At 65.7% G+C, this 114,817-nt stretch carries 100 protein-coding genes and 1 pseudogene (2 of these 101 only partly in view); 54 read left to right on the top strand and 47 right to left on the bottom strand.

Annotated elements, in window-relative coordinates; genetic code table 11:
• Positions 1–794 carry the 3' portion of a phytoene/squalene synthase family protein gene (locus HWY45_RS26270; protein WP_059488281.1) on the top strand. It extends 277 nt beyond the left edge of the window, so the window shows 794 of its 1,071 coding nt (coding positions 278–1,071); its start codon lies beyond the left edge, outside the window; it ends in the stop codon at positions 792–794.
• Between the two features lie 32 nt (positions 795–826).
• Here the strand turns inward: HWY45_RS26270 and HWY45_RS26265 are convergent, their stop codons facing one another.
• The 5 genes from HWY45_RS26265 to HWY45_RS26245 all read right to left on the bottom strand — a co-directional run bounded on the left by HWY45_RS26265 (position 827) and on the right by HWY45_RS26245 (position 7,657).
• A complete protein-coding gene (locus HWY45_RS26265) occupies positions 827–1,081 on the bottom strand; it encodes a hypothetical protein (protein WP_043206133.1) in 255 nt (84 codons plus the stop codon).
• Entirely contained in the window at positions 1,082–1,771 is a 690-nt protein-coding gene (locus HWY45_RS26260; protein WP_059488280.1) for a response regulator, read from the bottom strand.
• Positions 1,772–1,883: 112 nt separating this feature from the next.
• Positions 1,884–3,326, bottom strand: a complete 1,443-nt coding sequence (locus HWY45_RS26255; protein WP_059488278.1) for an efflux transporter outer membrane subunit — start codon at positions 3,324–3,326, stop codon at positions 1,884–1,886.
• A gap of 4 nt (positions 3,327–3,330) precedes the next feature.
• A complete protein-coding gene (locus HWY45_RS26250; RefSeq protein ID WP_059488276.1) occupies positions 3,331–6,474 on the bottom strand; it encodes an efflux RND transporter permease subunit in 3,144 nt (1,047 codons plus the stop codon).
• Positions 6,475–6,493: 19 nt separating this feature from the next.
• Positions 6,494–7,657, bottom strand: coding sequence for an efflux RND transporter periplasmic adaptor subunit (locus tag HWY45_RS26245; protein WP_059488275.1), 1,164 nt, complete (start codon positions 7,655–7,657; stop codon positions 6,494–6,496).
• Between the two features lie 442 nt (positions 7,658–8,099).
• Here HWY45_RS26245 and HWY45_RS26240 point away from each other — a divergent pair, with 442 nt between their 5' ends.
• The 9 genes from HWY45_RS26240 (at position 8,100) to HWY45_RS26200 (ending at position 20,750) form a co-directional block, all read left to right on the top strand.
• Complete coding sequence (locus tag HWY45_RS26240) at positions 8,100–9,581, top strand: NAD-dependent succinate-semialdehyde dehydrogenase (RefSeq protein ID WP_034202076.1); 1,482 nt, start codon at positions 8,100–8,102, stop codon at positions 9,579–9,581.
• Positions 9,582–9,610: 29 nt separating this feature from the next.
• Complete coding sequence (locus tag HWY45_RS26235) at positions 9,611–10,777, top strand: iron-containing alcohol dehydrogenase (protein ID WP_059488339.1); 1,167 nt, start codon at positions 9,611–9,613, stop codon at positions 10,775–10,777.
• 52 nt (positions 10,778–10,829) lie between these two features.
• On the top strand, positions 10,830–12,293 hold the full coding sequence (locus HWY45_RS26230; RefSeq protein ID WP_081057935.1) for a flavin-containing monooxygenase: 1,464 nt from the start codon (positions 10,830–10,832) through the stop codon (positions 12,291–12,293).
• Positions 12,294–12,305: 12 nt separating this feature from the next.
• Positions 12,306–13,289, top strand: coding sequence for an alpha/beta hydrolase (locus HWY45_RS26225; protein WP_059488337.1), 984 nt, complete (start codon positions 12,306–12,308; stop codon positions 13,287–13,289).
• A gap of 166 nt (positions 13,290–13,455) precedes the next feature.
• Positions 13,456–15,075, top strand: a complete 1,620-nt coding sequence (locus tag HWY45_RS26220) for an AMP-binding protein (protein WP_059488273.1) — start codon at positions 13,456–13,458, stop codon at positions 15,073–15,075.
• Between the two features lie 331 nt (positions 15,076–15,406).
• Positions 15,407–16,897, top strand: coding sequence for a flavin-containing monooxygenase (locus HWY45_RS26215; RefSeq protein WP_059488271.1), 1,491 nt, complete (start codon positions 15,407–15,409; stop codon positions 16,895–16,897).
• Between the two features lie 32 nt (positions 16,898–16,929).
• Complete coding sequence (locus HWY45_RS26210; RefSeq protein ID WP_059488269.1) at positions 16,930–17,880, top strand: alpha/beta hydrolase; 951 nt, start codon at positions 16,930–16,932, stop codon at positions 17,878–17,880.
• A gap of 216 nt (positions 17,881–18,096) precedes the next feature.
• Positions 18,097–19,734: a GMC family oxidoreductase gene (locus tag HWY45_RS26205; protein WP_059488267.1), complete on the top strand. Its 1,638-nt coding sequence runs from the start codon at positions 18,097–18,099 to the stop codon at positions 19,732–19,734.
• A 314-nt stretch (positions 19,735–20,048) separates the two neighbouring features.
• Complete coding sequence (locus HWY45_RS26200; protein WP_059488265.1) at positions 20,049–20,750, top strand: response regulator transcription factor; 702 nt, start codon at positions 20,049–20,051, stop codon at positions 20,748–20,750.
• Between the two features lie 90 nt (positions 20,751–20,840).
• Here the strand turns inward: HWY45_RS26200 and HWY45_RS26195 are convergent, their stop codons facing one another.
• The 5 genes from HWY45_RS26195 to HWY45_RS26175 form a co-directional block, all read right to left on the bottom strand.
• Positions 20,841–21,815 (bottom strand): WD40/YVTN/BNR-like repeat-containing protein, encoded by a 975-nt coding sequence (locus HWY45_RS26195; protein WP_059488263.1) that lies wholly within the window; start codon positions 21,813–21,815, stop codon positions 20,841–20,843.
• 16 nt (positions 21,816–21,831) lie between these two features.
• Positions 21,832–24,231, bottom strand: a complete 2,400-nt coding sequence (locus tag HWY45_RS26190; protein ID WP_059488261.1) for an efflux RND transporter permease subunit — start codon at positions 24,229–24,231, stop codon at positions 21,832–21,834.
• Between the two features lie 7 nt (positions 24,232–24,238).
• A complete protein-coding gene (locus tag HWY45_RS26185) occupies positions 24,239–25,945 on the bottom strand; it encodes a DUF1302 domain-containing protein (RefSeq protein WP_059488258.1) in 1,707 nt (568 codons plus the stop codon).
• A 16-nt stretch (positions 25,946–25,961) separates the two neighbouring features.
• Positions 25,962–27,281 carry a DUF1329 domain-containing protein gene (locus HWY45_RS26180; RefSeq protein WP_173448958.1) on the bottom strand — a complete coding sequence of 440 codons (1,320 nt, stop codon included), beginning with the start codon at positions 27,279–27,281 and terminating at the stop codon, positions 25,962–25,964.
• Between the two features lie 397 nt (positions 27,282–27,678).
• Positions 27,679–28,659, bottom strand: a complete 981-nt coding sequence (locus HWY45_RS26175; RefSeq protein WP_006498943.1) for a branched-chain amino acid--2-keto-4-methylthiobutyrate aminotransferase — start codon at positions 28,657–28,659, stop codon at positions 27,679–27,681.
• A 548-nt stretch (positions 28,660–29,207) separates the two neighbouring features.
• On the opposite strand from HWY45_RS26175, the gene HWY45_RS26170 reads away from it, so the two are divergent.
• Positions 29,208–30,668: an aldehyde dehydrogenase family protein gene (locus HWY45_RS26170; RefSeq protein WP_059488333.1), complete on the top strand. Its 1,461-nt coding sequence runs from the start codon at positions 29,208–29,210 to the stop codon at positions 30,666–30,668.
• Between the two features lie 175 nt (positions 30,669–30,843).
• Here the strand turns inward: HWY45_RS26170 and HWY45_RS26165 are convergent, their stop codons facing one another.
• Together HWY45_RS26165 and HWY45_RS26160 are read right to left on the bottom strand one after the other, a co-directional pair.
• On the bottom strand, positions 30,844–31,443 hold the full coding sequence (locus HWY45_RS26165; RefSeq protein WP_034202086.1) for a TetR/AcrR family transcriptional regulator: 600 nt from the start codon (positions 31,441–31,443) through the stop codon (positions 30,844–30,846).
• 582 nt (positions 31,444–32,025) lie between these two features.
• Entirely contained in the window at positions 32,026–32,655 is a 630-nt protein-coding gene (locus tag HWY45_RS26160; protein WP_034202087.1) for a TetR/AcrR family transcriptional regulator, read from the bottom strand.
• 669 nt (positions 32,656–33,324) lie between these two features.
• Here HWY45_RS26160 and HWY45_RS26155 point away from each other — a divergent pair.
• From HWY45_RS26155 to HWY45_RS26140, 4 genes are all read left to right on the top strand, one after another.
• Positions 33,325–34,182, top strand: a complete 858-nt coding sequence (locus tag HWY45_RS26155; protein WP_081057975.1) for an NAD(P)-dependent oxidoreductase — start codon at positions 33,325–33,327, stop codon at positions 34,180–34,182.
• A gap of 21 nt (positions 34,183–34,203) precedes the next feature.
• Positions 34,204–35,082 carry a phytanoyl-CoA dioxygenase family protein gene (locus tag HWY45_RS26150; RefSeq protein WP_059485475.1) on the top strand — a complete coding sequence of 293 codons (879 nt, stop codon included), beginning with the start codon at positions 34,204–34,206 and terminating at the stop codon, positions 35,080–35,082.
• Positions 35,083–35,518: 436 nt separating this feature from the next.
• The gene (locus HWY45_RS26145; RefSeq protein ID WP_059485474.1) at positions 35,519–36,667 is read left to right on the top strand and encodes an MFS transporter; all 1,149 of its coding nucleotides are present in this window, start codon (positions 35,519–35,521) and stop codon (positions 36,665–36,667) included.
• A 187-nt stretch (positions 36,668–36,854) separates the two neighbouring features.
• Positions 36,855–37,544: a hypothetical protein gene (locus HWY45_RS26140; protein ID WP_059485473.1), complete on the top strand. Its 690-nt coding sequence runs from the start codon at positions 36,855–36,857 to the stop codon at positions 37,542–37,544.
• 445 nt (positions 37,545–37,989) lie between these two features.
• On the opposite strand, the gene HWY45_RS26135 is transcribed toward HWY45_RS26140, so the two are convergent.
• The 5 genes from HWY45_RS26135 to HWY45_RS26115 all read right to left on the bottom strand — a co-directional run bounded on the left by HWY45_RS26135 (position 37,990) and on the right by HWY45_RS26115 (position 46,797).
• Positions 37,990–39,174 carry an acetyl-CoA C-acyltransferase gene (locus HWY45_RS26135; RefSeq protein WP_034202090.1) on the bottom strand — a complete coding sequence of 395 codons (1,185 nt, stop codon included), beginning with the start codon at positions 39,172–39,174 and terminating at the stop codon, positions 37,990–37,992.
• Between the two features lie 54 nt (positions 39,175–39,228).
• Positions 39,229–41,052 carry an acyl-CoA dehydrogenase gene (locus tag HWY45_RS26130; RefSeq protein WP_059485472.1) on the bottom strand — a complete coding sequence of 608 codons (1,824 nt, stop codon included), beginning with the start codon at positions 41,050–41,052 and terminating at the stop codon, positions 39,229–39,231.
• A gap of 93 nt (positions 41,053–41,145) precedes the next feature.
• Positions 41,146–42,078, bottom strand: a complete 933-nt coding sequence (locus tag HWY45_RS26125) for an SDR family NAD(P)-dependent oxidoreductase (protein ID WP_059485471.1) — start codon at positions 42,076–42,078, stop codon at positions 41,146–41,148.
• Between the two features lie 102 nt (positions 42,079–42,180).
• Entirely contained in the window at positions 42,181–43,056 is an 876-nt protein-coding gene (locus HWY45_RS26120) for a phytanoyl-CoA dioxygenase family protein (protein WP_059485485.1), read from the bottom strand.
• Positions 43,057–43,608: 552 nt separating this feature from the next.
• A complete protein-coding gene (locus HWY45_RS26115; protein ID WP_059485470.1) occupies positions 43,609–46,797 on the bottom strand; it encodes a bifunctional cytochrome P450/NADPH--P450 reductase in 3,189 nt (1,062 codons plus the stop codon).
• 165 nt (positions 46,798–46,962) lie between these two features.
• Between HWY45_RS26115 and HWY45_RS26110 the strand changes: the two genes are divergently transcribed.
• The 4 genes from HWY45_RS26110 (at position 46,963) to HWY45_RS26095 (ending at position 51,176) form a co-directional block, all read left to right on the top strand.
• Positions 46,963–47,520: a TetR/AcrR family transcriptional regulator gene (locus HWY45_RS26110; protein WP_059485469.1), complete on the top strand. Its 558-nt coding sequence runs from the start codon at positions 46,963–46,965 to the stop codon at positions 47,518–47,520.
• 294 nt (positions 47,521–47,814) lie between these two features.
• Complete coding sequence (locus tag HWY45_RS26105; RefSeq protein WP_059880187.1) at positions 47,815–49,104, top strand: NAD(P)/FAD-dependent oxidoreductase; 1,290 nt, start codon at positions 47,815–47,817, stop codon at positions 49,102–49,104.
• An 18-nt stretch (positions 49,105–49,122) separates the two neighbouring features.
• The gene (locus HWY45_RS26100) at positions 49,123–49,680 is read left to right on the top strand and encodes a helix-turn-helix domain-containing protein (protein ID WP_059805024.1); all 558 of its coding nucleotides are present in this window, start codon (positions 49,123–49,125) and stop codon (positions 49,678–49,680) included.
• Positions 49,681–49,829: 149 nt separating this feature from the next.
• Positions 49,830–51,176 (top strand): glutamine synthetase family protein, encoded by a 1,347-nt coding sequence (locus tag HWY45_RS26095; RefSeq protein WP_059880184.1) that lies wholly within the window; start codon positions 49,830–49,832, stop codon positions 51,174–51,176.
• Positions 51,177–51,241: 65 nt separating this feature from the next.
• Here the strand turns inward: HWY45_RS26095 and HWY45_RS26090 are convergent, their stop codons facing one another.
• Positions 51,242–51,715: a VOC family protein gene (locus tag HWY45_RS26090; RefSeq protein ID WP_059880178.1), complete on the bottom strand. Its 474-nt coding sequence runs from the start codon at positions 51,713–51,715 to the stop codon at positions 51,242–51,244.
• Positions 51,716–51,932: 217 nt separating this feature from the next.
• The gene (locus HWY45_RS26085; RefSeq protein WP_150999055.1) at positions 51,933–52,658 is read right to left on the bottom strand and encodes a hypothetical protein; all 726 of its coding nucleotides are present in this window, start codon (positions 52,656–52,658) and stop codon (positions 51,933–51,935) included.
• A gap of 240 nt (positions 52,659–52,898) precedes the next feature.
• Here HWY45_RS26085 and HWY45_RS26080 point away from each other — a divergent pair, with 240 nt between their 5' ends.
• Positions 52,899–53,702, top strand: coding sequence for an AraC family transcriptional regulator (locus HWY45_RS26080; RefSeq protein WP_059563123.1), 804 nt, complete (start codon positions 52,899–52,901; stop codon positions 53,700–53,702).
• 87 nt (positions 53,703–53,789) lie between these two features.
• Positions 53,790–54,728, top strand: a complete 939-nt coding sequence (locus HWY45_RS26075) for an alpha/beta hydrolase (protein WP_059880173.1) — start codon at positions 53,790–53,792, stop codon at positions 54,726–54,728.
• A 125-nt stretch (positions 54,729–54,853) separates the two neighbouring features.
• Here the strand turns inward: HWY45_RS26075 and HWY45_RS26070 are convergent, their stop codons facing one another.
• The 4 genes from HWY45_RS26070 to HWY45_RS26055 all read right to left on the bottom strand — a co-directional run bounded on the left by HWY45_RS26070 (position 54,854) and on the right by HWY45_RS26055 (position 59,354).
• Positions 54,854–55,246 carry a lysozyme inhibitor LprI family protein gene (locus tag HWY45_RS26070; RefSeq protein WP_059563096.1) on the bottom strand — a complete coding sequence of 131 codons (393 nt, stop codon included), beginning with the start codon at positions 55,244–55,246 and terminating at the stop codon, positions 54,854–54,856.
• Positions 55,247–55,296: 50 nt separating this feature from the next.
• Positions 55,297–56,055, bottom strand: coding sequence for an N-acetylmuramoyl-L-alanine amidase family protein (locus HWY45_RS26065; protein ID WP_059880170.1), 759 nt, complete (start codon positions 56,053–56,055; stop codon positions 55,297–55,299).
• Positions 56,056–56,223: 168 nt separating this feature from the next.
• Entirely contained in the window at positions 56,224–57,840 is a 1,617-nt protein-coding gene (locus tag HWY45_RS26060; RefSeq protein ID WP_059880167.1) for an FAD-dependent oxidoreductase, read from the bottom strand.
• Positions 57,840–59,354, bottom strand: a complete 1,515-nt coding sequence (locus HWY45_RS26055; protein WP_059563093.1) for a polyamine aminopropyltransferase — start codon at positions 59,352–59,354, stop codon at positions 57,840–57,842. Before HWY45_RS26055 ends, HWY45_RS26060 begins: the two co-directional genes overlap by 1 nt.
• A gap of 106 nt (positions 59,355–59,460) precedes the next feature.
• Here HWY45_RS26055 and HWY45_RS26050 point away from each other — a divergent pair, with 106 nt between their 5' ends.
• The 5 genes from HWY45_RS26050 to speD are packed head-to-tail and all read left to right on the top strand — an operon-like array spanning position 59,461 to position 62,949.
• Positions 59,461–59,847, top strand: coding sequence for a DUF350 domain-containing protein (locus HWY45_RS26050; RefSeq protein ID WP_059804383.1), 387 nt, complete (start codon positions 59,461–59,463; stop codon positions 59,845–59,847).
• A gap of 26 nt (positions 59,848–59,873) precedes the next feature.
• A complete protein-coding gene (locus HWY45_RS26045; RefSeq protein WP_059563122.1) occupies positions 59,874–60,908 on the top strand; it encodes an SPFH domain-containing protein in 1,035 nt (344 codons plus the stop codon).
• A gap of 9 nt (positions 60,909–60,917) precedes the next feature.
• On the top strand, positions 60,918–62,429 hold the full coding sequence (locus tag HWY45_RS26040; protein ID WP_059880165.1) for a DUF4178 domain-containing protein: 1,512 nt from the start codon (positions 60,918–60,920) through the stop codon (positions 62,427–62,429).
• Positions 62,426–62,575 (top strand): hypothetical protein, encoded by a 150-nt coding sequence (locus HWY45_RS26035; RefSeq protein WP_170304073.1) that lies wholly within the window; start codon positions 62,426–62,428, stop codon positions 62,573–62,575. The genes HWY45_RS26040 and HWY45_RS26035 overlap by 4 nt, the downstream gene beginning before the upstream one ends.
• Entirely contained in the window at positions 62,572–62,949 is a 378-nt protein-coding gene (gene speD, locus HWY45_RS26030) for an adenosylmethionine decarboxylase (RefSeq protein ID WP_059880162.1), read from the top strand. Before HWY45_RS26035 ends, speD begins: the two co-directional genes overlap by 4 nt.
• Before the next feature lie 8 nt (positions 62,950–62,957).
• Here the strand turns inward: speD and HWY45_RS26025 are convergent, their stop codons facing one another.
• Complete coding sequence (locus HWY45_RS26025) at positions 62,958–63,410, bottom strand: type II toxin-antitoxin system RatA family toxin (RefSeq protein WP_059880160.1); 453 nt, start codon at positions 63,408–63,410, stop codon at positions 62,958–62,960.
• 180 nt (positions 63,411–63,590) lie between these two features.
• Here HWY45_RS26025 and HWY45_RS26020 point away from each other — a divergent pair, with 180 nt between their 5' ends.
• From HWY45_RS26020 to HWY45_RS26010, 3 genes are all read left to right on the top strand, one after another.
• Entirely contained in the window at positions 63,591–64,631 is a 1,041-nt protein-coding gene (locus HWY45_RS26020; RefSeq protein ID WP_059880158.1) for a bifunctional nicotinamide-nucleotide adenylyltransferase/Nudix hydroxylase, read from the top strand.
• Positions 64,632–64,703: 72 nt separating this feature from the next.
• Positions 64,704–66,137: a nicotinate phosphoribosyltransferase gene (locus HWY45_RS26015; RefSeq protein ID WP_059880154.1), complete on the top strand. Its 1,434-nt coding sequence runs from the start codon at positions 64,704–64,706 to the stop codon at positions 66,135–66,137.
• Positions 66,138–66,220: 83 nt separating this feature from the next.
• Complete coding sequence (locus tag HWY45_RS26010; protein ID WP_059804401.1) at positions 66,221–66,580, top strand: glyoxalase superfamily protein; 360 nt, start codon at positions 66,221–66,223, stop codon at positions 66,578–66,580.
• Here HWY45_RS26010 and HWY45_RS26005 read toward each other — a convergent pair.
• Positions 66,577–68,049, bottom strand: coding sequence for an aminotransferase-like domain-containing protein (locus tag HWY45_RS26005; RefSeq protein WP_059880151.1), 1,473 nt, complete (start codon positions 68,047–68,049; stop codon positions 66,577–66,579). The genes HWY45_RS26010 and HWY45_RS26005 overlap by 4 nt on opposite strands.
• A gap of 125 nt (positions 68,050–68,174) precedes the next feature.
• Here HWY45_RS26005 and HWY45_RS26000 point away from each other — a divergent pair, with 125 nt between their 5' ends.
• Positions 68,175–69,062 carry a DMT family transporter gene (locus HWY45_RS26000; protein WP_059563084.1) on the top strand — a complete coding sequence of 296 codons (888 nt, stop codon included), beginning with the start codon at positions 68,175–68,177 and terminating at the stop codon, positions 69,060–69,062.
• Between the two features lie 45 nt (positions 69,063–69,107).
• Here the strand turns inward: HWY45_RS26000 and HWY45_RS25995 are convergent, their stop codons facing one another.
• The 8 genes from HWY45_RS25995 to HWY45_RS25960 form a co-directional block, all read right to left on the bottom strand.
• Positions 69,108–69,725, bottom strand: coding sequence for a hypothetical protein (locus tag HWY45_RS25995; protein ID WP_059563083.1), 618 nt, complete (start codon positions 69,723–69,725; stop codon positions 69,108–69,110).
• Positions 69,726–69,791: 66 nt separating this feature from the next.
• Positions 69,792–70,409 carry a hypothetical protein gene (locus HWY45_RS25990; protein ID WP_059563082.1) on the bottom strand — a complete coding sequence of 206 codons (618 nt, stop codon included), beginning with the start codon at positions 70,407–70,409 and terminating at the stop codon, positions 69,792–69,794.
• Between the two features lie 126 nt (positions 70,410–70,535).
• Positions 70,536–71,156 carry a hypothetical protein gene (locus HWY45_RS25985; RefSeq protein WP_059880148.1) on the bottom strand — a complete coding sequence of 207 codons (621 nt, stop codon included), beginning with the start codon at positions 71,154–71,156 and terminating at the stop codon, positions 70,536–70,538.
• Complete coding sequence (locus HWY45_RS25980) at positions 71,153–71,695, bottom strand: hypothetical protein (protein WP_059804411.1); 543 nt, start codon at positions 71,693–71,695, stop codon at positions 71,153–71,155. The genes HWY45_RS25985 and HWY45_RS25980 overlap by 4 nt, the downstream gene beginning before the upstream one ends.
• Positions 71,696–71,741: 46 nt before the next feature.
• Entirely contained in the window at positions 71,742–72,872 is a 1,131-nt protein-coding gene (locus HWY45_RS25975; protein WP_059880145.1) for an extracellular catalytic domain type 2 short-chain-length polyhydroxyalkanoate depolymerase, read from the bottom strand.
• Between the two features lie 151 nt (positions 72,873–73,023).
• Complete coding sequence (locus HWY45_RS25970; RefSeq protein WP_059880142.1) at positions 73,024–73,470, bottom strand: lysozyme; 447 nt, start codon at positions 73,468–73,470, stop codon at positions 73,024–73,026.
• The gene (locus tag HWY45_RS36970; protein WP_230942616.1) at positions 73,454–74,332 is read right to left on the bottom strand and encodes a DUF2589 domain-containing protein; all 879 of its coding nucleotides are present in this window, start codon (positions 74,330–74,332) and stop codon (positions 73,454–73,456) included. The genes HWY45_RS25970 and HWY45_RS36970 overlap by 17 nt, the downstream gene beginning before the upstream one ends.
• A 16-nt stretch (positions 74,333–74,348) precedes the next feature.
• The gene (locus HWY45_RS25960) at positions 74,349–75,044 is read right to left on the bottom strand and encodes a DUF2589 domain-containing protein (RefSeq protein ID WP_059880136.1); all 696 of its coding nucleotides are present in this window, start codon (positions 75,042–75,044) and stop codon (positions 74,349–74,351) included.
• A gap of 275 nt (positions 75,045–75,319) precedes the next feature.
• Between HWY45_RS25960 and HWY45_RS25955 the strand changes: the two genes are divergently transcribed.
• On the top strand, positions 75,320–76,003 hold the full coding sequence (locus HWY45_RS25955; RefSeq protein ID WP_059563074.1) for a response regulator transcription factor: 684 nt from the start codon (positions 75,320–75,322) through the stop codon (positions 76,001–76,003).
• On the opposite strand, the gene HWY45_RS25950 is transcribed toward HWY45_RS25955, so the two are convergent.
• The 3 genes from HWY45_RS25950 to HWY45_RS25940 are packed head-to-tail and all read right to left on the bottom strand — an operon-like array spanning position 75,975 to position 79,015.
• On the bottom strand, positions 75,975–76,847 hold the full coding sequence (locus tag HWY45_RS25950; protein ID WP_059804422.1) for a bestrophin-like domain: 873 nt from the start codon (positions 76,845–76,847) through the stop codon (positions 75,975–75,977). The two genes, HWY45_RS25955 and HWY45_RS25950, sit on opposite strands and share 29 nt — an antisense overlap.
• Positions 76,848–76,851: 4 nt before the next feature.
• On the bottom strand, positions 76,852–77,907 hold the full coding sequence (locus HWY45_RS25945) for a hypothetical protein (protein WP_059804426.1): 1,056 nt from the start codon (positions 77,905–77,907) through the stop codon (positions 76,852–76,854).
• Position 77,908: 1 nt separating this feature from the next.
• A complete protein-coding gene (locus HWY45_RS25940) occupies positions 77,909–79,015 on the bottom strand; it encodes a hypothetical protein (protein ID WP_059880133.1) in 1,107 nt (368 codons plus the stop codon).
• Between the two features lie 420 nt (positions 79,016–79,435).
• On the opposite strand from HWY45_RS25940, the gene HWY45_RS25935 reads away from it, so the two are divergent.
• Positions 79,436–79,882, top strand: coding sequence for a hypothetical protein (locus tag HWY45_RS25935; protein WP_059880130.1), 447 nt, complete (start codon positions 79,436–79,438; stop codon positions 79,880–79,882).
• A gap of 51 nt (positions 79,883–79,933) precedes the next feature.
• Here the strand turns inward: HWY45_RS25935 and lysA are convergent, their stop codons facing one another.
• On the bottom strand, positions 79,934–81,172 hold the full coding sequence (lysA, locus tag HWY45_RS25930) for a diaminopimelate decarboxylase (protein ID WP_059880208.1): 1,239 nt from the start codon (positions 81,170–81,172) through the stop codon (positions 79,934–79,936).
• Positions 81,173–81,275: 103 nt separating this feature from the next.
• Here lysA and HWY45_RS25925 point away from each other — a divergent pair, with 103 nt between their 5' ends.
• Both HWY45_RS25925 and HWY45_RS25920 read left to right on the top strand, forming a co-directional pair.
• Positions 81,276–82,196: a LysR family transcriptional regulator gene (locus HWY45_RS25925; RefSeq protein ID WP_059804435.1), complete on the top strand. Its 921-nt coding sequence runs from the start codon at positions 81,276–81,278 to the stop codon at positions 82,194–82,196.
• Between the two features lie 62 nt (positions 82,197–82,258).
• Entirely contained in the window at positions 82,259–82,858 is a 600-nt protein-coding gene (locus HWY45_RS25920) for a GNAT family N-acetyltransferase (protein ID WP_059804438.1), read from the top strand.
• A gap of 93 nt (positions 82,859–82,951) precedes the next feature.
• Here HWY45_RS25920 and HWY45_RS25915 read toward each other — a convergent pair whose 3' ends face one another.
• Entirely contained in the window at positions 82,952–83,548 is a 597-nt protein-coding gene (locus tag HWY45_RS25915; protein ID WP_059880128.1) for a DUF4142 domain-containing protein, read from the bottom strand.
• Between the two features lie 223 nt (positions 83,549–83,771).
• A pseudogene (locus HWY45_RS25910) lies at positions 83,772–84,392 on the bottom strand (HAD hydrolase-like protein); the annotation flags it as partial.
• 188 nt (positions 84,393–84,580) lie between these two features.
• Here HWY45_RS25910 and HWY45_RS25905 point away from each other — a divergent pair.
• The 3 genes from HWY45_RS25905 to dctA all read left to right on the top strand — a co-directional run bounded on the left by HWY45_RS25905 (position 84,581) and on the right by dctA (position 87,905).
• On the top strand, positions 84,581–85,528 hold the full coding sequence (locus tag HWY45_RS25905) for an aldo/keto reductase (protein WP_059880125.1): 948 nt from the start codon (positions 84,581–84,583) through the stop codon (positions 85,526–85,528).
• A 167-nt stretch (positions 85,529–85,695) separates the two neighbouring features.
• A complete protein-coding gene (locus tag HWY45_RS25900) occupies positions 85,696–86,628 on the top strand; it encodes a LysR family transcriptional regulator (protein WP_059880122.1) in 933 nt (310 codons plus the stop codon).
• Entirely contained in the window at positions 86,625–87,905 is a 1,281-nt protein-coding gene (dctA, locus tag HWY45_RS25895) for a C4-dicarboxylate transporter DctA (protein ID WP_059563063.1), read from the top strand. Before HWY45_RS25900 ends, dctA begins: the two co-directional genes overlap by 4 nt.
• An 87-nt stretch (positions 87,906–87,992) precedes the next feature.
• Here the strand turns inward: dctA and HWY45_RS37190 are convergent, their stop codons facing one another.
• Complete coding sequence (locus tag HWY45_RS37190) at positions 87,993–88,121, bottom strand: hypothetical protein (RefSeq protein ID WP_257785962.1); 129 nt, start codon at positions 88,119–88,121, stop codon at positions 87,993–87,995.
• Positions 88,122–88,409: 288 nt separating this feature from the next.
• On the opposite strand from HWY45_RS37190, the gene HWY45_RS25890 reads away from it, so the two are divergent.
• Positions 88,410–89,153 (top strand): hypothetical protein, encoded by a 744-nt coding sequence (locus HWY45_RS25890; RefSeq protein ID WP_059880116.1) that lies wholly within the window; start codon positions 88,410–88,412, stop codon positions 89,151–89,153.
• 28 nt (positions 89,154–89,181) lie between these two features.
• Here the strand turns inward: HWY45_RS25890 and HWY45_RS25885 are convergent, their stop codons facing one another.
• Positions 89,182–89,970: a substrate-binding domain-containing protein gene (locus HWY45_RS25885; protein ID WP_059880111.1), complete on the bottom strand. Its 789-nt coding sequence runs from the start codon at positions 89,968–89,970 to the stop codon at positions 89,182–89,184.
• Positions 89,971–90,034: 64 nt separating this feature from the next.
• The gene (gene tcuC / locus HWY45_RS25880) at positions 90,035–91,324 is read right to left on the bottom strand and encodes an MFS transporter (RefSeq protein WP_059880108.1); all 1,290 of its coding nucleotides are present in this window, start codon (positions 91,322–91,324) and stop codon (positions 90,035–90,037) included.
• A gap of 222 nt (positions 91,325–91,546) precedes the next feature.
• On the opposite strand from tcuC, the gene HWY45_RS25875 reads away from it, so the two are divergent.
• The 3 genes from HWY45_RS25875 to HWY45_RS25865 all read left to right on the top strand — a co-directional run bounded on the left by HWY45_RS25875 (position 91,547) and on the right by HWY45_RS25865 (position 93,061).
• Positions 91,547–92,353 (top strand): Fic family protein, encoded by an 807-nt coding sequence (locus HWY45_RS25875; RefSeq protein WP_059880105.1) that lies wholly within the window; start codon positions 91,547–91,549, stop codon positions 92,351–92,353.
• A complete protein-coding gene (locus HWY45_RS25870) occupies positions 92,326–92,769 on the top strand; it encodes a GNAT family N-acetyltransferase (protein WP_059804470.1) in 444 nt (147 codons plus the stop codon). Before HWY45_RS25875 ends, HWY45_RS25870 begins: the two co-directional genes overlap by 28 nt.
• Before the next feature lie 73 nt (positions 92,770–92,842).
• A complete protein-coding gene (locus HWY45_RS25865) occupies positions 92,843–93,061 on the top strand; it encodes a DUF1653 domain-containing protein (protein WP_059804475.1) in 219 nt (72 codons plus the stop codon).
• Between the two features lie 15 nt (positions 93,062–93,076).
• Here the strand turns inward: HWY45_RS25865 and atpC are convergent, their stop codons facing one another.
• Both atpC and atpG read right to left on the bottom strand, forming a co-directional pair.
• Positions 93,077–93,538: an ATP synthase F1 subunit epsilon gene (atpC, locus tag HWY45_RS25860; protein WP_059804480.1), complete on the bottom strand. Its 462-nt coding sequence runs from the start codon at positions 93,536–93,538 to the stop codon at positions 93,077–93,079.
• Between the two features lie 11 nt (positions 93,539–93,549).
• A complete protein-coding gene (atpG, locus tag HWY45_RS25855) occupies positions 93,550–94,419 on the bottom strand; it encodes an ATP synthase F1 subunit gamma (RefSeq protein ID WP_059805030.1) in 870 nt (289 codons plus the stop codon).
• Between the two features lie 198 nt (positions 94,420–94,617).
• Between atpG and HWY45_RS25850 the strand changes: the two genes are divergently transcribed.
• Entirely contained in the window at positions 94,618–95,607 is a 990-nt protein-coding gene (locus HWY45_RS25850; RefSeq protein ID WP_059880205.1) for a phosphate acetyltransferase, read from the top strand.
• A gap of 13 nt (positions 95,608–95,620) precedes the next feature.
• Complete coding sequence (locus HWY45_RS25845; RefSeq protein ID WP_059880102.1) at positions 95,621–96,829, top strand: acetate/propionate family kinase; 1,209 nt, start codon at positions 95,621–95,623, stop codon at positions 96,827–96,829.
• Between the two features lie 48 nt (positions 96,830–96,877).
• Here HWY45_RS25845 and HWY45_RS25840 read toward each other — a convergent pair whose 3' ends face one another.
• Positions 96,878–98,089: a winged helix-turn-helix domain-containing protein gene (locus HWY45_RS25840; protein WP_059804490.1), complete on the bottom strand. Its 1,212-nt coding sequence runs from the start codon at positions 98,087–98,089 to the stop codon at positions 96,878–96,880.
• 365 nt (positions 98,090–98,454) lie between these two features.
• Positions 98,455–99,843 carry an MFS transporter gene (locus HWY45_RS25835; protein WP_059804494.1) on the bottom strand — a complete coding sequence of 463 codons (1,389 nt, stop codon included), beginning with the start codon at positions 99,841–99,843 and terminating at the stop codon, positions 98,455–98,457.
• Between the two features lie 251 nt (positions 99,844–100,094).
• On the opposite strand from HWY45_RS25835, the gene HWY45_RS25830 reads away from it, so the two are divergent.
• The 3 genes from HWY45_RS25830 to HWY45_RS25820 all read left to right on the top strand — a co-directional run bounded on the left by HWY45_RS25830 (position 100,095) and on the right by HWY45_RS25820 (position 105,168).
• Positions 100,095–100,724, top strand: coding sequence for a TetR/AcrR family transcriptional regulator (locus HWY45_RS25830; protein WP_059880100.1), 630 nt, complete (start codon positions 100,095–100,097; stop codon positions 100,722–100,724).
• Between the two features lie 135 nt (positions 100,725–100,859).
• Positions 100,860–102,566, top strand: coding sequence for an alpha,alpha-trehalase TreA (gene treA / locus HWY45_RS25825; protein WP_059880097.1), 1,707 nt, complete (start codon positions 100,860–100,862; stop codon positions 102,564–102,566).
• Between the two features lie 955 nt (positions 102,567–103,521).
• A complete protein-coding gene (locus HWY45_RS25820; RefSeq protein ID WP_059880094.1) occupies positions 103,522–105,168 on the top strand; it encodes an NRAMP family divalent metal transporter in 1,647 nt (548 codons plus the stop codon).
• A 164-nt stretch (positions 105,169–105,332) separates the two neighbouring features.
• Here HWY45_RS25820 and HWY45_RS25815 read toward each other — a convergent pair whose 3' ends face one another.
• Entirely contained in the window at positions 105,333–106,238 is a 906-nt protein-coding gene (locus HWY45_RS25815; RefSeq protein WP_059563048.1) for a helix-turn-helix transcriptional regulator, read from the bottom strand.
• 286 nt (positions 106,239–106,524) lie between these two features.
• Here HWY45_RS25815 and HWY45_RS25810 point away from each other — a divergent pair, with 286 nt between their 5' ends.
• The 8 genes from HWY45_RS25810 to sctJ all read left to right on the top strand — a co-directional run.
• On the top strand, positions 106,525–107,358 hold the full coding sequence (locus tag HWY45_RS25810) for an autoinducer binding domain-containing protein (RefSeq protein WP_059563047.1): 834 nt from the start codon (positions 106,525–106,527) through the stop codon (positions 107,356–107,358).
• A 210-nt stretch (positions 107,359–107,568) separates the two neighbouring features.
• Entirely contained in the window at positions 107,569–109,764 is a 2,196-nt protein-coding gene (gene sctV / locus HWY45_RS25805; protein WP_059880092.1) for a type III secretion system export apparatus subunit SctV, read from the top strand.
• A complete protein-coding gene (sctS, locus tag HWY45_RS25800) occupies positions 109,761–110,039 on the top strand; it encodes a type III secretion system export apparatus subunit SctS (RefSeq protein WP_059804510.1) in 279 nt (92 codons plus the stop codon). The genes sctV and sctS overlap by 4 nt, the downstream gene beginning before the upstream one ends.
• Positions 110,039–112,096, top strand: coding sequence for a type III secretion system outer membrane ring subunit SctC (sctC, locus tag HWY45_RS25795; RefSeq protein WP_059880089.1), 2,058 nt, complete (start codon positions 110,039–110,041; stop codon positions 112,094–112,096). The genes sctS and sctC overlap by 1 nt, the downstream gene beginning before the upstream one ends.
• Positions 112,077–113,408: a type III secretion system inner membrane ring subunit SctD gene (sctD, locus tag HWY45_RS25790; protein ID WP_059880087.1), complete on the top strand. Its 1,332-nt coding sequence runs from the start codon at positions 112,077–112,079 to the stop codon at positions 113,406–113,408. The genes sctC and sctD overlap by 20 nt, the downstream gene beginning before the upstream one ends.
• 141 nt (positions 113,409–113,549) lie before the next feature.
• The gene (locus HWY45_RS25785) at positions 113,550–113,759 is read left to right on the top strand and encodes a hypothetical protein (protein WP_026043875.1); all 210 of its coding nucleotides are present in this window, start codon (positions 113,550–113,552) and stop codon (positions 113,757–113,759) included.
• A gap of 91 nt (positions 113,760–113,850) precedes the next feature.
• Positions 113,851–114,336, top strand: a complete 486-nt coding sequence (locus HWY45_RS25780) for a hypothetical protein (RefSeq protein ID WP_059880084.1) — start codon at positions 113,851–113,853, stop codon at positions 114,334–114,336.
• 55 nt (positions 114,337–114,391) lie between these two features.
• Positions 114,392–114,817, top strand: partial view of a type III secretion system inner membrane ring lipoprotein SctJ gene (gene sctJ, locus HWY45_RS25775; protein WP_059880082.1) — the beginning only. Its footprint extends 444 nt past the window's final position; 426 of the gene's 870 nt are visible here — the first part of the coding sequence; the start codon lies at positions 114,392–114,394; the stop codon falls past the right edge of the window.

Below are 114,817 nucleotides of genomic sequence, written 5' to 3'. Positions count from 1 at the left end.
CGGATTCCCACGAACACGTGCTACTCGGCTCGATACCGCCGATGCTTGCGCTGCTGCGCGCGCAGACGGATGCCGACAGCGCAGCGATCCGCAAGGTCGTCGCAACACTCACTTCCGGCATGGAATTCGACCTGCGCACGTTTCCGGACGAACAGTCGGGGCAGGTCGCTTCACTGCCGACGTACGACATGCTCGATCGCTACACCTACCTGGTCGCGGGTTGCGTCGGGGAGTTCTGGACGGATATGACGGGCGCGCACACATGTGCGGCACGCAGCTGGGACTTCCAGGACATGTTCGATAAAGGGATCCAGTTCGGCAAGGCGCTGCAGATGACCAATATTCTGCGCGACTGCGGGAAGGATCTCCCTATTGGCCGTTGCTACCTGCCGGACGACGTGCTGGCTGCGCACGGGCTTGGCGTGCCCGATCTGATGCAGCCGGGCGCGTCGACGCGTGCGCGCGGCGTGCTGATCGACCTGTTGCGCGTAGCGCTCGACCAGTATCGCGATGCGTGTCTGTATACACTCGCGATCCCGCGTCGCTTCGTGCGGTTGCGGCTCGCGTGCCTGTGGCCGATTCTTATCGGCCTCGAGACGCTCGAGCTATTGGCCGGCCACGACGCGTGGCTCGACCCGACGGCGCCGGCCAAGGTACCGAGAAAGCGCGTCTACCGGATCATGGCGTCGTCGCTGTTGACCATCGGTTCGAACGTGGCGATTGAGAAGCGGATTGCACGGCTCATTGCGTCCGTCGATACGTTGGCTCAGATCAAGGCACCGGCTGCCTGCTAACGGCGGCGTCACCGCATGCGGAGCAAATCGAATTACGAACCTGCTTTGTGCCTCAGTTTGATAAGTTCAATCACAGTCGAGACGAGGCCGACCAGAAGCAGAATAGCAAGGACCAGATAGTCCGGCGTTTCCCGGATCACGACCGCGATCGTGTTATCGATTACTGAAGGCGCGGTCAAGACGATCAAACCATAGACGACGAACCACCCGGTCAAGATTCCCAGTGCGATTGCAGCGATCAGTAGCGCGAATATACATGCAACGCAACCACGACCGGCGACACGCATTTATTGGACACCTAGCAGTCGATAGCCCACGCCGCGCATCACGTCCGGCATCCCGGGCGCACCAGCGCATTCGAGTTTCTTGCGCAGCCGACTGATATGGCTATCGACGGTACGCTCCAGTGCATCGCCGTCGGGCAGGCAGGCGCTGACCAGTTCGCTGCGTGTGAACACGCGATTCGGCGAACTTGCCAGATGGGCGAGCAGCCGAAACTCGGTCAACGTCAGCGAGACGCTGGTCCCTCCGGTGCCGGTGCGGATCGTGGTCAGATAGCTTTGTGTGTCGATCTCAAGCTTGCCGACCTTGATGACGCGTCCCGACTTGGCCGTTTCGAAACGGCGCAGGATCGCACGAATGCGCGCGACTACCTCGGCGGGATTGAATGGCTTGGTGATGTAGTCGTCCGCGCCGAAACGCAGTCCTTGCAATCGATCGATCTCGCGGTCCAGCGCCGTGAGGATGACGATAGGCGTGTCGCTGCGGCGTCGCACTTCGAGGAGGACTTCCCAGCCATCCTTCTGCGGCATCCTCACGTCGAGCAGGATCAGGTCGGGCTTCAGCATCGGCAGCACGTCGAGCACGGCCTGCCCGTGACTGACACGATAGGTACGGAAGCGGTCGTAAGCGAGGTAGGCGTCGAGTATTTCCGCGATCTCCGGATCGTCTTCAGCAATGAGTATCAGAGGGTTCATCGGGTTCACTGGAAGTGGGCGTGATCGGGAGGCGGCCGGCGACGCAGCACGTGCGCCGCCGGACTTCGCGATGCTTTCAGTCCTCGCGAACGGATCGCCGACCGCCCGTGGCTCAGGAGTTCGCCGTACTGTCGGCGGGAGGGACTTCGGTATCGATCAAACCGCCACCGAGCGCCTTGTAGAGCGCGACCGCGTTGTCCAGTTCGGCGTTGCGCAGATCCAGCAAGGCCTGACGCGCGGCATACAGCTGTCGCTGCGAGTCGAGCAGTTCCAGCCGATCCTCGATGCCCGCGCGATAGCGCAGATTGACGAGATCGGTACGGCGCTCGGCGCTCTTGACAACCCGCGCCTGCGCGTCGATCTGACGGCTGAAGGTCTCGCGTCCGGCGAGACCGTCGGCCACTTCCCGGAATGCAGTCTGGATCGCGCGTTCGTACTCGACGACCGCGCTGGACTTGCGCACTTCCGCTAGATTCAGCTCGGAACGCAGCCGGCCACCCTGGAAGATCGGCAGCGTGACCTGCGGCGCGAAGCTCCATACGCGCTGGCCGCCGTCGAACAGGCTGCCCAGCCCCGGGCTGAGGAACCCGATCGACGAGGTCAGCGACAGGCGCGGGAAGAACGCCGCGCGCGCCGCGCCGATGTCGGCGTTGGCGGCCACGAGATTCTGCTCGGCCTGTTGGATGTCCGGCCGGCGGTACAGCAATTCCGACGGCAGTCCGGCCGGCAGTTGCGTCATCACCGGCTGGCGTTCCAGCGACAGCGGGTCGGGCAGGTTCTTCGGCAGCTCGGTGCCGACCAGCAGCCGCAGCGCATTGTTGGCCTGCTCGACGGCGCGCGAACGCGCCTCGAGATCGGCGCTGGCGCTCGCGACCTGGCCTTCGGCCTGCGCGATGTCGACGCCGCTGGCCTGATCCGCGAGCTTGAGCCGGCGCGCGAGGTCAAGCGACTGGCGCCAGTCGTTCAGCGTGCGTTCGGACAGCGCGCGCTGCTCCTGCGCGAGGCGCTCGGCGAAATACGCGTTGGCCACGGAGCCGACGAGTGCAATCTGCACGGCGCGACGGCCGTGATCGGTCGCGAGGTAGCGCGCGAACGCCGCATCGGACAGCGACTTCACACGGCCGAACAGGTCGATCTCGAAGGCGCTGACGCCGACGTTCACGCCATACTGGTTCTGCGTGTTTTCGAGCAGCGGCGGGTTCGATTGCGAGTCGGCCGCCGTGCGCTGGCGCGTGAAGCTCGCGCCGGCACTGATCGACGGCAGGCGCGCGGAGCGCTGGATGCCATATTGCGCTTCGGCGGCCTGGACGTTCAGCGCGGCCAGGCGCAGGTCGCGGTTGTTCTCGAGCGCGAGCTCGATCAGGCGCTGCAGGCGACGATCGCCAAACATCGTGCGCCAGCCGAGATCGGCTGCGTTCGCATGCTGGTCAGCCGCGGCAGTGGTCGTATAGGCGGTCGGCACCGGCATCTCGGGCCTGACCAGCTTCGGCGCCATCGAGCACGCCGACAACGCGAGAGCGGCGGAAACCGCAGCGGAAAGAATGAGTAGTCGCATGGCATCAACCTTCTTGTTCGGGGGTCACGTTGGCGCGCTTCTTGCCGGACGCGAGCCATGCCGAGATGCGTTCCTGGATGCTCATCACGAACACAAAGAAAACCGGCACGAAGAAAATGGCCAGCACGGTGGCGGCGACCATGCCGCCGAACACACCGGTACCGATCGCGTGCTGCGTTTCGGCGCTGGCGCCGGTTGCGATCATCAAAGGCACGACGCCGAGGCCGAATGCGAGCGAGGTCATCAGGATCGGGCGCAGGCGCAGCTTCGACGACTGTACGGCCGCCTCGATCAGCCCCTTGCCTTCCTCGCGCAACTGCTTCGCGAACTCGACGATCAGGATTGCGTTCTTCGCGGACAAGCCGATCACCGTAATCATCCCGACCTTGAAGAACACGTCGTTCGGCAGCCCGCGGAGCAGGACCGCGGCGAGTGCGCCGATCAGGCCGAGCGGCACCACCAGCATCACCGACAGCGGAATCGCCCAGCTCTCGTAGAGCGCCGCGAGCACCAGAAACACGACGACCATCGACAGCGCCATCAGCATCGGCGCCTGAGAGGCCGACTCGCGCTCCTGCAGTGACTGGCCCGTCCACGCCACCGTGAAGCCCGGCGGCAACTGCGCGGCCAGACGCTCCATCTCGGCCATCGCCGCGCCGCTGGAGTAGCCGGGTGCCGCACCGCCGGAGATGCGTGCGGACGGATAACCCTGGAAGCGCACCAACTGGAGCGGGGTCTCTGACCAGACCGGACGCACCACTTCGGACAACGGCACCATGCCGCCGGCCGCGTTGCGCACGTAGAGCTTCATCACGTTGTCGATCTGCATGCGTGCCGGGGCATCGGCCTGGATGATCACCTGCTGCATGCGGCCCGCGTTCGGGAAGTCGTTCACATAGGTCGAGCCCATCGCGGCCGACAACGTATCGCTGATGGTCGTGAACGACACCCCTAGCGCTTCGGCCTTGTCGCGGTCGATATCCAGCTTCACGCTTGTGCCGGCCGGCAGGCTGTCCGGATAGACGCCAGTCACGATCTTGCTTTGGGCGGCCAGCTCGAGCAGTTTCATCTCTGCCGCCTTGAGCGCGGCATAGCCCTGGTTGGCACGATCCTGCAGGCGCATCGTGAATCCCGAGCTGGTTCCCAGCCCGTCAATGGCCGGCGGCAACAGGCTCATGACGGTACCTTCTGTCACGCCACCCATCGCAGCCTGCGCGTGCATCGCTTCTTCCATCGTGGACGAACCCTCGCGCTTGCCCCAGTCCTTGAGGACCGCGTAGTTCAGTGCCGCGTTGGAACCGAGACCGGAGAAGCCGTAGCCGATGATGGAGATGCTCGACTGGATCGCCGGACGTGAGGCGAGGTGCTTCTCGAGCGTCTTGACCACGTCGCCCGTGCGCTCGACGGTCGAATCCGCCGGGAGCAGGAAGCCGGTCATGAAGTAACCCTGGTCTTCTTCGGGCAGGAACGACGACGGAAGCATGCGGAAGCCGAATACCAGTGCCGCGGAAATCGCGACGAACAACAGCATGACGCGGCCCGTGCGGCCGACCAGGCGGCCGACGCGCGTCTCGTACCAGCCCGTTAGGCGATCGAAGCGTCGATTGAACCAGCCGAAGAAGCCGCGTTTCTCGTGGTGCCCATGCTCGATCGGCTTGAGCATCGTCGCGCACAGGGCCGGCGTGAGCGTCAGCGCGAGCAGCGCGGAGAACAGGATCGACACGGCCATCGACAACGTGAACTGCTGATAGATCACACCGACCGAGCCGCTCGACATCGCCATCGGCAGGAACACGGCCGTCAGCACCAGCGTGATGCCGATGATCGCGCCGGTAATTTCCTTCATGGCCTTGATCGTTGCATCCTTCGGCGACAGCCCTTCTTCGACCATCAGGCGCTCGACGTTCTCGACGACGACGATTGCATCGTCGACGATGATGCCGATCGCGAGCACCATGCCGAACATCGTCAGCACGTTGATCGAGAAACCGGTCATCAGCATCACCGCGAACGTGCCGAGCATCGCGACCGGCGCGACGATGGCCGGGATCAGCGTATAGCGCACGTTCTGCAGGAACAGGTACATCACCAGGAACACGAGCACCATCGCTTCGAGCAGCGTGTGAATCACCTTCTCGATCGAGATCTTCACGAACGGTGCGGTATCGAACGGGATCGAGTAGGTCATGCCGGCCGGCATGGTTTTGGCGATCATGTCCAGTTGCTCGCGCACGGCTTCCGCCGTCTTCACCGCATTGGCGCCTGGCGCCAGTTGCACGCCGGCGAAAGTGGCCGGCTTGCCGTTCTCGCTGTTCACGAAGGTGAACGCCTGCGGGCCGAGTTCGACCCGTGCGACATCGCCGAGCACGACCTTCGAGCCGTTCGCATTCGCGCGCAGCACGATCTTGGCGAACTGCTCCGGCGTCGTGAGCTGGCCTTGTGCCGTGAGCGGCACCGTTACGCGCTGGCCCCGCATCGCAGGCGCAGCCCCAAGGCTGCCCGGCGCGATCTGGACGTTCTGCTGGCTGACGGCAGTGGTCAGGTCGTTCATCGACAGACCGTAGGTAATCAGCTTCTGCGGATCGACCCAGATGCGCATGGCCTGTTCCGAACCGAACAGTTGCACCTTGCCGACGCCTTCGACACGTCGCAGATCCTCGACGACGTTGCGCGCCATGTAGTCGGCCAGCGCGTTTTCGTCATAGCGGCCGCTGTCCGACTTGAGGCCGACGAACAGCAGGAAGCCGGTGGCGGCAGACTGCACGATCACGCCGTTCTGCCGCACGACCGGCGGCAGGCGCGGTTCGACCGACTTGAGCTTGTTCTGTACGTCCACCTGGGCCATTGCTGAATCAGTACCGGGCTTGAAGGTCGCGGTGATCTGCGCCTGGCCCGAAGTATCGGCCGACGATTCGAAGTACAGAAGGTTCCGCACGCCAGACAGCTCGCGCTCGATGAGGCTCAGCACGCTGTCGCTCATCGTCTGCGGCGTCGCGCCCGGGTAGGTGGCGGTAATGGTGACGGTCGGCGGTGCGACCGACGGATAGCGCGCAACCGGCAGTTCGGGAATGGCGATCAGGCCCAGCAGGATGATGAAGAGGGCGATCACCCACGCGAAGACCGGGCGGCGGATGAAGAATTGGGACATGACTGGGTGCTCCCGTGACTCAGTGCGACGAAGCGGTCTCGACCGCTTCAGGCGCCTTCCATGCAGTCGCCGTTACCACCGCACCGTCGGTCAGGCGCTCCATGCCCTCGACGACGATCTTCTGGCCCGCCTGCAGCCCCGACTTGATGCGATAGCTGCGATGCGTCAGTTCGCCGATCTCGACGGCCTTCAGGTGAGCGGTGCCCTTCGCGTCGAGCACCCATACCTGCGGCTTGCCGCCCGCGCGCACGATGGCCTGCTGCGGCACGATCAACGCGTTGTCGTAATGCCCACGCGGGATGCGGGCACGTACGTACATGCCCGGCAGCAGCTGGCGCTTCGGGTTGTCGACCAGCACGCGCACCAGCACGTCGCCGGTGCCAGGATCGACGTTGACGCCCGAGAACAGCATGCGGCCGCGCGCGTCGTAGCGCGTGTCGTCGTCGCGCAGCACGTCGACCGGCACGCCGTTGCTGTCCGACGCTTGCGGCTGCGACGCGAGCGCGCCGCGCAGCGCTTCGAGCGAGGCGGCCGGCTGGCGCACGTCCACGTAGACCTGGTCGATCTGCTGGATGCGCGCCATCGGCTGGCTGTCGGTGCTTGCCACCAGTGCGCCTTCGGTCACGAGGGCCTGGTCGATGCGGCCGGCGATCGGAGCCTCGACGGTCGCGAACTTCAGGTCGAGTTGGCGACGTGCGAGTGTCGCGCGAGCCTGTGCGACGTCGGCGGCAGCCTGGTCGCGTTGGGACACCGAGTCGTCATAGACCTGACGGCTGATTGCGTCGGCTTCGACGAGCGGCTTGAGTCGTGTGGTCTGGACCTTGGCCCGTTCGAGCGCGGCTTGCGCGCGTTGCAGAGACGCCGCGGCCGTGTCCATGTCGGCCTTGAATGGTGCCGGATTGATCTGGAACAGCGGCTGGCCGGCGCGCACCTCCGTGCCCTGTTCGAACAACCGTCGTTGGACGATGCCGCTCACCTGCGGCCGGATCTCGGCGATCCGGACGGCTGCGACACGGCCGGGCAGGTCTTCGGTCAGGTCGAGACGCGAGGTCGCCAGGGTCATTGCCGCAACCGGAGTAGCGGGTGCAGCGGCTTGCTGTTCGGATTGCCCGCAACCCGCCAGTATCGCCGCCGTCACTAGCACGCCGACGGCGCTGTAGCAGCATCGTTTGTGATTTTTCATGTGGACTCCTTGAGACGCAGGACCCATGGCCCGCATTCTGTGTTCGAGGATGGCATAAACGGTTCCGGTGCCGCAGCCCCGTGCAACTACTAAGTTGCTGCAAATTTCCCAATATGGTCAAATGACCATGTCAATTGACCAAGGGCGCGTAGTCTATCCCAAAACAGGAGGTCGCGTTTTCAGGCATGGGCCTTCGCTTGCGGCGCGGTGTTCGACGGAGGCCGGGAAAGGCTGGACAGAAGGAAGTCGTTTTTGCATGTGACGACAGAACGATGCTTCGTCGACAAGGAAGCCGGGCGTGGTCGGGCAAGGCCGAGTATTGGGGGCGGATGTCGCTGCATGCAGGACAGATCGCCCATGCGGACCAGGAAGCGGGCGTCTAGCGCCATCAGGACTTCGGACTGTTAATCCATTCAATTTTCACCAAACTGAGCACGAAAGGATGAACCAATCGACTGTATCTTCGGCGCTGAGCGCCCGACTGCGAGATGCCTCCTTACTGGAGACGCGGGTCTGGCTTGCATCGGGATGGGAAAAAGGCGAGGAGGGTCGTTCGTTTCCGGTCACGAATCCGGCTACGGGTGAAGTCCTGGCGCGCGTGACGAGTCTCGGTGCTGCAGAGGTGGATAAGGCCATTGCGGCGTCGGCTGCGGCACAAGAAGCATGGCGCACACGAACCAGCCACGAGCGCGCAAGGATACTGCGCGCATGGTATGACCTGATCGTCGAGCATGCGGACGACCTTGCCTTCATCATGACGTCGGAGCAGGGCAAGCCGCTCGCCGAGGCGCGCGGCGAAATCATGTATGCCGCTTCTTTCGTGGAGTGGTTTGCCGAAGAAGCGAAGCGGGTATATGGCGACGTCATTCCCCACCCGCAATCCGACAAGCGCATCTGCGTCATTCGCCAGCCGATCGGTGTCTGCGCCGCGATCACGCCTTGGAATTTTCCCGCCGCGATGATTACACGCAAGGTGGCGCCGGCGCTGGCTGCAGGCTGTTCCATCATCGTGCGCCCGGCGGACCTCACGCCATTGACGGCGCTTGCGCTTGCCGTGCTCGCCGAGCGAGCGGGTATTCCCGCCGGTGTCCTTCAAGTGGTGTGTGGCCCGTCGCGCGAGATCGGCGCGGTCCTCACGGCCAGCCCCATTGTGCGCAAGCTTTCGTTTACCGGTTCGACCGAAGTGGGTCGCGTGCTCATGAGCCAGTCGTCGGCGACGATCAAGCGGCTTTCTCTCGAACTCGGCGGCAATGCACCTTTCATCGTGTTCGACGATGCGGACCTCGACGCAGCGATTGAAGGCGCGATGGCATCGAAGTACCGAAATAGCGGCCAGACTTGTGTGTGCGCCAATCGCTTTCTCGTGCAGGCTGGCATTCACGACCGTTTCGTCGATGCACTCGCTCGGCGAGTCCAGGCGCTCAAGGTAGGAAACGGAACGGAGCCAGGCGTGCAGCAGGGGCCGCTGATCCAGCAGTCCGCCTGCGATCACCTGAACGAACTGGTCGACGATGCGGTAAGCAAGGGCGCACGAATCGTCACTGGCGGGAAACGCCATCCGCTCGGTGGGACGTTTTTCGAGCCGACCGTCATCACGGATGCGACGCCGGCCATGCGTTTGGCGCGCGAGGAACTCTTCGGGCCCGTCGGTCCGGTGTTCCGCTTCGAGGATGAGGCGGAGGCGATTGCGATGGCCAACGACACCGAGTATGGCCTGGCAGCCTATCTCTATACACGCGACCACGGTCGCATCTGGCGGGTAGGCGAGGCGCTCGAGTACGGCATGGTTGGCCTGAATACCGGGGTGATTTCCAACGAGGTCGCGCCGTTCGGTGGGGTGAAGCAGTCCGGCCTCGGCCGTGAGGGCTCCCGTTACGGGATCGAGGAATATCTGGAAATCAAGTACATGTGTACCCAGATCTAACTGCAAATGTCGGCATGAAGGAAACGTCAATGGAAATGCCCCCGAAGTCGCTGCTCTTCGAAACCGTTCCGTCGATCCTCCAGGAATGGGGCTGCGTGCGCCGCCTGGGCGAAGTGATGGCGCGATGGACGGATCGTCGGAATGTGCTGATCGTTACTGACGCAGGGCTGCACAAGGCCGGCGTACTGGAGCCGGCGAAAGCATCGTTGGCAGCCTCGGGATTTCGTGCGGCGGTTTTCGACGAGGTCGTGGCCGATCCGCCAGAGAGCGTGGTATCGCGTTGCGTAGCGTTCGCCCGCAGTGCCGACGCAGACGTCGTCATCGGCCTGGGCGGCGGCTCGTCGATGGACATTGCGAAACTGGCCGCCATTCTGACCGTGTCGCAGCAGTCGCTCGCGGACATGTACGGCATTGGCAACGTTCAGGGCGAGCGCCTGCCATTGGTGCAGATCCCGACGACTGCCGGCACTGGATCGGAAGTCACGAATATTTCCATCGTTTCTGTGGGCGAAACGAACAAAATGGGAATCGTCTCCCGTCAGCTGTACGCCGACAAAGTGATCCTGGACGCCGAACTGACCGTCGGCCTGCCACGCAGTCATACGGCTGCAACCGGCATCGACGCGATGGTTCATGCCATCGAGGCTTATACCAGCAAGCACAAGAAGAATGCCATTTCCGATGCGCTTGCACGTGAAGCACTGCGTCTGCTGGCAAGCAACCTGATCCCGGCTTGCGAGAATGGGAAAGATCAGCGCGCGCGGGAGGCCATGCTCCTGGGCGCAACCCTGGCGGGCCAAGCGTTCGCCAATGCTCCGGTGGCCGCGGTCCATGCACTGGCTTATCCGTTGGGCGGCCATTTTCACATCCCGCACGGTTTGTCCAACGCATTGATGCTCGCCCCCGTACTGCGTTTCAACGCCGAAGCGGCTGCTCAGCAATATTCGGAATTGGCAGACCTCGTAGGAACGGGAGGAGAGGGCGACGTCCACGCGCGCACCGCCGCATTCATCGGATTCCTGGATGACCTGATGGAACGATCCGGCGCACCGCGACGCCTGCGCGACGTAGGCGTCACGCGTTCGAGTCTGGCGACACTGGCGGCAGATGCCATGAAGCAGCAGCGCCTGCTGCAGAACAATCCGGTCGTTGTCACGGATGCCGATGCCTTGCGCCTGTATGAACAGGCCTATTGAACCGACGCAGGCCAATCCGTTGTCGCCGTAACGTTAATAGAGAGAGTGCACCGTGAATACTGTAGAAAGGATTGAGCATCACGAGGTCGTCATTCTGGGTGCCGGCTTCGGCGGCCTCGGAATGGCGGCCCGCATGAAAATCGCGGGTATCGACGACTTCGTTGTGCTCGAGAAGCGTCCGGAGCTTGGCGGCGTCTGGCTCGACAATTCGTATCCCGGCGCGGCATGCGATACCGAGTCGCACCTGTATTGCTACAGCTTCCATCCGCACTTGCGCGTCAGCGCGATGTATGCAGGAAGAAATGAACTGCTCAATTACCTGAAATCGCTTGCCACGCGGTTCGGCCTGGCAGAACACCTTCGGTTCAATCGCGAGATTCGCAGCGCGGAATGGGATGCGGTTGCACGCCTCTGGCGGTTCGAGCTGAACGACGGTTCGCGGCTGACCGCCCGCTTCTTCGTGCCGGCGTGGGGACAATTGAACCGGCCGATGATTCCCGCGGTTCGCGGCCTGGAAAGCTTCAAGGGGGATTACTTCCACTCCGCGGAGTGGCGGCACGATGTCGATCTGAGCGCCAAGCGTGTGGCGAGCATCGGCAATGCCGCAAGCGCCGTGCAGTACGTGCCGGCCATCGCGCCCAAGGTCGCGCAGCTCACGGTGTTCCAGCGAAGCGCAAACTGGATCATGCCGCGCAACCAGATCATCTTTCCGAAGGAGCAGCTCGATCTGTACGAGGAAGAACCTCATCTCTTCGAGGAAAGCCGTAAATCGCTACACGCCTTCCGCGAGTCGGGGTTCGAGCGCACGCGGATCGGCTCCAATGCGCAAATGGAAGGCAAGAGCCTGGCGTTGGCCCACCTTCATCGGCAGGTGTCCGACCCGGTGCTGCGCGAGAAGCTGACGCCGGACTACGAATACGCGTGCAAGCGGATTCTGCGTTCGGACGACTACTATCCGGCGCTCACGCGTGACAACGTCTCGCTGGAAACGGCGGGCGTAGAGGCGTTCGTCGAAGACGGCATCGAGACCCGTGACGGCCGTATTCTGCCGTTCGACGTGGTCGTGTTCGGAACCGGATTCGAAAGCCAGGCATTCCAGGGCAGTCTGCAGGTCCGCGGGACGAACGGTACGCTGGCGCAAGCGTGGGAACACGGCCCGGAAGCCTATCTGGGCATCACGGTGCCGGGCTTTCCCAACATGTTCATGCTGTACGGGCCGAACACGAACCTGAACCACAACTCGATCGTGTCGATGCTCGAGATCCAGCAGAACTACATCATCGATGCGATCGGAAGCATGGCGGCCGCGGGTGTCGACGCAGTGGACGTTGACAGGGCGGTGTTCGACGAATACAACAGCAAGCTGCAGGCAGCGATGGCCGGCTCGGCGTTTTCCGCCGGCTGCTCGAGCTGGTACAAGAACGCGCAGGGGAAAGTGATTAACAACTGGCCGGGAACGGTCGATGAATATCGTGCCGTCACGCGATGGGATCAAAGCGTATTCGGTACGCGCTGAGCGGAGATGCGCATGACATCGGAGCTCTGGTTACCGCTGACGGAAGTGGCTGACGATGCCCGGGACGCCGTACGGGCGTTCCGCGAACTGGGCGGACTGCACTACGGCAGTCTTTCCGTGGATCAGTCCCGCGCGAACTTCGCGCGTGCGTGCGAACTGAACGGCATCGCTGCTGACGACGCTGTTGTCCACGACGACCTAGCGGTTCCCGTAACAGGCGGCAGCATTCGGGTACGGCTCTATCGCACACGCAATGTGGAAGCTGTCGTCGGCAATCCGCTGGTTGTCTTCATTCACGGGGGCGGCTGGGTGATCGGGAGTGTGGACACGCATGACGGCATTTGCCGTCATCTCGCACGTCATAGCGGGTGTCCGGTCGCTTCGGTGGAGTACCGGCGATCGCCGGAGCATCGGTGGCCGGTCCCGCTCGAGGACTGTGAGCGGGCATTGGACTATCTGGTTGCCCATGCATCAGCGCTCTCCATCGACGCATCTCGCGTGGTGCTGGCAGGCGACAGCGCTGGTGGCAACATGGCGACGATCATCGCGAATGCGGCATTGGCGTCAGCATCCTCGATCGTCGGACAAATCCTGTTTTATCCGGTGACGGACCTGACGGCGTCGCTGCCTTCGTATCGACGTATTGAAGGCGGATTTCCGCTTGTGGCCGAATCGATGCACTGGTTCCGCGATCACTACGTGCCGGCCGGCACGCCGCTCGACCTTCCGCGCCTGTCTCCGCTGCTGCATGCGGAGGGCCGGCGGCAGCCGCCGATGTTCATCTCAACGGTCGGACTTGACCCGCTATGTGACGAGGGCGTTGCCTACACGTCGTGCGCGGCACGCGCCGGCAGCGAAGTCGAGCATCACCATCTGCCCGGACATCATCACGGCATCGTTACCGCAGCCCGCAATATCGCGACAGCGAGATATCTGCTGGAGCGCGCCGCTTCCTTCGTTCGGCGGCTTGCCGAAAAACATGGCGTCAATATCTGACGCTTCGACCTTCGCGCGACCTGGCGCCTCGCCGTCCGTGCGACACCGTTTGCGGCGAGTAGGCGGGACAGCGTTCTCGCGTCGGGCGAGGTCATCGAGCTTGCCGCGATCGTGATGAGACGACGGGCGTTGCGCGATTATTCCAACAGGACAGAGGAGATTGGGTATGGAAAAGATCTGGCTTGCTTCCTATCCGCCAGAGGTGCCGGCAGAGATCGACTGGAGCGCGTATCGATCCGTCAGCGAGTTAATCGAGGCAAGCTTCGGCCAGTTTAAGGAACGTCCCGCGTTTGCGTGTAACGGCACGCTGATGACGTATGGTGAACTCGACGTGATGTCGCGCTCGCTGGCCGTGTGGCTGCAATCGCGGGGGCTCGAGCGCGGTGCGCGCGTCGCGATCATGATGCCGAATGTGTTGCCGTACCCGATCTCGATCTGTGCAGTCCTGCGCGCCGGCTACGTTGTCGTCAACGTCAACCCGCTTTATACCCCGCGTGAGCTGGAACATCAGTTGAAAGACAGCGGTGCCGAGGCGATCGTCATACTCGACAGTTGTGCTGCAACGCTGGACGCCATCATTGCGCACACGCAGGTGAAGCATGTTCTGATTGCCACGCAGGACGGCGCGTCCATCGCGGCGATCCCGAGCGCGCACACGGCGTTTGACGACGCGATTGCAGAGGGCGGCCGGAGCACATTCGCGCCGGTCTGCCCGTCACCGGATGACATTGCGTTTCTCCAATATACGGGGGGGACGACCGGCGTGTCCAAAGGGGCGACACTGTTGCATCGGAACATCGTCGCGAATGTATTGCAGACGGACGTCTGGCTCAAGCCCGCTCGAAGTTGGCGTCCCGACGTGAAGCAGTTCATCACGGTGGCAGCCCTTCCGATCTATCACATCTTTGCGCTCAACGTTTGCTGCCTGCTGACGATGCATACGGGCGGGATGTGCGTACTGGTTCCGAATCCGCGTGACATCGGCGGGATGATCGCGTCGCTCGCCGGATACAAGATCACGAGCTTCCCGGGCGTGAACACACTGTATAACGCGATGCTTCATCATCCCGATTTCCTGCGCCTCGACTTCTCCAATCTGCTGCTGGCCAACGGCGGCGGGATGGCTACTCAGGAAGCTGTCGCAAAGCGCTGGAAGGAGATGACCGGTGCACCGATCATCGAGGGATATGGACTGTCCGAGACATCGCCGTGCGTGACGGTCAACCCCGTTGACCGTCACGAGTTCAATGGCACGATCGGCCTGCCATTGCCTTCCACCGAAGTGTCGATCCGGGACGAAGATGGCAAGGAACTGCCGCCGGGACAAGCCGGCGAGCTGTGCATCCGCGGTCCCCAGGTGATGGCGGGTTACTGGCAGCGACCGGACGAGACCTCGAAAGTGATGACCGCGGACGGCTTCTTCCGATCGGGCGACATTGCATCGATCTCCGCGGATGGCTTCGTACGAATCGTCGACCGCAAGAAGGACATGATCCTGGTGTCCGGCTTCAACGTCTACCCGAACGAGATCGAAGAGGTCGTGGCCAAACACCCCGGTGTATACGAGGTCGCGGCGATCGGCGTACCCGATGAGCACTCTGGAGAGGCGGTCAAGCTGTTCGTGGTCAGGAAAGCGCCGGAGCTGACGGTCGAAGACCTGATGGCCTTCTGCAAAGATCAACTGACGGGCTACAAGCGTCCGAAAAGCATCGAGTTTCGCGACAGCCTGCCAAAGAGCAACGTAGGGAAGATCCTTCGGCGAGAGCTGCGGGCGGAAAGGGCTTGACATCGCCGGCGGAGGGCGCTTCGCGAAGACCCCTTCTCACCCGACCGTGTAATGGAAAGCCCTGATTCAAATTGTCCTTCGGCTGCATAAGACTGGGAGTCATTGGACTTGGTCATTTGATCATGTTCGGGATGACCACTTATGTAGGGGTCGTATTGCAATGACCTGCTTGCATGTCGGGCGGGATGTAGACGATCTTCCTCGAGTCTCACGGGTTATCGCTACCAGCACGGTTGAGCGCCTCAAATCTAGATAGTCAAATGACTGAGTCGGGCGATATGGTTGTGCGGCCTGACAAAAATCTTCAATAACTGGTCATCGGAGGGATCTCATGACTGAGAAACAAACAGCTTCGCGCTCGCCGGAGCACGTAGAAGTACTAATTGTCGGAGCCGGGATCTCGGGGATTGACGCCGCGTGCCATCTCCGCATGAATCTGCCAGGTCGCTCGTTGGCCATTCTGGAGGCCATGGACGGATTCGGCGGTACCTGGTGGACCCACCGTTACCCCGGCGCACGTTCCGACAGCGATCTGTACACGTATGCGTTCGGATTCCGTCCGTGGCAGGGGCGCTCGATCGCCACGGCGGAGGAGATTCACAGCTATCTGGGCGAGGTCATCAAGGAATACGGGCTCGATTCGAAGATCCGCTACGGGCATCGTGTTCAAACGGTGAACTGGTCGAACGAACACAAGCGCTGGACGGTCGAGGTATCGCGCGGCGATACGGGCGAACGCTTTTTGATGACCACCGACTTCCTGTGGTTGGGGGCGGGGTACTACGACCATCGTCAGGGTTTCACCCCGAAGTGGAACGGGTTCGATCGCTACAAGGGAACGGTGGTTCATCCGCAGCACTGGCCGAAAGATCTGGACTATGCCGGAAAGCGGGTGATCGTGATCGGCTCGGGCGCGACGGCCGCGACGCTGATCCCGGCGCTCGCCGGAACCGCGGCGCATGTGACGATGCTTCAACGGTCGCCGACGTTCTTCACGTCGGTTCCGTGGACGCATCAACTGGACACCACCCTTCGCGAACTGAACCTTCCCGAAGAATGGCGCGCTGAGATTCTGCGGCGGGCACACCTGAAGCAGACGTTCGACCTGATCAATCTGTCCTCGGCGAATCCGGATGCGGTTCGCGACTGGCTGATCAACGAGATCCGGCAACAGCTGCCGGAAGGCTTCGACGTCGACAAGCACTTCAATCCCAGCTATCGCCCTTGGCAGCAGCGCGTGGCTGCGGTCCCGGAGGGCGATCTCTTCGCGGCTATCCGGGACGGGAAGGCGTCCGTCGTGACGGACACCATCGAATCGTTCGACGAAACCGGTATCACGCTGGCGTCGGGCGAGCACCTGCAGGCGGATATCGTCGTGACGGCGACCGGCTTCGACATGAGTGCGTTTGGCCAGATCGCCTTTCAGATCGATGGAGATCCGGTCGACATGACCAAGCGGGTCTCGTATCGAGGGCTGATGATCGAGGGTATCCCGAACATGGCGTTCATCTACGGCTACTACCGTTCGAGCTGGACGCTCCGCGCCGATCTCGTGTGCGAATTCACCTGTCGGGTCCTTGCGCATATGGAAAAGGTCGGTGCGAAGACGGTGGAACCGCGCCTGAGAGCCGAGGACGCCGACATGCAGCGGCTGCCCTGGACGGACCCGAACAATTTCAATGCGGGATACGTCATGCGGTCGCAACACCAGATGCACATGCGGGGCGATCGCATGCCGTGGCAGCACCACTTCGAGTACGAGGAGGAGCGCAAGACCATTCCGGAGTTGAGCCCCGATGCCGAAGTCCTGGTGTACCGCTGATCCCATGCAACGTTCGATTACAAGGTGATGTTATGGCACTCGATTTGCATCTCGCTGGTTTTCTCGAATCCTTGGCCGGGTCCGGCGCGAAACCGTTGCCGCAGTCAACGCCGGAAGAAGCGCGTGGACTGATGCTGCATCTGGCTCAGGCCGTTCGTGCGCCGGAGACCATTGTCGATCTCCACAGCGTGGAAGACCTGACCATCCCCGGCGCGTCTGTATCGCTGCGGGCGCGGAGCTATCGTCCGAGCGCGGACACGCGTCTGGCGACGGTCGTTTTTCTCCACGGCGGCGGGTTCGTCATTGGCGATCTGGACACTCACGACAACATTTGCCGGGAACTGGCGCGCGGCGCGAATGCGGTGGTGGTCTCGGTGGACTACCGATTGGCGCCCGAACACCGGTTTCCGGCCGCGGCGGACGACGCGGTCGCCGCGACCAAATGGGTGATCGCCAACGCAGGCGAATTGGGCGGAAACGACGTCGTGGCGGTGGCCGGGGATAGCGCGGGCGGCAATCTTGCGGCCGTCGTGACCCAGCAATTGCATGCCGAGGGAATTTCGCTTGCGGCGCAGCTCCTGATCTATCCCGCGGTGGCACAGGACCGTTCAGGCTTTCCGTCCTTCAAGGAAAACGGTGAAGGCTATCTGCTCGACCTCGAGTCGATTGCATGGTTTGAAGGGCATTACGTTCCCGACGGCACGAACCCGGAGGATGTGCGACTGGCGCCGATCCATGCGAAGGACTTCGCAGGGTTGCCGCCGGCCGTCATCGTGACCGCGGAATACGATCCCCTGCGCGACGAGGGCGAGGCATACGGTCGCCTGCTTCACGCAAGCGGAGTCAAGGTCGAGACGATCCGGTGCGATGGCATGCTGCACGGCTTCTACGACATGGGCGCGATCTCGCCTGGCGCTCGGGCATGGATCGAGAAGGGCGTCGCAAGCTTTCGCAGGATCCTCGAGAGCGCGCAGCACCATTGACACGTCGGCGATTGCGACTTGATCGTGCGTTGCGCCATTGAGTGGCTGCATGCGGCTCGATGGACGATCTCCAGCGTTGCCGATGCGGCCACAGTGCTGATGCATGACGGAATGAAGCCGGTTGCGCAGCGGCTCGGTGGCGCTACGTGAGCGGTGGAATCGATACATCAGGAAGTTGCTTGTGAAGCGCTCAAGCACTATCCAGGACACAGACCCGTGAACAATTCATTCGATTATCTTGTTGTAGGCGGTGGCTCGGCAGGCAGTGTGCTGGCTTCACGTTTGACCGAAGACCCCGACGCGACGCTGTGCCTGTTCGAGGCGGGCGGTACCGGCGACGGATGGCCAATCAACGTTCCGGCTGCCTTGGTGCTGATGATTCCGTCCCGGCTGAACAATTGGGCGTTCGAGACCGTGCCGCAGAAAGGGCTGCTGGGCCGGCGCGGCTATCAGCCGCGCGGCAAGGCATTGGGTGGATCGTCCGCGATCAATGCGATGGTGTATACGCGCGGCCATCATGCCGACTACGATGACTGGGCCGCGCTCGGCAACGAAGGCTGGGCCTGGAACGACGTCTTTCCCTATTTCAAGCGAAGCGAGCATAACGAGCGTCTGAGCAATGACTGGCACGGGCGCGATGGCCCCCTTTGGGTCAGCGATCTGAAGACGGACAATCCGTTTCAGGGGCGTTGGCTGGAGGCCGGACGGCAGTGCGGCCTGCCCGTCACGGACGATTTCAACGGTGCGGAGCAGGAAGGCGTCGGTATCTACCAGGTGACGCAGAAGGATGGCGAGCGCTGGAGTGCCGCACGTGCTTATCTTTTTCCGCATATGAAGACGCGCGGGAATCTGACCGTCGAAACCAGTGCGCAGGTCAGGCGCATTGTGTTCGACGGCAACAAGGCCGTTGGTGTCGAAGTCACGCGTGCGGGGAATGTCGAGACGGTTTGGGCGAAGAGAGAGGTGATCCTTTGCGCCGGCGCGTTTCAGTCGCCGCAGTTGCTCATGTTGTCCGGTATCGGTCCGAAGGACGAGCTTCAGCGTCACGGGATCGATGTCGTAGTCGATCTCCCGGGCGTCGGTCAGAACTTGCAGGACCACCCGGACTTCGTCGTCAGCTACAAGACGAATAGCCTTGATGCGCTCGGCGTATCGATACGCGGAGGGATCAAGACACTGGCCGACATCAGGCAATACCGGAAGTCGCGCAGCGGTACGCTGACAACCAATTTTGCCGAAGGCGGCGCCTTCCTGAAGACGCGTCCCGATCTGGATCGGCCGGACGTCCAGATGCACTTTGTCGTGGGACCGGTCAGCGATCATGGCCGGAAGGTGCAGCTCGGACATGGTATTTCGTGTCACGTATGCGTGTTGAGGCCGAAAAGCCGGGGATCGGTGAAACTGCGAAGCGCGGATCCGCTGGATGCGCCGCTGATCGACCCGGCCTTCCTCGAGCACGCGGACGATCTGGATGTCCTCGTCGAGGGATACAAGCTCACGCGACGGTTGATGGCGACGCCGGCGATGTCGGCGTTCGTGACGAAGGATCTGTACGCATCCCGATCGCGTACGGACGAAGACATACGTGCGCTGCTGCGCGAGCGGACCGACACTGTTTACCATCCGGTGGGAACGTGTCGGATGGGGAACGACGAACTCGCGGTCGTCGACGCTCAATTGCGCGTACGGGGAGCGGAAGGCCTGCGTGTCGTCGACGCGTCGATCATGCCGACGTTGGTGGGCGCAAATACCAACGCGCCGACGATCATGATTGGAGAAAAAGCCTCGGATCTGATTCGCGGGATCTCGAGATTCCCGGCTGGTGCCGATGTGAAAGCCGGGTTCGCGGCTTGACGTATGTCTTCTCGCGCCGGCGTTCGCCGGCGCGAATGCCGCGATCGTACACGGACGTTGAGGAAGCATCGTATGCGCTGCAACGTCCGCTGCAGGAAGGCCAATCAACGGGCCGCTTAGCTGATTGCCCCCGGGTTCCGTATCCGACCCCGCGTGCATACCGGAATGGGTCAGTCATCAGTCTCTCTCCCCGAAGACCGTCGGTACGCGCCGTGATGAGCATCGTCACCAATGGGTCACGTCATGTCCGTGAACCTGGAATGCGATCCGAACATGTTCATACGTCGGCAAGACGGCGACTCTGAACTTCGCTCATGCACTCCCTGATACTCATCGTAGATGACACGCCGGACATGTCGTCTACGCTCGACACTTGCCTGATCCGCAACGGGTTCCGAACATTTCAGACCACGACGGCTCAACCGGTGCTCGCCGCACGACTGAACCTGAAGCCCGACCTGGTCATTCTCGACGTTCGTCAACTACATGCGGATACCCTCGAAATACTCGCCAACCTTCGAAGACAGTGCGATACGCCGGTCGTGGTCGTGTCGGAGTGTGATCTGGACAAGGAGCGGGTGCGAGCACTGCATGCTGGGGCTGATGACTACATTGTCAGACCCTTCAACCCGGAAGTGGTCGTCGCGCGATTGCTCGCGATTCTTCGGCGATCATGCGCGTTCGCCCCGGCGCGCCGCCTGCGGGTTGGAATGCTCGAGATCGACATGGAACACCATGTCGCGTACGTTCGGACATCCTTCGGTGTTGAGCCCATATCGATGACACTCGCCGAATTCCGCCTGCTCGCTTACATGGCCAAGGTGCCGAACCATGCGTTTACGCGTATCGAATTACTCAACGCGTGCATGACGGACGCGAGCGCGTCTACGCGCACTGTGGACGGCCACATGAGCCGCCTGCGGAGAAAGCTGATGGACGCGGGGGTATCGGGCGTATTGGAGAGTGTGCACGGCGTCGGCTATCGCCTTCGAAAACCCGGCTGCCACGGGAGGTGACGGCCAATGGTATCGACTGCGGTATCGACTGCGACGCAGCGGGCCGTGTTTCTCGATCACGGCCTGCCGCGCCACACGAACATTGAATCGTTACCGCGAGACGACCCCGTCGCGGGAGAAAATCAGCCATTTGTCGCCAGACGAGGGTAGCGCGGCCGTATAAGTCGTCCCGGTCTCGGTATGCAGGCGCTTGAATGTCTTTCCGTCATCGGTGCTTTGAGCCTGCAACCCGTCGATACCTACCGCCAATACCGTGGAGCCTCGGGACGCAAGCGCGGTAATGGAGTTCCTGGTGTCGAGCGTTGCGCGTGTCCAGGTATGGCCGTTGTCCTCGCTTCGCATCAACGTGCCACGCAGCCCGCCGACCAGCAGCACACCGTTAGGCAGCGCCACGCCGCACCAGAACGAGCCCTTGTATCCGGTCTCCACGCTTTCCCACGTGTTGCCCTTGTCCCTGGAAATCAGGAGCTGCCCCTTCTCGGCCGTGGCAAAGATCTCGCCATTGCCGTTCGAGAAGAGGCCGAACAGATTCAGGTCCGACTTCTTGCCGTTCGGGAGAGTGGCTTCCCTTTTGGTCCAGGTCTTGCCGCCGTCATCGGTGACGAGGATGAGCGACCAGAGTCCGACGGCCACGCCGTGGTTGGCATCGATGAAGTGCACCCCGAACAGCGGGCGATCTTCGCCGGTCGCGAGGCGTTGAACCTCCCACGTCTCGCCGCCGTCGGTCGTCTTCAGGATCGCGCCCCAGTGGCCTACTGCCCACCCTGTCCTGGCGTCGATGAAACTGACGGACGTCAGCGTCGAGCTCACGGGCACGGACTTAGCCTGACGGTACGTCGCACCGCGGTTGTCGGACAGCAGGACGATGCCGTTCGCGCCGACACTCACGACCCGCTGGCCGGCCCAGGTGGCATCCAGCACGGCGGACTGGGTCGCGATGCTCGACTGGACGGCCGGAACGGGCCGGAGTTCCGATGCGGATACCGCGCTTGGCGTACTGCCCAGCAGCGCGCCAAAGACGACGGCACCGGCCGACAGGGAGAGAACCTTGCGATACAGGGTCATGGAATCCTCTTTTTCTTCAATGGGCGAGCAGGCCGGGGGCACGGGCGGGCTTGCGCCGCGGGAAGATGCGCTCGAGCCAGACGGCGAAGGCGGGCAGAACCGTCATGGCCATGACCATGTTGACGATGAACATGAACGCCAGCAGCTTGCCCATGTCGGCCTGGAACTTGAGCTCGGAGAACGACCAGGTGGCGACGCCGATCGCGAGCGTGATCGCCGTAAAGATGGTGGCCGTCCCGATCTCGAGGATCGATTGTTCGAGCGCCTTGACGATGTCGACGCCGTTGGCGAGATGCAGCTGCAGCCGGTTGTAGATATAGAACGCATAGTCCACGCCGATGCCCACCGCCAGCACCATCACGGGCAACGTGGCGACGGTCAGGCCGATCTGCAGTTCCTTCATGAACCAATACCCGATGAACGTGCCGATCGTCAGGGGCAAGCAGCAGGCGAGGACCGCGCGCAGGTCGCGGTACGTGACGAGGACGAGCAGGACGATGGTCGTATAGACGTAAAGCATCATCGGCAATTCGCTGCGCTCGATTTCGTCGTTGACCGCAGCCAGCACGCCGGCGTTGCCGGAGGCGAGCCGGATCTTCACGCCCGGCAGCTTGTTCGTATCGCGGAAATGCTTCGCGGCGTTGATCACCTGGGTGATCGTGGTCGCCTTGTGGTCGGCCAGATAGATGTTCACCGCGGTCATGCTGCAGTCCTTGCGCATGACGCCGGGCGTGCGGGCCACCTCGCCGGCCAGCGATGAATAGTTGTCGGGATCGATGGGGATCGCGGACATCTTCGGATTGCCTTCGTTGTATCCCTCGTTGTACTGCCGCAGCAACGACGAGAACGAAACGACCGACAGCACGCCGGGGACGGCACGCATCGACCAGACGAAACGATCCTGGTAGGCGCCGACCTCCACGTTGTTGCAGGACTGGGGCGGCGCTTCGAAGACGATGGAAATCCAGTCCAGGCCGACGTCGTAGCTCGACGCAATCGAAAACGAATCCTTGTTGAACCGGGCATCGGCACGAAGCTCGGGCGCGCCGGCCTGCAGGGTGCCCACCACGCGGTCCCGACTTTCCCAGGCCGCCACGCAGAACACCACGACGGCAGCCAGCAGGACGATCGCTGCATTGCGCGGAATGGCGACTTTTGCGAGCACGCGGAGCACGCGGCCACGACGAACGGCATGCCGTTCCGCATTCTTTGCGTAATTGCCGTCGACTTTGAGCAACGACGCTGCCAGCGGAAGCATCACCAGATTCGTGACGATCTTGTACGCCACGCCGAGCGAAGCGGTGATCGCAAGCTCGCGAACCATCGGGATCGGAATCAGTATCAGCGTGACGAAGGACACGAAAGCGGTCACCAGGGCGAGCGTGCCGGGAATCAGCAGCCCGCTGAAGCTGGATCGAGCGGCTTGTTCCACCGACTTCCCGTGGGAGATCTCGCGCACGATGAAATTGATCTGCTGGACGCCGTGCGAAACACCGATCGCGAACACCAGGAACGGAACCAGCACGCCCAACGGGTCGAGCCCGTAGCCGAGGAGATGCAGCGTGCCGAACTGCCAGACGAGCGAAACCAGCGAGCAGGTCAGCGGCAGGATCGTCAGGCGAACGGATCGACAGTACCAGTAGACGGCCAACGCGGTCAGGAGCAGGGCGATCGCGCAGAACTTCAGGACGGACGACGCGCCGTTTGCAATATCACCAATCTGCTTCGCGAAACCGATGATCTGGATTTCATAGTTCGAATCCTCGAACTTGGCGCGCAATTGCGATTCGAGAGCCTGATCGAATGCCACATAGTCGACCCGCTCGCCTTTGGCATCCAGCTCGTTGAGATCGGCGGTGACCATTGCGCTGCTCTGGTCGCGCGACACGAGGCTGCCGACGAAGCCGCCCTGGGCAGTCGAGCGCGAAATGGCGCCTACCGTGTTGCTGTCGAGCTGATCGGGCGTCACGGTGCCGGGAATGAGCGGGTCTGCGCGGAACCCGTCTTCGGTGATCTCGTTGACGAATGAATTCGGAGTCCAGAGGGATTGAACGCTGCTGCGAGACACGTTCGGCAGGAAGGTGACCGCCTGGGTGACTTCGTACAGGCGCTTCAACGCAGCCGGCGTCCAGATGCTGCCCTTGCGGGCTTTGACGACGACGATCAGGCGGTTGGCGCCGAGCAGGTCACCGCGATACTCGTTGAACGTCTGGGTATATTCGTGGCCCAGCGGAAGCTGCTTCTCGAACCCGGCATCCATGCGCAGCTTGACGGCGAAGCAGGCCATGACGACGGTGAAGAGAACCAGGAGCCCCAGCACGAGACGCCTGTGACCGAACAGCGCATTTTCCAGCGAATGAAGAATTCTTAGCAGCTTGCTGGGTCGGGCTGCGTCGGAAACAGGCGTTTGATTCATATTGACCTCAGAAATTTCGAGAAGCGACGATTGCCACGAAGTCCCTGTCACGTAGCGGGTTGGCCAGCGGGTTGGTCGGACCCATGAAACGGGTGTAGTTCAATCCGACCTGCCAGTTCGCCGGGTTCTGTATGAAGTTCACATACAGGTTCATGGCCGTCACGCCGCGCATGAACTGGGCATTCACGTTCGGCGTATTGCCGAAGAGGCCGTATCGGACGAATATCCCCGGATTGACCTGCCACCCGGGAATGACGGTGCCGTCGTAAACCCAGTTGAAATCGACGTCGATCCCGCCGGAGTATTTCGTTCCCTGGGCACTACCCGGCGTGTTGAGTGCGCCGGTCGCGAACAAGTCGTTGAATTCGTTCCCCCACAGAAGCGCGCCAGGCGAAATCGGCGACCCGCCGTAGCTCTTGTGAAGTCCCGGATACGCAATGATCACCGTCTCTGTCGTCAGCGTGGCGGTCTGGGCGCCGAGCAGCTTCAGGAACGCTGCGGAATTGCCGGGCTGGAGCGAGTAGAGGGTCGTCAGGTGCCACTGGAATCGCTTCTCGTCGACCCAGCAGTTTCCTCCTTGCGCGACGCATCCACTGGCCGGATTCAGCGGAACGGCGTCTCGCGGACGGTACGAGAGTTCGGTGCCGATCGCCCAGTCGCCCACCGGGAAGTTGGCACTGACACCGATCATGTGACGGTCTTCCGGAAACCGGAAAACCGTGCCGCCCGTCGAGCTCAGCGAGACTTGCGGGAACTTGTCGTGGTACGCGATCGTGTAGAAACCGAGATTCAGGTCCGTTCCCGCCGGCTGGTAGCGAAGGGAAAAACCATACTGCCCGCCGTTCTTCGGGTGGATGGTCGAGACGCCATACGTGTTGTTGCCGGGCCCGACGATCTGATTCGACCAATAGCTGCCAACCGGCGGAAGGTAATTCTGGTTCCAGTTGCTCTGGAAGTACCCTTCGACGTTCACGCCGTGACCCACGCCGGATGCGACACTCACGATCGGCGCGGGCAGGATGATCTCCTTGACCTGCGCCCCGGGCTGGGACGCGCGATTCACGTCGATCGCATTCGTCGCATTGACCCCGCCGATTTCCCAGATGCTTTCGCCCCAGCTGATGACCTGGTTACCCACACGGACGCGCGCAATCTGGTCGCCTACGTTGAACTGCTTGCTGACCCACAGGTCGAGCAGGCGCGGCTTGAAGCGGATGTTCTTCTCGGCATCGGACGGGAGCCCGCCGCTCAGGTTGGGCGAAGGGTTGTAGAACAGGTCCTGTCCGCTGGTTGCGCCTGTCGTGCGGGTACCGGAGTAGTCGTATTGCCAGGTGCCCCGTGCCATGAACGTGAGCCCTTGCGACGGCATCTTCAGGACCAGCTCGTGGTTGCCCTTGAGATAGCTCGTGAACGGATCTCCCTTGCCGTAGTTGATGTCGCCCTGATCGGAGAGGCCGCTCAACTGACCGAGTCGGCCGCCACCTGTCTGCGCACCGGTGGTCACGTTGTAGGTCGGCGAGACGAGATTGCTGCTCGGCGACGCGGTTCGGATGCCGACGCCCGCCGATATCGTCGAATCGAAACTACCTTCGACGTTTCCGATCGTGAACGTGAAGGCGTGCGCGCTGCCGCAACCGACGGCGACAAGCGCCGCGATCGCCGTGCGCACGAACACCACGCTGGAGCGGGGCTGTAATGAGGAGGTGGTAGCCATTTTGTTTCGGCCCTTGTCAACGCTCGCTCAACGCGCGGAGATTATCGGCGTTGTAGAAGCTCGGCTTGTAGTGTTGGTCCGCCGACGAGTCGACCGACCACTTCGCGTCCCGTCCGGCCGCAAGCATCGAACCGTCCACGAGGTACCGGCCGTCGACGAGGTTGTATTGAGCGAATGCGAGCGTGTCGCAGCTCCCCGTCTCGTACACCGGAATGATGTAACCCTCGCGAACCTTCGAGATGTTGCCCTGCGCGTCGTAGTCCACCGCGCCGAGGTAGCTCCAGCTGTCTTCGTCGACATAGAAGAGGCGCTTCGGAGCGGTATGGCGCATCCCCTGCTTGACCGTGGCTTCCACGACCCATACGCGGTGGAGTTCGTAGCGACGCTTCGCCGGGTTCACGAAGTCGGGGCCGTAGGCATCTTCAAATTTGTCCGAGAAGTCGTACATGCCCAGGTCGTTATAGGTAACGATCATTTCCTTCTTGCCGAGCAGCTTCCAGGAGAATCGGTCCGTCTGTCCGGAGAAGACCAGCGCTTCGTCCATGTTGTACTGGTTGTCGAAGCCGATCTGGGGCGCATCGTAGGCATACGACGGCATGCGACGGGTGCGGCGCTGCCCCGGGAAGTAGTAGAAGACTTCGGTAGGCTTGCCGGCATAGGTGGTAAAGATCGCGGCCTGGCCGGCAATGGCCGCCGGCGACTTGTACGCGTAGTAGGCGTTGCCTTCGACCTGATTGACCTTCGCGAACGTCGTGCCGGCCTTGTCACCCCAGGGCTGGTAGATCCACGCGTCGGACACGTTCTTGATCCAGTCGGACGCGCCCTTGCGCGGGGAGACGACGGTGATGATGTCGCGCATCTCGACGCCGGCGCCGCGGTAGTGCACCTTCGCGTTCCACATCACTTCCGCGCCGGTCTTGGGCGCAGGGAACGGGTAGCCGGGCAGGTGAGCATCGGCGAGCTCCGATCCGTCCGCGGTCATCTTGGCGAAACCCACGTTGTTCTTCGTGTTCTCTGCGACGAAATCGGGGACGCCGCACGTGCGCCGGGACGGATAGACCGGCATCGTGAAGCCCTTCAGGTTCTTCAACAGCGCAATCTGGCCAGGGTTGAGCTTGTCCGCGTACTTGTCGACATTACTCGCATCGATCGTGTACAGCGGCTTGTCGGACTTGTACTTGAAGAAATCCGCGCGGCGCTTGCCGTAAGTCCAGCCCGAACCTACGTTTCCAACAGGTGCCCATGCGGGAATCCCGTTTGCGGTGCCGGCGACCTCCGCCCCGGACGGTGTATGAGACGAGTCCAGGCCTTCGGCAAACGTGCTGGTCAAAGTCATCGCGACCGCGGAAGCGAGAAGTGACGATTTCGCTGCCGATCGAACGAGGGAAGGGTATTTCTTGAAAGAAGGCATCTTGACCACATCAATCTCCTTGACCTTGACCAGGTAACGTGAATCCGCCCAAAAGGGTTGGGTATAAGCGAACGCATGCGAACGAATGATCGTCACTGCAATTAATTCGTAATGCGAAGTTTATAAATCTGCGTTTTGCTGTAATTTGCGTGAATCAACTGCCCCATTCATCATTGTTGCGTTGATGATCGGGTCGTCCGGCACACCTGATGGTGTGCCGGACTGTGCGTACTACATGCAGCCGATCTTCACTCACCGAAGCCGGATGCGCTCTGTTCGGCAGAAGCGGCTCCTTACGCGTGCCGCCTCCGCATGGCTTGGCTTATGCCGGGATCGACGAGAAGTACTCGGCGGGCTGCGCGTGCCATCCTGCCCAACGCTTTTCCCAATACAGGTTGTGAATCTTCTCGGAGATCGGGCCGGGGCCGTTGCGATTGCCGAGCGGCTGATCGTCGACGGAGCTGATGGGCATGATCCCGCCTGCCGACGACGACGTGAATGCTTCATCGGCTTCGCGCAACTGGGTCGCGGTGTATTTGCCGATGTTCACCTTGAGGCCGAGCTCGGCGGCGATGTCGAACACACTTTGGCGCGTAATACCCAACAGGCAGCCTTCAGCGGGCGTGTAGAGCTCGCCGTTCTTGATGAAAAAGACGTTCGCGCCGGCTGCTTCGGTGAGGTTGTCTTCCTCGTCGACGAGAATCGCCCAGTCCTTTTTCCGCTCGGCGGCTTCGAACAGCGCGAGCTTCATGTCCATCCAGTGGAAGTTCTTGGCCGTGGGATCGACCGCTTTCGCGGAGATGCGGTTGTACCGCTTGCTGATCAGCAGGTTCGAGCCTCGCGTGCGAACCTCATCGTCGGCCTGGAAGAAGAACGGCACGGCAAATGCAAACATGGCGTTCTTCATCGCGCTGCGGTCGCGGCGGTCGACGCTCAGCGGGCCGCGGGTGACGCACCACCAGACATACGCGTCCTTCAAGCCTGCGTTTCGCACGAGGTTGTGGAGAATCTCCTTGACCTGGTCGCGATTGAACGGATTCTCGAGGAAGAACTTCGCCGACGACTCCTCCATGCGGGTGAGGTGATCATCGAGCCGGAAGAAATTGCCGCGCGAGACGGTGACGACATCGTAGGCCGCGTCGGCGTGCAGGAACCCCGCGTCGACGAGCGGGACGGTCGCTTCGGTGATGGGGACATAGTTGCCGTCGCAGAAAGCACTGCCATCTTCGTAGCGGGGTTCATGCGGAGCACGAGCATGCAACGGGTTCTCATGCATGATCTGCTGTACTTGGATGATTGCCATGGTAATTACCTTTCGCTCCCAGGGGAGAGTTGCCGTTTGGTGTTGATGTCAGAAAGCGACCGGATCGCGGTGCGCTACTTTGCGGATTGCTTACTTCCTGGCTATCCGGCAGAAAGTCTGCCACATGACTTGATCAATTGACCGTGTAGTAGAAAGTATTGCTCGAAAAAGTCTATGTCGATGAAGGTTAACCCTCTGTGAGGTTCGCCAGAGATTCGATCGCCGAGCAGATCTGAACTCACCGTTCGGCCAGCAAGCCGCGCCGGTCCGCCCGGAAAAGGTGACTTTGGTGCGTTGCCCATTTCGCCGGAACGCCCCGTGGCGTCTCGCAATCATTGCCGTCATGCCGCAGTTTCCGTAGACCTTGACGGGGCCGAACTGTGGTCCGTTGCTTCGAGCGTCGTACTTTGTCTCGCTCATGGCAATGCTGATTATTACGTAGTCGTGTGACTTGGACAAATGATCAAAAAAGACGCTAGTATGGATCGTCCAGGGCGATTTCGATGACTGATGACGTGCCCCGAGACCAACTGACATGGAGCGAGCTGATGCCGATTTTTGAAGCAGATCATCTCCGCCGGGTGTTCATCGGCGGGCGATGGGTGGAGCCGGTGAACGGTGGCATTGAACAGGAAATTGTCGATCCGGCGACGGGGGAGGGCTCCGGAGTCTTGCTGTTCTCCGACGAGGCGGATGTGGACCTGGCGGCGAAGGCGGCGAGCGATGCCTTCGCAACGTTCTCGAACACGCCGCTGGTCGAGCGGCTCAAAATACTCGAGGCCGTGATCGCCGTATACACCGAGCGGTTGCAGGATATGGCGGACGCCATCACGCTCGAGATGGGTGCTCCGATGGAAGCCATTTCCCGTCCGCTCCAGGCGGCGCTGGGACTCTGGCACCTTCACACGACGCTGGAAGTCGCCAAGCAATACTCGTTCGAGCGAATCCAGGGCACATCGCGGATCGTGAAGGAGCCGGTGGGGGTGTGCGGGTTGATTACCCCGTGGAACTGGCCGATGAACCAGGTCATGTGCAAGGTCGCACCGGCGTTGGTGACGGGTTGCACGATTGTGTTGAAGCCCAGTCAGAATGCACCCTATTCGGCCATCGTTCTCGCCGAGATCCTCGAACAGGCAGGCGTGCCGCCGGGTGTATTCAATCTCGTGCAAGGCTCGGGGCAACGCCTGGGACGGGCGATTGCTTCCAGTCCGCTCTTCGACATGGTGTCGCTGACGGGGTCTACGAGCGCTGGCGTGGAGGTTGCCCAGGCCGCGGCGACGACGATCAAGCGGGTGACGCTGGAGCTCGGGGGGAAATCGGCGAACATCATTCTGGACAGCGAAAACTTTCAACAGGCCGTGACGCACGGCGTGCTGCAGATGATGGTCAATTCCGGTCAGACGTGTACCGCGCCGTCGCGAATGCTGGTTCCGGCGCATCGCCTCGACGAGGCGGAAAAAATTGCCGCGGCTGCGTGCGCGCAGGTCGTCGTCGGCGATCCGCGTGATCCGAGCACGACGATGGGCCCGATGGCGAACAAGCGCCAGCATCGGAAGGTGCAGGAGATGATCCAGGCGGGAATCGACGAGGGCGCGCTGCTCCTGTCGGGCGGACTTGGCAGTCCTCCTGGGCTCGAAAGAGGTTACTACGTCAAGCCGACCGTCTTCAGCCGCGTGAACAATCAGATGACGATTGCGACAGAGGAGATTTTCGGTCCGGTACTGGTGATCATTCCCTATCGGGATGAATCCGACGCCGTTGCCATTGCCAACGACTCGCCGTACGGTTTGTCGGGATACGTCTATGGAGAATCGATCGAGCAGGCGGAGCGGGTTGCAAGAAAACTGCGGACCGGGATGGTGCATTTGAACGGTGCCGCAGCTGATATCGCAGCGCCGTTCGGCGGTTACAAGCAGTCAGGAAATGGGCGCGAATGGGGCTACGCCGGCATCGAGGAGTTCCTCGAGACGAAGTCCATGTTCGGTGCGACCCCGGGTGCGGTCAGCTGAGTGGAATCGACGACGGGCGCTCATCTCGGGTGGGCGCCCCGCTGTCAGCCGTCGTCCGTCGACGGAGCGGCGACGATATCGCGACGCGCGTTCAAGCGCGATGTGGCGCAGATCGGCATCGCATCGGCCCTGTCAGGTCGTTGGCCTTCGGCACAACGTAGCACTGCGTCGATTCTCAAGCGTGTGTGGTCGAGTTCGAGATCGAATCGGCAAACGCCTCCAACGCCGAGCTCGCACTATCCAGATTGGCCTCGAGCCCGTCGAGGTCGGTTTCGTTTTGCCAACTATTCAGCAAACCATCGATCAGGATAATGCTCATTCGTGCGACAGGCTCGAGCATGTCGTAGCTCACTTTGGGCACATGCTTGCCGAAGTAAGCGATCGTTCGCTCGACAGTCTGAATGTAGGTTTTCAACGCGAAATCCGGACGATGACGCTCCGCCCACTGGATCAGCTCGGACTGCGCGCGGGCGTACGACGGATTCCGTACGAGCCATTCGACGGTCTCGCGTAACTGCCATCCGGCGAGTTCGCCCAGCGAGTGAAATTCACCATGAGCTGGAATGTCCGTTGCGAGAAGATCGAACAGGGATTCGTAAACTGCGTCGAACAGATCGTCCTTGGTCCGAAATACATAATGGAGCGACGCGAGAGGGCAGCATGCGGCTTGCGCGATGCGTCTCGTCGTGGCGCCAGCGACGCCATGCGCGGCGATGACTTCCACGGCAGCGTCAACAAAATCCTGTCGCCGCATCGCAGCGCGAACTCGTGTCATTGATAAACTCCGGTACCCGAAAATCCTCGTTCGTTCACGTCTTGTGGGTGTGTAGTGTTCGTTCGCATTACATGGTCAATTGACCACAACGGTCGTGAATTATGTCGGCTTCTTGAAAGTTTGTCCATGGAAGCGCTGGCTAATGGTTTCCCGGATGCCTCGCTTGCCAGGTCGAGTCATGGACGAGAAAGGCGTTCGGTTGACTTGGTCATTTGACCTTTCTGAAAATTAAGCAGCCGAAGATTTGATGTCGATGGAGGTAAACCCGTGGGGACAAGGGGCGTGACGTCGGCCCAGAAGCCGTCTGGTGAGTCGTGTTTGCACGGGAATTGAACTGGAATGCCGGAAGTGGCGCCAGTGGATTCTCTGAGGTGCTGATTGCCGCGTCGCGCTTGTTGCGGTAGGGGCGAGCGTCACGTTTCCGTAACGGGCGTTCGAACAGGGTGTGCGCACCGAGTAGCGCCGCACACGACGAAGCCATCAACGTGATGCGTTACGAGCCGAGCAGGCATTCGCAAAGAGGTGATGCGAACCTCGCCGCGGCGAGGCCTATGCAACCGGTGTCTAGGGGGCAGAAACTGCTTACGGCTTCCGTGCTGACTTGCGAGCGGTCTTCGCGGGCGGACCAGCGTCCGAGAGCGTTGCCGCATAGGCGGCCAGCATCTTGCTCGCATGGTCGACGTCAGCCGCCAGGCGTTTCGAGTCTTCTTGAGCAAACCAGGAAAAAAGTAGCCCGTCCACCAGGACAACGGTCAGCCGCGCGACGGCATCCAGCGCTTTTGCACTGGGACGCGGCTCGGCGGCGGAAAGATAGCCACGCGCGCCTTCCAGCGAGATACGAAGGGCGCCCACAGCCACTTCGGGCTGATGTCGCAGTGCCCATGTATAGAGTTCCGACTGGGTTTTTGCGTATGCCGGGTTTGCTTCGAACCAGGCCATCACCGAGCGCAAATTGAATTCCGCGAGGTCAGACAGTGTGCCATGCTCGGGCGCTTCCGGGCTATCTGTGCGGATCAAGTCGATCAAGGACTCATAGACCGCGAACAACAGTTCGTCCTTCGAGTGAAAGACGTAGTGCAGCGAAGCAAGCGGGCAACCCGCAGCTTCGGCGATGCGACGGGTCGTGGCGCCCTTTACACCGTGCTCTGCAATAACCGCGACAGTTGCCGCTACGAGGTCCTGGCGGCGGACTTCAGCCCGTACTCTCTGCATAGGCCAGTGCTCCGTTTGATGTCTTCGTCCTAAGGTGCTACCCGCGCCGGGTAGTCGAATCGCTGGATATTAGCATGACGATGAACGCTATTTCCGCGAGCCTCGGAAGGCGTTGCTGCGCACGGATGTGATGTGCGGGGCGCTGCGTGGGAAACGTGACGCCCCGACGCATGCCTGGTGTGACCCTGGTGCCGCATGCCGAGGAGCGGGGCGGTGCGCCACGCTGTAATCGGTCGGCACGCGATTCCGGCCCGCAGATGCTCGGCTGCGAGCCGGCGTCGAGGCAGATGCAGGCCACGCGTTGGGGGGGGGCAAGCGTGATCGTGTGAGTTCGGGCGGCGCTTTCATATCCGGCTAGTGGAAACCCCGTATTCCAAATGTCAATTCGGCGCATAAGACTCGTGCCTGTAGATACATGGTCATTTGATCAAGTCAGTCACTCTGCACCGCTAGCGTGGCTTGAGTCGTTACGTGGTGCGGCGAGTTCCCTGTTCCGGGGCGTGTCTGCCGCTGCAGGTCGCGCAAACGCAACGCAGGGACCGCGGCCACGTGAATACTTGGTATGCGCCTCGCCGTACAGTCATATGACCAAGTCGTGTGACTTTATTGATCGATGTGAATGATGATTGTCTTGCTGCAACGTGGTAGACGACACGATAGGGTGTACGAATGAGCAACTTGATTGCTGTCTTGGGTCTGGGCGCGATGGGATCCGCGATCGCCATCTCTCTGATTGAGCATGGCGAGAAAGTCGTCGTCTGGAACAGGAACTCGGGAAAGGCTCAACGTGTGTCCGAGCTCGGCGCCCGAGCGGCCGACAGTGTGATGGATGCCTGTGCGCAGGCGGATGTCATCGTCGTCGTGACCGCAACACCGATCGACGTCGCGAGCGACTTCGAGGAACTGGGCGAGGGCTTGCAAGGAAAAACGATCGTCAATCTGGCAACGGGGCGTCCATCCGAGGTCCAGGCGCTGGATCGGCTCGTGAGCCGCGTCGGCGCGAAATTCATCAGCGGGACCATCCAGTGCTTTCCGCCCGATATCGGCAGAGAAAGCGCAACCATCCTTTTTGGCGCCGAGGTGAATGTCTGGAACGAAGTCGAGCCGTTCGTGAGAAAGATCGCGCCACGATCCGTCTACGTCGGTGCACGCCCCGATGTACCGAACGTGCTCGATGCCGGGTTGACTGGAACCTTCGTGTTTGGTGCTGGCGCAGCGTTCCTGGAAGGTCTTCGGTTCGTCGTGAATTCGGGCATGTCGATCGACGAGATTCGTGACTTGATTCCCACTTACATCGCCGGTCAGGCGCGCTTTATCGAGGGCCTGTTCGAATCCGTGGCGGCTTCCGACTATCAACCTCGGGGCGCGAACCTGGACGTGTACGCGCGAGCAGTCGCGCTGTTCCAGCAGGCGCAGGAGGACGCGGGGCTGCCGCCGCGAATCCTGAAGGCGTTACGCGAGCGAATCCTGTCATCCATTGCAGAAGGCGATGGTGACCGCGGATACGCTGCTCTTTTCAATCATTGACAACTTGTTGGAGGAAACACCATGTCGTTGCAACGCCTTTCAAGTGATAGCAGTCCTGATGACCTGGCGAATGCGGTTCGCCAGGATGGCGGTGCGATCGTCAAGAACTTTGTCGGTTCCGACCTGCTCGCACGTATCCAGCGGACGCTTTTCGACACGCTCGAATCTGCTCCGAACGGCGTAGACGAGTACTTCGCGGGTACACAGACGCGGCGAGTTTCGCGGCTCTTCGCACGCACCGACTGGATGGCCGAGGTCGCTTTGCATCCGCTCTACCTGGGCGCCGCGCGCAGCATTCTGCAGACGCCGATCAAGATCTGGAGCGGCGAAAACCAGGTCGATATTGCCCCGGATATTCAGGTGGGCGTGACGCAGGCCATTCAGATTCGACCGGGTCAAGGCCTGCAGCCCTTGCATCGCGATGATTCTGTCTGGCTCTGGCGACATCCGAACTACGGTCGCGAAGCTCGGTTCCAGGTCATGGTGGCGGTATCGGACTTCACCGAGGAAAACGGCGCCACACTCGTCATTCCCGGCAGTCACAAGTGGGACGACGAGCGCATGCCCAAGCAGGAGGAAGCGGTTTCCGCGGTGATGTCCGCCGGCGATGCCCTTTTCTTCATCGGCTCGACCTATCACGGCGGCGGGAAGAACGTCAGCGATGCGCCGAGAACCGGCCTGACGATGTCGTATGACCTGGCGATCCTTCGTCAAGAAGAAAACCAATACCTCACGTTGCCGATCGAACGTGTGAAGCGCTTTCCGGAGGAACTGCAGCGATTGCTCGGCTGGACCTATGGCACCACGTTTGCAGGCTTCGTCGAGCGTAACGGGCAAATGTCGGACCCGAACGATCTGCTGAAAATGAAGGATTTCCTCGAGGTCGGGCATTTCGATTGACGGACGTGATGAGCGTTGGAATTACCGCGCTTTTTCCCGTAGAAATTGGACGGTCCCCCATCGCAGAAGGCATCGTAGTCAGCCGACATCAAGTGCGAGGAGGCCGACGCGATGCGCGTATGTGGAGCGGAATCGGGGCTTCAGCGCAGGCGGGTCGTGGCTTAAAACCTGCTGAAGCTCCCGCCTATGCGCAGTCAAGATGCGGCATAGCGGCACGTCCTGCTACCTGTTGCCCCGTAGATATCGAGTTCGACCCGTTTCGAGAATCACCCCGGCCGTCGATATGAGGGCCGGCGAAGCGCGAACGAGCTCGATATCGCGATTTATCGGTCGGTTGAAGCCATCTTCGAAACAGTCCACGTGTGGGTGTGAGCAGCAGGGCGATCGAGATCCTTCGACGCGCTCTCGCATTCGTGCAAACGACAAGGAGCGCATCGTGAGTTACGAAATCAAGGGGATCCGTAAAATCGCCCTGCTTTACACGGGGGCCGTGGTATGGACCCCAACCTATCTGCTTCCGTTCAACATCGAGGAATCGATGGCCCGGTTCGGACTGTCCGAAAGCAGCGCTGGATGGCTCGCGTCCGCGGTGCTTCTCTGCCTTTCGCTTTCCATCGTAATTTTCGGACGGCGCATGGCGACGTTGAACAAGAGAGCGGGCGCACTGATTGCGGCGGCGCTTGCCGTTCTGTCGACTTGCGCGATGTTTACGAACAATTTTCATGTTTTTGTCGCCGCCAGGCTGATTCTCGGCGTCGCCTTGGGTGTGAGTTGCGTGTGTGCGTACGGTGTGATTGCGCACGTCAAGCACCCGGAGAAGGTCGCGGCTCAAGTCGCTGTGGCGATGGCCGTCATATTTTCCGTCGCGATGTATGTCGTGCCGGTCGTGAATGCGAAGGTGGGGAGCATCGGCGTGGATGCCGTCCAGCTAGCCATTGTCGTGGCAGCCCTGTTTTTCGGCGCATTCATGCACCCCGCCATCAACGCAAGCGAGGAAGGTGCCGCGAAGGATGCGATCAGATCCAGCGATGTCCGCGGGATTCTGATCAGTGCATTCTTCATCTACGTTTCGCAGACGGCCCTCATGGGGTTCGCCGCGGAGGTCGCGGCAACTCGTGGCGTCGAGGCGCAGCAACTGGGCATTCTGTTCATGATCAATGCTGCCGCTCAATTGCCGGTGGGCGTAGCGGTTTCCTGGTTGGGTGATCGTTGCGGACTGTTCAAGCCGATCGCCTTCGGGCTCATCGTGTTGATCGCATGCAGCCTGGGCATGTATTGCGTGGGCGGTAAATGGGCGTTTCTCGTGTCGACGGCCCTGATCAGCGCCGGTGCGACGCTGGTTGCGCCGTATATGGTGGCGGCGCTCTCAAAAATGGATTCCAGCGGCAGAAGCACTGCGACCTGTGCGTCGGCGATCAATTTGGGCTTGGCAATCGGCCCCGCGATTGCCGGAACGGTGTTCAGTGTGGCCGGTTTGCGCGCGGTTGGCTGGCTTTCCGTCGGGTTGCTGGTGGTGCCGATTCTGCTGACCAGCGTTGCGATCCGACAGTTCAAGTCGAGACATTCCGAAGCTGCTGTCGCGTGACGCGTGAGGCGGAGCCAACGACAGACGCTGCGACCGCACCACGCGGCGGGGCTGCTGCCTGACACGGCAGTGTGGAACCGGCCGGTATCGGTCGGACCATTTCGCGCCGGGAGGCGATGCAGGGAATGGCGCGAACGCGGTTGAGCTCGAGCACTAATGAAATTCTCGACTATCACTGGATCTCTTCATGGAAATCAAATTTTATCTTTATTGTCTTGCCGATCTCACCTTGATAGTGACTTCGCTGATATGTGGTGTGAAGTATCTCGTTAAGCGAAATGGTCTGCTCGGGTTCGAGTCGCTGGTCGTGACGTTCTCCGCAACGAATTTGATGATCAATGCTTTGACGGGAAATCCCGCCTTTTTTGAAGTTTCTATTTTTTGCGACGCGTTTTCCAGAGGATTCGGTGTGCCGGTCATCACCATTGCCGCGATGATGGCCGTCACGCACCGATACAAGCCGTCGATATTAGGTGACGTGATGTATGTGGTAGGCGCACTGGCGGGAACCGTTGTTTTGTGGGCAGCGGATTTCATGATCGGACCCAAGCCGTATTTCTATCTGGTGATGTGGTCCTTGTTCTCGCTCTACCTGGTCTACGTCATCAAGAAGTTGATAGACGCGGGAGAGAACCGGAACGCTGCGAGCGTGACACTGGCACTGGTATCCACGCAGATCATCGCGAGTATCTACGACTTCTACCACATACCCGGAGATAGCGACCACATGATTTTCTACACACTCGCCATGTTCTCCTGGTCGTACATGTCCGTCTCACTGTATTTCGCCTATTGTGCTTTGGAGCGCGCCCAGGAGGATGAAATAAAGATCAATCGACGCTATGCCGTTGGTACCATGCATCGACATCAAAACTAGTTGTCGTGCCCGACGAAACGCCTTGCTTCACTTATGCAATGGAAAGGGAGAGGCGAAGGTCCGTCGCGAGCCGAGTTCGATCTACGTGACGCCGGGCGACGTTGCCCGGCGTCACGGCGATGGTGGGACAGTGAGCGGGCCTCCGGCTGTTTGCCGGCCGGGGCGTCCCGGAGTCGAAGGGCTTCGGGTTCGAAACACACGAGGCGGAAGGAGTATGTCCGGCGGGCCAACCTTATTGGGTCGAGTCGTAATGCTCGATATGGTACAGAACCATGAATCCCGGGCTCAATACGAAAAATATCCCGGCGATAAGCGAGATTGCGATGAATAAGCGCTTCACCATGCCCAGCCTCCGTGTTTGATGAGCTGAATTTGAAAATCATTTCTTGCGAACATCCCGGGAACGCAACGCCATGTTCGAGTTCCCGGGATGAGACGCATTGATTCAAGCGACTTCGAACAAGCCGGCCGCGCCCATTCCGCCGCCTACACACATCGAAACAACGACGTAGCGTGCACCACGTCTTTTGCCTTCGATCAGGGCATGACCGACCATGCGCGCGCCGGTCATCCCGTACGGATGGCCGATAGAAATGCTGCCGCCGTTGACGTTGTATCGCGCGGGATCGATTCCCAGCTTCTCACGGCAGTACAGCGCCTGGCAGGCGAACGCCTCATTGAGCTCCCACAAACCGATGTCGTCGGTTTTGAGGCCATGAAGCTCCAGAAGCTTCGGGATCGCATAGATGGGACCGATGCCCATCTCCTCCGGTGCATTGCCGACGACGGTCATGCCCCGATAGATACCGAGAGGGGTGGCCCCGATCTGCTCGGCGGTTTTTCCGTTCATCAGGACGCAGGCGCTTGCACCGTCCGAAAGCTGGCTCGCGTTACCCGCCGTCACAACACCGCCGTCGATTACCGGTGCGAGCGTGGCCAGCGATTCGAGCGTCGTGCCGGGACGATTTCCCTCGTCCTGCGTGAGCGTGACCTCATGCCTCGACGTCGTGCCGGTCGCTTTGTCGACGACCAGCTTCTGTGTCGTGATCGGAACGATTTCGCTCGAGAAGCGGCCGGCGGCTTGTGCGGCGGCGGTGCGGAGCTGGGAATCGAGTGCGTACTGATCCTGGACGTCCCGCGAGATCCCGTACTTGCGGGAAACGAACTCGGCGGTCTCGAGCATCGGCATGTAGGCCGCGGGTTGCGCGGCCAGCACATTGGGGTCCTCGTCGGCGCGGGTCCACTCGAAGTAGCGCGTTTGTACCGCCGAGATGTTTTCCTGGCCGCCCGCAACGACGACCTGCATCCCGTCGCACATGATCTGCTTGGCGGCCGTCGCGATCGCCATCAGGCCGGACGCACATTGCCGGTCGAGTGTTTGCGCAGCGACGCTGGCAGGCAATCCGGCTGCCAGCACGCCGTGTCGGGCGATATTGCCGCCAGCGGTCCCGGCGTTGAGTACCGAACCGATCACGGCGTCTTCGATACGATCCGGCTCGATGCCGGCACGCAGTACCGCGTGCCGGATTGCGTGCCCGAGAAGGGTAGGCGAGTGCGTGAGGTTGAATGCACCGCGATATGCCTTTCCGATGGGCGTACGTGCGGTGGAAACGATGACGGCATCAATCATACGGTATCCTTATTGATGAGGCGATGGAGGTGAAATGGAGACATTGAGTCCAGGTTAGAACCAGTGTTCGGGCATGGTGAGCGGGGTCGTCTCCACCGGATCGAGAACGGCGAGCCACGCAGCCACCTTGGGCATTTCCCATCCGAAGAAGTAGTCGCACGCGGCGAGTTTGCCGCGATGAAAGTCGGTTCCCGTCGGGCTGTCCTGGAGCGTGGCGGCCACAATTGCTTGATCGAGCCAAAGCCAGCCGACGACTACATGCCCGAATGCTTCGAGATAGGCAGCCGCATTCGCCAACTGGACATCGGGGTCATCGTGCTTGTGCAACGTGTCGGTGACGACGCGGATGTGCTCCCACGCGCTTTCGAGCGTGCTGGCGTGACGCTGAAGCGACGGAGTCGACCGCGCCCTGGATACCGTTGCAGCGATTCTCCTGTCGAGAGCCGCCATGGCGACACCGCCGTTTGCACGTGTTTTTCGACCCAGCAGGTCGAGCGCCTGAATGCCGAACGTGCCTTCGTGTATCGGATTGAGTCGGTTGTCGCGATAGAACTGCTCGACGTTGTATTCGCGCGTGTACCCATACCCGCCGTGAACCTGAATGGCGAGATCGTTGGCGACGAGGCCCCATTGCGATGGCCAGCTCTTGACAACGGGCGTGAGCAGATCAAGCAGATGATGTGCTTCATCCCGGCCGTCGGCGTCTTCCAGAGAATGGATATCGTCGCTCAGACGGGCCGCGTACAGACACAACGCCAGCGCGCCGGACACATAGGCCTTCTGCGCCAGCAACATGCGCCGGACGTCAGCATGGCCGATGATGGGAATCTGCCCGGATGTTGGCGACCGGTCGCCGCGTGGCCGGCCCTGCGTGCGGGTCTTTGCGTAATCGAGCGCGTGCAGGTAGCCCGTGTATCCAATCGAGGCCGCGCTGAGGCCGACAGAGATACGCGCCTCGTTCATCATGTGGAACATGTAGGCCAGCCCTTTGCCGGGCTCACCGACAATCTCACCGATTGCGCCGGCCTCGCCCTCCGGGCGGTAGCGCCCCTCGCCGAAATTGAGCAGGCAGTTCACGGTGCCGCGATACCCCATCTTGTGATTGATGCCCGCCAGCGCGACATCGTTTCTCGGGCCTGGCAGGCCGTCGGGGCCGATCAACTTGCGCGGAACCGTGAAGAGCGAGATGCCCTGGATTCCCGGCGGAAGCTGGCCGTTCTCGTCGGGAATCTTCGCCAGCACCAGATGGACGATATTCTCGGCAATCTCGTGATCGCCGCCCGAAATCCACATCTTGTTGCCGAACAGGCGGTAGCGGCCGTCCTTGCTCGGGACCGCACGCGTGCGGATATCAGCCAGGCTCGACCCGGCTTGCGGCTCGGACAGGCACATCGTTCCGAAGCATCGGCCTTCCGACATCGCCTTGACATAATGCTCCACGCGCTCCCGTTCGCCGTGGGCCATGAGCAGATTGGCATTGGCGATCGTGAGAAACGCATAGCCCGCGGTGCCGGGATTGGCTGCAAGCAAATAAGCCATGCCGGCTCGCTCCACGGTGCTCGGCAGACACATGCCGTTCCATTCGGCGGGGAACGACGCGCTGATCAGGCCGGCGTCCGAAAATGCGCGCAAGGCGGTACCGACTTCCGGATTGATGGTGACGCGTTCTCCGTCGAATGCGGGTTCGTTGCTGTCGTTTTTCTTGTTATGCGGCTTGAAGAGATCCGTGGCGAGCGATTCGTAGACATCGAGCACGGATGTGTAGTCGATTCGGTCTTGCCCGGCATATCGTTGCCGGCGAGCGAGAGACTCGACCTGCAGCCAGTCGAAAAGAATGAACTCCACGTCGCGACGGGAGAGGGTGAGTTCGCTAGTCATGGAATAGAGTAAGTTGGCTTCTGCTGCTTTCGTAATCGTCCGGATCTCTTCAATAAACTGGGGGATCCGCTGCGGAGCGCTGTCCGGGATTTGTCATGCAGCCGAATGCTCCTGCGCATTCGCCGAGGTGACACGGGCCTTGGTGAGTTCGAGATCGCCCTGGGCCGCCCCGGATGAAGGAACGGTCTCGCCGTTCCGGCTCGTGACCTCGTCAAGGCGCTGGGCGAGCTGGTGAACGATCTGGTCGCCAGTTCCGAGATGGATGCCGGGTGTCAGCGTGATATGTGCGGCCTCGAAGCTGCCTGCGCCCGCGCACAAGATCATCCGACTCGGTGCGTCTTCGGCGGCAAGAACCGCTACCGCGGGGCTGACCGACGCAGGCGACAGCGTGTCGAGAGTGTCCGCCGACATCAGGCCTTCGAGCATGCGTGTCCCGGCCGTTGGCGCAAGGCAGTTCACGCGAATGTCGTATCGCTCGCCTTCGATGGCCAGTGTCTGCATCAGACCTACGAGCGCCATCTTTGCGGCGCCGTAGTTCGATTGCCCGAAATTGCCGTACAAGCCGGACGACGACGTCGTCATCACGATGCGGCCATACCGTTGCTGCCGCATGGTTTCCCACACGGCCTTTGAACAATTGACCGCTCCCATCAGGTGCACTTCGATCACCGCACGAAAGTCGTCGAGCGTCATCTTGCTGAAGCTCTTGTCGCGCAGGATGCCGGCATTGTTAACCAGGATGTCGACCCGGCCCCATTGCGAAAGTGCTTGGTCGACCATGCACTGGACCTGTTCGTAATCGGTTACCGATGCGCTGTTCGCGACGGCCTCGCCGCCGGCTGCGACGATTTCGTCGACGACCCGCTGTGCGGCTGTGGCAGAGCCGCCGTTGCCGTTCACGTCGCTGCCCAGGTCGTTGACCACGACCTTTGCCCCCAGTCGGGCAAGCAGCAGTGCATGCTCGCGGCCGAGGCCTGCACCGGCGCCGGTCACGATCGCAACACGGTTCGTCAGATCAATCTTCATGGGTTGTCTCGTTGGTAGTGTTTATGTAGCGGCCTTGGAGTGAATAGTGAAATCCGGAGGGGAATCGCCCGCTCCGGATCGGTTCAGGCCTCTGTTCGTGGCTCAAAGACCCAGGTGCGTTGCAATATCGTCGTAGTCGACTTGCCACAGGCCTGGCGTTCCAGCCGGATATTGAGAACGGAAGCCGATGATTCGCTGGACGCGTTTCGACAGGCTTCTCACGATGTCCATATCCACGATGAACGGATACGCTTCCTCCGGGGTCAGGTAGGACGGCTGCATCGGCAGCGTGAGCCCGCGTCGGCGCTCGTTTTTCGTCACGTTCGCACCGCCGCCATGGATCACCTTCCCGCTAAACAACAAAGCGTCGCCGGCATCCATCTCGGCGGCGATGGTCATTTCGGGGGTGCCCTTGCTGTTGAAGTAGTCCTCGTCCCAGTTTTGGCTCCCCGGAATAATTCGGGTGGCGCCGTTTTCCTCGGTGAAGCGCGTAAGGGCGATCATCAGGTTGGTAAACACGGTGGGACCGTTGATTCCGAGCGCGCACAGAGGCGGGAAGTTACCGACATCGCGATGCAGCATTTGCGCGGTGTTCCCGGGGCCGATGTCGATCACCTGGGCGGTCGACAACCACCAGTCGCCGGACTCTTCTCGGTATAGCACTTCACCGAGCGCATGAAAGAGATCGTCGTCGAGCACGCTGCCAAAAGTCTTGCTGTGCGTGATCATGTTCGTCAGGCGCTTTGTATGCGCGCCGTGGAATTCCTTGATCAACTCATTTTCGTGTGACGATCCTTCGCGAAGCCTCTCGAGCGGACCATCCACCTCGCGATTGACGTTCGCGACCTGTTCTTGCGACAGGTAAGCCTTGATTCGAACTCCGCCGTACTGATTCATCAGCGATACGATCTCTTGGGCGCTAGTCGTCTTTGAGACGATGGGGAGAGAGTTCAAATTGTTCAGAATATTTTTGGTCATTCGTTCCTCGAAGTGTACGCGGTAGGTAACGGAGTGCGTGCTCGTCACACCCATGTTTCGAGAACCCGAAGGCTACGGCTCGATGCCGGACATGACACACGTGGAATCTGGTCGGGGGAGTATCCGGTGATGCGGTGTGTTCCCGGAAATATGATCAAATGATCAAGTCACGTGACATGAAAATTATCACTGTGCGCATCCAGGGTCGATCATGGTTAACCCGTTCGCTTTCCGAATGATTTTCCAATGAGTGATATCGGGCAGCGCCAGCGTGTACGTGGGAAATGAGTTGTTCGCTGAACGTGAGGCGGCGTGCGGATCCGGTCGACGGATGTTCGGGCGTGTGGCGGTGTCGTTTCGAATGGAAAGACAAAATTTCTCATCCGGCCCCGGTCGAAGATCGACCGGAGCCGGATGGGAGGAGGCGATGGCAAACGGTGCTGGCCGGAATCGAGAAGCTAGTTGCTCGAGTGAGGGAGAGCGGTGGAGAGGTTGTTCAAGTGCGCGATTGCTCTTCTCAACAAATTGCAATCTGCATGACCGTCGTCACCGTCATGCGAACACGTCGGCAACATACCTGCCATGCTCGCGCTCCATCGTGTCGATCCACGCGTGAGCGCTTTCGTCATTCGCGCCGGTTGAGTCCTGGTAAATCCGACCGAGCGTGGCACGTACGGCTGGCGCCATGTTCTTGCCATCCCCGCATACATAAACAGTGGCGCCTTGCGCAAACAGCGCGGCGATTTTTTCCCGCTCGAGCCATACTTTGTCTTGGACGAAGCGAGCGCCTTCCTCCGGGCGGTTGGAATAGGCCGGCATCACTTCGACCACCCCCAAGTTAGCCCACTCTTCAAGCTCATCCCGATAGAGAAAGTCGACGTCGGGGTCATCGATTCCGAAGAAAAGCAACGACGGGCCGACGTTTTCTCCCCGCTGTTTCTGTATTGCACGCTCTTGCAGAAAGCCGCGGAACGGGGCAATACCGGAACCCGCGCAAATCAAGATCATCGGAAGGTTCGATTCGGCTGGCGGACGAAAGCGTGCATTCGACGGTCTGACCGAAACGGACACACTGTCACCCGCGTCGAGTCGCGCGAGATACGACGACGCCACCCCTTCGTGACGGCCGTTGCCGGAGAGTGCTGGTGCATCGACTACGGCAACCGTCAGCGTCACGTGATCTGCTTTCCAGAGGGGGGACGACGAAATCGAGTACTGGCGCGCTTTCAACGCGGGGAGCATGTCGAGGAACTTGTCGAACGACAAATCGACGGAGCCGAAGCGTTCGAGCAGATCCATGACGGTGGTTCGTTTTTCCAGAATCTCGCATTCGAAGTCGCCCGTGCTCAGGCGCTCGAGATCGACCTTCTCGGGCGGACAGCGAGTGGCCGTGGCAAGGATGGAGACTTGCGATCGAGTGGCCGGAACGGCAAGTTCAACGTAGCTCGAAAGCAGCTCGCCGCAACTGATTGCCTGGCCGAGCGGAAGGCGCGGATTGCTCGATGTCCCGTCGATGACCACCTGCGTGTCCCAGCTCAGGCGAAACCGGCGCAAGACGCGATCGACGTTCCGTTTGGAATTGCGAGGCAGAACGGCCAGGTAGTCGCCGGAGCGATAGGTCATCGTCTCCGGCAACTTCAGTTCCATGTGCTTCTTCGACCGGCTTCCCGGCGCACTAATATCGACGAGCTCTCTATTGTCGATCACCGTCGCGTGCGTCATATCGTCAACGCTGAGCAATTTCTCGCGAACGTTATTCAGGAAGCTGACGTTGAGTGCGGTGTTGTTGTTTTGCGCAACCGACGTATCTTTCCCGAAGCTGATCGCAAAACGATTCCAGAGCTCGGCATACCATCGATCGAACTCGCCAAAGAAGTCACCACCCGAATCCAGCTCGCCTCTGGCGTGAACGCGCGTGGCGCCGGCTTTTTCGAAGGCTGCGTCGACGCGCTTGGGGATCGCCTGATACGTTCTTGCCCACTGCTTGTTGCCGCATCCAAGAACAGAAAATTTGACTCCGCCCAGCGCCCCTTCGCTCATCGCCTCGATATAGGGAAGAAACGAGATTGCATTGTCGGGCGGCTGGCCTTCGTAGGAAGCAGTAACGACTACGATCGCAGGAAATCCATCGATCTTTCCTGCGAACGCGTCCAGAGGAGCGCAGGTGGCATGAAATCCATGGCGACCGGCGTCGCCTGCAATGCGACGAGCGAACGATTCCGACGAACCCGTGTTCCCGCCAAACAGGACCAGCATCTTCGACGCGTCCTTGTCGGAGACCGCCGGAGCCTGATCGACGTTCGGTGTTTCGATGCTCGCACGCACGCGAAGGTTGTCGTTCGATACCTTGCGCACACCTCGCGCCCGTGGCCGCACGTTGATACGCAGGCCGGTAGGCTTGAGCGTAAGGGTTTCGGCGACTTGCAGCTCGTAGTTCGGATCGGCGAAGGAAAAATCGAATCGCTGAAGCAGCATGATCAGGACGAGGTGCGCTTCCTGCATTGCGAACGGCCGGCCGATACATGCGCGTGCGCCATTGCCGAAGGGTTTCCACGAATTCGGCGGAAGTTTTTCCGCATTCTCCGGTTCGAATCGCTCGGGACGAAATGCCTCGACGTCCTCGCCCCAGACACTTACGTCGCGATGCAACATGGGCGTCAGGATCATGATGATGTCGTTGGGAGACACCGGATATTTCCCGCCGAACGTGGTGTCGGCGAGCGGGGTGACGGCGAAGGCCGGGGCCGTCGGCCAGATCCGCAACGTTTCCATCAGGATTTGTTCGATGTAGCGCAGTCGCGCCAGATGCTCGATCCGTGGCGTGTCGTTGCCGACGACCTCGTCGACCATGTCCCGTGCTCGTTGCAGAACGTCCGGGTTCTTGAGCAGGAAATAGGTGGCAAAGGACAGGAGCCCGCTCGTCGTTTCATGCCCGGCGATGAGAAACGTGATCATCTGGAAAACGATATTCTCGTCATCGAGCTTCTCGCCCGTCACCGGATCCACACCGTTCAGCATCCGGTCCAGCAGGTCCATCGCTTCTTCGTTGTCGTGCGGGTTCTTCCGCCGGTCTTCGATCATTTTGGTCGCGAGCGATCGCATGAGCTCGATATCCGCGTCGAACTTGCGACTCCGGTTGAGCATCAGCTTCGACACCAGTTTCGGCCGCAACTCGCGCTTTCCCGCCTCGCTGAGGGTATTGACCATCGCATCCACAAACGGATGCTGGTCTTCACGGTAGAAGCTATTGAAGCGACAATCGAACGCACATAAGGCGATCGTGTCGAGCGTCAGGCGAGTCATGTGGTCGGAGACATCGACAGCCGTCTCGGGGCCGAATCGTTCCCAATAGAGAAACATCTGGTCGGCGATGTCGACCATCTTGTCGAACATGGACCAGATGCTGAGTGGACCGAAAGACTGCATCAATACGCGATGCGCCTTCGCCCAGTTCGGCTCGTTGCTGAATGCGGTAAATAGCCCATCTCCGATAGCCGGCCGCAGTTCAAGCAGAGATTGGTGTACGGATTTCTGAAACCTGCTTTCGTCGCACACCTCGTCGACGAGTGCTTGTCCGCTGACAACGTAGTAACCTTGCCCGAACACCTCGAACCAGTAGACCGGCCCGTAGGTTCGTGCGAGATCCATCATCTTTGCGAGCGGCGATGGCCCGAGGACTTCCATCAGGTGACCGATGATGGGCTTCAGAGGCGGCTGCGGAACGAGGGCGGAGGATTTCATTTCAATAACCTTTCACAAGGACATGTCGAAGCGTCGCATCTCAATCTATTGAACGAATGTAAAATAGACAAAAAGACGTGTCCAGAGCTTTTTATGCCACCTGATGTAAGCCCTAATCCCGCCGATCCACGCTTTCAGAGAAGTTACGATTCCCTCGTCCGTGCCGTGACGGAACTGCTCGACGAGGCGCCCCTGAGCAAGCTCAGCATTGCTCAACTGGTGCAGCGTGCAGGTATCGCTCGTCCCACTTTCTATCAGCACTTTCCCGACCTTCAGGTTGCTGCTCAGCGGGCGGCGTTGGCTAGGCTCGAGAATGCATTCACGTTCGTCGAGGAGCAGGGCAAGCTGCTGAACCCGTCGAACGTCGCGTTTGTCAAGTCGATGGAAGTGGAAACGGCGCTGATCCTTCAGCATTTGCTGGCCCATGAGTCTTTCTATCTGACCGTATTCAACGACGCAGCGACATCGACTTTTTTCGATGACCTCATTACGTTCGTCGCAGGTCGCATCCTCCCGCCCTATGAAGGAATCCGAACGGAAGCGGAAGAGGATTGCCTGACCGTGTTGGGTGGTGGTTTGGTCTGGACGGCGGTGCACTGGCTTCGCCAAGGTCCCGCGCGGCAGAATCCAGAGGCGATGGCGAAGCGCATGGCTAAGACATCAGTGACAATCCTCGACGCTTTCGGTCTTACTACCGGGTTCGCTCAGGGCGACTCAAATTAGTCGAAGGTGGGGGTAGTGCGGACGTAATCGCACCCTTCGCTCGTGCGGCCGCAATCATCAAGCGAGCGTAGTCGATCTCAGGACACACCGGAATTTCCCAACCAATATCGCGACGGAAATTGGGCTGGCCTCAGTCGGATTGCAGGTTTCAACTTGGACGAAAAAGATTCCAAGTTGGATGCATCTCGACACGTGCACCGCACATTCCAGCACCATCTCGCTCCACTTGTCCGCGTGAAATTGACGTGCTAGTTTTTCATGAAATTTCCCGTTGTAAATTTCATGGGAGCGCGCATGTTCCTGCAGTCGGACCGCCACGTCGCCAGTTACTACGCCGGCACCCATCCGGAGCCGATTCTGCATCGCCTGCAGCTGGACGCGCGCGTCGACGCCGACGTGCTGGTAGTCGGCGCGGGCTTCAGCGGGCTGCACACGGCATTGCGCCTCGCGCTCACGGGCAAGCGCGTTGTCGTGCTCGAAGCGAGCCGGGTCGCGTGGGCCGGGTCGGGGCGCAACGGTGGCCAGGCACTGCTCGGCTGGTCGTGCGACATGCCGCCGATCGAGGCTGCGCTCGGCCGCGACGGCGCGCGTGAGCTGTGGGACAGCATGCGCTGGGCCGCGGCCGAGGTGCGCGAACTGCCGACGCGGCACGGCTTCGACATCGACTATCGGCCAGGCAGCCTGTGGGCAGCCGTGCGGCCGCGCCGCGTCGCGATGCTCACGCAGGCGCGCGACGAAGCGGCCGAGCGCTGGGGCTATGAGCGGCTGCGCGTGATACCGCGCACCGAGATGCCCGAATGGATTGGCAGCGCGCGCTACGTGGCTGCGCTCTACGATCCGGAAGCCGGCCACCTGAACCCGCTGAAGCTCGCGCTTGGTCTCGCGCAGACGATCGAGCGCGCCGGCGGTCGCATCTTCGAACAGAGCCGAGTGCTCGACTACCGCGAGACGAACGGCGGCTACGTCGCACGCACCGCTGGAGGCGAGGTGCGCGCGAACGTGCTGGTGCTCGCGTGCAACGCTTACGTCGACCGGCTCGATGCCGAACTCGCGCGCCGGCTGCTGCCGGTCGGCACCTACCAGGTCGCGACCGCGCCGCTAGATCCCGACGTCGCACGCGCACTGCTGCCGCATGACAACTGCGTGATCGACAACCAGTTCGTGCCCGATTATTTCCGCCTGAGCCCGGACGGACGGTTGTTGTTCGGTGGCGGCTGTACGTATCTTGGCGGCATCCCCGCGGACATCGCGGCCGCGACGCGTCCGCACCTCGAACGCGTATTTCCGCAGCTGCGCGACGTGCCGCTCGATTTCGCGTGGGGTGGGCATATCGACATCAGCATGCGCCGCACGCCCGACGTCGGCCGCCATGGGCAACGCTACTGGCTGCAGGGCTTCTCCGGCCACGGCGTGCTGCCGACGCTTGCGGGTGCGCGCGCCGTTGCGGACGCCGTGCTCGGCGACGATCGCCTGCTGGCGCTCTACCAGCGCATCCGCAACCCGCGTTTTCCGGGCGGTGACCGGCTCGCCGCGCCGCTCGAGGCGATCGGCAAGGCCTGGTACCGTCTGCGCGACACCGTCTGATTGTCTATGGAACCCACGATGAACGAACAGGAAGAGATCGAAAGCCTCGCGATCCTGATCCGCGATCTTCGCAAGCACCGCAAGGTCACGCTGAATGAGCTGGCTGACAAGATCGGCCGCTCGGTCGGCTTCCTGTCGCAGGTGGAGCGCGGGCTGTCGCGGCCGACGGTGGCGGACCTGACCGCGATCGGCGAGGCGCTCGGCGTGCCGACCACGTATTTCTACAGCCTGAGCAAGCCGCGCGCCGTGCCGTGGGTCACGCGGCCCGATGAACGGCGCACCGTGTATTACGCGGCGGGCATCACGGATATCCTCGTGTCGCCGAGCATGCGCGCGCGCTTCTCGATCCTCGAAAGCCATCTCGCGCCGGGTGCGAGCAGTGGCGAGCGCCCCGTCGACGACAGCGACGAGCAGGGCGGCTTCGTCCTCGAAGGCGAGCTGACGATCTGGCTCGACGGCGATGATACGCCCGTCACGCTCGGCCCGAACGACGCGTTCCAGTTGCCCGCGCACCGGCGGTTTCGCTACGCGAACCTGACGGACGAGCAGACACGGGTCATCTGGGTGTTCACCTGAGAATGGCCGGGGCGGGCGGCTGTAGCGGGCCGCCGTCCGGCGTGCGTTGTCTGGAGTACTGAACGACCGGGGCATGCGGTACCGTAAGTACCGCCCGGTTCCGGCTCGCCGCGATGCGGCATCGTCACACTCGAACGGAAGGATGAATCATGGCTGACGTCGTTTCCGCGCTGGTCGATGAAGTCCGGGCATTTCGTGCCACGCATCCCGAGATCCGCTATGTCGACCTGATCTGCCTCGACCTGCCCGGTCATTTTTACGGCAAGCGTTACCCGATCGATGCGCTCGAGAAAGTCGCGTCCGGCTCGATGCTGAAGTTGCCCCAGAATTGTGTGCTGCTCGGCACGCAGGGCGGCCTGTACAAGATCGGCGACTACTGCTTCAACGACGGCGACCCGGATGCGCCGCGCCGGCTGATTCCCGGCACGCTGAAGCCGGTGCGCTGGGAGAGCCAGCCGCTTGCGCAGATGCTGATCAGCTCCGACGGCACCGATGCGCCGATCGAGTTCGAACCGCGTGAAGTGCTCGCGCGTGTGCTGCGGCGTTTCGTGAAGCGGGGGATTCGCCCGGTCGTCGCGTTCGAGCTCGAGTTTTACCTGTTCGCCGCGCAGCTTGCCGAAGGCCTGCCGCAATACCCGCGCGACCGCCTGAGCGACGATCGCGACGATCAGCCGAACATGCATATCGAGCGTCTGTCGCGCTTCTCCGACGTGTTGCACGAGATGGTCGAGGCAGCGTGCGAGCAGGGCGTCGACGCGACGGTGATCACTGCCGAACTCGGGCCCGGCCAGTTCGAAATCAATTTCGGGCATACCGACGACGGGCTGCGCGCGGCCGACTGGTCGGCGCTGTTCTGCCGCAGCACACGCGGTGTTGCGCTGCGGCATGGTTACCGCGCGAGCTTCATGGGCAAGCCGTACCTGCACGCGCCGGGCAGCGGCATGCACGTGCATGTGAGCCTGTACGACGAAGCGGGGCGCAACCTGTTGGCCTCGGACGGGCAGCGGCCATTGCGTCATGCGGTGGCGGGCTGTCTCGCGCTGTTGCCGCATTGCATGCCGGTGTTTGCGCCGAATCACAATGCGTTTCGGCGCTATGGGTCGATGGTGAATGCGGCAAGCCGAGCAAGCTGGGGATTCGAGGATCGGGATGCGTGCATCCGGATTCCCGAATCGGACGCACGAAATCTGCGGATCGAGCATCGCCTCGCGAGTGCGGATGCGAATCCGTATCTCGTGCTCGCGGCCATTCTGACCGGGATGGAATACGGGCTCGATGCGGGCCGGGAGCCGATCGCGCCGCTCAACGACGATCGCGGAAGCGGGATCGATTTCCCGAAGGACATGCTGTCGGCGGTCGCCGCGATGCAGGATCATGCTGCGGTGCGCGAAGGGCTCGGCGGGGAGTTCGTGATGGTCTACTGCGAGAACAAGCGGCAGGAGCAGCTCGACTTCATGAACGAGATCGGGGCGCGCGAGTATCGATGGTTTCTTTGACGCACTCGGCGGGATGAGCGTCGGTGGAGGCGGGCACGCAGGGCCGACGCTCACGCGCGCATCCGTTAATCCGTCGTTCCCGCATAAGCCGCTTTCAGCGCGGCGCAGTCGAACTTCGTCATTTGCATCATCGCGCCCGCAACGCGCGCGGCCTTGACCGGGTCGGGGTCGGCCATCATCGCAATGAGATCGTCGGGGACGATCTGCCACGACACGCCGAAGCGATCCCGCAGCCAGCCGCAGCCGTCGGTCGAGCCGCCGCCTTCGAGCAGCGCGCTCCAGTAGCGGTCGAGCTCCGCCTGGTCGCCGCAGTTGACCATCAGGGAGATCGCATGATTGAACGACTCGGTGCGTTCGTGGCTCATCGCGATGAATGGCTGCCCGAACAGAACGAACTCGACCACCTTCGTGCCGCCGGCGCCCTGCACCGACGTGACACGCGTCACGCGCGAGTCGGGAAAGATGCCTGCGTAGAAAGCCGCGGCTTCTTCGGCTTCCGCTGAGTACCAGAGGAACGGCGTGATCTTCTGAATCGTCATGGCAAATCTCCTGTCAGTGTGGGCCAAAGGCGGGAGCAAGCTGCGTGCCGCCACTGAGGCAGCGGCGGACGGCCATTGAAATTAACACGTCGGGACGAGAAGAATCATGCTTTCTTGCGAGATTCGGCGATGCGAATGCGGCCCTGGTTGACCGGCTAGTCCGGCTTGCGATCAGGGGTCCGAAAAGCTGACTGGCGTGATTTTGCTGCGATGCGGATTATGCAGCTGGCGAGCCAGTGATCACCGCGACGCGTTCGAGAATGCGCTGAACACGCTCGTCATAATCGGAGACCTCCATGTCGTCGCTGCGCTTCGCGAGGTAATGCGCCAATCCGAAACGCGCCGATCGCCGCGTGAACAATTGATAGTAGTCGCCTGCATCATGCAGGCGCACGATGTCGGGCCATCGAACGAGGCTGCTTGCCCCGGACGGGATCGTCACGGATAGGCCGTCAGGCAGGATCAGCCATCGATGCGTGCCCTCGAGCCGGGCGATACTGCGGCGTGCGCGCTGCTCGACAAGCCTCGAAACGACAGGGGCGCCAAGGGCGATCATGCTCGAACGCCGTGCGCGACGCACTGAAAGTATCAGATCGGTCAGCCGGCTGCCGAAGCGTCGCCAAACCAGAACATAGGCCAGCGCGACGATGATCGATCCGATCACTCGCTCGGCAGGATGCCCGGTTTCCTGCGTCAGGTGCCAAAGTGCCAGCCCTATCAATGGCGCAATCAGTAGCGCCGGTTTCAATACGTACTGCATGACACGCTCGATACGCTGCAGCATGGCTTCGCGTTTCGTCGCGTCCCGCGCGAGATGCGCGTCGACGGCACGTCGCATCAGTGCCTGGCTCTGTTCCGGACCGATGGTGAAGCGCAACTCGTTCGGCCCCGGAAGCGCGTCTTGCGAGGCGGTGTCCTGCAATTGATTTTCCGTTTTCGACACGCTCGATTTCCATTGAAGACTTGCAGCCTGATCAAAGGGCCATCGCGATCCCGCGGCATTTTACGGCATGCATCGGAGCGCGTCGGCAACGTCGCGACTCGCCATTGTTGATAGACTTTTCGCGTTTGTGGCCGCTGGCTACATCAACGACGTGTTTGCAATGCGAGGGTGCGACGGTTTTCTGCAGCACGATCGGCATGCAACCGCCTCACGCTGAACGTGATCGACAACCGGAAGAACATGCACCGCGACAAGCCCGCCAGAAAGAGCATCGATCCGCGTGATTACCAGGATGCGCCCGGCATCGCTGCCGTGATGCCGAAAACATTTCCGGATGGCTTCGTCGTCGCCGAGCATCGACATGCGCGGGCGCAACTCGTCTACGCCACGGCGGGTATCGCCGACGTCATCGCAAATCAGTCGCTCTGGCGGGTTCCGCCTCACCGCGCCCTGTGGATACCGCCTGAACTGGCGCATGCCATGCGCGCACGCGGACACCTCGAATTGCGAACCGCGTATGTCCACCCGCGGGCCTATCCGTCGGGATACCCGAATCAACCGAGACTGGTGGACGTCTCGCCGTTGCTGCGCGAATTGATCGTCCGCGCATCGTCTTTTGCGCTCGACGGCACGCCAGGCGGACGCGACGCTTTGGTGATCCGGCTCATGCTCGCCGAAATCGAATGGGCTCCGGAGCAACCGCTGCGGCTGCCGTCCGGACAGGACCGGCGTCTTGCCCGCGTGTGCGATGCGATTCTTGCCGATCCGGCCGATGGGCGCACGCTGGTCGAATGGGCGCACGAAGTCGGCGCATCGAGCAGAACGCTATCCCGGCTGTTCAACGCCGAAACCGGCTTGTCTTTCAGCCAATGGCGGCAGCAAGCCAGGATTTCAGCCGCGCGCCCGTTGCTGGCGTCGGGGCGTTCCGTCATCGCGGTCGCGGCGGAGCTCGGGTATGAAACGACGAGTGCCTTCTCGACCGTGTTCCGCCGCTTGACCGGCATGACGCCAAGCGCCTACGCGAGGTTGTCCGATTCCGCGTAGGGAATGTCTCGCCGGAAGATGCGGGACGCGACGCACTCGCTTATCGTGACGCTCATCGAGACAACTGACCGATCAAGGTAGGGCGACATGGCACGTTACGACATCGAATTCCTGTCCGAAGGCACGATACTGCGCGGCTGGTTCTACGAGCCGGATCCACAAGGCACCGGCACGGCAACACACCCCGCCATCGTGATGGCTCACGGGTTCTCGGCCGTAAAGGAACAATATCTGGACCGCTACGCCGAAGTGTTTGCCGCGAGCGGCTTTGCGGTGCTCGTGTACGACCACCGGGGGTTCGGCGCAAGCGATGGACATCCCCGTCAGGAAGTCGACCCGGTGCTGCAGAGGCGCGGCTATCGCGATGCGATCAGCTACCTGCTGACACGTCCGGATGTCGATGCGGCACGCATCGGCATCTGGGGCACCAGCTACAGCGGCGGCCACGTGCTCGAAGTCGCCGCGATCGACCGGCGGGTCAAATGCGTCGTGTCGCAGGTGCCGACGATCAGCGGCTATCAGTCGGCCTTGCGCCGCACGCGCTCCGACCTCGTGCCGGCGTTGCTGGCGCGCTTCGATGAAGACCGCGCGCACCGATTTGCCGGCGGCACGTCGGCCATGCTGCCCGCGGTCAGTGACGACCCGCAGGTTGCCTGCGCGATGGCCGGCGCGGACGCCTTTCGATTCTTCACGGAATCCGCGGCCCGGTTCGCGCCGAACTGGAAAAACGAAGTCACGCTGCGCAGTGCGGAAATGGCGCGTGAGAATGAACCAGGCCAATACGTCGCCCGCATCTCGCCGGCCCCGCTGCTGATGATCGTGGCCGACCAGGATTGGCTGACGCCAACCGATCTTTGTCTGCAAGCGTGGCAAGCCGCCCTCGAGCCGAAGCAACTGCTGATGATTAACGGCGGGCACTTCACGCCGTATGTCGAGCACTTCGAAGCAACCAGCCGGGCGGCAGCGCAATGGTTCGAGCGGCATCTGTCAGGCGCGCGCCGGCCTGACCATGCGAGGGTTCGCTGAACACGAGCGCCGGGAGGGAGCCCCCGGCGCCGGGAATCCGTTGCAATGAGACCGGCCGGGCCTGAATTGCGTTGCCCTCGATGCAGGCCGCACGCCGACCGTCATCGCAACGGAAAGGTGACACATTACTGCCCGAGCTTCGACGACACGCACCCCGTGCTCGAACACTCGCGATCGCGCTCGCGCAGGAACGACAGGCGCGACTGCGTCATGTCGATCGCGCATTCGAGGTTCACGTAGTAGCCGTCGTCGCGCGTATAGCTGCACTTGTCGTCGCGCTGCTTCAGCCACGCGAGCTGCCCGGTCTTCAGCGTGCCTTGCTGGTCGCCGCTCAACTGCTTGCGCAGGCGGCCGTACTGGTCGTTCAGCTCGCGGTCGAGCTGCGAGAACTGCGTGCTGCTGCAGTACACCTGGTCGAAGGCGCTGCGCGGCTTCGAGCAGCCCGCGGCGTGCGCGGCAAATGGAACGGCGAGCGCCGCGAACAGCGCGCACGATGCGACGAGCGTTTTCTTTTTCATGTGGAAGCTCCTGGCTGGGTGAAAACCTTGGACGACGAAACGGTGCGCGCTCACGCGGGCGCGGTGCACGCATCGATCCCGCCCGCGATCGCGGCGGACAGGCGCCGGATCGTGTCGGGCCGCGCGAGCCGCTTCTCTTCGTCGGGATTGACGATCACGCCCGCTTCGACGAGCACGGCCGGAACCGGCGCGGTGCGCAGCACGACGAGATCGTCGAAACGATGGATGCCGAGGCGCGGATCGATCAGCGGGCGGTTCTCGCCGCGGATCGGCTGCGCGTGATACAGCGACGGCGTCTCGCCGGACGCGATCAGCCGCTCGGCGATCGCCTTCGCGCAGCGCAGGCTCTCCGCGTAATGCGGGTTGCGCTCCGACACGAACACCGCGAAGCCGTGGAATTCGCGCTGCCGGCCGGCGTCGATGAACTGCTGCTGCATCGAGTCGTGATGGATCGACACGAACAGGCTGGCATCCGTTGCCTGCGTCGCGCGCTGGTCGAGCGCGATCTCGCGGCCGTCCGCCGACGTGCGCAGCACGCGGTCGCCGTGCGCGCCGAGCCGTTCGGCGACGGCGCCCGACAGGTCGAGGTTGTACAGGTATTCGACGCGGCCGCTGGCGCCGGTCGCGCCCGGGCGCGCGGGCGTGTGGCCGGTATCGACCACGATGTAGCGCGCGGGCGCGCTGGCGGGCGTGGCTTTCGTGCCGTCGGCGGCGCGCAGCACGAGCGGGGCGCCGAGCAGCGCCGCACAGGCGAGCACGCGGACGATGGCGCTCGCGTGCGGGCGAAGGCGTCGGATGGTTCGGTTCATTGTTGTTGTCGCAGTGGTGCGGGCCCGCGCGATGATGCGGCGCGGCCGGCCTGCATGATGCAGTCGGAATGTGGCGCGATTATAGCGGCTGCCGGCCGTGCGGCAACGACGAAACAGCGGGCGGCGCATCACGTGAAAGCAACGCGTAAGCCATCGCGATTCCGAACGTCACGCGAGCACGCGCTGCGCGGCGCGCACGCCCCAGTACGATGCTTCCTCGAACAGCGACAACCCGGACAGGTCCGCATGCGCGAACACGACCGGGCCGTCGGCATCGCGCAGCGCGAGCAGCCCCGGCCGGCTCAGGAAGCCGACGTCGGGCGTCGCCATCGCGTGGCCGCGCACGGTGATCTCGAGCGCGCGTGCATGCTTCCACAGCTCGCGCCCGTACACGGCGCGCAGGTCGGTCGCCGCCTGTTCGCGCAGTTCGTCGGGTTTTGCGGCGGCCAGCCAGCGGCGCGTGTCGTCGGGCGTGCGCGTGTCCAGCGACTGGTATGCGGAAAACACCGAGCGCGTCGGCGGCGACATCCGGATCAGTTGATGCGTCGACACGACGTAGCCGAGCCCCGCGCCGCCGTAGACGACGTTGTCCCACGCGAGCGGCACGCCGGCCGCTTCGTCCGGCATGCCGTCGAGCAGGAAGTTCGACACGAGCCACGGCGCGCGCGGCGGCAGGTCGCGCGCGGGCTCGAAGCCGTACGCATGCAGTTGCGGAAACACGCGTGCGGCGACGAACAGCGGCATCGCGCTGACGACGCGCCGCGCCCGCACCGTGAAGGTGGCGAGCGTGCCGTTGTCGACGCGCGCACACAGCACGTCGACGCCGCCCGCGCGTTCGGTCGCGCGCACCGCGAAGCCGGCTTGCGACCAGCCGTTCGAGCCGGTGCGCGCGGAGATCGACGCTGACAGCTTCGTCACCATCGTATGCAGCCCATCGGGCCAGGTCAGCACCGCGCCGTCGCCGGCGTCGCTCGCATGGCCGGCGCGCGACGAGAAGTAGTGCAGCCCGGCCCATGCGGACACATGCTCATAACCTGCACCGTAATCGTCGCGGCAGCAGTAGTTCAGATACCAGTGCAGCGACGGCGCCGTATAGCCGTTGTCGAGCAGCCAGTGCCGGAACGTGTGCGTGTCGAGCGCGCGCCAGCGTGGATCTCGCGACGATTCCGCGAGCGGGATGCAGAACGCCTTGCGGCCGTCGGCGCCGCGCGCGGTGCGCAGCGTGTCCATGTATGCGAAGAAGCGCGCGTGCTGCGCGAGTTCGTCCGCGCCGATGCCGGCCGCCGGCACGAGGCCGTCCTGCCACTGGCCCGCGATGAAGAGCCGCTCGTCGGGCGCGTGCACGAGCGCGCGCTCGTCGTAGACGGGCCGCGCGGCATATGGCGCGGATTCGATCACGCCGAGATCGGCGAGCATGTCGCGCAGGTGCGCGGATTCGCGCGACGGCAGCGGCAGGTAGTGCGCGCCCTTCGGATAGCCGAGCTCGCCGAAGCGGCCGCCCGCCGCGTTGCCGCCGAATTCCGGGCCGGCGAGCACGACGAACTTGCGGTGGCCGGCGCGCGCGAGCTGCCACGCGCACGACAGGCCGGCCGCGCCCGCGCCGAGAATCGCGACGTCGGTGTCGAGCGTGCCGGACGGCGGCGGCAGCGCCGCATGATCGCGCAGCGCATGGCCTTCGCGCATGCCCGGATAGTCGATGCGCGGCGTGGTCTCGGTCCAGCCGAGACGGCCGCACGCGGCGAGCGAGGCGGCGGCCGACGCGACGATGAAGGTGCGGCGGTCCATCAACGCAGCACGTGTTTCCAGTCGTCGTCGAAGCGGCGCACGAGCGGCTGGTCGTTGAGTTCGTTCGGCGACATCGGCAGCGCGGGCATGTCGGCCGGGAAGTGGAACATCCCGGCGGCGGTGTGCGCATCGAGCCAGCGCGTCGGCACCGAGTAGCGTGCGGGCACCGTGAAGTCGCGGCGCTTGCCGGCGATCACGAAGCCCCAGTCGCCGAACGACGGCACGTAGCAGTGGTACGGCCAGGTGTTGAGGCCCGCCTCGCGCAGCGTCGCGACGATCGTCCAGTATGCGTGCGGCGCGAAGTACGGCGACGTCGACTGGATCACCGTATAGCCGTTCTCCGACAGGTGCCGCGCGAGCAGCCGGAACACCGGCACCGAATAGAGGCGGCCGAGGCCGAAGTTGGTCGGATCGGGGAAGTCGACGACGATCGCGTCGTACACGTCGGCGTTCGATTCGAGCCAGCGCACCGCGTCGTCGTTGATCACGCGCACGCGCGGGTCCTTCAGCGCGTTCTGGTTCAGCTTCACGAGCGGCGCGGAGGTCGAGAACAGCTTCGTCATCGCCGGATCGAGATCGACGAGCGTGATCTGCTCGATGTTCCGGTGCTTCAGCAGCTCGCGCACCGCGAGGCCGTCGCCGCCGCCGAGCACGAGCACGCGCTTCGCCCACGGCAGCGCCTCGAGCGCCGGATGGATCAGCGCCTCGTGATAGCGGTGCTCGTCGCGCGACGAGAACTGCAGGTTGCCGTTCAGGTAGAGCCGCATGTCGTCGTGCCATTGCGTCAGCACGATCCGCTGGTACGGGGTGGTCTCCGAGTAGATCGTCTCGTCGCCGTACACGCCGTGCTCGGCCCAGTGCGTGATGCGGCCCGACAACGCGAAGCCGGCGACGAGCAGCCCGAGCACGAGCGACGCGCGCATCAGCTTCGCGCGCACGTGGCGGATCTCGTCGCGGAACAGGTGGGTGGTCCACAGTGCGACCAGCGCGTTCAGGATGCCGAACAGGAAGCTCGTGCGCAGCAGGCCCAGGCGCGGCGCGAGCACGAGCGGGAAGATCAGCGACACGGCGAGCGAGCCGAGGTAGTCGAAGCTGAGCACTTCGCTGACGGTGTGGCGAAACGCCTGGCGCCGCTGCTGGAACGCGCGCATCACGAGCGGGATCTCCATCCCGATCAGCACGCCGAGCGCGAACACGAGCGCGTAGAGCGCCGCGCGGAACGGTGCCGCGAGCCAGGCGAACACCGCGAACAGCAGCGCGGCCGATACGCCGCCGAGCAGGCCGACGAGCAACTCGATGTCGACGAAGCGGTCGAGCACGTCGTCGTCGTCGACGAACTTTGCGAGCCACGAGCCGACGCCCATCGCGAACAGGTAGCAGCCGATCACCGACGAGAACTGCAGGATCGAATCGCCGAGCAGGTAGCTCGACAGCGCGCTGCTGATCAGTTCGTAGCCGAGCCCGCACGACGCGAGCACGAGAATCGACAGGACGAGCGCGCGCCTATGCAGCATGGGGCGTCCGTTGTGTCGGCGTCGGCAATGTGGATATACTGGCGCGGATTTCCGAGGGGCGGCCAACCGCGGGGCGGCGAACCGAGCACACAATCCGGGGAAAAGAATGAATAGTGCCTTTTCTTATGCGGTTCATTTACTGTCGGCGTTCGTGCTGCTGCTGGCGTTCGCGGCAGTGTACCTGAAGGTCACCCCGTTCGACGAGCTGGCGCTGATCCGCGACGGCAACGTCGCCGCGATGCTGTCGTTCGGCGGCGCGCTGGTCGGTTTCTGCCTCACGCTCGCGTCGAGCATCGCGCACAACTCGACGCTCGGCGCGGTCGTGATGTGGGCGGTGGGCGCGATGCTCGTGCAGGTGCTGACTTATGCAGGGCTGACCCGCATGATGCCCGGCATGAATCACGCGATCGAGGATCGCAACGCCGCGATGGGCGGCCTGATGGGCACGGCATCGCTCGTCGTCGGCATCATCAATGCCGCGTGCCTGACCTGACGCCGCGCGCGTCCGAGGAGACTGTGATGGGTATCGGTTCGTTCATCCGCAAGCAATTCATCGACGTCCTGCAATGGACGGAAGACACCGACGGCGTGCTCGCGTGGCGCTATCCGATGGAAGACCAGGAGATCCAGTACGGCGGCAAGCTGACCGTGCGCGAGTCGCAGGTCGCGGTGTTCGTCAACGAAGGCAAGATCGCCGACGTGTTCCAGCCTGGCCTCTACACGCTGACGACCCAGACGCTGCCGGTCCTCACGTACCTGCGCAACTGGGACAAACTCTTTCAGTCGCCTTTCAAGTCGGATGTCTATTTCTTCAGCACGCGGCTGCAGCTCGGCCGGCGCTGGGGCACCGCGCAGCCGGTGACGATCCGCGATCGCGAGTTCGGCTTCGTGCAGCTGCGCGCGTTCGGCATCTACTCGTACCGGATCGTCGACGCAACCGCGTTTCATCGAGAGATCAGCGGCACGCGCGCGCAATACACGGTCGACGACGTCGAGCAGCAATTGCGCAACCTCGTGGTGACCGCGATGAGCACCGTGTTCGGCGGCGCCGACGTCGCGTTCGTCGACATGGCCGCGAACCAGTCGCTGCTGTCGCAGCGGGTGGCCGAGGCGCTCGTGCCGATCTTCACGCGCTACGGCCTCGCGCTCGATGCGTTCGCGGTCGAGAGCGTGTCGTTGCCGGCCGAACTGCAGAAGGCGCTCGACCTGCGGATCGGCGCCGGCATGGCGGGCGATCTCGGCCGCGTCACGCAATACCAGACTGCGCAAGCGATTCCGCTCGCCGCGCAGAACCCCGGCGGCCTCGCCGGCGTCGGCGCGGGCCTCGCGGCCGGCGCGGCGATCGGACAGGCGATGGCCGGCCAGCTCGCGGGCAGCGCGCAGCCCGCCGCCGCGCAGCCGACGGCCGCCGCTGCGCAGCCGACCCCACCAGCGGCCGCGCCCGATTACGTGCAGCGCCTCGAACAATTGAAGGCACTGCACGACAAGGGGCTCGTGACCGACGACGAATACGCGCGCGCGAAAGCGGAGATTCTCGCGAAACTTACCCAATAAGCGTTGCGCATGTTCAGTACTTCGTGCCCCCAGTGCGGCGCGCCGGTCATGTTCCGCTCGGCGGCGGCGGTGATGGCCGTCTGCGCGTTCTGCCGCAGCACGCTGCTCAAGCGCGGCGAGGACGTCGAACGGATCGGCGAGCTGGCCGCGGTGCTCGACGATGCGTCGCCGCTCCAGATCGGCACCGCGGGCCGCTACGGCAAGCTGGCGTTCACCGTGCTCGGCCGGCTGCAGATGAGCTACGACGCGGGCGGGTGGAGCGAGTGGTACGTCGTGTTCGACGACGGCACGTTCGGCTGGCTGTCGGACGCGTCCGGCCAGTATGCGGTCACGGTGCGCCAGCCCGACGACGCGCTCGGCTCCTGGCCCGCGTTCCAGGCGTTGCAGCCGGGCGTGCAGGTCGCTTTCGGCGGCCAGGACTACCTCGTGTCGGACCTGCGCACCGCGCGCTGCACGGGCGGCGACGGGGAACTGCCGTTTCGTGTCGGCGAAGGCTGGCAGGCGCGCGTCGCGGACTTGCGCACCGGCAATGCGTTCGCGACGTTCGATTATTCCGATGCGGGGGCGGGCGGCAAGCCGGTGGTGTATGCGGGCGAAGCGATGACGTTCGACGCGCTCGCGTTCACCGGGCTGCGCGACATCGAGACCGAGTCGCGCGAGCCGCGCGGCGCGGAGATGAAGCCGTTCGCGTGCCCGAGCTGCGGCGCGCCGCTGTCGTATGCGCCGAACGTCGCCGATTACGTCGTGTGCGGCAGCTGTCATGCGGGCGTGCAGTGCACGGCCGACCAGCAGACGGTGTTCGCGAAGCAGCGCGAGCTCGACGCGGTGAAGGGCGCGCTTGAACTCGGCGCGGCCGGCACGTTCGACGGCGCGAAGTACACGGTGATCGGCATGATGCGCTGCAAGGTGCCGGGCGACAACGAGACGTGGGACGAATACCTGCTGCTGCATCCGAAGCGCGGCCTGCTGTGGCTCGTGCAGAGCGAAGGGCGCTGGGAGCGCGTGGGCGTGCTCGATCACTGGCCGACGATTCATGGGGATGCCGAAGTGATCGACGACGGCAAGACCTACCGCAAGCGCGACGCGTACGGCTCGGAGGTCGTGTACGTGGTCGGCGCGTTCAACTGGCGCGTGCAGGTGGGCGATCGCACGTCGATCGTCGACTACGGCTGGCAGAACGACAAGCTGACGATGGAGCGCAGCGCGAACGAGATCGTCTGGTCGCGCGCGCAGCGGATCTCGGCCGGCAAGCTCGCCGAGCGCTTCGGCGTGCCGGCGCTGGCGGCGGGCGGCGCGGCGGCGACCGCGGCAGCGACCCTTGCCGGCGTCGAAGCGAAAGACAAGCGTCCGCACAGCTTCGCGCCGCTGCCGGTGCTGTTCAGCGCGCTGCTCGTGTTCCTCAACTTCGAGGCGCTGTTCGCGTTCAACAGCCGCACGGTGTACGTGCTGATCGGCTTGCTCGTGCTGTGGTTGCCCGAATGGGTGTGGAAGGGTTTCGCGCAGGATGGAGGCGAATCGTGAAGCACATCCTGTACGGGATCTACGCGCTGATCGTCGTGACGCTGTTCAGCTGCTCGCCGTCGGGCGGCGGCGGTGGCGGCGGCACGAGCGGGTGGGGCAGTTCGTCGGCCCGCAGCGGCTACTCGTCGTACGGGTCGCACAAATGAGCGCGCATGACGGTATCGCACCGCCGCACGCGACACTCGGCTCGCACGTGCTGGCCGACCTCGGCGGCGTCGATGCGGCGCTGCTGCGCGACGTCGCGCGGCTCGAAGCGGTGCTGACGAACGCGGCGCGGCGCGCGGGCGCGCGCGTGATCGGCGCGCACTTCCATCATTTCGGCGGCGAGCATGGCGTGACGGGCGTCGTGCTGCTCGCCGAATCGCACATCACGATCCATACGTGGCCCGAGCACGGTTTCGCGGCGGTCGATGCGTTCATGTGCGGCGCGGCACGCGCGGCCGATGCGGTCGATGCGATCGCGGCCGCGCTCGGCGCGCGGGCGGAAGTCAGGCAGCAGGTGGCGCGCGGCGGCGCGTGAGCCGCGCGTCAACGCGGCGCGGCCTCCGCTTCGGCCCAGCGCTTGAACGAATCGAGGCGCCGGCGCGTCTGCACGAGATAGAACGCGGCGAACAGCGGCTCGACGAGCCAGCGCAGCCATGACGGCCGCGCGCGGAAGTGGTACGTGAACTTCACCTCGGTGGAGGACGGCGCGCGTGCGGTGAAATTCCAGCTCCCGCTGAATCGCGCGAGCACCCGCGGGCCGTCGACCATCTCGATTGCCGCGACCTGCGGCGGCTGGTACGAGACGTAGCGCGACACCATCGTCGCGCCCGTGCGGCTGCGGCAGAACGCATCGATGCCGACGTCCGCCGTCATGCCGTCGAGCAGGTACGCGTCGGTCAGGAAGCTGTCCCACACGAGCCGCCGCGCGTAATCCTGCGACCACGTGAAGAGGCGCCTGCGATCGACGCCGATGATTCGGCTGACTGAGATCCTCATGATAGGGGCGCGTGCGCGCAGGTCCGGATGAAGTCGAGTGTAGCGCGCCAGTCTCGCGATTTCCGTCAGACAACGTCAAGTCGAGCACGCGCTCGATTGACCCATCTCAAAAAAACGCCTACGATTCGTTCCATGCCTTCGGGACAGACCCGAAGCGTATCCATCTCTTGAGGGAGCCTCATGAGTACGCAGCACTCAAAGCGTTTCGACGCACTTGTTTTCATTGGTCGTTTCCAGCCCCCGCACCGTGGCCACCTGAACGTGCTGAAGTCGGCATTGAGCCAGGCCGAGCGCGTTTGCGTGCTGATCGGGTCGACCGACAAGCCCCGCACCATCAAGGATCCGTTTTCGTTCGACGAGCGCAGCCAGATGCTGGCCTCGCTGCTCGACGCGTCGGAGCGCGACCGCGTGACGATCGCGCCGGTGCAGGATTCGACCTACAACGACGGCGACTGGGTGCGCTGGGTGCAGGACGCGGTTGCATCCGCGCTCGGCGACGTGTCGCAGCGCAAGGTCGGGCTGATCGGCCACGAGAAGGACGCGTCGTCGTATTACCTGCGGATGTTCCCGCAGTGGACGCTGCTCGACGTCGACGCGACGGAAGACATCTCCGCCACCGAAATCCGCGACCAGTATTTCGCGGAACGCACCAACAGCTTCGTGCAGTGGGCCGTGCCCGAACCCGTGTTCGGCTGGCTCGAGCGCTTTCGCACGCAGCCCGAATTCGCGCAGCTGAAGGCGGAAGCCGAGTTCATCGCCGCGTACCGCAAGGCGTGGGCGGCGGCGCCGTATCCGGTCACGTTCGTGACCGTCGATGCGGTGGTCGTGCACTCGGGCCACATCCTGCTGGTGCGCCGGCGCAGCGAGCCGGGCCGCGGGCTGTGGGCGCTGCCGGGCGGTTTCGTGAACCAGGACGAGCGCCTCGATACCGCGTGCATTCGCGAACTGCGCGAGGAAACCGGCCTGAAGCTGCCGGAACCCGTGCTGCGCGGCTCGCTGAAGGATCGCCAGGTGTTCGACCATCCGACCCGCTCGCTGCGCGGCCGCACGATCACGCACGCGTGCCTGTTCAATTTCCCGACCGGCGAACTGCCGCGCGTGAAGGGTAGCGACGACGCCGACAAGGCGCGCTGGGTGCCGCTCAACGAATTCGCGCAGATGCGCGGCGTGATGTTCGAGGATCACTTCGACATCGCGTATCACTTCCTGGGGAAGCTGTGATCCGCTGATTCCCCGCATTCCACCGTCGCGACAGACGCGACGGTTTCCCAACGGCCTAGAGGAGCTCTAGCCATGCAAAACGATCTCGGCGGCTTTGCCGCGGTTCTCGCCAACCCGATCCTCAACACGGATTCGTACAAGGCGTCCCATTTCCTGCAATATCCGGCCGACGCGACTGCGATGTTCTCGTACGTCGAATCGCGCGGCGGCCGCTACGACCGCACGCTGTTCTTCGGCCTGCAGATGCTGCTGAAGGAGTACCTCTGCAAGCCGGTCACGCACGCGATGATCGACGACGCGCGCGATTTCTTCGCGGTGCACGGCGAGCCGTTCAACGAAGCGGGGTGGCGCCATATCGTCGAGCGCTACGACGGCTACCTGCCGGTGAAGATCCGCGCGGTGCCGGAAGGCGCGGTGGTGCCGACACACAACGTGCTGATGACCGTCGAATGCGACGACCCGCAGGTGTTCTGGCTCGCGTCGTACCTCGAGACGATGCTGCTGCGCGTGTGGTATCCGGTGACGGTCGCGACGCAGAGCTGGCACCTGCGGCAGACGATTCGCGGCTTCCTCGAGAAGACCGACGACGACATGACGCAGCTGCCGTTCAAGCTGCACGACTTCGGCGCGCGCGGCGTGTCGAGCGCGGAATCGGCGGCGATCGGCGGCGCCGCACACCTCGTGAGCTTCATGGGATCGGATACGGTGCTCGGCGTGCTCGCCGCCAACCGCTTCTACCGGGAGCCGATGGCCGCGTATTCGGTGCCGGCGGCCGAGCACAGCACGATCACGTCGTGGGGCCGCGAAGGCGAGGCCGACGCGTATCGCAACATGCTGCGCCGCTTCGGGCTGCCGGGCGCGATCGTATCGGTCGTGTCGGACTCCTACGATCTGTTCGCCGCGCTCGAAATATGGGGCGGCGAGCTGAAGCAGGCGGTGATCGACTCGGGCGCGACGCTCGTCGTGCGCCCGGACTCCGGCGACCCGGTGACGATCGTGCTGCAGACGGTGCGTGCGCTCGACGCGTCGTTCGGCGCGACGCTCAACGGCAAGGGCCGGCGCGTGCTGAATCATGTGCGCGTGATCCAGGGCGACGGCGTGGACGCCACGTCGATCGCGGCGATCCTGTCCGCGCTCGACGATGCGGGCTATGCGGCCGGCAACGTCGTGTTCGGGATGGGCGGCGCGCTGCTGCAGCAGGTGAACCGCGACACGCAGCGTTTCGCGATGAAGTGCTCGGCGATCCGGCGCGGCGGCGTGTGGCACGACGTCTGCAAGGATCCCGTCACCGATGCGGGCAAGCGCTCGAAGAAGGGCCGCCTGACGCTGCTGCGCAACCGCCGCACCGGTGAATGGCGCACCGCGACGCTGCCGCTCGCGTGGGACGATCGCGCGATCGAGGGCGACTGGGAGGAGGCGCTCGAGACGGTGTTCGATACCGGGCGCCTGCTGGTGGACGTGTCGCTCGCGGACGTGCGGGCGCGCGCGCACGCGCACGAAGCGTGACGTGAAGCGCGGCGCGGTATGATGGCACGCGCGCCGCGGCCGCCGACCCGGCCGCGGCCCATCCCACCGCGAGGCCCCGAACGATGCCGCTGATCAACGCCATTCCCATCCTGCGCATTTTCTCGATCGAGAAGGCGTACTGCTTCTATCTCGACTATCTCGGCTTCACGCTCGACTGGGAGCATCGCTTCGAACCGGGGCTGCCGCTCTATGCGCAGGTCAGGCGCGATGCGGTGGTGCTGCACCTGAGCGAGCATCACGGCGACAGCACGCCCGGCGCGGTGACCTTCATCCCGGTCGAGGACATCGATGTGCTGCATCACGAGCTGATCGAGAAGAACTATGCGTACGCGCGGCCCGGCGTCGACGCGCTCGACTGGGGCCGGCAGATGCAGATCACCGATCCGTTCGGCAACCGGCTGCGTTTCTGCGAGATGTCCTAGCGCGCTGGCGCGCGTTCGTTCGCTTCCAGCGCCGCCCCCGCGCGTTCGTCGCGCCGCGCCGCATCCATCGCCCGCGTCAGCGCGTCGAACACCGCCGGCCCCTTGCAGCGCGAGACGTTGAAACGCAGGAACGACGTCGCGCCGTGCGATGCGCTGAACACGTTGCCCGGTGCGAACACGACGCCGTCGGCGAGCGCGTGGCGCGCGACGCGCGCGGCGTCGAGCCCGTCGGGCAGTTCCGCCCAGACGAACAGGCCGCCGCGCGGCTCGGTCCAGATGCCGAGCCCGGTGCGCGTGAGCCGCCGGACCGTCTCGCCCATCGCATCGGCGAGCCGCGTGCGCAGGCTGTCCAGATGCCGCCGGTAGGTGCCGTCGACGAGCAGCCGGTGCACGACGTTCGCCCCGAGCGGCGCGTTGCCGAACGACGTCGCGAGCTTCAGGTCGACGATCGGCTCGATCCATTCCGCGCGCGCGGCGATGTAGCCGCAGCGTATCGCGGCCGACAGCGTCTTCGAGAAGCTGCCGATCGACACCACGCGCGACAGCCCGTCGAACGCTGCGAGACGCGGCGCGGGCACGCGCTCGAAATCCGCGAAGATGTCGTCCTCGACGATCAGCAGCCCGTGCTCGGCGGCCAGCGTCAGCAGCCGGTGCGCGACGGGCGGCGTGAGCGTCGCGCCGGTCGGGTTGTGCAGCGCCGCGTTGGTGATGTACAGGCGCGGCCGGTGCTCGGCCAGCGTCTGCTCGAAGCGTGCAAGATCGGGGCCGGCCGGCGTGTACGGCACGCTGACGATGCGCGCGCGGTGCGCGCGCAGCAGCGCCTGGAAGTTGAAGTAGCACGGATCGTCGAGCATCACCGTGTCGCCCGGTTCGAGCAGCATGCGGCACACGAGATCGAGCGCATGCGTGCCGCTGTCGGTCAGCACGATCTGCGCGGGCTCCGCATGAATGCCGTGCTGCGCGAGCCGCCACGCGAGCTGCTGGCGCAGCGCGGGCAGGCCGAGCGGCGTCGAGTAGTCGGTGAGCGCATCCGCTTCGTCGCGCGATGCCGCGCGCAGCGCGCGCCGCAGGCTGTCGTCGGGCAGCCACGACGGCGGCAGCCAGCCGCAGCCGGGTTTCGCCGCGGCCGCGCCGGATTCGAGCGACTGGCGCGTGAGCCACAGCGGGTCGAGCTCGCGGTCGAGGCGCGGCGCGAGATCGGCGAGCGCGAGCGGCGGCGCGTGGCCCGATACGTAGAAGCCCGAGCCGCGCCGCGCGACGAGCACGCCTTCGCCGGCGAGCCGCTCGTATGCGTCGACGACGGTCGATTTCGACACGTGCAGCGCATCGGCCATCATCCGGATCGACGGCACGCGCGCGCCGGGCATCAGCGCGCGGCTCGCGATCCGCGCGCGCAGCGTGTCCATCACGGTTTCCACGCGCGTGCGCGGCGGGGGAGGCGAAGCGGGTTCCTGGGCGAGGCGGGTCATGGCGCGGTTCGTAAACTGTACGGAAATTTGTCCAGTACAGTTTGGTGCAATTGTATTGTGCTGTAGCTTACGCGCTTTTTCCGCGCGGCGGATCATCGGGGATTCATCCTCGATCAGGAATTCCCGTGCAAAAGTCCACCGACGGCTGGCTCAGCGGCATGCTGGGCGTGATCATCTTCAGCGGCTCGCTGCCGGCGACGCGCGTCGCCGTGCAGGGGCTCGACCCGATGTTCCTGACCTTCGCGCGCGCGTCGATCGCCGGCGCGCTCGGCCTGCTGCTGCTCGTCGCGTTGAAGCAGCCGCGGCCGACGCGCGGCGAAACCGTATCGCTGGCGATCGTCGCGCTCGGCGTCGTGGTCGGTTTTCCGCTGTTGACGGCGCTTGCGCTGCGGCACGTGACGTCGGCCCATGCGATCGTGTTCGTCGGGCTGCTGCCGCTCGCGACCGCGCTGTTCGGCGTGTGGCGCGGCGGCGAGCGGCCGCGGCTGCCGTTCTGGATCTTCTCGCTGGTCGGCAGCGCCGCGGTGGCGGCGTTCGCGCTGCGCAACGGCGGCGAGGCGTCGCCGGTCGGCGATGCGCTGATGTTCGCGTCGATCGTCGCGTGCGGGCTCGGCTATGCGGAAGGCGCGCGCCTGTCGCGGCAGCTCGGCGGCTGGCAGGTGATCTCGTGGGCGCTCGTGCTGTCGCTGCCGGTGATGCTGCCGCTCGCGTGGGTCACGCGGCCCGCGACGTTCGACGGCATCGACGCCGGCGCGCTGTGGGGGCTCGCGTACGTGTCGCTGTTCAGCATGCTGATCGGCTTCGTGTTCTGGTATCGCGGGCTCGCGCTCGGCGGCATCGCGGGCGTCGGCCAGCTGCAGCTGCTGCAGCCGTTCTTCGGGCTCGTGCTGGCCGCCGGGCTGCTGCACGAGCCGGTGCCGGCGTCGATGATCGCGGTGACGGCGATCGTCGTCGGGTGCGTGGCGGGCGCGAAGTATTTCTCGCGAGGGGTGCCCGTGCGCAGGGCGGGGTGACGCAGTCGGGCGACGGCGCACGGCACCGCCGCCCGAGCCGCACCGTCAGCCCATCACGATGTTCGCAAGCTTGAACTGGTACGGCGTCGCGCTCGTGCCGCCGCCGCCGCCCGTCATCACGATGTCGGCGCTCGCGATGCCGAGCAGGGACAGCTCGGTGTTGATGTCGGAGATCACCGCCGAGTTCATCACCGCGCCCTGTTCGATCTGCGACGCGGTGCCGATCCACAGCGTCGGCTTGAACTCGAACACGGCCTTCTGGCCCGGCACGATGCCGGTCTTGCGCGCGAGCAGGCGGCTGTCCTTGAACACCGACGCGGTGATCGCGCCCTGGCGCAGGTCGTTGCGCAGCTGGATCTCGCGCGACGTCGACGCCGCGCCGGACAGCGCGAGCACGTTGCCGGACGTCGTGCGCGACACGCTGAACAACTGGCCGTTGTCGGCGCGCTTCTGCGGCATGTAGTTGCCGTCGGCGTCGCTCGCGGAGACGGTCGTCTTCAGCGGGAACACGAACGGATGGTTGTCGCCGCGACCGCAGTTGGTGATGACCTTCCACGCGATCGACAGCTCGTCGAAATCGGTCGATACGTTTTTCTGGAAGATCACCACCTGGCTGTTGTTGACGTCGTTCGACAGGTTGATGAAGTTGAGCTTGATGTCCATGATTCGCCTTGTTTCGTAGGACTGATTGAAGGGCGGCGGGCGAAGCCCGCCGGCACGCATCGGGCGTTACGCCATCACGACGTTTTCGAGGCGGAACGTGAACGGCAGCGAGCGCGGGCCCGGGCCGCCGCCCGTCATCACGATGTCGGCGCTCGCGATGCCGAGCAGCGACAGTTCCGCGTTGATGTCGGAGATCACCGCCGAGTTCAGCAGCGCACCCTGTTCGATCTGCGACGCGACGCCGATCCACAGCGTCGGCTTGAACTGGAACACGGCCTTCTGGCCCGGCGCGATCGACGTCTTGCGCGCAAGCGCGCTGCCGTCCTTGTAGATCGTCGCATTCACGGCGCCGGCCGGCAGGTCGTTGCGCACCTGCACCTCGCTGCTCGCGCCCGGGTCGCCGCCGAGCTGCAGCACGTCGCCCGAGCTGGAGCGCACGACCTGGAACACCTGGCCGTTGGTCGCGTTCTGCTGCGGCATATAGTTGCCGTAGCTGTCGCTCGCGCTCACGCTCATCGTCATCGGGAACTTGAACGGATGGTTGTCGCCTTGTCCGCAGTTGCGGATCACCTTCCATGCGATCGCGAGTTCGTCGAAATCGGTCGCGACGTTCTTCTGGAAGATCACGATGCTCGAGTTGTTGGCATCGTTGGAACGGTTGATCAGGTTCAGCTGGATATCCACGTCGTTGCTCCTTGAGTTGAAGAAAGCGGCAATCGGTTTGCCGCGCACCTGCCTGCCGGTCCACGGGCCTGGCGCTGGCGCCAGCCCGTCGAACCGGAAAAATCGAACATGAAGCCGTTTCGGGCGCTACAGCCGCACGACCTGCTCGAGCGCGAAGCCGAACGGCTGCGCGTCGGCGCCGGTGCCGCCGCCCGTCATCACGATGTCCGCGGCGGCGAGGCCCGCGAGCGGCAGCAGCGTGCTGGCGCTCGACAGCACCGCGGCGTTCAGCGCATGGCCTTCCTGCACCTGCGACGCGACGCCGATCCACAGCGTCGGCGTGAACCGGAACACCGCCTTCTGCCCCGGCGCGACCGCGTGCTTCGCGGCGAGCAGCCGGCCTTCGCTGAACGCGTTGACGTTCACCGCGCCGCGCGCGAGCCGGTTCACGACCTCGATGTCGCCGCCTTCGCTGCCGGCCGGGTCCGGCTCGAGCCGGCCGCGCCCGTTCGGCAGCGCGTCGATCATGAAGCGCGCGCCCGGCGGCGCGGCGACGCGCGGCGAGAAGTTGCCGTGCTCGTCGCCGAGCGCGATGTCGATGTCGGTCGAGTAGGCGAACGGATGAAAGCAGTCGCGGCCGCAGAAACGGATGACCTTCCACGCGATCGCAAAGGCGTCGAGATCGGGCACCACGTCGCGCTGGAACAGCACCACCTCGCTGTTGCCGCAATCGTTCGAGCGGTTCACGAACCGCAGCCGGATGTTCATGACGGCTGCTCCGTCGCGTCGCCGCCGGCGTCGTCGCGCAGGTTGCGGTCGGCCCATTGCGCGAGCGCCGGCGCGACGCCCGTTGCCAGCGACGACACGTGCAGCGCGTGTGCGCGGGCCTGCGCGTGCAGGTCGCCCGCGAAGCGGCCGAACGCCATCGCGGCGTCGCCGGGGCCGCGCGTGCGGCCCAGATCGTCGAGGCACTGCGCGGCGGCGTCGGCCAGCGCGCCCGCGTGCTGCAGATGGCTCTGCGTGAAGCGCGTCGCGAGATCGGCGTTCAGCGCGGCGAGTTCCTTGACGGCCGCAGCCGAGCCGCGCAGCCCGAGCTGCGCGATCTGGTCGCGCCACAGCGTGTCGGCGGCGGCCTGGCACGCGTCGAGATAGCGGTGCCCGGTCAGCAGCGCGGTGTGCGCGAATGCGCGCCACGCGGGGCCGTGCGGCGTGCCGCCGGCGCCGGTCGTCTGCGCGACGACCTTGCCGTAAAGCTGGAGCGCGTTGAGGTTCGCGCTTTCCCATTGGGCGATGAGGGTGGAGAGCATGGCGTGTCCTTGTCGTGTGAGAGTCGTCGAAGCGGCGGCGCGCCGCTCATTGGCGCGGCGCGCCGAGGCGCTGCACCATCTGCATCACGGCGGCCATCTGCGGCGCGTCGCGGCGATAGAAGCCGGGCTGCGTCGGCTCGGCGTTCGTATAGCCCCAGAAATCCCAGCAGCCGAGCGGGTTCACGCCCGACTTCGCGACCTGCGGATAGAGCACGATCAGCCGGTTCGTGTCGGCGATCTCGTTGTAGCCGACGCCGCGGATCATCCGTTCGCCGACCGTCGCGACGTTCTGCACGCAGCCGTGGAATACGACATGCACCGCGCACGACGCGCGCTCGCATTCGGCGGGCACGTACACGTAGCCCGTATCGCCGAGCGACGCGCGCTGCTGCGGATCGAACGCGCGCTGGTCGAACGCGAGCAGCGTGCCGCCGGCCTGCGCGGCGGGCGGGTTGAGCGGCCGGTCGGGCGTCGCGTAGATCCAGCGCACGATGTCGTGCGCCTGCTCGAAGCCGCAGTTGTCGATGTACGGGCTCGCGTTCGCGCTGCACGCGGCGTCGCCGGGGCGATCCGTGACGAACGCGTGGCCGGCGTCCGGATGGCGCCGGTACTTGAGGTTCGCGGGCGGCACCTGCGCGAGTTCGTAGAAGCGTGCGGTCTGGTCGACGACGCGCGTCGACACGACCGTATCCTTCGCGCCGCTGAACACGTAGACGCGCTGGCGGCGCAGGTTCGCCGGATCGTCGATCTCGTCGCGCTGCGCGAACGTGCGCGCGGCGCGCAGCGCGTCGGCGGCGGACGGCGCCGGGCCGACCGGCTGCATGCACAGCGTGGTCGCGGCGACGGCCGGCGCGATCAGCTCGCTCGCGCCCGCACAGTAGAACGGGCCGCCGGCGATGATGCCCGCGCCGATCAGCCGGCTCGAATACGCGACGTCGAACTGCGCGGCCATGAAGCCGCCGGACGACAGGCCCGACACCGACGTGCGCTGCAGGTCGGCCGCATACGCGGGCAGCGGCGCGGCGCCGGCGGCGAGCGCGGGTTGCGGCGTGGCGGCCGCGGCGACGGCAAGCGCGGCTGCAACTGCGGCTGCAACTGCGGCAAGTGACGCGCGGGCCGCGCGCGGCACGGTGAAACGGCGCGGCTTCGCGTGATCGAACGGCGGAAAGACATTCATGTTGGACTCCTGTCGTGAGATTCGTCGGGGTGGCGCGTGTTGCCCTTGAGTGAGGCGACGGCTTCAGCTTAGGCGCGGCGCGCGGCGCGGTGAATGGCGCGAACGGCAGGGTCGGCGGCCCGTGACGTTCGTCCTGCGCCGCGCGCGGCGCTCACGAAAGAAACAGCGCGCGCTCGGCCTGGCGCCGCTTCGTGAGGCCCGCCAGCGGCCGGCCGCCGGCCTTGTTCCACACCAGGAACTGGTCGGCCGCGCGGGCGCTCGCGCCGGCGTTCAGGTAACGCAGCAGCGTCGACGATCGCAGCCGGCCCGCGCCGAGATTGAAGACGAACGACATCAGCGCGTCGAACTGCTGCTGGGTGATCGGCACGCGCACGAGCTTGCGCAGGTTCAGCTCGGCGCCGCGCAGGTCGTGTCTCAGCAGCGCGTCGGCTTCGGCCTGCGTGAGCGGGCGGGTGAACTGCTCGTGCGGCAGGATCAGGTGGCCGTAGCCGATCGTCGGCTTGCCGACCGCATCGAGATACCGGGCGAGCCGCAGGCCCTCGAAATGCTTGATCAGCTCGATGCCTTGCGTGCCGGTGCGTTCAGGCTGGTTCGCCATCGTGGTGCTCCTCGTTGCCGTGCCGTGCGCGCGGCACCAGGCGGTGCGTGTATTCGTCGATCACGCGCATGATCGCTTCGGGCGGCGCGAGCGCCGCGAACTGCATTTCGATATCGATGTGCTCGGTGTCGCGCTGCCCCGGGTTGCCTTGCGCGTCCTTTCTCGACGAGCGCGGCGCGAGCGTCACGTAGAAGCGCCCGCGCTGGTCGTCGCCGGCGAGGCCGCCGGCCGGCAGCGCCTCGGTGAAATCGCCGCGCACCGTCAGGTGCACGACCATCCGCTCGAGCGCGAGGCCGCGCGGCGTCGCGAGCGCGACGAGCGGCACCGGCATCGTGTGTTCGGCGTCGAGCGCGACCTGCACTTCGCGCGGCGCGAGCAGGCCGTCGTCGCGCTCGTCGAAGAACTGGTCGAGCATCGCCGTGTACTGGTGCGCGAGCAGCTGGTTCGCGGCCGCCGCGGCGTGCTGCATGCCGCGTGCGATCTCGTCGAGCGCGATACCGCGCGGCGGCGGGCGGTCGGCGTCCGCCGGCGCGCCGGGCGGCGTGCCGGCAGGGGGCGCGGGGGGCGGCGCATCGGACGGCGGCGCGGCGGCGGGGCCGGGCGCGGCGCCGGCCGGACCGCCCGGTGATGCATCGGCGGCGCTCGGCGCGGGCGGCGGGGCCGACGCATCGGCCGTCCCGCCCGCCGGCTCGCCCGGCGCGGCGCTGGTATGCGGTGGCGCGGGCGGCGCGGGCTGAACCGGTCGCTCCGCCGGCCCGCCCGCATCCCCCGGCGCACCGGTGCTCCCGTGCGGCGTGCCGGCGGCGGCCGGCGGGTCGTCGGGCGCGGCCGGGCCGCGTCGCCGTTTGAATAGCCTGATCATGGCCGGCCCCGGGCGCTTACGGGTGCGTGCCGGCTTGCGCAGGCGTGCCGCCCGCCGCGCCGGCGGCGCCCGCGCCCGCGCCGCTGCCCGACGTCTCGCCGACCAGCGTGCCGTCGGTCGGCGTCGCGGGCAGCGGCTTCACTTCCTTCGCCTTGTCCGCGGTGACGGCCGGCTTGGTCGCCGCGTCGGTCAGGAAGTCGATCACGCGCATCAGCGCTTCGGGCGGCTGCTGGCGCTTGATCTGCGTGTGGATCGAATACTTCGCGCGCGTGTCGGTGCTGCGCGTCTGCTCCGACTTGTGCGACACGCGGCCGGACAGGCTGACGCTGACGGGCCCCCAGCCGATCTTGGCCTTGAACTCCCCGCTGCCCTCGGTCGACGACGACGCCTTTTCCGACTGCGTGATCTCCATCTCGAAGTCGATCGTGCCTTCCTCGATCGCGATGATCGGGTGGACGACCGCGGCGAGCAGCGGGATCCGCATGGTCTTCTGCACGACCCCCTTCGAGACGCCGCTCTCGTCCACCAGCGTTTCGTCGTAGTCGAACTGCACGGCCACCGCCTTGCCGCCCTGGATGCAGACCTGCATCAGAAAATCCGTATAACTCTTCGCGGCCTGCGTTTGCGCGTTGATCATCGCGTTTAATGGGCCGGCGATCATTTGATCCATCGGTAAAGCGTTAATCACCGAACCAATGAAATTAGCGTCCATGAATAAACTCCTCCGCCTGTTGATGGCAGCGGAAATTCGCTGCCGTTATTCAAGTTAGGGAATCGAAGGGAATCATGGAAGATGACGTCGGTCACGTCCGGCGGCCTGGGCCGGCTGCTTGGGGCCGGAAGAAATGGCTGAACGGGGCGGTATTAGGACATTCTTCCCGGATCGACGAGCCTAGTGCGCGGCGAAAGAAACAGCGGTAAAAAAGCCAGCGGAAGTGGAGAAAAAAAACCTAATCCGAGCATTCCGCTATCGAGGAAACCGCCGAAATGAACGTCTTGATGATCGATAGCCCGCCGTTATTCGTGGCAGGCGTGGCTGGCGTATTGTATAAACGCGACATGAGCTGGCATGTGTGGGCTGCCCAGCGCCCGGAGGACGTTCATCGGCTGCGCGACGCGCTGCTGCCGGACACGGTCGGCGCCATCACGATCGAGTGCGACGACCATGCCGCGTCGACGAGCTGGCCGAACGTGCTGCACGAGGCGTTCGGCGCGACGCCGTGGCTGTGCGTGGTCGCCGGGGTGTGCCGGCGCTCGATCGCCGACGCGCTGCTGGCCGGCGCGGCGGGCATCATCGACCGCCATGCGAGCGCGGACGACTTCGCGGATGCGCTCGACCGGATCGCGTCCGGCGCAATTTACGTGCCGGCGGGCGACGGCGGGGCGGGGCCCGCACGACCGTTCGGCCTGCCGGCCGGCGACGACCGCGCGTTCGAGCGGCTGACGCCGCGCCAGCGCGACGTGCTGCGGCTGCTGGCGGAAGGCAAGTCGAACAAGCAGATCTGCCGCGTGCTGAACGTCGCGGAGGGGACGATCAAGAATCACCTGTATGCGCTGTTCCGGCAGATCGGCGTGAGCAACCGGACGGAGGCCGCGTTATGGCTGGCGCGCCATGTGCCGGCCGAGCCGTCCGGCTGCACCTTCACGTCCGCCTGCAATCCGCCGGGGTGACGCGCGGGGCGGGGCCCGGCGCGGCGGACGCGGCAGCGGACGGCGCGTTCCCCGGGGCGGCCAGCTCGGCCCGCAGCGCAACGAGCGCGTGCCGGATCGGTTCGGCGCTCACGCTCACTTCGCCGGCGAACGGGCGGTCGACCGCCATCACGAAGAAGAACGCGAGCCCGAGCGTCACGGCCCAGATCGACACGAGCCCGATGTTGAAGCGCGTGCCGGGCAGCGCATACAGCAACACCAGCGACAGGCTGCTCGACAGCAGCATCACGGCCCACAGCGTCGTCGGCATCGCGGAATCGAGGCTTTGCAGGCGGCTTTGCCGGTACTTGACCATCTCGTTGGCGCGCGCCATCACTTCCGACAGCAGCACGCGTTCGCGCTCGTCCGCGGGCGCGACGTGGTTGATTGCCGCGAACATCCGGTCGAACGCGGCTTCCGCGCTCGGCGCGGCGCGGGCGTGCTGCTGCATCTGGGGCCACTCGTCGTCGGCAACGCGTGCGAGATAGGTGGCGAGCGCCTGGCGCGCGGCATCGGCGCCGGTGCCGGCGCCGCGGAACGCCGCGAGGTCGTGCGCCAGCTCGGTCGCGCAAGCGGCTTCGGACGCGACGGTATCGGCCGCGGCCTGGTACGACGTCCAGACGGATACCGCCGAGAACGCGACGAGCAGCGAGTTGATGGTCGTGACGGCCGACATCATCGCGATGATCATGCCGCGCTGCTCGGCGTCGAGGCGGCCGGGCATGATGCGCCGGAACACGGCATAGCCGAGCAGCGCGGCCGCGAGCGTCGCGGCCACGATCAGTGCGCCCATCGCGGCGGCGGGGATGTTGTACAGGAACAGCATGGCGTTACTCCTGGTGGTCGTTGGGGGGAGAGGGGGGAAGCGGGGCGCCGTGCCGCGCGAGCGACGGGTCGGCCGCGAGCATCGCGCGCGTGAACTGGGTGAGGCGGGCGCGGATCGCGTCGGCGGAGGCGGACGTATCGAGCGATTGCTGCAGGTCGAGCAGGCTGGCCGCGAGCTCGCCCTGCCACTGCACGCGCTCGCTGGCGGTGCGCGCGCGGGTCGCGGCGAGCGTCGCGTCGACGTCGCCCGAGCGATCGCCTTGCACGAGGGTCTCGAGCGTGTCGACGAGACGCTGCAGCACGCGGTGCACGGCCGTCGCCGAGAAGCCGCCGAGCATCGCGAGCGCCGGGCGGCCGAAGCTGTGCATGCTGCCTTGCGCGAACAGCTGGGCCGGCAGCATCTCGACGAGGATCAGCCCGGCGATCACGCCGAGAATCAGCCGCGCGCCGTACGACGCGTCGTATTTCGGGTCGTACGTCGACGCGGCGATGTAGCGGTGCGCCTGGAACAGCGTCGCGAACGATGCGCCGAGCCCCGCGCAGCACAGCAGGAACAGCGTGTTCCACAGCAGCTGCGCGCCGTCGGATTGCAGGAAGCCGCGATCGATGTTCTCGCTCGACACGTGCGGCGACAGGCTCGTCGCGATCACGGCGAGCAGGAAGCCGATGGCCGACACGGTCAGCAGCCGGACCAGCGGCACCGGGCCGAGCCACGCGAGCGGATGCGCGCTGCGGCGGTGCAGGTCGAGCAGCGTGACCGCCTGCGGCGTGGCCGGCGCGACGAGCGCGGCCAGCTTGCGGTGGAGCGTCGCGAGCAGGTGCTGCTGGGCCGGCATGAGCGGCGTGGCGGCCGGCGCACCGCTGCCGGCCGTCAGCGCCGCGAGTTGCGCGACGGTGTCCGGCTCGACGGGCAGCCCGTGATGCAGCGCGTAGCGGGCCATGGCTTCGCATTCTTCGCAGAGCTGAGTTGCGAGCCCGTCCGCCGCGCGCGGCGCGGGGGCCGGCGCCGGCGTCGCGCGATGCCGGTTGTCGCGCCAGCGCGTGAAGCGTGTCGTGTCCATTTCATTGCGCTCCGCCCTGGCCCGGCACGTCGACCGTGAATTCGTGGATCGCGACCTGCTCGCCGGCCGCCGCGCCCAGATGCCGCATGCAGCGCGCCGGCGCGACGCGGTTCCACCTCGGCCGCGTGCGATCGACCTCGAACACCACGACCTGCCGGGCGGCGCGCCCGTCGTTGTGCACGATGTATTGCAGCGAAGGCGGCACGGGGAACGCGGCGTCGGTGATGTTCACGCCGTACGACGGCACGAAGTCGATCACGTAGCGGGGCTCGGCGAGATGCGGCGCTTTCGCGTCGCGCGGCGACGGCGCGTTGCGCCACAGCAGGTAGTCGCGGCAGATGTCGATGCCGAACGGCGGCACGCCGTCGTGGCGGTTGTCGAACCCTTCGGCCATGCGCGCGCCGTAGCGGCCGGCGCCGGGCGCATGCGGGGCGGTCGTGCCGTGCGGCGCGACGGCGCTTTCCTGCAGCACCTCGACGGGGCTGCCGTCCGCGAGCTGGAAGGTCCGCGAACCGGCGTCCGCGCGCTCGCTCGTCTGCAGGCCGTAGTCGATGCGCGACGTGTGGTGCTTCGGCCATACGGCCGCGCGCCGCAGCCCCGCGTCGTCGCCCGCGTCGAACGGCGGCAGGAAGTTGGTCGTGGCGTATACGTAGTTCAGCGATTCGAACAGCGCGCCGTGCTGCGCGGCCTGCGCCGTGCCGGGCGGGCGCGGCACCTCGAACAGCATCGCCGCGGTGCCGGGCAGGAACACGATGTGCCCGAAGTGCCAGGCCGGGAATTGCTCGGCGACTTCCGCGATCGCGTCGCACACGGGGCCGATCTGCAGTGCGGGGAGTTCATGGACGTCGCGCAGGTCGCGCAGCGCGTGCCACGGCACGTTCCAGTAGAACTCCGGCGCGGTGACGAACGTGACGGGCAGGCGGCGCGCGTCCGCCTCGTCGTGTTCGGCCTGGACGGCGTACAGCGCGAGCGAAACGGCTTCGTGCAGATGCTCGAGCAGATGGTTCTGCAAGCGCGTGACGTAGGTCTCGAGCGGTTCGTGCGGATGACGCGCGGGCTTGGCCGCGCAGTCGTAGCGCACGGAGATGACGCGGACGAACTGTTTCATGACGACGGTTCCTTCGATGGGGGCGCGCATCGCGCGGAAAGGGCGGATTCCGGATGCGGCGCGGCCGCCGATGCGGGGCGCGCCAGCCGGCGCGACGGGTGGCGCGCGGACATCCGGGGCGCGCGGTGCGCGCGAATCCGTGGCGCCACTTTGCGTGGCGCGCATCGCGCGGACAATGCGGCAGTCGTCATGGAACCGGGCGTGACGAAACGCCCGTGACGGGGGGCGTGAACGGGATGTCGCAGCGGGGGCGACGCACGATGGAGCACGATGGCGCGCCACGTTCACGGGCCGTTCGGCCCGGTGCGCGGCGGGACGGATGCCCTATCGCGCGGCGCCGGATGCGCCGCTATCGTGGAAGGCAGTTGCGCGCGGCAAGCGCGTCGAACGAAACGAACCGAACGGAGAGGAGTGCGATCGATGAGACTGATCGGCTATCACGCGACGCGATCGGGGCATCGCGCGTCGTTGTCGGCGGGGCTGCGGCAGACGACGGCCGGCTGGGATCCGGCGGCGGGCGGCGAACTCGGCTACGGCTTCTACGTGATCGCCGACCTGGCGAAACCGCAGGCGCTGTATCGCGACGGCTACGGCGCGGCGACGGCCGTACAGCCGCAGGAAGGCGTCGACATCTGGGAGGTATGGTGCGACAGCGATCTCGACACGCTGGCCGCGCGCGCGGTGCCGGCCGCGCGGCAGGGGAGCCGGATCACGTCGGACCTGTGCGAGGACTACGACTGGCTCAGCCACGCGAACGAGCGGCCGCCGGTGCGGATCAAGTTCAACCCGCGCGCGTATTCGCACCTGACGGTGAAGCTGAGCGAAACGCTGAGCCGGCCGGAAGCCGAGCGGCGCGCGTTCGGCTAACGGGCGGTACGGCGCGGCGTCGTGCCGCGTCGCACCCCGTATGCGACGGCCTTACGCCTGCAATTCCAGCGCGAGCAGCTCGGCGACCGTTTGCCGGCGGCGGATCAGGCGCGGCGTGCCGCGATCGACGAGCACCTCCGGCGCGAGCGGCCGGCTGTTGTAGTTCGAGGACATCGACGAACCGTACGCGCCCGCGTCGTGCACGAACAGCAGGTCGCCGATCTGCGGCTGCGGCAGGTGGCGGTGCGTGACCACGCCGCCCGCGTCCTGCGTGAACACGTCGCCGGATTCGCACAGCGGGCCCGCGATCGCGACGTGCGCGAGCGGCCGGCCGTCGGGCGTCGCGCCGTCGGGCGTGTGCACGCTGACGCCGTGATAGCTGCCGTACATCGCCGGGCGCATCAGGTCGTTGAAGCCCGCGTCGATCAGCACGAAGTCGTGTTTCGGCCGGCGGTTGATCGCCTGCACCTCGGCGACGAGCGTGCCCGATTCGGCGACGAGGAAGCGGCCCGGTTCGATCTCGATGCGCACCGCATGGCCGAGATGCTGCTCGATCCGCTTGCGCGCGGCGTCCCACTGGCTGAAGTAGTGATCGACGTCGACGCGCGGCTCGCCGTCGCGGTACGGGATCGACAGGCCGCCGCCCGCCGAGATCGCCTCGATGTCGTGGCCGAGCGACGTGACGAGGTCGACCATCGCGTCGCACACCTGCGACAGGTGGCCGTAGTCGACCCCCGAGCCGATATGCATGTGGATGCCGACCAGCCGGAGCCCGTGGCGCCGCACGATCTCGATCGCCTGCGGCACGTCGTCGATCCAGATGCCGTGCTTGCTCTGCGGGCCGCCGGTGTTGGTCTTGTTGCTGTGCCCGTGGCCGAAGCCGGGGTTGATGCGCAGCCACACGCGGTGGCCGGGCGCTGCTTCGCCCACCCGCGCGAGCATGTCGAGCGAGCCCGCGTTGACGGTCACGCCATGCTTGAGCACGGCCGCGAGCGTCGGCCGGTCGACGAGGTCCGCGGTGAACACGACGCCTTCCGGGTCGCCGTCCGGCCGGAACCCGGCCGCGAGGCTGCGCTCGATCTCGCCGAGCGACACGGCATCGACGAGCACGCCCTCGTCGCGCATCAGCTTCAGGATATGGACGTTCGAGCACGCCTTCTGCGCGTAGCGGATCACGTCGAACTGGCGCAACTGCGCGATGCGGTTGCGAATGACGTCGGCGTCGTACACCCACAGCGGGGTGCCGTGTTGCTGCGCGAGCGTCGCGAGCTGGCGGGAATCGAGAGACATGGTGAGCGGGTCGAATCGAATGAACGGATAGTGCGGATGATGCGCGCAAACGGCCATCCAGTAAAATGCCGGTTTATCGACATTCAATTCATTCCTGATATATATGGCTGCGCTCACGCATCGCCACATCGAGGTCTTCCGCGCGCTGATGGTCACCGGCAGCGCGACCCGCGCGGCCGAGATGCTCTACACGTCGCAGCCGACGATCAGCCGCGAGCTGGCGCGGATGGAGCAGGTCGTCGGCTTCGCGCTGTTCGAGCGTGCGCACGGCCGGCTGCGGCCGACGATGGCCGCGCTGACGCTGTTCGACGACGTGCGGCTCGCGTATGTGGGGCTGGAGCGTGTCGCGGCGACCGCCGCGCGGCTGCGCGAATTCCGCGACGGGCAGTTGTCGGTGATCGCGCTGCCGGCGTTCTCGCACGCGATCCTGCCCGGCGCGTGCCGGCGCTTCCATGCGGCGCATGCGGGCGTCAGCGTGTCGGTCGCGACGCAGGAATCGCCGGTGCTCGAGGAATGGCTGACCGCGCAGCGCTACGACCTCGGCCTGACCGAGCACGACGTCGCACCGGCCGGCACCGTGCTCACGCCGCTGCTCGAGGCCGACGAGGTGTGCGTGCTGCCGGACGGCCATCCGCTGCTCGCGAAGGCCGCGCTCGATCTCGAGGATCTCGCCGACCGCCCGTTCGTCAGCCTGTCGCTGAACGACCCGTACCGGATCCTGATCGACGAGGCGTTCGCGCAGCTTGGCGTCGCGCCGCGCTCGGTCGTCGAGACGCCGTCGGCGGTGTCGGTGTGCGCGTTCGTGCGGCAGGGACTCGGCGCGGCGATCGTCAATCCGCTGACCGCGCTCGATTTCGTCGGGCGCGACTTGCATATCCGGCCGCTCACACGCTCGTTCCCGTACCGGGTCAGCATCATCGTGCCTGAGCACCGGCCGAAGAACCTGCTGGTCGACGCGTTTGCCGGCGCGCTGCGCGGCGAGGCGAAGGCGATCCGCCGCCGGCTCGCCGCGCATCTCGGCTGACGCGCGGGGCGGATTGCGGGCCGTATGATGGAGGCTTCGTTCCGCTGCCGCCCGCCGCCATCATGACCGCTTCGCCCGTCCTGCCCGAACAGCCGACGCTCGTCGGCGACCACGTCGAACTGCGGCCGCTGCAGGCATCGCATGCGCCCGCGCTGCTGGCGGCCGCCGCCGACGGCGAGCTGTGGAACCTGAAGGTCACGGTCGTGCCGGGCCCCGCGACGATCGACGCGTATCTCGCAACCGCGTTGCAGGGCCGCGCGGCCGGCACCGTGATGCCGTTCGCGATCGTCGAGCGTGCAACGGGGCGCATCGTCGGCAGCACGCGCTTCTGGAAGATCGACCTGACGAACCGCAAGCTCGAAATCGGCCATACGTGGTTGAGCGCATCGGTGCAGCGTTCGCGCGTGAACACCGACGCGAAGCTTCTGCTGCTCGCGTATGCGTTCGATACGCTGCGCTGCGTGCGCGTGCAGTTCACGACGGACGAACTCAACGAGACGTCGCGCGCGGCGATCCTGCGGCTCGGCGCGAAGCAGGAGGGCATCGTGCGTCACGAGCGGATCATGCCGGATGGCCGCAAGCGCAATTCGGTGCGCTTCAGCATCATCGACGACGAGTGGCCCGAGGTGCGGGCGAGGCTCGCGGAAAAGCTCGCGCGATAGCGGTTCGCCGAAGGGGAAGGCCGCCGCCGGGAGAGAGGGCCGGCGGCGGGAGCGGGACAACGGCCGCGCGACGCGCGGCACGCGATGACGGCGTTACTGCGCCGATGCGAGGTGATGACGCTGCGCGAGCTTCTGCGCATCCGCATAGTGCGCCTGCAGGATCGGCAGCGCCTGGCGCGCGACCTCCTTCAGCTTCGTGTCGCGGCCCGACGCGATCTCGGCCTGGAACACCGACAGCGTCTTCTGCTGGCCCGCGAGCGCGACCTGCTCGATGTACGCCTTGTCGAACTCCGCGCCGCGCAGCGTCTTGATGCTGTCGAGCACGGCGGTGTCCGGGTTGTTGTGCGGCACGTCGATGCCGCGCGGGCCCGCGGCGCGCATCGCCTGGATGATCTTCTCGTTGTCGGCGATCACGCGTTGCGCGAACGCCTTGACCTGGCTGTCCGACGTGCGCGAGTCGGCAATTCTTGCCGCGTCCTTTTGTGTCGACACGGTTTTCGTGCCGTCCGTGATGAAGCTCTGGTCGGCTTCATGCAGACGCGGCGCGGCGGCCGACGGTGCGGCCTGGGTCGGCTGTGCCGGTTGGGACGGTTGGGCCGGTTGCGCGGTTTGTGCGGTCGCCGTCACGGCGACCAGGAGAAGACCGGCGGCAGACAGGGCAAGGCGCGAAGCAGTAGGAAAACGGTTCATGGGACCTCCTTTCAATCGGGGCTCGAGTTGAGGGACGGATAGCGTGATCCGTTGCTGTGCGAGAGTCCGGGCGCGTGCCCGGGCCGGTGTCGACCGCCGCTCTGCCGCGGCGTCGGTCGCAGGGGTAACCGGCCCGATTGATTCTAGGGAAGGGGTTTGCCCGCAGGTGAAACCGTGCTGTCGCTTCTGTAACGGTTGGTAAGACGAATGGACGCGCGCGGCACACGAGATCGAGCAGCGCGTCGAGCCGGGTCAGCAGCGGCGTCGCGCAATGCATCTGCAGCGTGCCGGGCGCGGTGTAGCCCCACGCGACGCCCTGGAATGCGACGTGCGCGCGGCGCGCAGCTTCCGCGTCGCGGATCTCGTCGCCGACGTACAGCATGTCCGTCGCGCGCAGGCCTGCGTCGCGCGCGAGCGTGCGCAGGCGGCGCGACTTGCCGAACAGCGGGATGCCGCATGCGAAGTGCGCGACGTGGCGGCCGGCCTGCGCGCCGAGCCGGTCGCGCACGACCGCTTCGGTGTTCGACGTCGCGATCGCAATGCGCACGTCGCGCGCCGCGAGCGCGGCGAACGTGTCGGCGACGCCCGGGAACAGCGTCACCTGCGCGATGCGCTGCTGCATCAGGCGGCGCATGTCGCGCGTGACGCGCGGCACTTTCCACGCGGGCACCTCGAGCGCACGGATGATGTCGCGCGCGGACAGGCCGCGCAGTTCGGCGAGCAGTGCGTCGTCGACGCGGCGGAAGCCATGCAAGCGCGACGCTTCCGATAGCGCCGCGACGAAACAGTCGAGCGAATCGGCCAGCGTGCCGTCGAAATCGAATGCGATGAGTCGGTAGGTCATGGGCGTCGGGCGAGTGTGGCGCGATTGTAAGCGCTGCGCGGGGCGCGCCGCTCGCGTGCGCCGCGCTATGCACGAATCGTGAATACGTTATGGCGGCAAATCGCTTGGCGTGCGCGCCGCGCGTCAACTAGCATGACCGCTCGGCGCGCGGCGCGCCGTTTCACGACACGTTCCCAAGGAGGCTCACCATGTCTTTGCGTTCGCTCGGCACCTCGTCCATCCAGGTCTCGCCGATCGTGTTCGGCGGCAACGTGTTCGGCTGGACGGCCGACGAGGCGACCTCGTTCTCGCTGCTCGACGCGCTCGCCGACCACGGCATCAACTTCATCGACACGGCCGACGTCTATTCGGCATGGGCGCCCGGCAATCGCGGCGGCGAGTCGGAAACCATCATCGGCAAATGGCTGAAGCGCCGCGGGCGGCGCGACGACGTCGTGATCGCGACCAAGGTCGGCCTGCTCGAGGCGCGCGCGGGCCTGTCGCGCGACACGATCCTGAAGGCGGCCGACGAATCGCTGCGCCGCCTGCAGACCGATTACATCGACCTGTATTTCTCGCACAGCGACCTGCCCGACAGCGCGCCGCTCGAGGAAACGCTCGGCGCGTACCAGGCGCTGATCGATGCGGGCAAGGTGCGCATCGTCGGCGCATCGAACTACAGCGGCGCGCGCCTGCGCGAGGCGGCCGGGATCAGCCGCCGCGACGGCCTGCCCGCGTACCAGGTCGTGCAGCCCGAATACAACCTGTACGATCGCGCCGAGTACGAACGCGACATCGAGCCGGTCGCCACCGAGCTGAAGCTCGGCGTCGTCACTTACTATTCGCTGGCGAGCGGTTTCCTGTCCGGCAAGTACCGGTCGAACGCGGACCTCGGCAAGAGCACGCGCGGCGAGCGCGTCGCGCGCTATCTCGACGCGCGCGGGCTGCGCATCCTCGACGCGCTCGACGCGGTCGCCGACAAGCACCGCGCGACGCCGACGGCCGTGGCGCTCGCGTGGCAGATCGCGCGCCCGAGCGTCACCGCGCCGATCGCGAGCGCGACGTCGCTCGCGCAGCTGCACGACCTCGGCGCGGCGATCCGGCTCGCGCTCGATGCCGACGACGTGAAGCGCCTCGACGAGGCCAGCGCGTACTGACTGATGACTTCGCTGTAATAAGTTTGTAAGTTTTCGCGGCGGCGGATCGCGACGAACGCGCGTGATCCACCGCCGGCAATTGCAGCGCCCGCGCACAGGCCCCAGAATAGCCGCACCGATCGTCGCAATCGGCACGATCGGCATTCACACCAGCATACGGGCAGCGCGTGGGCATCAACTTCGATCTCACCGACTTGCAGGCTTTCCGGGCCGTGGTGCAGCTCGGCAGCTTCCGCAAGGCGGCGGACGCCATCAACATTTCGCAGCCGGCGTTGAGCCGGCGCATCGAGAAGCTCGAGGAAGCGCTGGGCGTGCGGCTGTTCGAGCGCACGACGCGCCGCGTCACGCTGACGACGGTCGGGCGCACGTTCGCGCCGAGCGCCGAGCAGCTGCTCGACGATCTCGACGCCGCGCTGCTCGGCATCCGCGACGTGTCGTCGAGCCGGCTCGGCCACGTGACGATCGCGTGCGTGCCGTCGGTCGCGTATTACTTCCTGCCGAACGTGATCGCGCGCTACCGCGCGCGTTACCCGAAGATCCGCATCAAGCTGATCGACGCGAGCGCGAACGAGGTGCTCGACGCGGTGATGAGCGGCGAGGCGGATTTCGGCGTGAGCTTCATGGGCAGCCAGGAGCCCGGCGTCGAGTTCCGGACGTTGCTGCAGGAGCGCTTCGTCGCCGCGTGCCGGCGCGACCATCCGCTCGCCGCGAAGAAGCGCGTGACGTGGCGCGAGCTGTATGAATACGAGCACGTGTCGGTCGACAAGACGTCCGGCAACCGGCTGCTGCTCGACCAGGCGCTGGCGGGCGTCGCGCCGCACACGCCGAGCGTGTGCGAGACGCGCCACGTGACGACGATGCTCGGCCTCGTCGAGGCGGGGCTCGGCGTCGCGGCGGTGCCGTCGATGGCGATGCCGCTGCCGACGCATCCGATCCTGACGAGCGTGCCGCTCGTCGAGCCGGTGGTCACGCGGCGCGTCGGCATCGTGCGGCGGCGCGGCCGCACGCTGACGCCGGCAGCGCAGGAATTTCTCCAGTACGTGCTCGAGTGCCGCAAGCCCGCCGCGCCGCGCACGCGCGCGGCAGGGGTGCGCGCGTGACGCTGCTGCGGCCGCTCAGGCTGCTGTACGTGCAGGTGCTGATCGCGATGGCGCTCGGCGTCGCGCTCGGGCATGCGTATCCGCAGGCGGGGGTGGCGCTGAAGCCGCTCGGCGACGCGTTCATCGCGCTCGTGCGGATGATGGTCGCGCCGATCGTGTTCTGCACGATCGTGACGGGCATCAACGCGGCGAGCGACGGCGCGCGCATCGGCCGCACGATCGTCAAGGCGCTTGCGCTGTTCTACGCGCTGACCGCGGCCGCGCTCGCGGCGGGGCTCGCGATCGCGTATGCCGCGCGGCCCGGCGACGGCCTGCATGTCGTGGCCCGGCAGCTCGATGCATCGGCGCTCGCGTCGCTCACGGCGCGTGCGCCGGCTACGGGCGTTGCATCGTTCCTGCTGCAGATCATTCCCGATACGCTCGTCGGCGCGTTCGCCGGCGGCGACGTGCTGCCGGTGCTGCTGGTCGGGCTGCTGTTCGGTTTCGCGCTGGCCGCGACCGAGCGGCGCGACGGCGTCGTGCATGCGTTCGTCGAAGGCATCGCACGCGTGCTGTTCCGCGTGCTCGCGCTCGTGATGCGGCTCGCGCCGCTCGGCGCGTTCGGCGCGATCGCGTTCGCGGTCGGGCGCTTCGGCATCGATTCGCTCGGCTCGCTCGGCCGGCTGATCGTCGCGATGTATCTGGCGTGCGCGCTGTTCGTGATGCTGGTGCTCGCGCCGCTCGCGCGCCTGCACGGCTTCTCGCTGTGGCGGCTGCTGCGCTACCTGCGCGAGGAGCTGCTGATCGTGCTCGCGACGTCGTCGACGGAACCGGTGCTGCCGCGCCTGCTCGTCAAGCTCGAGGCGCTCGGCTGCGACAAGGGTGTGGTCGGGCTCGTGCTGCCGGCCGGGTATTCGTTCAACCTCGACGGCACCGCGATCTACCTGACGCTCGCCGCGACGTTCATCGCGCAGGCGTGCGACGTGCCGCTGTCGGCCGCGCAGGTCGCGACCCTGCTCGCGGTGATGCTGATCACGTCGAAGGGCGCGGCCGGCGTGTCGGGCAGCGGGCTCGTCGCGTTGATCGCGACGCTGACGGTGGTGCCCGACCTGCCGGTCGCGGGCGTCGCGCTGCTGGTCGGCATCGACCGCTTCATGTCGGAGGCGCGGGCGCTGACGAGCGTGATCAGCAACGCGTGCGCAGTGGTCGTCGTGTCGATCTGGCAGCGGGGCTGCGATCGCGCGCGGCTGCGCGCGATGCTCGATCCTCGGCGGCAGGCGTCGGTCGGTTCCGACTAAGAAGCGCCGGCGCACGCCGATTCATCAGGATGACTGCGGAAAACCCGGGCGGGTCCCGTCGGCCTGCATGCGTCGTCGCGCTCTCACTTAGGCGAGGCAGACGCGACGCAATGCCACCGTTCGCTGGTACACGGATCGATCGAGCCACGGCACGAACACATACTCGTCGTAGGCGTCGCAGCCGATCAGGATCCAGCGGGATAGAACATTGGACATGGCGGTCTCCTTTTTGCCGTTGGCCCCGATGTGCGGGAAGCGAAGCGCTTTCGTCGCCATTCGGCGTGCTCACACGACGGTATACCCGGAACGCGCGCCGCTTATTCCTGCGCGGGAGATACCGCATCGCCGGAATAAATCGGCCCGCCCGCCGGTATGGCGTTCATGCGTGGCACACGCGGGGAGAGGCAGATGGACGACGAGCAGAGGCAGGCAGGGGTGCCTTCGACCCGGCGCGGCGCCGGCACACAGGAACCGGAGCATGGCGGGCACCGACAGGCCGCGCGAATGCTGCAGCTCGGTTCCGGCATCGTGCTGTGGCTATATGTGTCGATTCATCTGGTCAACCACGCGCTCGGCATCTGGTCCATCGACATCGCGGAGCGCGGCCTGACCCTCGCGATCGCGCTCTGGCGCAGCGCGCCGGGAACCGTGCTGCTGTACGGCGCGGCCGGCCTGCATTTTGCGCTGGCGATCCGCACCATCTACAGCCGGCGGCATTGGGCGCTGCCTCGCGCCGAATGGCTTCGCCTGTGGGCCGGGCTCAGCCTGCCGCTGCTGCTGATACGTCATGTGGTGGGCACGCGCGTCGCCACCACGCTGTTCGGCTTCGAGCCGACTTACGAACGCGTGATCGTTTCACTGCTCACGAGCGGCACGCAAGGGTTGCAGATCGCATTGCTCGCGCCGGGATGGGTGCACGGCTGCCTTGGCCTGTGGTTCCATCTGCGCCGCCATGCGCCGCTGCGGCGCGCGAAGCGGGCGCTGGTGGCCGTGGTCGTGCTGTTGCCGATATTGTCGGCGGCCGGTTTCGTGCAGATGGCGCGCGGGATCGCGCCGGCGCACCGCGCGGTTCGGGCGCCCGACGCGGTGCTGGTTGCGCACCGCGCCGCGCTGGACGGCTGGCGCCACTATCTCGTCATCGGCTATCTGTCGCTGATCGCGACGGCGTTCGCCGGCGGCCAGTTGCGAAACCGGATCGCCGGCGGCAATGCGCATCAAGCATCCGCCGAGCAGCGGCGCGCGAACTGACGAGGGGAGCCGCGCCGCTGCCGATGCGTCAGTTCGCCGTTACGGAATCGAGCCCCGTGGCCCGCACGACCGGCTGCGCCTGCGGCGACGCGAGATAGTCGAGCAGTTTCTTCGCGTCGTCCGGATGCTCCGCGCCGACCGGGATGCCGCCCGCGAAGCGCGTGACCGACTGCACCGACTCGGGCACCTTGCCGACGTACGTGACGCCCGGCACCGGCAGCAGCTCGGCGACCTGCTGGAAGCCGATCTCGTAGTCGCCGTTCGCGACCACCGACGCAACCGGAATTCGCGGCACCATCGACGCCTTCGGCTTCACCTGGGCTTCGACGCCGAGCTTGCGGAACATCTCCTTCTCGATGTACACGCCGCTCGCGCTGTCGGAGTAAGCGACCGACTTCGCGCGCAGCAGCGCGTCCTTCAGCCCGTCGACCGTGCCGATGTCCGGTTTCGGCGCGCCCGCGCGCACGACCATGCCGATCCGCGAATCGGCGAGCTCGACGCGCGATGCGGGGATCACCTTGCCTTCCCGGATCAGCTGGTCGAGCGCGTAGCCGACCATGATCACCGCGTCGGCCTTCTCGCCGCGCGCGAGGCGGTTCGGAATCGCTTCCTTCGACTGGCCCATCGACGGGCCGCGAATCGTGTCGAGCGTGTCGCCGGTCGCGGCGGTGAAGCCGGGGCCGAGCTGCTGGTAGGCGGCGGTGAAGCCGCCGGAGATCATCACGCGCAGTTCGTCTGCGTGGGCGGGGAGGGCGGCAGCGAGCGTCGCGGCGGCGAGCCAGCGTGCCGCTTGGCTAACGAGCGGTCGTACATGCATCGTGCGGGAATCCGTGAACAGTGGCAGGCGCGGCGCGCGCGGTGCGCGCCGCGGGGAACGAACGTCAGGCGGTGCGCAGCGTGTCGCGGCGGCGGCTGTACAGCAGCACCGTCGCGCCGAACGCGCACGCGGCGGCGAAGCCCATCCAGTAGCCGGGCGCGGCCTTGTCGCCGGTCGAGTGGATCAGCGCGGTCGAGATTGCGGGCGTGAAGCCGCCGAACACCGCGGTCGCGAGGCTGTACGCGAGCGAGAATCCGGCGACGCGCACCTCGACGGGCATCACCTCGGTCAGCGCGGCCACCATTGCGCCGTTGTAGAGGCCGTACATGAACGACAGCCACAGCAGCACGAGCAGCATGTTGGCGAAGCTCGGCGCGTGCGCCAGCAGCGACAGCGCGGGGTAGGCGGTCAGCACGTTCAGCGCGGTCATCGCGAGCAGCACCGGGCGGCGGCCGAAGCGGTCGGACAGCGTGCCGCCGATCGGCAGCCAGATGAAGTTCGACACGGCCACGCACAGCGTGACGAGCAGGCTGTCCGCGGTGCTCAGGTGCAGCACGGTCTTGCCGAAGGTCGGCGCATAGACGGTGATCAGGTAGAAGCTCGTGGTCGTCATCGCGACGAGCAGCATCCCGCCGAGCACGACGCTCCAGTTGCGCGCGAGCGTCGCGAACACCTCGCGCGTCGACGGGCGATGCCGGCGCTGCGTATATTCTTCGGTTTCCTGCAGACTGCGGCGCAGCATGAAGATCGCCGGCACGATCATGCAGCCGACGAAGAACGGCACGCGCCAGCCCCACGCGGCGATCTGCGCGGCGCTCAGCCACGCGTTCAGCGCGAAGCCGAGCGCGGCCGCGACGATGATCGACACCTGCTGGCTGGCCGACTGCCAGCTCGTGTAGAAGCCCTTTTTGCCGGGCGTCGCCATTTCCGCGAGATAGACGGACACGCCGCCCAGCTCCGCGCCGGCCGAGAAGCCCTGCAGCAGGCGGCCGACGAGCACGGCGGCCGGCGCGAGCAGGCCGATCGATGCGTAGCCGGGCACGAACGCGATCAGGATCGTGCCGCTCGCCATGATCGACAGCGTGACGATCAGGCCCTTGCGGCGGCCGACCTCGTCGATGTACGCGCCGAGCACGATCGCGCCGAGCGGGCGCATCAGGAAGCCCGCGCCGAACACCGCGAAGGTCATCATCAGCGACGCGAACTCGCTCGTCGACGGAAAGAACACCGACGCGATCTGCGTCGCATAGAAGCCGAACAGGAAGAAGTCGAACTGCTCGAGGAAGTTGCCGGCGGTGACGCGGAATACGGCCGCGGCCTTGGAAGGGGCTGGGGGGGCCACGGGATGTGACATCTGGGTTGTCTCCGGAATTTCATTGGGCGCCGTCCGGACGGGCCGGAGCGGAGCACACATGGTCGTCCGGAATGGCGCTCGCGATAAGTGCTTTTTTTCGAAGGATTGATGCGCGTACGTTATCAATCACGCGCGCCGGATGCGCGGGGAACGCCGCTCGGCCGCGATGCGTCCCGGATCTATCTATACTGGGCCTCATCCCGTGCGGTTCCGGAAAGCCCGATGTCCCGCTTGCCCGCCACGCTCCTCGCGTCGATCGATGCCGACAAGGCGGCGCTCGATGCCGCGCGCCCGCTGTCGCGAGAGGTGTGCCTGTCGTTGCGCGCGAAGCTGATGCCGGCACGGGCCAGCCGCGCGAATGCGAGCGCAGACGCTGCGCCAAGCGAGACCCGGATCGTGCTCGAAAGCCTCCTGACGGCCGCGATGTCCGCGCGCGCGCCGGCGGATGCGGCGCGTCTTGGCGATGCGATCCGCTATGCCGAGGACATCGTCGCGCAGCGCGAGCCGCTTTGCGAGCGGCAGATCCGCAACCTTCACCGGCTGGTGCTGAAGGGCCACGGCGAAGTGCGGCCGTACCGCCAGGAGAACGTCGCGATCGCGGGCACGGCCACGCACCCGCCCGACTTCCTGGACGTGCCGGCCGCCATGTCGGCGCTGATCGACTGGTACGGCGGCGCCGCCGCGCTGCACCCGATCGCGCGGGCGGCGCAGCTGCACACGCGCTTCGTCGGAATCCATCCGTTCGTCGACGGCAACGGCCGCACCGCGCGGCTGCTGCTCGGCCTCGAGCTGATGAAGGCCGGCTACCCGCCCGCGGCCATTCGTACGAAGGATCGCCGCGCGTACTATGATGCGCTGGACGGCGCGTGCATGCGCGGCGACTTCGGCGACATCACGCGCGTGGTCGCACAAGCCGTGCAGCGCGCGCTGCGCCTGACTCTCGACCTGCTCGGGCCGCGCCGGGCCGATCCCTTTCCCAACCTCCCCGACGGAGAACCGACGTGCCCGCTGCCGCTCCCGCCACGCTGAGATTTTCGACCGACCCGCGCGAACTCGACGTCGACGCGATCTACGACTTCCTGCATCTCGACGCGTATTGGTCCAAGGGCATTCCGCGCGACGTGTTCGACCGCTCGCTCGCCGGCTCGCTGTGCTTCGGCGCGTACCTGGGCGACCGGCAGGTGGGGTTCGCGCGGCTCGTGACCGATCACGCGACGTTCGCGTACCTGTGCGACGTGTTCGTGTTCCCGGCCGAGCGCGGCCACGGCTACGGCCGTGCACTGATCGACCACGTGTTCGCGCAGGAGATGGTGCAGGGGCTGCGCCGCATCATGCTGGTGACCGCCGACGCGCACGCGCTGTACCGGCCGGTCGGTTTCGGCCTGTCGGACAACCCGGAACGGATCATGGAAATCCGCCGCCCGGACATCTACACGAAGCGCTGATACACGAAGCGCCGACGCCGTGCGCATACAATACGCGCTTCCCGAATCACCGAATCACCGAAGGAAGCACGTCATGACCGAACAGGAAGCCGAACAGCTCGCGACCCACCGCCATTACAAGGGCGGCCTGTACCGCTTCGTCGGCGTCGCCCGGCACTCCGAAACCGAGGAATCGCTCGTCGTGTACGAGCACCTGTGGCCGCATGCGCGCGGGCTGTGGGTGCGGCCGGAAGCGATGTTCAACGAGAACCTCGCGGACGGCACGCCGCGCTTCCGCAAGCTGCGCGACTGAGCGGCCGTCACGGCGTCAGGATCCCGCGCCTCCCGTCTGGCCGGCCGCTGCCTGCTGCCGCATCGCCAGCGCGAAGAAGCGCCGGATCTCGTCCATCAGTTCCGCGCGCGCCGACGCGAAATCGAACGCGCGCCGGTGTTCCGGCGTGTAGCGGCGGCGCCAGTCGTCCGCCGCGTGCCGCGCCTCGCGCGCGCGCAGCACGTCGAGTTCCGGCGTGCGCAGCGCGTGATCCGCGATCAGCGTCACGCCTTCTCGGCTCACTTCCAGCACGCCGCCCGCCACCAGGATCCTGCGATGTGCGCCGCCCGGCGCGTCGACGAGCGTCACCACGCCGGGCCGCAGCCGCGTGAGCAGCGGCGCGTGCCGCGGATAGATGCCGAGTTCGCCGCTTTCGCCGGGCGCGCTGACGAAATGCGCGTCGCCGGAATACAGCACCTGTTCGACGCTCAGGATGTCGAGCTTCATCGTGGATTCCACGTGCGCCTCCGTCAGACAGCCGCCGCGCCGGCGACGATCTCGCACAGCTCGGTGGTGATCTGCGCCTGCCGCGTCTTCTGATACAAGTGCCGCAGGCCGTGCAGCACGCGATCGGCGTTCTCGGTCGCGGTCTGCATGCTGAACATCCGCGCGCATTGCTCGCAAGCGTAGTTCTCGACGACGGCCTGGTAGAGCATCGCCTCGACGTAGCGCAGCAGCAGCGTATCCACCGCCGGCTTCGGCGCCGGCTCGTACAGGTAGTCCGACGTCGCGGCGGCGCCCGCGGGCGCGGCACCGTCGAGGCCCGTGACGGGCAGCACCGGGTCGATGCGCGGCTCGTAGGCGAGCGGGCTCGTCAGCCGGTTGTACGCGACGTGCACCTCGTCGAGCTCGCCGGCAACGAACGCCGACAGCGGCACGAGCAGCGCGCCGAGCATCGTGTCGAAGTGCGGCGCGGCGGCGAGGCTGGCGGCGCGTGCGGTGATGTTCGCGCCATAGCGCGCGAGCGGCGCGACGCCGCGTGCGCCGATCACGCTCAGCTCGCACGCGACGCCGGCCTGGTCCCAGCGTTCGAGCGCATCGACGCACTGCACGAGGAGCCGCGCATTGAGCGGCCCGCACAGCCCGCGATCCGTGCTGACGACGATCAGGCCGACCCGCCGCACCGGCGTGCGTTGCGCCATCAGCGCCGACGCGTGATCGGGCCGGTCGCGCAGCACGCGCTCGGCCATCGCCTTGACCTTCTCCGCATACGGCCGGAAATCGCGGGCGCGCTTCTGCGCGTTCGCCATCTTGGTGCGCGCCATCATTTCCATGGCCCGCGTGATCTTGCGTGTCGACGACGTGCTGGCGATCTTCGAGCGGATTTCGCGAATGTGCATGACTTCTCGCGGAGAGCGCGCCGGCGCGGGCCGACGCGCGATTGTGAGGCGGCGCGCGATGCGCCGCGGCGGCGGCCCGTGATGCCGCTGTGTCGAAACCATGCTATCGGGACTTCACCTGATCCGATTGATGCGCGTCAAACATCCGTCCGACGAATCGCACCAGAATCCGTTCACGTGACCACGGAGGTGTGCCCGATGACCGATTCGACCGATTCCACCGATTCAACCCGTTCGACTGATACCCGCCCGCATCGGAAATACGACGCGCTGATCGCGCGCTGTCGCTCGCTCAGCCCGGTGACCGTCGCGGTCGCGCACCCGTGCGACGAGGTGTCGTTGCGCGCGGCCGTCGACGCGGCGCACGCCGGCCTCATCGTGCCGGTGCTGGTCGGCCCGGTCGCGCGGATGACGGCGCTCGCCGCGATGGTCGGCCTCGACCTGTCCGCGTACCGGCTCGTCGATGCGCCGCACAGCCATGCGGCCGCGGCGCAGGCCGTCGCACTGGTGTGTGCGGGCGAGGCCGACGCGCTGATGAAGGGCAGCCTGCATACCGACGAACTGCTCGCGGAAGTCGTGCGCGCCGATTCGGGCATCCGCACCGAGCGGCGCCTGAGCCACGTGTTCATCATGGACGTGCCGACCTACCGCAAGCCGCTGTTCATCACCGACGCGGCCGTCAACATCCGGCCCACGCTCGAGCAGAAGGTCGACATCGTGCAGAACGCGATCGATCTCGCCCACGCGCTCGGCGTCGAGCGGCCGAAGGTCGCGATCCTGTCGGCGGTCGAGACAGTCAGCTCGAAGCTGCCGTCGACGCTCGACGCGGCGGCGCTGTGCAAGATGGCCGAACGCGGCCAGATCACGGGCGGCGTGCTCGACGGCCCGCTCGCGCTGGACAACGCGATCAGCCCGGAAGCCGCGCGGCTCAAGCACCTCGGCTCCGACGTCGCGGGCGATGCCGACATCCTGCTCGCGCCCGACCTGGAGGCCGGCAACATGCTCGCGAAGGAGCTGACCTTCCTCGCCAACGCGGACGCGGCCGGCATCGTGCTCGGCGCGCGCGTGCCGATCATCCTGACGAGCCGCGCCGACAGCGAACGCACGCGGATGGCGAGCTGCGCCGTCGCGGCGCTCCATGCGCATGCGGTGCGCGCGTCCGGCGCACCCGCGCCGGCGATGTCCTGAGCGGGAGGGCGCGATGCAACATCCGGTTCTCGTCCTGAATGCGGGCTCGTCGAGCCTCAAGTTTTCCGTCTACGACACGCGCGACGACGGTTCGCTCGTCGCGGGCGTGCACGGCCAGGTGGACGGCCTGCACACGGCGCCGCGCCTCGTCGTCGAGGATGCGCACGGCGCGCCGCTGGCCGACCGGCCGGTCGCGCAGCCCGGCCATCACGGCGCGATCGACGCGCTGCACGCGTGGTTCGCGGCGCATGTCGGCCGCGACGCGGCGTTCGACGGCGTCGGCCATCGGGTCGTGCACGGCGGGCCGCATTTCGCGGCGCCGGTGCGGATCGACGCGCAGGTGCTCGATGCGATCGCCGCGCTGTCGCCGCTCGCGCCGCTGCATCAGCCGCACCACGTCGACGCGATCCGCGCGGTCAGCGCGGTCGCGCCGGATCTGCCGCAGGTCGCATGCTTCGATACCGCGTTTCATGCGACGCTGCCGGCGCTCGAGCGCGAGTTCGCGCTGCCGCGCGCGCTGACCGCGCAGGGCATCGTGCGCTACGGGTTTCACGGGCTGTCGTACGAATACATCACGACGGCGCTCGCCGCGCTCGACCGCGACTGGACGCGGCGCCGCACGATCGTCGCGCATCTCGGCAACGGCGCGAGCCTGTGCGCGCTCGAGCAGGGCCGCAGCGTCGCGACGACGATGGGCTTCACGGCCGTCGACGGCCTGCCGATGGGCACGCGCACGGGCGCGCTGGACCCCGGTGCGATCCTGTACCTGATGCGTCACGAAGGGCTGAGCGTCGACGAGATCGAGCATCTGATCTACGCGGAATCGGGGCTGCTCGGCGTGTCGGGCATCTCGAGCGACATGCGCACGCTGCTCGCGAGCGACGCGCCCGCGGCCGCGCACGCGATCGACCTGTTCGCATACCGCGCCGCGCGCGAGCTGGGCGCGCTGGCCGGCGTGCTGGGCGGCCTCGATATGCTGGTGTTCACCGCCGGGATCGGCGAGCACGCGCCGCGCGTGCGCGAGCGCATCTGCCGCGGCGCGGCGTGGCTCGGCGTCGAACTCGACGACGCGGCGAACGCGGCCAGCCGGCCGGTGATCTCGAGCGCGGCGTCGCGCGTCACGGTGCGCGTGATCCCGACCGACGAGAACCTGATGATCGCGCGGCATACGCGCCGCGTGCTGGATGCCTGCGCCGTGCCCACCCCGCATCCCGTCGAGTGAGAAGCCGGTGAGCGCCGCCGCGACGATGTTGCGCGGCGGCCGCTGGCCTTATGCTTCGGCGATCGCCTGCGCGAGCGCGGGCGGCGCATCCCCGACCGTGACCGTCGGCGTGCCGTGCCACGCCGCGAGCTTCTTCACCGCCTTCGCGACGTCGCTCGCGAGCCCCGCGCCGATCCGCACGCCCGGCTCGACGTGCACGGCCTTCAGCTCGAAGGTGCCGAGCACGCGATGCGCCTTCGCGTCGACCCGGCCGACCAGCCGCCCGCGATGCAGCACCGGCAGGCAGAAATAGCCGTAGCGCCGCTTGTGCGCGGGCGTGTAGCACTCGATCGTGTAGTCGAAGCCGAACAGCGTGGACGCGCGCCGCCGGTCCCACACCACCGGATCGAACGGCGACAGCAGCGTCGTGACCGTCGAGCGCAGCGTGTCGGCCGCGGCGGCCGGCAGCAATGCTTCGAGCGAGCGATGCACGTAGGCCGGCTCGTCCCAGCCGTCGACCGCGACCGGCATCAGCTCGCCCGCATCGGCGAGCGCATCGAGTTCCGCGCGGTATGAGCGGCGCGGCAGCCGGTAATAGTCCGCGACCCAGTCGGCGCGCACGATCCCGAGCGCGCGGCACGTATGGTCGAGCAGCGCGGGCAGCACCGCTTCGCGCGGCGGCAGGTCGCGCGCGTCGTCCCAGCCGGGCAGCACGCGCTCGCGCACGTCGTACACGCGCTGGAAGTTGCGGCGCTCGGCCACCATCAGGTCGCCGGTCGTGAACAGCACTTCGAGGTGGCGCTTCTCCGGCTTGCGGTCCCACCAGCCGTTGCCTTTCACGCCGTCCTCGCGCGCGAAATCCGCCGAGCGCACCGGGCCGTCCGCGCGGATGCGCGCGAGCAGCCGTTCGATGTCGGCGCGATGGTGCCGGTGCCAGTCGGCCGCGTATTTCCAGCCCATGCCGGACGGATCGAGCATCTTGTAGCGCATCAGGCCGAACTGCTCGATCGGCAGGAAGCACGCCTCGTGCGACCAGTATTCGAACAGCCGCGCTTCGGCGAGATGCTCGTCGAGCCATTGCGGCGCGAACGCGCCGAGCCGGCTGTACAGCACGAGGTACGGGCTGCGCGCGACGACGTGGATCGTATCGATCTGCAACTGCGCCATGCGGCGGATCGTGTCGAGCACGTCGGCCTTGGTCGCCTTGCGGCGCGGCGGCGCGAGCAGGCCCTGCGCGGCGAGATGCAGGGCGCGGGCGGCGGCGGGCGAGAGCGTGAGCATCGGGAGGGCGGTGGAGGATGGCGGTCGGGCACCACTTTAGCGCGAATCCGGCGCGTGCGCCCGATACGTTCCCGCAACGCATCTGACAATCGTTGACAGACGCGTCGTTCGAGATTCCCTATAGTGCATTCCAGAGCGCGCTGCAGTGCGCGCGCCGATTCCGCTTCCGACGCACGATATGTCCATGGCACGCACGAAGCGAATCCGGGTATCTCAACCCCCAACGCGAGACCCGGAGCCCTGAGCGGACATCCACGCGGTTGTGCACCGGCCCCGTGTGGATGTCCGCTGATTTTTTTGTGGCGGCGTTCCCGCCGCTTTCCCGCCGCTTTCCCGCCGTTTTCCCGCTTTCCCCGATTCGTTTCCTACTGGCGCCTGCCTCGCGCGATATCGTCGCCTGCGCCCGGCGGCAGCCTGCGCGTGATCGGAATCGAGGCGAACGAGCACAGCCCGACCACCAGGAACGCGGGCCAGAAATCCGACCAGACCATCTGCGGGTGCCCTTGCGCCCAGTGCGACACATGCAGCACGAGGCCCGCGACGGTGACGCCGAGCCCGAGCGACATCTGCTGGACCACGCTGCCGAGGCTCGTCGCGCGGCCCGCGTCGCGCGGCGAGATATCCGCGTAGATGATCGAATTCAGGCTCGTGAACTGCAGCGCGGGGAAGATCCCGCCGACCAGCACGATCAGCCAGATCGCCCAGGTCGCCATGCCCGGATGGAACACGCCGTACGCGGCGATCGCGAGCCCCGCGAAGGCCGCGTTGTAGATCAGCACCGTGCGAAAGCCGAAGCGGCGCAGCGTATGGGTGGCCGTCGAGCGGCTCATTGCGCCGCCGAGCGCGGACGCGCAGGTGATCAGCCCCGAATGGAACGCGGACATGCCGAGCCCTTCCTGCAGCGCGAGCGGCAGCAGGAACGGCACCGCGCCGAGGCCGATGCGGAACAGCGAGCCGCCGACGACGCTCGCATGAAAGGTCGGGATGCGCAGGAACGTGAGGTCGAGCACCGGCCGCTCCTTGCGGCGCGCGTACGGCACGTAGAGCGCGAGCAGCGCGCCGCCGGCCGCGCACATGGTGAGCGCGTTGCCGCGCGTGGTCAGTGCGCCGTCGATCAGCGTGAGGCCCATCAGCAGCAGCGCGGCGCCGCTCGCCGACAGCAGGAAGCCGAACCAGTCGAGCGGGCCCGGGTCGGGCTCGCGCGTGTTCGCGATGTGCTTGCTGGCGAGGTAGATGCCGTACAGGCCGATCGGCACGTTGATGAAGAAGATCATCCGCCAGTGCAGGTACGTCGTGATGAAGCCGCCCACCAGCGGGCCGACCGTCGGGCCGAACAGCGCGGGGATCGCGAGGTAGTTCATCGCGCGCACGAGATCGGCGCGCGGCACCGCGCGGAAGATGATGATGCGCCCGACCGGCACCATCATCGCGCCGCCGACGCCCTGCACGAAGCGCGCGAACGTCAGCAGGCCGAGGGAGTTGGACGCGGCGCACATCAGCGAGCCGACGACGAAGATGCCGATCGCGGTGCGGAACACGCTGCGGGCGCTGAAGCGATCGGCGAGCCAGCCGCAGATCGGGATGAACACGCCGAGCCCGACTACATACGCGGTGATCGCGATGTTCAGCGTGACGGGGCTGTGCCCGAAATCGCGCGCCATCGCGGGCAGGGCAGTGACGATGATGTTCGCGTCGACGCTCTCCATGAACAACGCACAGGCAACGATGAGCGGTGCTAGGAAGACGGGCGACATGGGCTGGGCGCGCGGTAAAGACGCCATTATGCATCGTTTGCTGCCGATGCGTCACGTATGACAACGGTTGTTCCGCATGTTGCAACAGTTGTTCCTTCGGCGCGGCGGCGCAAGGAGACGACTTCGGCCCGCATGAAGAACGGCGCGCGGCGCCGATGGTTGCGCGGCCATCGATTGCCCCGTTTGACGAAGGGGAAAGCGCGTTCCTAGAATACGAGCGCCGACTCGCTTTCGAAACCCGCCACCGCACCATGCCCCGCACGCCTGCCAGCACACCGATCGCACCGCGCAAGTCGCCGCGCCAGCGGCGCTCGACGGCCACCGTCGATGCGATCGTCGAAGCCGCCGCGCAAATTCTCGAACGCGACGGCTTCGAAGGCTATACGACGAATGCCGTCGCCGCGCAGGCCGGCGTCAGCATCGGCTCGCTCTACCAGTACTTCCCGAATCGCGATGCGCTGACCGCCATGCTGTCCGCGCGCGAAAGCGCGGTGCTGCTCGATGACGTCGCGCGCGCCGCGGCGCTGCCGACGTGCGACGCGATCCTGCATGCGCTGGTGCGCGCGGCGGTCGCGCATCAGCTGCGCCGCCCGGCGCTCGCGCGGCTGATCGATTTCGAGGAGGCGCGGCTGCCGCTCGGCGAGCAGGCGCAGCGCGTCACGAGCCGCATTCACGCCGTGGTGATGATCGCGTTCGGCCAGGACGACGCGCCGCGGCTCGCGGCGCCGGCGCTCGTCGCGCACGACCTGCTCGCGATGATCAAGGGCCTCGTCGATGCGGCGGGCGCGCGTGGCGAGACCGATGCGGATGCGCTCGACGCGCGCGTGTGGCGCGCGGTGCGCGGCTATCTGCGCGAATCGCACGACGCCGCGCTTGCCTGACGCGCGCGTTTCGTGCGACAGTCGGGCCACTTGCGGACATAACGACGCGCATCGATCGACGGCCATCGAGACGAGCGCACCGCGCGAACGAGACCTCGTGCCGACCCACTCACCATCGACAGGAGGGGACACGTCATGACGTCACGTCGTGCCGCATCAACTGCATTCGCTGCTTCGGTCGCATCGTTCCCGTCGCCGCCCGCGCGGCGCGTGCGCTGGGCCGCCGCGCTGGCCGTTGCCTATCTCGCCGTCGCTGGCTGCGCCGCGCAGGCGGACAGCGCGAACCAGGCCGCAAGCCGGGCCGCCGTTCAATCCACCGCGCCCGCTACATCCGCCTCGAGCACGATCCTGCCGCCGCCGAGCCAGCTATACGGCGACCTGTTCGTCGCGGTGCAGACCGCGCAGCTCTATCCCGATCAGAAGACCTTCGTCGATGCGACGCCGGACACCGATCCGGCCGCGCTCGTCCAGCTGTATCAACAGCAGCGATCGCAGCCGGGCTTCTCGCTGAATGCGTTCGCGGGCCAGCACTTCACGCCGCCCGTCGACCAGGGCGTCACGCCGCCGCCGAACCAGACGCTGCGCGAGCACATCGACTGGCTGTGGCCGAAGCTCACGCGCGCGAGCGCGACGGTGCCGCCGTACAGCTCGCTGATCCCGCTGCCGAAGCCGTACGTGGTGCCGGGCGGGCGCTTCCGCGAAGGCTATTACTGGGACACCTATTTCACGATGCTCGGCCTGCAGGTGTCGGGCCGCGAGGATCTCGTCGACGACATGCTCGACAACTTCGCGCACCTGATCGGCACGCTCGGCCACGTGCCGAACGGCAACCGCACGTACTATGCGAGCCGCTCGCAGCCGCCGTTCTTCGCGTACATGGTGACGCTCGCCGCGCAGGCCGAAGGCGACACGGTGGTCCAGAAGTACCTGCCCGCGCTGCGCCGCGAGCATGCGTACTGGATGCAGGGCGAGCGCACGACGCCGCGCGGCGGCGCGGCCCGCCACGTGGTCGCGCTGCCCGACGGCGCGATCCTGAACCGCTACTGGGATGCGAGCGACACGCCGCGCGACGAGTCGTATCTGGAGGACGTGAAGACCGCGCAGGCGGCGCCCGGCCGTCCCGCGAGCGAGGTGTGGCGCGACTTGCGCGCGGGCGCGGAAAGCGGCTGGGACTACAGCTCGCGCTGGCTCGGCGACGGCAAGACGCTCGCGACCATCCGCACGACGTCGATCGTGCCGGTCGACCTGAACAGCCTGATGTTCCATCTCGAGAAGACGATCGTGAAGGGCTGCGCGATCGCGCGCGACGTCGCGTGCGTCGCCGATTTTTCCGCGCGCGCGGCGCAGCGCGCGAAGGCGATCAACCATTACCTGTGGAATCGCCGCGGCTACTACGGCGACTACGACTGGCAGTTGCGCCAGCCGCGCGACGCGATCACCGCGGCCGCGCTGTACCCGCTGTTCGCGGGCGTCGCGTGGCCGGAGCGCGCGACGGCGACCGCACGCGAGGTGCGCACGGCGCTGCTGCAGCCGGGCGGCCTTGCGACCACCACCGCGACCACCGGCCAGCAATGGGACGCGCCGAACGGCTGGGCGCCGCTGCAGTGGATCGCGGTGGACGGGCTGCGCCGCTACGGCGAGCCCGCGCTCGCGAAGGACATCGGCACGCGCTTCCTTGCGAGCGTGAAGCATGTGTATGCGACCGAGGGCAAGCTCGTCGAGAAATACGTGGTCGAGGGCGCCGGTGCAGGCGGCGGGGGTGGGGGAGAGTACCCGTTGCAGGACGGCTTCGGCTGGACCAATGGCGTGACGTTGAAGCTGCTCGGGTTGTACGGCGAGTGATGAACGCGGCGGCCGACCGGCCCGTCTGCTTCCCCGGACCGTTGCGTCGATGCACCGGCCGGGGCAGGCACGCCTTCCCGCTGAAAGGTTCGGGCGCCTATTTCCGGGCGCGAATCTTTCAACGCCCGAAACCCGGAAATATTTTTCCGATAACGGGGATTCCAAGGGTTGACTTCGGTTTCGGGCGATCCATAGAATCGGCCATCTTCACTCTTTGGGCGAACGCCTTGGACGCTTGCAGTAGTCGACCTTCGAACGAGTTTTCCGCCTGAGCGACCGACGTCCGCGCCTTTTCAACGCCGCCGTTTGTCACTGAGGCAAACGGTGCGCGCAGCAGTGCTTCGCAGCAACTCCCTACGTGCACCCTGATTCGCGCCAGACCCGCGTGATGCCATCGCGCATGCGTCGTCTGGTTTCGCCGCCGCCCGGCATGCGGCGCGCGTTCGCGCACGCCTTTCGCAGGCACTGCGCACGCGACGCCCCGCATGCCGGCCGGTGGTCAACCGTGTTCGTCCGGAACACTGAACAGGAGCCGCCGTGAACGACAGTGACAGTTGTCCCTCAAGTTGCCCCTTATGCCGCCAGACCCTTTTCAACCCGGGTCGCAGGGACACTCCGGCCGACTAGCCTGACCTCGCCCAGGCACCGGACTGGCCCCGCGCCCACGACGCGGCGAGCGCCTTTGCTGCCGCCGCACGGAGCCAGACCATAAACTTCGGCCTTCTGCTGTCGCAATTCCCGCGCGTGACGGAATCGCGCGCGAACTACGACGCGATGCTGTCGCTGGATACCCATCGGCCGTCCTTCGGCCGCCTGCTGAACCAGCTGAAATCGTTGTTTCACTGAACACGCCGCGCGCGCCTCGGCATGCGCAGGCGCGGCCGCATCGCGGCCGCGCGTGTCCATCCCAAGGTCACACGCCTGACCGATAACCATTCGCCGTACGGAACACACCATGTCCACGCCATCCAATGTTTCTCCACCGATCGCCGTCGAACGCGGCGCCGTGCTCGACGAAGCCCACCAGGGCGACATCCGCGGCGCGTTCGGCACGATCGCGCATCACGACACCGCGGCGCGCGGCACGTGGTGGGCGCGCGTGCGCACGCTGCTCGCGATCATCGGCCCGGGCCTGATCGTGATGGTCGGCGACAACGACGCGGGCGCGTTCGGCACCTACACGCAAGCGGGCCAGAACTACGGCACGACGCTGCTGTGGACGCTGCTGCTGCTCGTGCCGGTGCTGTACGTGAACCAGGAAATGGTGCTGCGCCTCGGCGCGGTGACGGGCGTCGGCCACGCGCGGCTGATCTTCGAGCGCTTCGGCAAGTTCTGGGGCGCGTTCAGCGTGATCGACCTGTTCCTGCTCAACGCGCTGACGATCGTCACCGAGTTCATCGGCATCACGTTCGTGCTCGACTTCTTCGGGCTGCCGAAGGTCGCGGGCGTGTGCGTGGCCGCCGCGCTGACGATGGCGGCGGTCAGCACCGGCGATTTCCGGCGCTTCGAGCGCTTCGCGATCGTGCTGTGCGTGATGAGCCTGCTGCTCGTGCCGGTGCTCGTGACGATCCATCCGCCGGTCGCGCAGATGTCGCGCGATTTCTTCGTGCCGAACTGGCCCGCGCACGCGAAGCTCTCCGACGTGATGCTGCTCGTGATCGGCGTGGTCGGCACGACGGTCGCGCCGTGGCAATTGTTCTTCCAGCAGAGCTACGTGATCGACAAGCGCATCACGCCGCGCTTCATGAAGTACGAGAAGGCCGACCTGTGGATCGGAATCGTGTTCGTGCTGATCGGCGCGGTGGCGATGATCGGCTTCAGCTCGGCGCTGTTCGGCGGCCGTCCCGAGTTCGGCAACTTCACGGACGCGGGCGGCGTGATCGGCGGCCTGGAAAAATATGCGGGCCGCACGAGCGCGACGCTGTTCGCGGTCGCGCTGCTCGACGCGTGCATCATCGGCGCGGCGGCCGTGTCGCTGTCGACCGCGTATGCGATCGGCGATGTGTTCAAGATCCGCCATTCGCTGCACCGCAACGTGTCGGACGCGAAGGGCTTCTATCTCGTCTACTTCGGCATCGTGGCCGCCGCCGCCGCGATCGTGCTGATTCCGGGCAGCCCGCTCGGCCTGCTGACGGAAGCGGTGCAGACGCTCGCGGGCGTGCTGCTGCCGAGCGCGACCGTGTTCCTGCTGCTGCTCTGCAACGACCGGCAGGTGCTCGGGCCGTGGGTCAACTCGACGAGGCTCAACGTGTTTACCGGCGCGGTGATCTGGGTGCTGGTGCTGCTGTCGATCATCCTGACCGCGTCGGTGCTGTATCCGGACATCAGCGGCACGGCGATCGTCGACGTGCTGGTCGGCGGCACCGTGTTCGCGATCGCGGGCTATCTCGCCACCGTGCTGCTGCGGCGCAACGGGAAAGTGATCGACCCCGGCATCGACCGCGCGCTGCGCGACACGTGGCGCATGCCGTCGCTCGACACGCTCGAACCGCAGAAGATGACGCTCGCGACGCGGATCTGGATGGGCGTGATGCGCGGCTACCTCGTGATCGCGGTCGGCCTCGTGATCGTGAAGGTCGTGCAGATGATGCTGGTCAGGTAGACGGTTCCTCAGCGCGGCGCCGCTGACGGCGCCGCTTTCGTGCGCGCATGCGGGCCTGTCGAGGTTGGCATGCGCGCTTGTTTTTGGCGTCGACCGATTTCCGCTTGCGCAATGCCGGAAGGATGCGGGCGCAACCATCGGCGCGCGCCCGGCACACCGGCCGTTCAGATCAGCTCGAGCTTCGACGTCAGGTAGGTGAGCTGGATCCGGTTCGCGACGCCGAAGCGTTTGCGCAGCTTGCGCAGGTGATAGTCGACGTTGTGCGCGCTGGTGTCGAGGCGCCGCCCGATTTCCTTGTCCGACGCGCCTTCGGCGATGCCGCGCAGCAGTTCCTGCTCGAACGGCGTGAGGCCGTTCACCGAGCGCTCGCGCGACGTCGAGATCAGTTGCGGCGACGCGAACTTGTGCACCGACAGCCCGATCGACAGCGCCTGCTCGACGGTGGCCGGCGTGATCCATTCGCGCGTGCGGCGCGGCGCGGTGAAGCTCATGAACGCATGCAGCCGCGTGCCGGGCACGGCCATCGAATACATGACCCCGCTGCACATCCCGTCGTCCTGCATCGTCTGCAGGAAACCGTCGAGCGCGGCGGCCGGCACGCTCGCGCCGTCGTCGCGCTGCTGGTGCTGCCGGCGCAACTGCTGCAGGTCCCACACGATCGGCATGTTGCACACGCGCGCGCCGAGCGTGCGCGGATCGACGTCGTGATGGCTGTGCCGCACGTAGTCGCCACGGTAGGTCGCGGGCGTGAACGCTTCGTGCAGATAGAGGCTCTCGACGCGGTCGTGCGCGAATTCGAGCGCAAAGTATGCGAACGTGGAGAAGCCGGTGAGGTGCAGCAGGCTCGTGACGATCCGATTGCGCTCGGCGGTGCTCTGCGCCTGCCCGAGCGTGTCCGCGACGCCGAGCCGCGGCGCGTGCGGCTGTGCGGGCTCGCCGCGGTTCACGTCATCGCACCAGACGACCTGCACCGGGCGCGCGCGCAGCGCGTCGGCGCGGCTCGCCGGATCGCAGGAAGGAAATTGAAAGCCTGGGGCGACTGCTTCTTCGTGCAATGCAATTTCGGACATGAGACATCCCTCGGAACCGACGCGCAACGCCGCGACGCCGTTTCGTCAACGGCGGCCCGCAGCGCAGCGATCGAAACATCGTGTGTTATGTACGCCGATCGTCATCCTGACGAAGTGCGGGGGCATTGTACAAAAATGCCTGTGTGCGCGTAATATGCCGTAATACTAATCGCGCTGAAAGTTTCATGCAGAGGCGTGAATCGGATCGTAACCAGATCACAAAAAAAAGACCAAGTCGTGTCGGGGCTGCTGGATAGACCTAATTGGGAAAAGGGGCGGGCTCCTCATGACACATGCTGACGGTACGCCACTCGTCGAGTGGTTCTCGCAGGCCGACCTGGCGGTCGCCGCCGCGTATTCGAGCAGTTTCCAGGCGGCGAACCGGGAGGTTCTTACCGCCATTCAATATGCATCCGGTAAATCCGACCCGGGCGCATTCGACTTTGCGCAATGCCATGCACGTCTGCGACAAATCGGTTTCAGCACGCTCGGTTATGGCGCATATGAAATGATCGGGCGGCGCATTCTCTGCGCGCACCTGTTGCGCGATCTCGCGCCGCCGACGTTCATGCAGCCGTATATCGAGCAGATGCTCTACGAAACCGATCCGCGTTTCGCGCAGGTGCGGCAAAGCGGCTTTCCGGTTGCATGGCGGCTCGACGAGATCGAGGCGGCCGCGCAGCGCGGCGGCGACCGCAAGGTGCTCGCGCTCGCGGGCCACCTGCGCGCGCATGCGATGAACAGCGGCGTGATCTTCAGCCTGTCCGCGCCGCGGCTCGACCTGCGGGTGGCGGTGAACCTGACCGCCGAGGCGCACGACACCGACTGGATCGACGATCGCGTGATCGGCGGTGCGCTGTCGGTCAGCCTCGCGGTGCACCGCGTCGCGCTGCCGTTCCTCGAGGCGCGCATCGCGCGCACGCGCGGCTTCGCGCTCGGCCAGGAGCAGCAGGCGGTGCTCGATCGTCTCGTGCACGGGCTGTCCGACCAGGAGATCGCGAGCGCGCTGCGCACGTCGCTGCACAAGGTCGGCCATCACATCCGCTCGCTCGAAAAACTCTTCAACGTGCAGAACCGCGCGCAGCTCGCGTATCTCGCCGGGCGGCGCCTGCGCGCGTGACGGGAACGGTTCCGGCGGCGCGTCGTGCGGCCTGCCGCCGGGGTTTCGTAGTCCGATTCGTCCGCCCCTGACAAACCGCCCGCCGTGCTACGAGGCGGGTGCCTTTTTCCCCCGTATCCCGTCGCTACACTCGTCGCATTCAAAAGCACCGCGCGCGGCGGGGGCGCGGTCGCCCATGCCCGTTCGCGATTCCGAGAGGGCGACGACACGATGGCAGAACCGAAGGCGCTTCCCCGCGACTGGCAGCGGATGTTTTCCGCCGGCCGCGGCGTGTCCGCGCGCCGCCTCGGCGCGTCGCCGCGCGCCGATCTGTTCCTCGCCGCGTTCATCGTCGCGGTGGTCGCGCTGTTCATCCTGCCGCTGCCGCAGGTCGCGCTCGACGGGATGATCTCGCTGAACCTCGCGGCGAGCGTCGTGCTGCTGACGGTGTCGACCTACGTGCCGTCGGCGGTCAGCTTCTCGTCGTTTCCCGCGCTGCTGCTGTTCACCACGCTGTTCCGGCTCGCGCTGAACATCGCGTCGTGCAAGCTGATCCTGCTGCACGCGAACGCGGGCCACGTGATCGACGCGTTCGGCCGCCTCGTGGTGGGCAACAACGTGGTGGTGGGCGGCGTGGTGTTCCTGGTGATCGCGGTCGTGCAGTTCATCGTGATCGCAAAAGGATCGGAGCGGGTGGCCGAAGTCGGCGCGCGCTTCTCGCTCGACGCGATGCCCGGCAAGCAGATGAGCATCGACGCCGACCTGCGCGCGGGCATCATCAGCGCCGACGACGCGCGCGAGCGCCGCGAGAAGCTCGAGCAGGAATCGCAGATGCACGGCGCGATGGACGGCGCGATGAAGTTCGTGAAGGGCGACGCGATCGCGGGGCTCGTGATCGCGTTCATCAACATCGTCGCGGGGATCGCGGTCGGCACGCTGATGCACGGGATGGGCATCGGCGACGCGCTGCAACGCTACGCGATCCTGACGGTCGGCGACGGGATGGCTTCGCAGATTCCGTCGCTGCTCGTGTCGATCGCCGCGGGCATCGTGACGACGCGGGTCGCGACGCGCGATGCGCGCCAGCGCCAGCTCGGCGAGCAGCTGGGCGAACAGCTCGGCGCGCACCCGCGCGCGCTGATGATCGCCGCGCTCGTGCTGGCCGGTTTCCTGGTGGTGCCCGGTTTCCCGAAGTGGTCGTTCGCGCTGATCGCGGGCGGCCTCGGCGCGTTCGCGTTCACGCAGCTCAAGCGCAAGACGATCGCGCCGAGCTTCAACCTGATCCACCTCGCGGGGCGCATCGGCGCGGCCGACGACGGGCAGCCCGCGAAGGCCGCGCACGCGGCGGGCGTCACGTCGCTGATCGCGGTGTCGCTCGCCGACGACCTGCGCACGAGCCTGAACCTCGCGCAGCTGCAGTCGGCGCTGTCGAGCGCGAAGGCGCGCGTCGATGCCGACATCGGCACGGTGTTCCCGCGTATCACGCTGAACGACGACGAAGGCGCGGCGGCCGGCACCTACCGGATCTATTTGCAGGACGTGCTCGCCGCGCACGGCGCGCTGAAGCCGGGCTGGCTGCTGTGGGACGGCGCGTCGCCGCTGCCGGAGCGCGCGGAGCGCCAGCCGGCCGAGGCGTTCGGGCCGTTCGCGACCGCGCTGTGGATCAAGCCCGACGGCGCGGCGCCGGACGGCAAGTGGCTCGCGAGCGAAGCCGCGCTCGCCGCGCACGTCGAGCAGGTCGTGCGCCGGCATGCGGACGAATTGCTCGGCATCCAGGAAACCCAGGCGCTCGTGCATCTGGTGCGGCGCGACCACCCCGAGCTCGTCGGCGAGCTGACGCGGCTCGTGCCGCTGCAGCGCGTGACCGAGGTGCTGCGCCGGCTGCTCGCCGAGCAGGTGCCGATCCGCAACCTGCGCGTGATCTTCGAGAGCCTCATCACGTGGGCGCCGAACGAGCCCGACGACGTGATCGCGCTGGTCGAGCTCGTGCGCGTCGACCTGCGCCGGATGATCACCGATCGCCACGCGGGCGAGACGCGCCAGCTGCGCGTCGTGCTGTTCGAGCAGAACCTGCAGGAGCGCATCGAAAGCGCGGTGATGCGCACCAAGCAGGGCAATTTCCTCGCGCTGTCGAGCGCGGTGAAGCAGGACATCGGCGAGCAGGTGCGCGCGGTCGTGCAAGCGGCGCAGGCGGCAGGCGCCGGCGGCCCGCACGGCGCGGCGCAGCTCGCGGTGATGGTCGCGCTCGGCGCGCGCCGCTACGCGAAGACGATCCTGCAGCCGGTGCTGCCCGATCTCGCGGTGCTGTCGTACCAGGAAATCGAGGAAGACGTGCAGCTGCACACGGTCGGCTGGGTCAAGAACCCGCCGGACGACGGCACGCTCGGCGCGGGCGCCGACGTGCGTGCACCGGGGGGCGCGCGATGAGCCCCTCGACGATTCTCGATCTCACCCGCCAGGCGCTGATGCTGGTGCTGCTGCTGTCGCTGCCGATCGTCGCGATCGCGACGGTCACGGGCCTCGTCGTCGCGATCCTGCAGGCGGTCACGCAGGTGCAGGACGCCAACATCGGCATCGCGGTGCGGCTGATCGCCGTGATGGTCGCGCTCGTGCTGTTGTCCGGCTGGCTCGGCGGCGAAGTGCTGCGCTTCGCGCAGCAGGCGCTCGAACGCATGTTCGTTTCTTCCACAGGAGTCATTTGATGCGCCGACGCGTTGCCTCGGTCTGGTTCCAACCCCGCGGCCTGCAACGGGCCGCGCTTGCGCTGTGCGCGACGGCGCTGCTGTCGGCGTCGCTGGGCATGACGCTCGCGCAGCCCGCGCGCGCCGCGGATCTGCGCTGGCGCAACAAGCCGTTCACGATCGTCGCGAACGGCAAGAAGATCGCCGATTTCATCCGCGAGCTGGCCGCGTCGCAGGACGTGACGGCGGTCGTCGACCCGAAGGTCGACGGCGTGATCAGCGGCCGCTTCTCGGGCACGCCGCAGCAGACGCTCGACACGATCTGCTCGACCTACGGGCTCACCTGGTATTACGACGGCTCGTTCCTGTACGTCGATCCGGCCGACCAGTCGCAGACGCAGATGATCCCGATCCCGCCGAACGCGGCCGGCGAGGTCGGCCGCGCGCTGCAGGCGATGCAGATCGCCGACAAGCGCTTCACGCTCGTGATCAACGACCGCGCGAACAGCGTGTACGTGTCGGGGCCGCGCCGCTATGTCGAGCTCGTGCGGCAGGCGATCGGCACCGTCGGCGATCCGGCCGCGAACGGCCAGCATGCGGACATCCGCGCGTTCCGCCTCAAGTACGGCTGGGCGTCGGACTTCACGATCAACCGGTCGGGCAAGGAAGTCACGGTGCCGGGCGTCGCGACGATCCTGAACCGCTTGTTCGGCAGGGGCGGCGGCGGCGCGGGCCTGACGCCCGCGAGCGCGCCGCTCGGCCAGGCCGCGCGCCAGGTGAAGCTCGGCTCGGGGCTGACGATCGCGGTGCCGCGCCTCGATTTCCCGGACATCTCCGGCGGCCCGCGCTCGGGCGCGTACGGCGGCGGCAGCAGCGACGCGGCGGGCGCGTTCTCGCCGTTCTCGAGCGCGGGCGGCGGCGACACGCTGCCGCAGATCGTTGCCGACCCGGCGATCAACGCGGTGATCGTGCGCGACCTGCCTGAGAACATGTACCGCTACCAGTCGCTGATCAGCCAGCTCGACGAGCGCCCGCGCATCGTCGAGATCAACGTGACGATCATCGACATCAACGAGGATTCGCTCGACAGCCTCGGCATCGACTGGCGGCTGCACACGAAGCATGGCGACGTGCAGATCGGCAACGGCGCGAGCCCGCTCTCCGGCAACTCGCAATTCAACGGCGCGGGCAACCCGCCGCTCACGTTCGGCGTCGGCACGAGCGAGACCGGCCAGACCGGCGCGTTCATGCCGACCGGCATCGCGCTCACGGCGTCGATCGGCGGCTCGCTGCGCAACTACCTGCTGACGCGCGTGAACGCGCTCGCGCAGAAAGGGCAGGCGCAGCTGCATTCGAAGCCGAAGGTGCTCGCGCTCGACAACACCGAGGCCATCCTCGAGAACCTCACGCAGTTCTACGTGCAGGTGCAGGGCTACCAGGATTCGTCGCTGTACAGCGTGACGACCGGCACCAGCATCAAGGTCACGCCGATGATCGTCGACGAGGCCGCGCGGGCCGCCGCCGCGGCGGCCGGCAACCCGCAGAGCGTGATGATGTCGATCGACATCCAGGACGGCAACATCGTGCCGGGGGCGTCGGTGTCGAACGTGCCGGTGATCCAGCAGCGCAACATCGTCACGAAGACGATGATCGACGAAGGCAAGAGCCTGCTGATCGCGGGCTTCAACGACGACGAGGTGCGGCTGAACAAGAGCGGCGTGCCGTGGCTGTCGGATATTCCGCTGATCGGCAACCTGTTCAAGTACACCGACAAGTCGGGCAACCACATGGAGCGCTTCTACCTGCTGACGCCGCGCGTGGTGACGGCCGCGTCGATGTACGCGCCGGACGGCGCGCCGGTGAACCCGGGCGCCGGCGCGGCGGCGGGCCCCGAAGGGCTGTCGATGTACCGGCCGCCCGACAACGACGTCGCGGTGCCGCTGACGCCGAAGCCGCTGCCCGGCACGAAGTTCGGCCCGCCCGCGCTGCCGCTGCCGCCGCCGCCGAAGGACGCGGCCGCGCAGCCCGCGACGGCGACGACCGCAGGAGCATCCACCCATGTCGACGAGCATCACTGAACCGCACGGCGGCGACGGCATGGCGCCCGGCGGCGCGGGCAGCGGCGCGGCCGCGCCCGCGCTCGTCTCGCCGTGGAACCTGTGCTTCCTGAGCGGGCCGATGTACGGCCGCACGATGTCGCTCGCGCGCGGCGCGAACTGGATCGGCACGTCGGCCGATTGCGAGGTGATCCTGCCCGATCGCGAGATCGGCGCGAAGCAGGTGTGCCTGCAGGTCGGCGCGCTCGCGGTGACGGTGCAGGACCACGGCGGCGACGCCGGCGCGCCGGTGCTGTTCAACGATGCGCCGCTCGGCGCGGGGCGCCGCTCGCTGACGCCGCAGGACGTCGTGACGGTCGGCTCGATCCGGCTCGGCATCGCGCGGCACGCGCAGGCGAGCGTCGCGGTGCCGGACGAGCGCGACGCGCCCGAGGCCGCGCGCGAGGCGGCCTGGCTCGGCTGGCTCACGGGCGGGCTGCGCCGGCTCGGCAGCCGGCGGCTCGTGCTCGCGGTCGTTGCGCTGTGGGTCGGCGTGCTGCTCGGCGCGCTCGGCTACGGGCTCGTCGCGTGGTCGGGCCGGCTGCCGTGGCAGCACGAATCGGTGCTCGCGCGCACGCACCGGCTGCAGCAGCTGCTGCATGCGTACCCGGAACTGGCGGTGACGCCGCGCGACGACGGCGTGATCGTGTCCGGCTACGTGAGCGACGCGGCCGCGCGCGAGCGCGTCGCGCAGATCGTCGCGGGCGTCGACAACGCGGCGCTCGGCAACCTCTACGTGGTGAGCGATCTCGTCGCGACCGCGCAGACCTATTTCAGCGACACGGCGCTGACGGTGTCGTATCTCGGCCGCGGCCGCATCGAGCTGACCGGCACGGCCGCGCGCGCGCAGATCGAGCCGCGCATCCGCAACTACATGAAGGACGCGCGCCCGGCGCTGGAAGTCGTCGATCACGTGGGCGATGCGCAAGCCGCCGCGCCGCGCGTGACGGCCACGCTCGGCGGCACCGCCGGGATTCCGGAGATTACGACCGTGTTCGCGGGCGACGGCGACCAGCGCTACATCGAGACGGTCGACGGCAACCGCTATTTCGAGGGCGCGAAGCTGAAGGACGGGCCGACGGTCGTGTCGATCGGCGCGGACGAAGTGGTGTTCGAGCGCAACGGCCAGCGGATCACGATGCCGCTCGGCGGCGTGCCGGCAGCCGCGCCCGAGCGCGCGCCGGCGCCGCCGGTGGCACCGCTTGCGAGCGGCGCGGCGGCGGGTGTCGCGCAGCCGGTGCCGGGGCCCGTGCTGCCGGGCGCGCATGCAGTGGCAAGCGGGGCGGCGCGATAGCGCCGCGACGAATCAGGCGCCGCGCGCGATGCGCGGGGCGCGACGGACGCGAGGCGCCGCCTGCGGGCGGCGGCTCACGTGGCCGGCGCAGCATGGGGCTGCCGCCGGCGTGGACTGGAACCTTACGTAAAGGAGCGAAACATGGGTGGCTCGACAGGCGGTGTGACGAATACGGGCGATGTCCAGAAGCAGGCGGACGACCTGACCAAGACGCAGCTGGAGCTGACGAAGATCAACTTCCAGGTGCAGCAGTCGACGGCGACGTTCGAAACCAGCAACGCGGTGACCGCGCAGGAGGGGACGGCGAACGCCCAGGTTGCGCAACACCTGAGTTCCGCCGGCCGCGCATGACGCCGGCCGCCGGCCGTGCCGCGCAGGCGGCGCGGCCGGTTGCGGACCGGTCGGCACGGATGGACACGACCCGCAGCAAGGAGGACAGATCATGTCAGTGACAGGCGTAGGCGCGCCGGGCGCGGCCGCGCTCGCGAGCGGCGCGCAGCAGCAGGCGGGCGCGGCGTCCGACCCGGCGCAGGTCCGGCAGTTCGACGCGCTGATGCAGCCGGGCGCGCCGGCGGCGGATGCATCGGCCGCCCATGCGTCGGGCGCGTCGGCGCGCGCCGCGCAGGTGCGGCCCGATGCGGCGCCGGCGGTGCGGATGACGCCGGCCCAGGCGAACGCGTCGTCGCTCGTCGAGCGTTTGCGCACGTACGGCAACGACCTCGACGCGCGGTACGCGAACATCGACAGGCATCGCACCGAGATGCTGACGTCGATGGCGGACAACCGCAGCGACCCGCTGATGACGATGGTGAAGGCGATGGATTTCCAGTGGACGGCGACCACCACGATTTCGGAATACCAGTTGAGCCTGTCGGTCGCGCAGGCGGCGAACGGCTTCACGCACACCGTGCTGAAGACGCAGGAGTGACGCACAGGGGCGCGCGTGGCCGCGAGGCGGCGCGCGCCGGGAACGCGGACAAACGATGACGACGATCGATTCGACGCCGCGCGCTGCCGCGTGGCGCAGCCGGGCGGCGCGCGCGCTGCTCGCGGGCATGCTCGTGCTGCTCGCCGGCTGCCAGAAGGAGCTGTACTCCGGCCTCACCGAGGTCGATGCGAACCAGATGATCGCGGTGCTCGGCGATGCGGGCATCAGCGCGGCGAAGGACAACGACGCGCGCGATGCGTCGGACCGCAGCGCGTGGCAGGTGAGCGTGGCGGACGGCGACCTGCACGCGGCGCTCGGCGTGCTGCGCGCGAACGGGCTGCCGAAGCCGAGCTACGCGAGCCTCGGCGAGCTGTTCCAGAAGCAGGGGCTCGTCTCGACGCCGGCCGAGGAGCGCGTGCGCTACCTGTACGGCGTGTCGCAGGACCTGTCGCGCACGCTGCAGGACATCGAGGGCGTGGTG

This window comes from Burkholderia stagnalis, assembly GCF_902830275.1.
GTDB lineage: Bacteria > Pseudomonadota > Gammaproteobacteria > Burkholderiales > Burkholderiaceae > Burkholderia > Burkholderia stagnalis.
Note: the sequence above shows the minus strand (reverse complement) of the source record. Positions and strands in the feature narration are given on the sequence as shown.

What these genes read in the sequence shown, in the direction of transcription:
- HWY45_RS26265 (WP_043206133.1), bottom strand. Translation starts at nt 1,081, where the DNA reads ATGCGTGTCGCCGGTCGTGGTTGCGTTGCATGTATATTCGCGCTACTG.
- HWY45_RS26260 (WP_059488280.1), bottom strand. Translation starts at nt 1,771, where the DNA reads ATGAACCCTCTGATACTCATTGCTGAAGACGATCCGGAGATCGCGGAA.
- HWY45_RS26255 (WP_059488278.1), bottom strand. Translation starts at nt 3,326, where the DNA reads ATGCGACTACTCATTCTTTCCGCTGCGGTTTCCGCCGCTCTCGCGTTG.
- HWY45_RS26250 (WP_059488276.1), bottom strand. Translation starts at nt 6,474, where the DNA reads ATGTCCCAATTCTTCATCCGCCGCCCGGTCTTCGCGTGGGTGATCGCC.
- HWY45_RS26245 (WP_059488275.1), bottom strand. Translation starts at nt 7,657, where the DNA reads ATGAAAAATCACAAACGATGCTGCTACAGCGCCGTCGGCGTGCTAGTG.
- HWY45_RS26240 (WP_034202076.1), top strand. Translation starts at nt 8,100, where the DNA reads ATGAACCAATCGACTGTATCTTCGGCGCTGAGCGCCCGACTGCGAGAT.
- HWY45_RS26235 (WP_059488339.1), top strand. Translation starts at nt 9,611, where the DNA reads ATGGAAATGCCCCCGAAGTCGCTGCTCTTCGAAACCGTTCCGTCGATC.
- HWY45_RS26225 (WP_059488337.1), top strand. Translation starts at nt 12,306, where the DNA reads ATGACATCGGAGCTCTGGTTACCGCTGACGGAAGTGGCTGACGATGCC.
- HWY45_RS26220 (WP_059488273.1), top strand. Translation starts at nt 13,456, where the DNA reads ATGGAAAAGATCTGGCTTGCTTCCTATCCGCCAGAGGTGCCGGCAGAG.
- HWY45_RS26215 (WP_059488271.1), top strand. Translation starts at nt 15,407, where the DNA reads ATGACTGAGAAACAAACAGCTTCGCGCTCGCCGGAGCACGTAGAAGTA.
- HWY45_RS26210 (WP_059488269.1), top strand. Translation starts at nt 16,930, where the DNA reads ATGGCACTCGATTTGCATCTCGCTGGTTTTCTCGAATCCTTGGCCGGG.
- HWY45_RS26200 (WP_059488265.1), top strand. Translation starts at nt 20,049, where the DNA reads ATGCACTCCCTGATACTCATCGTAGATGACACGCCGGACATGTCGTCT.
- HWY45_RS26195 (WP_059488263.1), bottom strand. Translation starts at nt 21,815, where the DNA reads ATGACCCTGTATCGCAAGGTTCTCTCCCTGTCGGCCGGTGCCGTCGTC.
- HWY45_RS26190 (WP_059488261.1), bottom strand. Translation starts at nt 24,231, where the DNA reads ATGAATCAAACGCCTGTTTCCGACGCAGCCCGACCCAGCAAGCTGCTA.
- HWY45_RS26185 (WP_059488258.1), bottom strand. Translation starts at nt 25,945, where the DNA reads ATGGCTACCACCTCCTCATTACAGCCCCGCTCCAGCGTGGTGTTCGTG.
- HWY45_RS26180 (WP_173448958.1), bottom strand. Translation starts at nt 27,281, where the DNA reads ATGACTTTGACCAGCACGTTTGCCGAAGGCCTGGACTCGTCTCATACA.
- HWY45_RS26175 (WP_006498943.1), bottom strand. Translation starts at nt 28,659, where the DNA reads ATGGCAATCATCCAAGTACAGCAGATCATGCATGAGAACCCGTTGCAT.
- HWY45_RS26170 (WP_059488333.1), top strand. Translation starts at nt 29,208, where the DNA reads ATGCCGATTTTTGAAGCAGATCATCTCCGCCGGGTGTTCATCGGCGGG.
- HWY45_RS26165 (WP_034202086.1), bottom strand. Translation starts at nt 31,443, where the DNA reads ATGACACGAGTTCGCGCTGCGATGCGGCGACAGGATTTTGTTGACGCT.
- HWY45_RS26160 (WP_034202087.1), bottom strand. Translation starts at nt 32,655, where the DNA reads ATGCAGAGAGTACGGGCTGAAGTCCGCCGCCAGGACCTCGTAGCGGCA.
- HWY45_RS26155 (WP_081057975.1), top strand. Translation starts at nt 33,325, where the DNA reads ATGAGCAACTTGATTGCTGTCTTGGGTCTGGGCGCGATGGGATCCGCG.
- HWY45_RS26150 (WP_059485475.1), top strand. Translation starts at nt 34,204, where the DNA reads ATGTCGTTGCAACGCCTTTCAAGTGATAGCAGTCCTGATGACCTGGCG.
- HWY45_RS26140 (WP_059485473.1), top strand. Translation starts at nt 36,855, where the DNA reads ATGGAAATCAAATTTTATCTTTATTGTCTTGCCGATCTCACCTTGATA.
- HWY45_RS26135 (WP_034202090.1), bottom strand. Translation starts at nt 39,174, where the DNA reads ATGATTGATGCCGTCATCGTTTCCACCGCACGTACGCCCATCGGAAAG.
- HWY45_RS26130 (WP_059485472.1), bottom strand. Translation starts at nt 41,052, where the DNA reads ATGACTAGCGAACTCACCCTCTCCCGTCGCGACGTGGAGTTCATTCTT.
- HWY45_RS26125 (WP_059485471.1), bottom strand. Translation starts at nt 42,078, where the DNA reads ATGAAGATTGATCTGACGAACCGTGTTGCGATCGTGACCGGCGCCGGT.
- HWY45_RS26120 (WP_059485485.1), bottom strand. Translation starts at nt 43,056, where the DNA reads ATGACCAAAAATATTCTGAACAATTTGAACTCTCTCCCCATCGTCTCA.
- HWY45_RS26115 (WP_059485470.1), bottom strand. Translation starts at nt 46,797, where the DNA reads ATGAAATCCTCCGCCCTCGTTCCGCAGCCGCCTCTGAAGCCCATCATC.
- HWY45_RS26105 (WP_059880187.1), top strand. Translation starts at nt 47,815, where the DNA reads ATGTTCCTGCAGTCGGACCGCCACGTCGCCAGTTACTACGCCGGCACC.
- HWY45_RS26100 (WP_059805024.1), top strand. Translation starts at nt 49,123, where the DNA reads ATGAACGAACAGGAAGAGATCGAAAGCCTCGCGATCCTGATCCGCGAT.
- HWY45_RS26095 (WP_059880184.1), top strand. Translation starts at nt 49,830, where the DNA reads ATGGCTGACGTCGTTTCCGCGCTGGTCGATGAAGTCCGGGCATTTCGT.
- HWY45_RS26090 (WP_059880178.1), bottom strand. Translation starts at nt 51,715, where the DNA reads ATGACGATTCAGAAGATCACGCCGTTCCTCTGGTACTCAGCGGAAGCC.
- HWY45_RS26080 (WP_059563123.1), top strand. Translation starts at nt 52,899, where the DNA reads ATGCACCGCGACAAGCCCGCCAGAAAGAGCATCGATCCGCGTGATTAC.
- HWY45_RS26075 (WP_059880173.1), top strand. Translation starts at nt 53,790, where the DNA reads ATGGCACGTTACGACATCGAATTCCTGTCCGAAGGCACGATACTGCGC.
- HWY45_RS26070 (WP_059563096.1), bottom strand. Translation starts at nt 55,246, where the DNA reads ATGAAAAAGAAAACGCTCGTCGCATCGTGCGCGCTGTTCGCGGCGCTC.
- HWY45_RS26065 (WP_059880170.1), bottom strand. Translation starts at nt 56,055, where the DNA reads ATGAACCGAACCATCCGACGCCTTCGCCCGCACGCGAGCGCCATCGTC.
- HWY45_RS26060 (WP_059880167.1), bottom strand. Translation starts at nt 57,840, where the DNA reads ATGGACCGCCGCACCTTCATCGTCGCGTCGGCCGCCGCCTCGCTCGCC.
- HWY45_RS26055 (WP_059563093.1), bottom strand. Translation starts at nt 59,354, where the DNA reads ATGCTGCATAGGCGCGCGCTCGTCCTGTCGATTCTCGTGCTCGCGTCG.
- HWY45_RS26050 (WP_059804383.1), top strand. Translation starts at nt 59,461, where the DNA reads ATGAATAGTGCCTTTTCTTATGCGGTTCATTTACTGTCGGCGTTCGTG.
- HWY45_RS26045 (WP_059563122.1), top strand. Translation starts at nt 59,874, where the DNA reads ATGGGTATCGGTTCGTTCATCCGCAAGCAATTCATCGACGTCCTGCAA.
- HWY45_RS26040 (WP_059880165.1), top strand. Translation starts at nt 60,918, where the DNA reads ATGTTCAGTACTTCGTGCCCCCAGTGCGGCGCGCCGGTCATGTTCCGC.
- speD (WP_059880162.1), top strand. Translation starts at nt 62,572, where the DNA reads ATGAGCGCGCATGACGGTATCGCACCGCCGCACGCGACACTCGGCTCG.
- HWY45_RS26025 (WP_059880160.1), bottom strand. Translation starts at nt 63,410, where the DNA reads ATGAGGATCTCAGTCAGCCGAATCATCGGCGTCGATCGCAGGCGCCTC.
- HWY45_RS26020 (WP_059880158.1), top strand. Translation starts at nt 63,591, where the DNA reads ATGAGTACGCAGCACTCAAAGCGTTTCGACGCACTTGTTTTCATTGGT.
- HWY45_RS26015 (WP_059880154.1), top strand. Translation starts at nt 64,704, where the DNA reads ATGCAAAACGATCTCGGCGGCTTTGCCGCGGTTCTCGCCAACCCGATC.
- HWY45_RS26010 (WP_059804401.1), top strand. Translation starts at nt 66,221, where the DNA reads ATGCCGCTGATCAACGCCATTCCCATCCTGCGCATTTTCTCGATCGAG.
- HWY45_RS26005 (WP_059880151.1), bottom strand. Translation starts at nt 68,049, where the DNA reads ATGACCCGCCTCGCCCAGGAACCCGCTTCGCCTCCCCCGCCGCGCACG.
- HWY45_RS25995 (WP_059563083.1), bottom strand. Translation starts at nt 69,725, where the DNA reads ATGGACATCAAGCTCAACTTCATCAACCTGTCGAACGACGTCAACAAC.
- HWY45_RS25985 (WP_059880148.1), bottom strand. Translation starts at nt 71,156, where the DNA reads ATGAACATCCGGCTGCGGTTCGTGAACCGCTCGAACGATTGCGGCAAC.
- HWY45_RS25980 (WP_059804411.1), bottom strand. Translation starts at nt 71,695, where the DNA reads ATGCTCTCCACCCTCATCGCCCAATGGGAAAGCGCGAACCTCAACGCG.
- HWY45_RS25975 (WP_059880145.1), bottom strand. Translation starts at nt 72,872, where the DNA reads ATGAATGTCTTTCCGCCGTTCGATCACGCGAAGCCGCGCCGTTTCACC.
- HWY45_RS25970 (WP_059880142.1), bottom strand. Translation starts at nt 73,470, where the DNA reads ATGGCGAACCAGCCTGAACGCACCGGCACGCAAGGCATCGAGCTGATC.
- HWY45_RS36970 (WP_230942616.1), bottom strand. Translation starts at nt 74,332, where the DNA reads ATGATCAGGCTATTCAAACGGCGACGCGGCCCGGCCGCGCCCGACGAC.
- HWY45_RS25960 (WP_059880136.1), bottom strand. Translation starts at nt 75,044, where the DNA reads ATGGACGCTAATTTCATTGGTTCGGTGATTAACGCTTTACCGATGGAT.
- HWY45_RS25955 (WP_059563074.1), top strand. Translation starts at nt 75,320, where the DNA reads ATGAACGTCTTGATGATCGATAGCCCGCCGTTATTCGTGGCAGGCGTG.
- HWY45_RS25950 (WP_059804422.1), bottom strand. Translation starts at nt 76,847, where the DNA reads ATGCTGTTCCTGTACAACATCCCCGCCGCCGCGATGGGCGCACTGATC.
- HWY45_RS25945 (WP_059804426.1), bottom strand. Translation starts at nt 77,907, where the DNA reads ATGGACACGACACGCTTCACGCGCTGGCGCGACAACCGGCATCGCGCG.
- HWY45_RS25940 (WP_059880133.1), bottom strand. Translation starts at nt 79,015, where the DNA reads ATGAAACAGTTCGTCCGCGTCATCTCCGTGCGCTACGACTGCGCGGCC.
- HWY45_RS25935 (WP_059880130.1), top strand. Translation starts at nt 79,436, where the DNA reads ATGAGACTGATCGGCTATCACGCGACGCGATCGGGGCATCGCGCGTCG.
- lysA (WP_059880208.1), bottom strand. Translation starts at nt 81,172, where the DNA reads ATGTCTCTCGATTCCCGCCAGCTCGCGACGCTCGCGCAGCAACACGGC.
- HWY45_RS25925 (WP_059804435.1), top strand. Translation starts at nt 81,276, where the DNA reads ATGGCTGCGCTCACGCATCGCCACATCGAGGTCTTCCGCGCGCTGATG.
- HWY45_RS25920 (WP_059804438.1), top strand. Translation starts at nt 82,259, where the DNA reads ATGACCGCTTCGCCCGTCCTGCCCGAACAGCCGACGCTCGTCGGCGAC.
- HWY45_RS25915 (WP_059880128.1), bottom strand. Translation starts at nt 83,548, where the DNA reads ATGAACCGTTTTCCTACTGCTTCGCGCCTTGCCCTGTCTGCCGCCGGT.
- HWY45_RS25905 (WP_059880125.1), top strand. Translation starts at nt 84,581, where the DNA reads ATGTCTTTGCGTTCGCTCGGCACCTCGTCCATCCAGGTCTCGCCGATC.
- HWY45_RS37190 (WP_257785962.1), bottom strand. Translation starts at nt 88,121, where the DNA reads ATGTCCAATGTTCTATCCCGCTGGATCCTGATCGGCTGCGACGCCTAC.
- HWY45_RS25890 (WP_059880116.1), top strand. Translation starts at nt 88,410, where the DNA reads ATGCTGCAGCTCGGTTCCGGCATCGTGCTGTGGCTATATGTGTCGATT.
- HWY45_RS25885 (WP_059880111.1), bottom strand. Translation starts at nt 89,970, where the DNA reads ATGCATGTACGACCGCTCGTTAGCCAAGCGGCACGCTGGCTCGCCGCC.
- tcuC (WP_059880108.1), bottom strand. Translation starts at nt 91,324, where the DNA reads ATGTCACATCCCGTGGCCCCCCCAGCCCCTTCCAAGGCCGCGGCCGTA.
- HWY45_RS25875 (WP_059880105.1), top strand. Translation starts at nt 91,547, where the DNA reads ATGTCCCGCTTGCCCGCCACGCTCCTCGCGTCGATCGATGCCGACAAG.
- HWY45_RS25865 (WP_059804475.1), top strand. Translation starts at nt 92,843, where the DNA reads ATGACCGAACAGGAAGCCGAACAGCTCGCGACCCACCGCCATTACAAG.
- atpG (WP_059805030.1), bottom strand. Translation starts at nt 94,419, where the DNA reads ATGCACATTCGCGAAATCCGCTCGAAGATCGCCAGCACGTCGTCGACA.
- HWY45_RS25850 (WP_059880205.1), top strand. Translation starts at nt 94,618, where the DNA reads ATGACCGATTCGACCGATTCCACCGATTCAACCCGTTCGACTGATACC.
- HWY45_RS25845 (WP_059880102.1), top strand. Translation starts at nt 95,621, where the DNA reads ATGCAACATCCGGTTCTCGTCCTGAATGCGGGCTCGTCGAGCCTCAAG.
- HWY45_RS25840 (WP_059804490.1), bottom strand. Translation starts at nt 98,089, where the DNA reads ATGCTCACGCTCTCGCCCGCCGCCGCCCGCGCCCTGCATCTCGCCGCG.
- HWY45_RS25835 (WP_059804494.1), bottom strand. Translation starts at nt 99,843, where the DNA reads ATGTCGCCCGTCTTCCTAGCACCGCTCATCGTTGCCTGTGCGTTGTTC.
- HWY45_RS25830 (WP_059880100.1), top strand. Translation starts at nt 100,095, where the DNA reads ATGCCCCGCACGCCTGCCAGCACACCGATCGCACCGCGCAAGTCGCCG.
- treA (WP_059880097.1), top strand. Translation starts at nt 100,860, where the DNA reads ATGACGTCACGTCGTGCCGCATCAACTGCATTCGCTGCTTCGGTCGCA.
- HWY45_RS25820 (WP_059880094.1), top strand. Translation starts at nt 103,522, where the DNA reads ATGTCCACGCCATCCAATGTTTCTCCACCGATCGCCGTCGAACGCGGC.
- HWY45_RS25815 (WP_059563048.1), bottom strand. Translation starts at nt 106,238, where the DNA reads ATGTCCGAAATTGCATTGCACGAAGAAGCAGTCGCCCCAGGCTTTCAA.
- HWY45_RS25810 (WP_059563047.1), top strand. Translation starts at nt 106,525, where the DNA reads ATGACACATGCTGACGGTACGCCACTCGTCGAGTGGTTCTCGCAGGCC.
- sctV (WP_059880092.1), top strand. Translation starts at nt 107,569, where the DNA reads ATGGCAGAACCGAAGGCGCTTCCCCGCGACTGGCAGCGGATGTTTTCC.
- sctS (WP_059804510.1), top strand. Translation starts at nt 109,761, where the DNA reads ATGAGCCCCTCGACGATTCTCGATCTCACCCGCCAGGCGCTGATGCTG.
- sctC (WP_059880089.1), top strand. Translation starts at nt 110,039, where the DNA reads ATGCGCCGACGCGTTGCCTCGGTCTGGTTCCAACCCCGCGGCCTGCAA.
- sctD (WP_059880087.1), top strand. Translation starts at nt 112,077, where the DNA reads ATGTCGACGAGCATCACTGAACCGCACGGCGGCGACGGCATGGCGCCC.
- HWY45_RS25785 (WP_026043875.1), top strand. Translation starts at nt 113,550, where the DNA reads ATGGGTGGCTCGACAGGCGGTGTGACGAATACGGGCGATGTCCAGAAG.
- HWY45_RS25780 (WP_059880084.1), top strand. Translation starts at nt 113,851, where the DNA reads ATGTCAGTGACAGGCGTAGGCGCGCCGGGCGCGGCCGCGCTCGCGAGC.